Source organism: Acidovorax sp. Root70 (genome assembly GCF_001428225.1).
GTDB lineage: Bacteria > Pseudomonadota > Gammaproteobacteria > Burkholderiales > Burkholderiaceae_C > Acidovorax.
Genome location: NZ_LMHQ01000029.1, coordinates 280,955 through 394,817, shown reverse-complemented (window position 1 = coordinate 394,817; position 113,863 = coordinate 280,955). Strand labels below are relative to the sequence as shown.

Sequence of the window (113,863 nt, the reverse complement as noted above, 5' to 3'; positions counted from 1 at the left end):
GGTGGCGTGACTGGCGGCGTTTCCCCTGCTGCTAACACGGAGCCCACTGGATGTGATTCTTACTGGCTGGGCGGCCTGGGTGGCGCTGGGAATGCGTCAGGCGGTGGAGGTGGTGGCGGCGCCGGGGCCTTGTTGGAAGGGACGACTACTGGCGGTAACGGTGGCGCTGGTAGCTCCAATGGTGGCGGTGGCGGTGGCGTTGGGGCCAATGGCTTAAGCAGCGCTGCGGGCGGCTCTGGCGTAGGTGCGCAAAACTTGGCGCTGCAGTCCATACAGACAGTCGGTATGACCAGCGAGACGCATAGCCGTTTGTTGGTGAATGTCTCTGGCGGTGGCGGCGTTACTGCCACTCCAGATGGAGGCCCGGGCGGTGGAGGTGTAGGCGCCACCGCATCGACTGCAGCGGGTAGTGGCGGCTTCGGAGGTGGTGGCGGGGGCAGCGCATCGTCTGGCAACTTGGCCAAAACGGGCGGCACTGGCGGCGGTGGAGGAGGCGGGGGCGGCGCATCTCCAAACTCAGGCGCTGGAGGCTCCGCTTACGTCATTCTTGAATTCACTGAGGAATGAGCATGCGCATCGACATTATTGACCCCGTTGGAAATGTCGTAAACACCATCACCGCAGACCCAGCTTTTGCGAATGCGGAGTATCCAGGAGCCTGGCGCCAATCTGCGTATCAAGACCCGGAGCCAACGCCGCGAGAGTTGATCTTGCGTCACATCAAGCAGCTTGAAGACGCGGAAAACATGCCGCGCGTGACACGAGAAAGTTTGATCGCCATGGCAGAGGAAAGGGGTTTGGCGGCTGGCTTAACGCTGGAGCAGCTCCGGGTCAAGAACAAAGGCTATGCCGGTTTAAAAGCACTTGACGAGCAGATTGCAGCACTGCGGGCACAGCTATGACGCACATTCTTTTAGCCCCGTTTTACTTCTTTTTTCTGTTTTTGACCCTATGGGTCTTTTTTTTGGCCGTCATGAGCCTGAAGCGCGCCCGAGACACCGTGGGCCTGACGTTTTGGTGCAAGGTCTTTGGCTACCCGGTGCTGTTTGTCGGTCTGGCGCTGGATTTCCTGTGCAACGTGTTTGCGCTGTCGCTGATCCTGCTGGAATTGCCTCAAGAAGGCACGGTAACGGCCCGATTGAAGCGCCACAACATCGAGTCCAGCGGCTGGCGTAAGTCTGTCGCGGTGTGGGCCGAGCAACTGCTGGATCGATTCGACCCCAGCGGAGATCACATCTGATGCCTATCAAGCAAGTAGGCCCACTGGGTCAGCACGGCATCAACAAGGACTTGCAGCCGCAGGAGTTGGCCGACAACGTCTGGACGGACGGCGCCAATGTTCGCTTTCGCGACGGTGCTTTGGAGCGCATGAAGGGCGAGCAGAAGATTTTCGACACTCCCGCCGTCACGCCTTACTTTCTGCAGCCCTACTACACCAACACGACGCAGTATGTGATTCATGCAGGGTTGGCGGCGGTATATGCGGACACCTACACGGGCGGGTCGCCATCTCGCACAAACATCACCCCCACCTCTGCACCTACCGGCGCTGTGGATGATCGCTGGACCGGCGGTGTTTTGAATGGGGTACTGGTACTCAACAACGGCAAAGATGCGCCCTGGTATTGGGACCGTGGAGCGCCCAATAAGCTCGTCCCGTTGCCAAACTGGCCGACTGGATGGGTGGCGAAATCAATACGCCCATTCAAAAACGTTTTGGTCGCAGTCGGCATCACGAAGTCGGGTGTTTCTTACCCGCATTTGGTGGCATGGTCGAATGCAGCCGCCCCTGGAAACGTGCCTGACTCTTGGGACGCCACGGATCTTACAAAACTGGCTGGCGATCTGGATTTGGCAGAAGACCCGGGGTTGATGTTGGATCAACTGGTCATGGGCGACGTCAATGTTTTGTACAAACAAAACTCGATGTATGCCATGCGTGCTACAGGTGGAACCGATGTGTTCCGCTTTCAGCGTTTGCCTGGCAAGACTGGGATGCTCGCCATTGGATGCGTGGCCGACACGCCGCTAGGCCACGTGGTTTTGACAAACGGCGATGTGGTTTTGCACTCAGGTCAAGGGACTAATTCGATCATCAACGGGATTGATCGCAAATTCCTGTTTAAGACCATCGACAGTACCAATCGTTCGCGGTCCTTTCTTGTCGCAAATCCAGCTGCAAGCGAAGTGTGGGTGTGTTTTCCAGAGCTTGGAAAAGCTGCATGCACGAAAGCTCTTGTGTGGAACTGGACGGATAAGACCTGGAGTATCCGCACCCTGGATAACGTGACCTACGGCGCAGCGGGCCAGCTTGCAGACGCAGCGACCAAGACCTGGGCCGAGCAAAACTACGCCTGGAGCGATGCCACGTTTGCGTGGGACGAAAACGAACTGTCGCAAGCGCAAGAACGCCTTTTGCTGTGCTCCGCAGCGCCTTTGGTCGTCGCAGCCGATGTCACTGGCACGCGCAATGGAGCGGCGTACACCAGCTATGCAGAACGCACCGGCCTCACTTTTGGCGACCCAGACTTGGTGAAGGGCGCCAGAGGGCTGCGCGTGCGCGTTGAAGCATCCAAAGGCACCAAGATTCAAATTGAACTTGGCGGGGCCATGAACACGGAGCAAGCCGTGAGCTACGGGGCGCCATTCCAGTACACGGTCGGCACCACGGAGAACAACCAAGTCGACCTGTTTGCGAAATACAAATTTCTTGCAGTGCGCATCACGTCACTCGACAACCAGCCGTGGCGAATCACCAGCTATGGCATCGACCTTCAACCAGCGGGGCGCTACTGATGTACCGACCTAACAACGTGCCGCCAGATGCGGCGCAGCTTCCTGCGTTTCTAAACCAGGAATTGGCAGAAATAGCACGGGCTCAACAAGAGCCCGTTTTTTATTTGGACATCGCCATTTCCAACAGCGCGCCCAAGGTTCCCACCAGCGGTCGTGTGGTGCGGTACGCGCAGGCGGATGGGACGAACTGGAACCCCGGATCTGGGGCTGGCCTGTACGCATATCGAAGCGGCACCTGGGTATTCATCGGATAGGAGCAATCATGGCAAATTTGATCGGCGACAAGACTTATCAGCAGTGGATGGATGACATCCAGCAGGCCGGGGCCGGTGGGGACGTCAATGCCGAAGTGGCTGCGCGCCAAGCCTATGCCAACGCATTCAACGGCCAGTACAGCCCTAACTCCGCGCCAACCACCGCAGCAGACATCCAAAACCCAACCAGCTCATTCTTGGGCAACATGGATTGGGGGCAGGGCGCTAGTGCTGGGGGTGGTGCTGGATATTCAGGTGGGTCACCTGGTGCTTACAACACCAAGCCCATGCAGGGCTCGCCAGGCGGTTTTTCTGGCGGCACCTCGTCCGCATCGACAGCGGGCCAGAACCCCTACCTGACACAAATGGGTAACACCATGGTCGGGCAGATGACCGACAACTTCAATCGTCGTGTCATGCCGTCCATCGCATCGGGCGCGATGGCCTCTGGTGGTTTTGGCGGCTCTCGGCAGGGTGTGGTGGAGGCAAACGCCATGAACGATCTGAACACACAGATCGGCGGCGCACTGTCCAACCTGTACGGCAACGGCTTCAACACCGCGCTGAATTACGACTTAGGCCTGCGCGGCAACGATCTTGGCTATGCAGGCCTGGACGCCCAGATCAACCAGAACAACTTCAACAACCGCTTGGCCGGTGCGAATTTTGGCCTGGGTGTGGTCAACCAGGGCATGGCGAACAACCAAGCCGGGATCAATGCTGGCACGAACGTCCAGAACACCCCAATGAACTACTGGAGCCAGTTCGCCAACCAGTACAACGGCATCGGCCAAGGCTACGGGTCCACCACTGGCTCGACCAGCCAGCAAGGCAACCCGGTGATGGGTGCGTTGGGTGGTGCGCAGTTGGGCAGTCGCTTCGCGCAAGGTTGGGGCAATACCGCAGGCTCTGCATCAGACACAGCCAACGGCACCAACTTCTGGGCGCCCAACTTCCGCGGAAGCATGGGCGACTGATGCACTACACGCCAACCACCATCCCCGCAGAGGCGGCGGATGCGCTGCGGCCTGCGTTCGATTACTCGGACGACCAGCACGTCGATGACTGGATCACCTTGTGCAAAGAGGACAAGGCCCAGCTCTGGCGGCTTAACGACTACTGGCTGATTTCCCAAGTAGTCCGAACCAAACGCGGCCTTGCCATCGATCTCAAGTTCAGTGCCGGGGTGTACGAGCCCGCCCTGATCGATGAAGCCAACGCCTGGGCCAAGTCCATCGGGTGTGTCTGGTCCTACTTCTCGGGCCGCCCAGGGTGCGCACGTCGCCGCCCTGATTACCGAATTCGCAGCGTCACAGCAGACAAGGAGCTTTAAGCATGCCAGCAGCACTCGCACCAATCGCCGGAGCCGTAGTCGGCGGCCTCATGTCTGACGGTGGCGGCGGCGGTCAACAAACCGCATCCAAAGAGCCATGGGCACCGGCTATCAAGCCCCTGACCAACTCGCTTGACACCGGCCAGGGATTGGAGCGGTACTACCAGCAAAACCCGTTCAACCCGATGCAGCGCACCGGGTATCAAAACCTGTTTTCTGACTTGGACCAGTTCCGCAATCAGATCCAGCCCGGGATGATGCAGTTTGCCAACGACATGATGCAGTCCAACTATCAGCGCGGGCCGCGTCAGTCGCAGATGGAAGCCATGCAAGGCCAAATGCCCATGCAGAACACCAAGCAGCCCATGATGATGCAGCAGGGTGGAGACGGGGTGTACTCCGCCAAGCCCATGCAGATGCAAGGCGGGCAAGGCGGCTTGATGGCTGCGATGGGCCAAATGGGGCAGGGCATTGGCTCTCTGGGAATGGCGGGCGGCATGTCCATGTCCGATGCCATGCAGGAGCCTTCCATGTACTCGCAAGGCTCCATGCCGCAAGGTCTGCTCTCTGCCATTCAGCAAGGCCCATTCCAAGCCCCTACACAAGGGAACTACGGCCTGTTGGACTTTGTCCAGCTCAACCCATTCACCGCAACAAACGGCATCCCTGCGACGCCCGTAGCAGAGAAGCCAGCAGACAAGACCCCCGACCAATTGGCCGAAGAAGAACGCCGCCGCCGCCAACAGGCTGGTGAAGGCTTCCGAGGCGAAGGAGCGTAAACATGGCAGGACTGTTCGACTTCGGCACCGCACAGCCATCGGGTGGGCTGCTGGGCGACCTGTTCAACGACCCGGGCGCGCGGCTGGGTATGCAACTGCTGGCCGCTGGCTCTCCGCGTATGCGTGGTTTGGCTGATGTGATGGCGAGCCAAGACCGTGCGCAACAGCAGGCGCTGCAGCAAAAGTACCTGCAGTCTCAGATCGACGAGAACGCCACGCAGAACAAGCAGCGCGAAATGCAGATGCAGAACGCCATGGCTCAACAAGCGCGCGAAAACGCGTTCTTTGGCATTGGCAATCCTCCGCCCACAACGCAAGGCCCAGGGATGATCCCTGCCCAACCGAGTGCTGGCGGTCCTGCCGCGCAATCGGTGCCATCCGCTGACAAGTTCGATGAATGGTCTCGCCTCTACAACATCCCCCGCGATGCGCTGATGGTGGACTACATCAAAAATGGCGGCAAGGGCATCGCAGAGATGATCGCCAAGCGCGGCACGCCTGACATGCAGGTGACAAACGGCTACGCCTACGACAAGAACCGCTTGAACGCAGGGTATCTGCCTCAACTGAACATCAGCAATGACGGCAAGGCCACGCAAGTGCGCATCGGCCCTGATGGTCAGCCGGTGGTGTCCGCTCCCCGAGGTGCTCCGGAAACGTTCGGCACGTACCAGGGCATCCAGGCTGGCATCCAGTCGGCAAACACGCCTATCAAGGTGTTCAACCCGCAAACGCAGCGCGAGGAATTCATCCCGCAATCGACAGCGTTGCGTGGCGCGTCTGCTCAGCCGCAATACTCCGGCGCTGGCTATGCAGGCGGTTCTGCCGCAGCCGCCGCACCTGAGCAACTGCAGATCATGCAGAGTGAGCTGAACAAACTCCCACCCAATCACCCCGACCGTCCAGCAATCATGCGCGAGATGCAACGCCTTGGTGGCGGGCAAGTGGCGCAGTCCGGCAACTACGCAGCCGGTCCGAGTGCTATGGAAACTGCAGCAAATGAAGCATTGCGGGCAAAGTCCGTTGACACCGCTAAGGCCGATGCAGCTCGCGAGTCAGATACACGCGGCAAGATTGACCAATTCAAAATTCTCAATCGGCAGATCGATAAAGCCAAAACGCTGTTGGAGCAAGGCCCAACAGGCTCTGGAGCTGGAGCAGTTGTAGACAGCGCTCTTGGAATGGTTGGCGTCTCCACAAAGGGCGCGGAATTGGCGTCAGCGCTGAAAGCTACCGCTGGCTGGATGCGGCAAAACGTTCCTAAGGCGCCTGGCGCGCAGTCTGATGCCGAGTTACGCGATTACTCTCAGGCTATTGGCGATGTTGGAAATGAGAAGCTGCCTATTCAAACCCGCTTGGCGGCTCTCAAAGCGGCGAAAGACATCAGCACAGTATGGGAGGAACGCGCATCAGGGCAAAACGGTGCAAATGGTGCGCCCAATCCGTGGGGAGACAAGCCTATCCCTCAAGGCGCAATCAATGATCTCAAAATGCGCGGCCCAAAAGCCAAAGCCCAGTTTGACGAAGTATTTGGCCCGGGAGCCGCAGATCGAGTGCTTGGAGGTCGCTAATGGCTGATGTAAATCCGTTTGCTAAATACGCGCAGCCGGAAGAGAACCCGTTTGCAAAGTACGCAGCCCAAGCGCCGCAGCAGCCAGCGCCAGAGCAGCCAGAGCCCAGCGGAGGATTCTCCCAGGGCGTAGGCAACCTCTTGGCTGGTGCTGTGCGCGGCGCTGGGTCTATCGGCGCAACCATCGTGGATCAGATCCGCAGCAAGCTGGCAGACCCGGTACAGCAAGCCATTCCGCAGAACATGCGGCCACAGATCACGCAAGGATTGCAAGACGCGCCACGCGGCCAAGCGCTGCGCGCCGCCATGGATAGCGGCCTGCAGGAGATGGGAGCACAGCCAGAGTCCATGCTCTACAAAGGCGGTCAACTCGCGGGCGAAGTAGCGGGGACTGCCGGGGTTGGCGGTGTTTTGGGCAAGGGGCTATCTGCCGTACCGGCCTTGGCAAAGTTTGCGCCCATGGTGCAGTCTGGAGGGTTGACCCTCGGCCCCGCAAGCACTGGAAACTACGCCGCAAATCTCGCTCTGCGTGCTGCTGGCGGTGCTGCTAATGGCGCCGCGACTGCCGCCCTGATTAACCCGGAAATGACCGCAGAAGGCGCGCTGGCTGGCGCTGCTTTGCCTGTTGCCGTGAAGGGCGCGCAGTACGCTGGCAAGGGCGTGTCCGCGCTGACAAAGAACGTTCTCGGGCGCATGACTGGAACCAGTCCCGAAACAATCAGTGCAGCCTACAGAGCCGGGCAAGAGGGGTCGGTGGACTTCCTGCGGAACATGCGCGGCGACGCATCATTTGATGAAGTCGTTGACGCGGCAAAAGCAGGACTGGAAAAGATGCGCGCGGACCGTGGCGCTCAGTACCGCAATGGCATGCTGGACATTTCAGCCGACAAAACGGTGTTGGACTTTGCGCCAATCGACAGCGCAATGCGCAAGGTGCAGGAGATTGGCAGCTACAAAGGGATTCAGACCAACAAGAACGCGGCAGGCATCGTTGATGAGCTGTCACAGACCATTGCGCAGTGGAGGCAACTAAATCCGGCTGAATACCATACCCCTGAAGGCTTGGACGCCCTCAAACGCGCGATTGGCGACATTCGAGACGCGACTCAGTTCGGCTCTCCAGCGCGTCGCGCTGCGGATTCTGTCTACAACTCTGTCAAGGGCGAGATAACCAAACAAGCGCCCGTTTACAGCAAGGTAATGGGCGACTACTCCAAGGCCACCGAAGCGCTCCAGGAAACGGAGAGAGTGCTATCTCTCGGTAAAAGCACCAGCCAAGACACCGCCATTCGCAAGCTCCAAAGTCTGATGCGCAACAACGCTCAGTCAAACTATGGCAATCGTCTATCCATTGCCCAGCAGTTGGAAGAAAAGGGTGGCGTGCAACTGACGCCAGCTATTGCGGGGCAAGCCATGAATACGTGGGTTCCTCGTGGCGTCGCGGGGCAGATTCAGGCTGGCGGGATTGGCCTCGGTGGGTACATGAATCCAGCCGTTCTTGCTGCTCTGCCGTTCACAAGCCCAAGGCTGGTTGGCGAGACGGCTTACCGCGCTGGATTGCTGTCTAACGCTGCGACAGGCGCAGCCCAGCAAGTGCCAGGCCTGTTGTCTGCAAGCCCGCAGGCGCGACAGATCGGCCAAGGTCTGTTGACCACGCTGCCGATTGCTATTTCAACCAGCCAAACAGCCCGCCAATAAAGGCCAAGGCCGCAAAAACGGCGACCTTGATCCAAAGGTAGTCAGTGAACTCCATGCCCGCTCCTAGCGGGCTTTTTTACGCCCGCAAAGGGACATTTTAGAGGCAGAGGGAGCCGCATGAGCAATCACGCAGTAGAGAACGCGGGCATCGTCGCAAGCAAAGTTGCCGCCTACGGAGGTGCCAGTGGCGCCGTAGTAGCTGGGCTGACCCTGAACGAGCTTGGCGTGATCGTCGGCATCTTTGTGGGCTTGACCGGGTTGATTCTTGGGCAAATCTGGTCTTGGAGAAAAGACCGGCGCGAGGCCAGGGAGCAGGAACTGCGGATGCGCAGGGATTTCGGGTCCAACTGGAGCGAGCTGTGAGCATCCTGCAAACCATCACCGACACCGCCATCGACCCAGCTTTTGCCATGATGCCCAAGCACATGGACAGCCCACGCGCCCGGGTGATGCTGCTATCCATAGGGTTGCAGGAAAGCCGTTTCGAGTACCGCCGCCAGATGGGCAACGGCCCAGCCCGTGGGTTCTGGCAGTTTGAACAAAACGGCGGGGTGCGTGGCTGCGCGAACCACCCGGCCAGCTCTGGTTTGCTGCGGCAAATCTGCGTGGCGCGTGGCGTGGCGTTTGAGCCCCGTGCGATCTGGGCAGCGCTGGAGCGGGACGACGTTCTGGCTGCGGCAGTAGCCCGTTTGTTGCTCTACACCGACCCACGCCCACTGCCCGCGCTAGACGACGCGCAAGGCGCATGGGATTGCTACTACCGCAACTGGCGCCCCGGCAAACCCCACCGGCAGACCTGGGACGACTTTCACGCGCGTGCCGTGGAGTTTGTGCAATGAACGAAAAAGACCGCTGGAAACATCGCAGACGCATGGCGTGGCTCTCACTGCTTGCAGGGCTGGCGTTCCCGCTGCTGCTGCTCTACACCGACTCGGCACAGCTTGGGGTTGTGGCCGCGCCGTTCTACACGTTTGCCGGTGCCGTGGTGGTGGCATACGTGGGCTTTGCGACCTGGGACGACAAGTCCCACAAGGACCCATCATGAAACTCACCCTACTCATTCCCGCAGTTTTGATCAGTGCAAGTCTCACCGGCTGCGCCACGACGAAAGGTCTAGAAGTCTCCGCAGAAGATGCCAAGGAATGCGCCGAAGTGGGCTGTACTCCGTGGTCTGAGCGCCAGCTTGAAGGGCTCGCAAAGCACTTCTACGGCCTGGGCGTGAAGGCTGGTATTCAGCGGCAGAAGGGGAGCATTTGATGCTCTACACCTACGTCGCTACAGGTTTGATAGCTGGTGCGGTTGCTGCAACCGGTGCTTGGCAAGTTCAGGGCTGGAGGCTTGGCAACGAAATCAACAGCATCAAAGCCCAGCAGGCCGCCGAATCAGCCAAGGCCCAAGCCGACACCCGAGCCAAGGAAATCGCCTTCAATCAGAAACTGCAGGATGCCCAAAATGAAGCCACGAAACGCGAAACCAAACTACGCGCTGATGCTGCTACTGCCCGCCGCACTGCTGACGGCCTGCGCGGCACCCTCTACGACTTCCGTGCAAGTCTACCCAACGCCTCCACAAGCGCCCTCGTTGCGCGAGCCGATACCGCAGCAGAGCTACTCGGAGCGTGCGTCAGCGAATATCGAGGCGTGGCAGAAGCGGCTGACCGACATGCTGGTGACGCGCTGATGCTGCAGCAGGCGTGGCCTAAGTAGCCGTCTCTGGCGGCGGAGGAATGGGCATCCAGTGGGTTGGATAAAAAAAATCTGGCGATTCCGATACGGTTAGCCAATCGCCACCGCCAATTTCAGCAGCCCAAGACCCGACGACTATTGTTGGCTTCTGATCTTTTCGGTATTCAGGGTAAACATACCAGCCACAGAGTAGTAGATGGCGCCCATCGTTCGGGGCTGTTTCCATAGGCTGCCAGTCGCTCATGCTCATTCCTTTGTGATGCGTGGCCCTCAAAGCCGCGCTGAACTATGGGATGGAAAATCTGGAAAAATGCTTGAATAGGTGCTTATTGTTTAAGCAATGCTTCCCACGAACTCAGCGCCAAGCCGCTCCAGCGCTGGATTGTCGCCTAGGATTGTGATTCCTGTTGTCGTGGGTTCGAGCCCCATCAGCCACCCCAAAATAGCAAAGCGCTGCAGCAGAAATGTTGCAGCGCTTTTTGCTTTGGGGCTGTATGGGATCTCGCCTTGCGCATGCCCCCCTGTGCAGCGTTGTGCGTCAAGGGGGGTTTCTCACCATCAAAGCCTCGCCTCTCGCTCACCACAGCCCCACACGGCGCATACTGCATGCTCCACTTTTTGGGAGTTTCTGATGAGCCTTGTGATTCGCGACGCGTCGCCCAGTGAAAAGCGCGGCAACGCCATGTCTGCGGCCTTGGCCAAAGAGCAACTTCAATACGCGGTCCAGATCGTGCGCGACGTGTTGCCGCAGAGCGCTGGCGATGCGGCATTGATTGGCGCCGTGGTGCAGGCCATTGCCATGAATTACGCTGCTGTGCCGCAGCCCAATCGTTAGGGTTGGGGCTGTACGCGGCGAGGTGCTTGATCCACATCCGTCATCCAGCCCGCGCGCGCATTGCTTGGCTGTTCCACACTCGTCAGAACGGATTGATTGGTATGGATGGGGAGATTGAAAGCTACCAGCTGGGCGGCTGGCCTGCCCGGAGGGACTCGAACCCCCGACCTATAGCTTAGAAGGCTATTGCTCTATCCAGTTGAGCTACGGGCAGATGGATGTTGGCCGGCTGTGTGGCCGGACGGGCTTGCGGAGTGTCCGCATCTGCGCAACGCAGGACGCCAATCATACCCGCCCTGGCCCCTGCTCTTGGCGCTGCCGCAGGGGCGATTTTGCTGCCGGGATGGTGATGCGGTTATAACCGGGCTATCCCCCCTGACTGCCCGCCTCACTGGAGCATTTGCCCATGCCACACAGCGTCACGCTGATCCACACGATTGCTGCCGCCTTGGGCCTGGCGTTGGTGCTGGGCTTTCTGGCCGCCCGTCTGCGGCTGCCAGCATTGGTGGGGTACTTGCTGGCAGGGGTGGCCATCGGCCCGTTCACTCCCGGTTTTGTCGCAGATGCGGCCCTGGCCAGCCAGCTGGCGGAGATTGGTGTGATGCTGCTGATGTTTGGCGTGGGCCTGCATTTCTCGTGGGGCGACCTCCTGGCCGTGCGCAAGATTGCCGTGCCGGGTGCTGTGGTGCAGATGATCGTGGCGACGTCGCTGGGTATGGCGTTGGCCCTGTGGTGGGGCTGGGGCATGGGTGGTGCCCTGGTTTTTGGTCTGGCACTGTCGGTGGCCAGCACGGTGGTGCTGTTGCGTGCGCTGGAGACCCTGGGGATTCTGGACAGCTACACCGGACGCATCGCAGTGGGCTGGCTGGTGGTGGAGGATCTCGCCATGGTGCTGGTACTGGTGCTGCTACCCCCGCTGGGGGGATGGCTGGGAGGCGGCACCGGGGCCGACCTGGATGCTGCGCAGCTCTGGCGCACGCTGGGTTGGACCCTGCTGCAGGTCGGTGCGTTTGTGGTGCTGATGCTGCTGGTCGGGCGCCGGCTGTTTCCCTGGCTGTTATGGCAGGTGGCTCGCACAGGCTCGCGTGAGTTGTTCACGCTGTGCGTGGTGGCCGCAGCGGTGGGCATTGCGTTCGGGTCGGCTGCGCTGTTTGGCGTATCGTTTGCGCTCGGGGCCTTCTTTGCCGGCATGGTGATGCGCGAGTCCGAGTTCAGCCACCGCGCTGCGCATGAGTCGCTGCCTTTGCGCGATGCCTTTGCCGTACTCTTTTTCGTGTCGGTCGGCATGCTCTTCAACCCCGCCGTCTTGTGGGAGCGCCCACTGCAAGTGTTGGCAGTGGTCGCCATCATCATGCTGGGCAAGACGGTGGCCGCTGCGGGCCTGGTGCTGGCGTTCCGTTACCCGCTCAACACAGCGCTCACCGTATCGGCCAGCCTCGCGCAGATTGGTGAGTTCTCGTTCATTCTGGTCGCACTGGGTTCTTCGTTGGGGCTGCTGCCGCCAGAGGGGGCCAGCTTGGTATTGGCGGGGGCCCTGTTCTCCATGGCGCTCAACCCGTTGTTGTTCCATGCCATTGCGCCGTTGCAGGGCTGGCTGCGCGCCCGATCGGCGCTTGCGCGGCGGCTGGAGCAGCGGGATGACCCTTTGGCCGAACTGCCCACCAGCACCGATTCGCGTTACCTCGCGCGGCAGGTGGTTCTGGTGGGGTACGGCCGGGTAGGGCGGCGCGTGGCGGCAACGCTGGCGGCCAACGATATTCCGTTTGTGGTGGCGGAGCAGAACCGGGAGCTGGTGGAAGCCTTGCGGGCCGATGGCGTGGCCGCCGTGTTTGGTGACGCGGTGGAGCCTGCCGTGCTGATCCAGGCCCACATTGCGCGTGCCGCCATGCTGGTGGTGGCCACCCCGGACGCGCTGCAGGTGCGCCAGATGATCGAGACGGCGCAGACCCTGAACCCGGGCATCGACATCGTGGTGCGCAGCCACAACGAGGACGAGGCCCAGCGGCTGGTGCAGGAATGCAGCCATGCCCAGGTGTTCCTGGCAGAAGATGCCTTGGCACAGGCCATGGCACGCCATGTGCTGGAGCGTGCCCGGGACCGCCAGGCCCGCGCCACGCGGCCTGCGCCACTGCATGGATCGGCATGATTTGAAAGAAATCTGCCTGTAGCGCCAGAAGAATATGCCTAAATAGCTATTGAATTGATAGCAAAATTGCGACCGCAGCCACAGTCGCAGCGCAGCATCCGGGCGGCGTCCTCACGGAGCGTCCCATCTGACCCCGCCAAGAACGCAGACCTCAGCCTCACGCCATGCAGCGACCTGCCGCAAGGCACGGATCAATCTGTTTCTTCAAACACCAGAGATGGCACGGCCATCACGCGGGCGCTTTGGCTCAGGTCCTGGATCAGGTGGTTGGCAAAGTAGCTGTTCTGCGTGTCGGGCTCCAGCGCTGCCACGGCCAGATTGGCACGCGGCTGGTTCAGGGGCACATAGAAGCTGCCAGCACGTGCATCAATGGCGCTGCGTACGGCAGACACTTGCACGCGCACGATGTCGCCACTACCAGCAATGGTGCCGATCACGTCCTGGCGGTTGCCGGTTTCGCGTGCGGTTTCGCGGTAGCTCTCAGCCAGGACAGAACCTGGCTCTGCCACCCGCATGACCTGGATGCCCAGCTGGCGAAGGCGTTCCACTGCACCGCTGGCGTCTGCCGACAGCCAATAGCCGCAGGGCCGCGCGCGCACCTTGGTGTTGCGCAGCGTCAGCGATGAGTTCCAGTCCACGCGAATGCTGCGATCGGCGCCGGTCTCGGGGTCCAGAAAATCCAGGTCGCGCTGGGTGGGCGTGGCCTCCGCTTCAATGACCACCTGGTCGCGGCAGGCCAGGGCGCTGACGTCGCGGGCCACGAACGAGCGTACCTGCTCCAGGTTGGCCGCCCGCTCGGCGGTGGTCCGCAGCGCGCTGGTGATGGCGGTGACTTGGGCATGCACGCGGCGCTGGATGTGCATTCGGCCAATGCCCACCCCACGGGTCTCGATCAGCAGGCTGACCGTGTTCTTGAGGCCATGGACGTTGCGCCCCGTGTCGGGCTGGGTGCCCCCCATGGAGATGCGCTTGTCCTGCAGGTTGGTCGATGTGGTGTAGTACCAGTCGCTCGTCAGGCCCTGGGCCTTGAGGGCCGACACCATGGGCTGGTGAAACCATTCCTGCGATGCCTTGGTGAGGAACTCCGGATAGTTGGCAGTGGTGGTGTATTGCAGCAGTGCGTCGTAGCGCTGGATGGCGTTGAACTTCTGCAGATAGCGACCCACCACGGTGTATTCATGGGCGTCCACGACCAGGATGGGGCGGTAGTCGTTGATGACCCGCGCAATGGCGCGGGCCTCGGGCGTGTTGAGCAACAGGTGGTCGCGGTTCAGGTCCACGCCGTTGGCTGTGACACGGGTGCCCACCTCGGCGCCATCGGGGTTGGCGCGGGGCACCACCACCACGTTGATGCGGTCCAGCAGCGGCTCGAGCAGGCCCTGGGCCAGCTCACGGCTGATGACCAGCAGTGCCTCACTGCCTGCGGGTTCGTCGCCATGCTGCTGGCCGATCAGCACAACGGTGGGGCGGCCGCTCTTGTCCAGGCTGGCAGGGTCAGTGCCTGCGGCACGGGTGAGCAGCAGGCCCTGGATGGGCTCGCCGCGTTGCGAGGTGCCAATCTGCAGCAACTGCGCGCGTGTGCCGCCACGGGGCACGCCGTCGCTCAGCCCGCGCAGCCATTGGCCCAGCTCGGCATTGGTGGTGAAGGCCCTGCGGTCGGCACCCAGGCCGGGTGTGCTGTAGACCACAGAAGGGTTGGGGAACCGCGCGGCCACCGCATCGCCATAGGGCGGCGCCATGGGCGCCTCGTCGCGCACCAAGAGCGGCGCGGACGGGGGCAGGGGGCTGGCCACCACGGCAGCCCGTTGTGGCGGCAGCTGCGAGGGCGTTTGCTGTCCCAGCGGTGCGGGTACCACCGTACCTTGTTGTACGCGCGGCAGTGGCGCGGGGGCGCTGCGCTGCTGGGCAGTGGGGGTGGATGGCCAAGGGGGCAGTGGGGTGCTGCCGCAGGCTGTCAGCAGCAGTGCTGCCAGCGTGGCCGGGGCGGCCCAGCGCGCAATCCGTGGTTCAGGACGGGAAAGCGGGGCGGTATCGGCGCTGCGGCGCAGGAAATTGTGCTGGGTCATGGTGTGGGCTGCCAGAGAGAGCCCCTGGTGTGGGGCGAGTGGGGCGCTTTGTACGTGGATGTTACCTGCGCGCACCCGCCTCTCCTTGTCAGCGTACATCCCGTTGCAAACCCGTGGCGCCGTGGGCTGACGCAGTGATCATCGAGGGGTGTCGCTGGGTGCGGTGGCGTCGGTGGGCGGCGGCGAGATGCTCTGGGCCAGAGGAGAACTGGGCAGTTTCAGGCGCAGCAAGGCGCGCACAAAGCCGTGGTCCGAGCGCGTGCGGTCGCGTCCCTCATGCAGGTGGTCGTTGAAATAGTCCACCCGGCGCACATCGCCCACGCTGTTGCGCCCATTGGGCAGGAACTCCTCGCTGACCAGGATCTGGTCCAGCACATAGGGCGCGCCCTGGTGGATGTGGGAGTAGGCCACGTCCTTTTTCAAGGCGAAATCTCCCTGCAGGTCGTACGCATTGAACAGGGCCACATCACGGGCGGACCGGTCGTAGGCGATGTCGGTGGTGGCGCAGATCAGTTGCGTGGTCACGCTGTCGGGGGTGTCGTTGAAGTCGCCCAGCACTACCAGGGGCACGCTGGTGCGGTGCAGCAGGTCGATCACCAGGCACCGCAGCGCCATGGCCTCGGCGCCGCGCATGATCAGCGAGCGCAGCGATGCCAGTGCGACCACCTTGCGGTCGTCCCTGTCCTCCGTAGGCTGGCCCAATGCGTCCTGCAGAAATTTGGGGCGCTTGGATTTGAGGTGCGCGGTGAGGACGTTGAGGGTTTGGCCGTGCTTCATCCGCAACGTGGCCACGAGGGGTGGGCGCTCGAAGCGCGTGTGTTGGCCAATGCCAGGCACATCCACCTGAAAGCCCCGTGGGAAGTCGGCAAAGGACTGCAATGCCTCGACCTTGAGCCGCGTGGCTAGGCCCACACGGGGCGTTCCCTGTGCGCCCTGTTGGGTGTCGTTGTTCTCGGCCCCTGGTACGGCGACGAAGTCGTAGCGCAAGCCACCCCGACCCAGTGCCCCTTTGAAGGCCGCATCGTCCCAGACCTCCTGCACCGCCAGTACATCGGCGTTCAGTGCCCGAAAGCGCTCGCCCAGCCAGGTGATCTTGCGTTCAAACTCGGTCTGGCTGTAGGGGTCCTGGTTCTCGTAGAACAGGCGTCCCGGATTGGCCAGGTTGAGCACATTGCAAGTGGCCACCATGAGGGTGTCCAGCGGTTGGGGGAGTTCGTTGGGGCGCATGAAGGGCGTACAGCGTAGGCGGGGTCACGACGGCTGCTCCCTGTATCAACTGGCCTGCAGCGCGCGGCCGGACAGCACTTGCAGCCCGGGTCGGCCCAACTGTACGGCACGGACGAGCGCACGGGCCACCTCCGCCCCGGGGCGGGCACGATAGTTGGCGGGCAGGACCGGGTTCAGCCACTGAAACAGTTTGAGCGACAGGGACTCTGCGGGCCGGTGGGCTTGTTGCAGCGCCCGGCGTTCGCCCATCAGCAGGGATGGGCGTGCAATGACCAGCGTCTCAAAACCCAGCTGCTGAAGGTCGCGCTCGACCTCGCCTTTGACGCGGTTGTAAAAGATGCGCGATTGCGCATTGGCCCCCATGGCGGTGACCACGCCACAGCGGGTGGCGCCCGCCGCGCGCGCTGCGCGGGCCGTGGCCATCACGGCGTCATAGTCCACCGCACGGAACGCGCTCTGGCTGCCGGCTGCAGCCATGGTGGTGCCCAGGGTGATGTAAACATCATCGACGTGCGGCAAGGCGGGCATCGCCGCAAAATCCACCGCGTGCAGTTGCAGGCGGGGATGGTTCAGCGCTGGCGCACGCCGCCCTTTGGCGTGCAGCACATGGATGCTGGCGCCCGCTGCGTCCGTGGCGTTGGCAGGGGGCGCTTTGCGCGTCTCAGCGGTTAAAAGAGCCGCGAGGACCGCCTGGCCCACGAGGCCCGTTGCCCCGGCCACCACCGCCACCCGTGCCTGATCCGCCACCATAGCCGCCACCTCCAGAGTTGCGATACCCACCACCACCACCGCCGCCGCCACGGCGGCCGCGTTCAGCCATGCTGTCCACGCTGGTGCGCATGGGGTCGGGCTGACCGCCCGCACCGTGGCCCGAGCTGCGATGGCCTGGGTTGCTGTGACCCAGGTGTGTGCCCAGGTGCGCATTGGCGCGGGGGGGTTGTGCGTCATCGTAGCGATGACCACCGCCGCCTTCGGGGCGTGGGCCTCGGCTGCGCGCAGGTGCCTGGGCGGCGCCGTCACGGGCACCACCCCGGCCACCACCCTGGCCTCCGCGGCCGCCGCCGGCTGGACCCTGGGCGTTGCGTGGAGCTCCGCCACCGGAACGGCCACCACCGCCACCACCGTTGCCTGCACGGGGGCCGCGCTCCCCACCTTGGCCGCCGCCCTGGCCTGCCTTGTTGGTGCGGATGCGCTCCATCATTTCGCTGCGGGCGGCCTTGGCGGCTGCCTGCATCACATCACGGCTCGGGGGCTTGCCTGCGCCGCCCCAGATGGTCTGGCGGCCCATGGCGATGGGTTCCGCCTTCTCGCCGGGTTCTGGGCCAAAACCTTCGATCACCTGGACAGGAATCTGCTGCTTGGTAAAGCGCTCGATGTCCATCATGAAACCTTCTTCGTCCATGCAGACCAGGCTCACGGCTTCGCCCGTTGCGCCTGCGCGGCCCGTGCGGCCGATGCGGTGCACATAGTCTTCGGAGACGTTGGGGATTTCGTAGTTGACGACGTGCGGCAGGTCATCGATGTCGATGCCACGTGCGGCGATGTCGGTGGCCACCAGGGCACGGATCTCGCCACTCTTGAAGCCCGCCAAGGCCTGCGTACGGGCACTCTGGCTCTTGTTGCCGTGCAAGGCCATGGCCTGCACACCGTTCTTGGTCAGGAACTCGGCCACGTTGTTGGCGCCGAATTTGGTGCGCGTGAACACCAGCACCTGGCTCCAGTTGTGTTGCTGGATGATGTGCAGCAGCACCTGCTTTTTCTTGCCGCGGCCCACAGGATGGATCACTTGCGAAATACGCTGCACCGTGGTGTTGCGCGGGGTGACCTGGATGCTTTGCGGGTTCTTGAGCAGGGTGTTGGCCAGCTCGCGGATCTCGTCGCTGAAGGTGGCCGAGAACAGCAGGCTTTGCTTGTCCTTGGGCACCAGGGCCAGCACCTTCTTCACGTCGTGGATGAAGCCCATGTCGAGCATGCGGTCGGCTTCGTCAAGCACCAGCACCTGCACGGTGGACAGGTCCAGGAAGCCCTGTTGCTGCAGGTCCAGCAGACGGCCAGGGGTGGCCACCAGGATGTCCACGCCGCGCTTGATGCGGTCGATCTGCGGGTTCATGCCCACACCACCGAAGACCACGGTGGAGTTGATGTCCAGGTACTTTCCGTATTCGCGCACCGATTCTTCGACCTGGGCCGCGAGCTCACGGGTAGGGGTCAGCACCAGGGCGCGGATGCCCTTGCCGCCAAACTTGTTCTTGGGTGCCGTGCCTTGCGAGAGGCGGTGCAGCATGGGCAGGGTGAACGCAGCGGTCTTGCCGGTGCCAGTCTGCGCGCCGGCCAGAAGGTCGTGGCCTTCCAGAACGGCGGGAATGGCCTGGGCCTGAATGGGCGTGGGGGTTTCATAGCCCGTTTCGTGCACGGCCTTCAGGATGGCAGGAGCCAGGTTCAGTTCGTCAAATGTCATGTCGTTGGATGCGCCCGTCCGGGGCGCTGGGTATCCGCCTGTCGTGCAACCGGGAGGTTGCTGAGCCAGTCTCAGGCTGATGAGGTTCAGGATTGGGAGCCCGGAAGCGTGGCTTCCTTCGTCCCCAGCAGTGTGCTGATGTGGCGGGCAACTGGAGCCCACAACGGGGGTATTGTCGCATGGACCGATAATCTAGGGTTTGAGAGCGCGTTCGGCGTCTTTTTGGAATGCTCCAAATGGCCCTCTGAACCTGCTCGGATGCAGACTTCCTGCCCACTTTCGCAAGCTAGAACCCTCCATGGCCCAATACGTTTATTCGATGAATCGCGTCTCCAAGACCGTGCCGCCCAAGCGGCAGATCTTGAAGGACATCTCCCTGAGCTTTTTCCCGGGCGCCAAGATTGGTGTGCTGGGTCTGAACGGCTCGGGCAAATCCACGCTGCTGAAGATCATGGCGGGCGTGGACAAGGAAATCGAGGGCGAAGCCATTCCGATGCCGGGCATCAAGATCGGCTATCTGCCCCAGGAGCCTCAGCTCAACTCGGAGCACACGGTGCGCGAAAGCGTGGAAGAGGCCATGGGCGAGGTGTTTGCCGCCAAGGCCAAGCTGGAAGAGGTGTACGCCGCCTACGCCGAGGCCGATGCAGACTTTGACGCACTGGCCGCTGAACAGGCTCGCCTGGAAGCCATCATTGCCACCGCTGGCACTGACTCCGAACACCAGCTCGAAATCGCTGCCGATGCCCTGCGCCTGCCTCCTTGGGACGCCAAGGTCGGGCTGCTGTCTGGTGGTGAAAAGCGCCGCATTGCGCTGTGCCGCCTGCTGCTGTCCAAGCCCGACATGCTGCTGCTCGACGAACCCACCAACCACTTGGACGCTGAATCGGTGGACTGGCTGGAGCAGTTCCTGCACCGCTTTCCGGGCACCGTGGTGGCCATCACCCACGATCGCTACTTCCTGGACAACGCGGCCGAGTGGATCCTGGAACTGGACCGGGGCTACGGTCACCCCTACAAGGGCAACTACAGCACCTGGCTGGACCAGAAGCAGGCCCGCCTGGAGTCCGAAAACAAGGGCGAGGAAGCCCGCGCCAAGGCCCTGAAGAAGGAACTGGAGTGGGTGCGCCAGAACGCCAAGGGCCGCCAGGCCAAGAGCAAGGCGCGTATCGCCCGCTTCGAGGAACTGAGCGACTACGAATACCAAAAGCGCAACGAGACGCAGGAAATCTTCATTCCTGTGGCCGACCGCCTGGGCACCCAGGTCATCGAGTTCCACAATGTCACCAAGTCATTTGGCGATCGCGTGCTGATCGACAACCTGTCCATGACCATCCCGGCAGGCGCCATCGTCGGCATCATCGGCCCGAACGGGGCTGGTAAATCGACGCTGTTCAAGCTCATCGCGGGCCGCGAGCAGCCTGACAGCGGTGAAGTCGTGATTGGCTCGACCGTGAAGATGGCTTTTGTGGACCAGCACCGCGATGCCCTGTCGGACGACAAGACCGTGTGGGAAGACATCTCCGGTGGCCTGGACATGATCAACATCGGCAAGTTCACCATGGCCAGCCGGGCCTACGCCGGGCGCTTCAACTTCAATGGCGGCGACCAGCAAAAGAAGGTGGGCATGCTGTCGGGTGGTGAGCGCGGTCGCCTGCACCTGGCCAAGACGCTGATCGCTGGCGGCAACGTATTGCTGCTGGACGAGCCCTCGAACGATCTGGACGTGGAAACCCTGCGCGCGCTGGAAGACGCTTTGCTCGAATATGCGGGCACAGTGTTGGTAATCAGCCACGATCGCTGGTTCCTGGACCGGATCGCCACACACATCCTGGCCGCCGAGGGTGACAGCCAATGGACGTTCTTTGACGGCAATTACCAAGAGTACGAAGCCGACAAGAAGAAGCGCCTGGGTGAAGAAGGTGCAAAGCCCAAGCGGATGCGTTTCAAGGCCCTCAAATAAGAGCCGAGGTCAAGTAGGATTGCATCTGGAAACCTCTTGCCCGATTTCTCTTCCCCACCATGTCCCTGCCCGCATCGCGTCTGAGAGTTGTTTTTCGCGCCTGCGTTGTCAACGCCGTTCGCGGGGGCGAGGCCCTGATGGAGCAGCTGGTCAAGGTCACCCAGACCGCCTTGACCAGCGAGGAGTCGAGTAGCCGCAATGTTCAGCAGCGCAATGTGCTGAGCGACGCGCTGCACCTGCTCAAGGAGCACGAGGCGGCGCTGATCAAGGGCTACCCCATGGCCCTGCTCGAGATCTTTGCCGAAGGCCCCGCGGCGACCAAGGGCCGCAGCTCGGCCGACGATACCGGCATGGACTTTGGCGAGCTTTCGCTCATGGACGAAAGCGAAATGCAGGCCCAGGTGGAGCTGTCCAAGGCGCAGCAATCGGCCCTGCACGCCACCGACGCCGTGCTGGCCGAACTCAATACGCTGGTGAGCGCTGCGCAAGGCTTGCGCAGCGTGCAACCCGAGCGCAACCCCCTGCGACCCGAGAGCTACATCCGTGCGCTGCAGCAGGTGGTGGGCGAGACCGGCGTTTCTGCCGAAGTCCGCCAGCTGTGGATGCAGCACATGCGCGACCTGATGGGCAAACTGCTGGCTGAAGAATACAAAAAGACTTCCCAGAGCTTGCGCGATCATGGTGTGCAGCCTGTGGGCTACGCGGTGGCGGGCACCCCTTCGGGGGTCTCGCGTGGTGCAGGAGGGCGTGGCACGGGTTACGGTGGGTCCGGCTATGGTGGCCCGGGCACGGGTTATGGCGGCGGTTATTCCGGGTATGGCCCGTCGATGAACGCGCCCATGGGCGACTACGGCAACACGGGCTACGGGCGCGGCATGGGCCCCGGCACGGGCTGGAGCGGTGAGTCCCAGCAAGGCGCCCTTGGCTCCCTGGATGCCGCCGAAGAGGCATTGCTCACCGTGGGCATCCTGCGCCAGATGCTGGCGGGCGGTGATCCGTTTGCACCCCAGGTCTATGGGGCGGTGCCCGCCCAGGCAGTGGTTATGCCCGTTGACCCCCGCGCGGGCGCAGCCAGCGCCCAATCGTCGCTGGCGGGGGGCTACTACCCCTCGGGCGCGGCGGCGGAGGCCGTGGAAGACATGGCCCAGCTGGAGCGCCTGGTGGGGCGTCTGGCCGGTGGCGGTTCGGCCAGTCATCCGGGTTCGTTGCCCGTGCCTCTGGCGGGTTGGCGCAGGCCCGGCGTGGCACCGGTGGTTTATGCGACCATGCCCATGGAAGCCGCCACGCAGTCCACCGCCATGGCGGTGGAGGTGGTGGGGCGCATGATGACCAACATCGCACAGGACGCCCGTTTGCTGGCCCCCGTGCAGCAGGCCGTCAAGAGCCTGGAGCCCGCGCTCAAGCAGTTGGTGCACCACGACGGCCGGTTTTTTACCGACAGCAATCACCCAGCACGCCGCCTGCTTGACGAGCTGACACAGCGCAGCCTGGCTTTCACCGCCGAGACAGAGCCCGGCTTCAGTGGTTTCATGCGGCTGGTGACCGAGGCCGTGGGCCATCTGTCGGCCCACGAAGTCAAGGACGCGGGGCCTTTTGACACCGTGCTCGAGGCGCTGCAGTCCGCCTGGGATACCCAGGAGCAAAGAGTCAAGGCCCAGCAGGAGGCCGAGCAGAAAGCGAAACTGCAGGCCGAGCAGCGGGAGCTGCTGGCAGAGAAAGTTGCTGCCGATATCCGCAAGCTGCCCGATGTGGAGCGGGTACCCACGGATGTGCTGGATTTTGCAGCGGGCCCCTGGGCCGACGTGGTCGCGCTGGCGCATGTGATGCGCAGCGATGACAGCCAGGACGATGACCCGAGCGGGTACCTGGCGCTGGTCCCGGTGCTGCTGTGGACTGCACAGCCCGACCTCACGCGCCAGGAGACCGACCGGCTCAACGAGGCCATCCCCGGCTTGCTGGCCAAGCTGCGCAAGGGCCTCAAGACCATCAATTACCCTCCCTTGCAGACCAGTGCGTTCTTGCAGCGGCTGGTGGCATTGCACCAGGCGGCTTTTGAAAAGTCCGCAGCACCCCCCACGGCAGAGTCTGAAGCGGTGACGGCTGCGCCAGAGCTGTCTGAATCGTCCGAGGCATCGGTGTCCGCATCGCAGGACAGTGCCCAGGCACCGCTGGATGCTCCCGATCCCTACGCCGACTTTGTCATCGGGGCGTGGGTGGAACTGGTGACCAACGGCCGGGTAGTGCGTACCCAGCTCACCTGGGCCAGCCCGCACCGCACCCTGTTTTTATTCACTGCGCCCGACGCCAGCACCCAGTCCATGACCCGCCGCATGCGCGACAAGCTGGCGGCTGAAGGCTCGCTGCGCGTGGTGCCTGCCTTGCCCCCCCGGCCCGCCAAGCCAGTGGCTCGCGCCTCGGGTTCGGCAGAAGCGGGTGCCGCAGATCGCCGGTCGTCCGATGGGCGGTCGGGCTCCAGCTCCAGGGCAGCACCACTTTCCAGGTCCGCACCGCTGTCCAAATCAGCGCCCCTGGCCCCGTCTTCGGGTTCCAAGTCCTCTAAAAATCGCTGAGCGCCAGGATCTCCACTGGCGGCTGCCCGCGCCGCACGGCGCAGGCCGTTCCATCGGCTTTGTGCACTGCCCGCTGCGGGGTGGTGCCTGGGCTCTATGCCTCTGTACCCGGCAAATCCCCGCCCGTGGCACCTGGATGGGCAGTGCTGCTGCTGGCCTCTGACGCGCGCAACAGCTTCTTGCGCACCAGATGGATGTGGTTGCGCAGCGCATACAGTTCATCGGCGTACGACAGAGGCACGCTCACTTTTTCGGCCTGGGCTTCCAGGCCATCCAGGGTGCGCAGCAGGGTTGCAGGGTCGCTTTTGCCCATCTCCAGGTCGTTTTCGATCTCGCGCAGGCGGCCATACCAGCGGAACACCCGTGACCGCACCCGGAACTGGTAGAGCGGCGGCACAATGCGCGACAGGGGCAGCATGATCGCCAGCAAGATACCCAGCACCAGCCACATGCGCTCGATCAGGTTGGCCAGCCAGAAGGGCAGATAGCGCTGCAGTATGGGCACCGGCTCGTTCATGGCGCGGTCGCCCTCCTTGGCAATCGGCAGCTCGCTGCCCCGCGTGTTGGGGAACTCCCGCGCCCGGTTGAACCAGCCGGCGCCGCTGTGCAGCTTTTGGGCGTTCTGGGCAAACAGGGTGAGCAGGGCGGGGTGCGTGCCGTCGCGCGCCAGCAGGGATGTGGTGGTGGCCACTAGCCGGACATCGCGCTGGGGCACGTTGGCCGCAAGGTCCACCACGCCGCGCGGCAGCGTCACGGGCGTGAGGAATGGAAACCGCCGCGCGTAGGCCTCGTGCTGCGCAAAATCCAGCAGTTGCACGCCGGGTGTCTGCAGCAGCATCTGCACCATCAGCGATTCGGGCGCAGACGCAAACACCAGGGCGTCGAGCCGGCCCGCCAAAAACTCTACCGTTGCGGGCGTCTGTTCCAGGCGAGACAGCTTGACCGTACCGGGCTCCACCTTGTTGGCCTGCAGCAGGCGCTCCATCAGCGTGGGCACGCCGCTGCCCTCCGACCCGACATTGACCCGCCAGCCGCGCAGCTGCCGCAGGCTATCGAGCCGGGGTGCGTTGTGCATGCGCTCTGCCGCGTCGGTGCGGTAAAACAGCCACAGCGGCTCCACAAACAGGCTGCCCAGCGATACGAGGTTGTCCGGGTCATCGGGCTGCAATTCAGCCGTACCACCCTGCACAAAGGCCACATCAGCCTGGCCGTCGCGCAGCAGCTGCAGGTTGTGCGACGAGCCCTCGCTGGGCAGCAACACCACGTCGATCCCGTCGACGGCCAGTGCCTTCTGGTACCGCTTGCCAAACTCCTCATAGGCACTTTGTGCGGGGCCGGTGGCCAAGGTCACGGTCTTGGGCGGATTGGGGTTGAGCCACCAATAGGCCAGCACCAGCAGCCCGACCGCCAGGAAGGCGAGGGGGCCCGCCGACACAATCAGATCGCGCAGGGTGAGAAAGGTGTTGCGAAAGGCCTGGGGCATGGGGGATGGACGAACGGAGAGAAAACAGGGCGAAAGCGGGCGGCGGCATGCCAGGATGGGGTGATAGCGCAAACGGGTGGTTTCGGCGCCCTATCGCGCCATCAGCGATTGCCGGTGGATTATCCAGGCAGGCACTGCGGCGACGCGCACCCGCGCTTGGCATCACGCATTGGTAATCGCTCCGGCCTTGGATCACGGGACGACTGGAGCCGCCGACCAACCAGGGTGTCTACTGCGGCATGCGCTTGCGCTGGCGCTCGTAGGCCATGCATTCCTGCAGTGAGAGCATATCGTTCTGGTCCACATCCGCCGCCTCGAAGTAGGCCATGCGCGCCTGCACCACCTCCGTAAACGACAGCTTTCCGTCACCGTCCTTGTCGGCTGCGGCCAGCCGCCTCAGCTGGCCTTTGCCGATGTGGGGTAACTGGCTGAGATAGGAGAGATGGACGTAGCCCTCTGCATCGGGCCCCAGGCTGTGCCAGCCCTGCACGATGTCCTGGTGAAACTCGTCCAGTGACACGTTGCCGTCGTGATTGAGGTCGGCCGCCGCGCAGATGGCCTGCAGCCGGTGGGTGAGGGTTGAGGCCACCGGTTTGTGGGCTTTGGCAGGGCGGGGTGGCGTGGTAGGTGACGACACGGGGGTATCGGCCGCGTTGGCGGTGTGTGTCGCCGTTGCCAGTACTAAGGCGCAAGCACCTGCGCAAATCCAGTGGAGGGTTTTTTGCATGGGGGCTCCTTACCACCACCAGCGTTGGCTGGGGCTGCGGTTGCAGGGCCACACCATCGTGTGCGCCCCAGGGCGGACCTGGCCCGCATCCACATCCAAGCATTTGCCGGTGAGCTGGCTCACGATTTGCCCGCCCCGGGTGGACCAGTTCTGACTGCGCGAGCCCGAACAAGGCCACAGCACCACCCGTGCGCCGTCCCGTGGGTCGCCGCGGTCCACGTCCACGCACAGATCGCGCACCCGGATCTCGCCACCGCGCCCCACCGCAAAACGCTGGGACGCAGTGCCGTTGCATTCGTACACCTGCAGGGTGGTGCCGGGCTGGAACTTGCCGCCCCGCACGTCTAGGCAGAGGCGGCCATCCACGCGGATCTCACGACCCCTGTCGCCGCCCTGTCCGGGGTAGTCAGGGTACTCGGTGCGCCGGTCGTCGTCGTGACGGTTGTGGTTGGCCAGCAAGGCAATGCCGGCAATGGCGGCCACGGCCGCTGCTGCAGCGCCGGCATTGGAGCCGCTGTTGTTACCAGAGACGTAGGTGCGCGTGATCCTGAAGCGACCACCGCAGCCGCCGTTGGTCCACAACTCGCGGTTGGTGAGGTCGTAGCCCCAGGTCCGGTTGAAGCGGCACGCGCCCTGGGTTTGTTCCACCAGGTCCACCTGGGTCACGTCGTCCGCCAGGCGGTAGGAGGTGTAGCCACCACTGGACTGCAAATCCACCCACTGGTCCTGCGCCTGCGCTGGCAATGTGCCCACGAGCAAGGGCAGGCACAGCAGCCACGCACGTTTCTGAAGCGTCTGGTCTCTCATGGGTTCGCTCTCCTTGTTCCGATCTGGGGCTGCAGGGACGAGGGTGGGGCAGTCGGACCCAGCTTCTGGGCACTGTCCACGATCTGCATCATAGGGCGGTCAGCCGCCATCAGTCCGATGACCATTCACATCATCAAAACATCAAAATGGCCCACACGCTCTCACTGGTGCTGATTGCCGAGGGTATCTAGACGCGGGATCAGATGGGACGTTCTGATCGCGCGGGGTGCGCACCAAGCCCCGGACTGCAGGGCTGGGCGCGCCATGCCCTTGAGGGATGTGCTGGCGCGGCTCCGCGCGGCACAGTCCCTCCGCCAACCGCAACGCCATCAGAATCTATTCCGGTCTTCGCCGGTTCTTCGGTGACTCGAGGTCACTTGATCAGCAATGCGGACCCGCTGCCGTGAATTCGAAAGACCGCCACCGCATTCACAAGGTCATCGGCCTGCCCGCGAAGGCTGGCCGCTGCGGCCGCCATCTCTTCCACCAAGGCTGCGTTTTGCTGTGTGGCCTGGTCCATCAGCGTGACGGCCTCGCCCACCTGCGTGACCCCCGAGCTTTGTTCGGAGCTGGCAGCGCTGATCTCGCCCATGATGTGCGTCACATTGCGGATGCTGTTCACTACCTCGGTCATGGTGTGGCCTGCCTTGTCCACAAGGGCCGTGCCATGCTCTACGCGGCCCACACTTTCGGTGATCAGTTGCTTGATCTCCTTGGCGGCGGCGGCACTGCGCTGGGCCAGGTTGCGCACCTCACTGGCCACCACGGCAAAACCCCGGCCCTGCTCGCCCGCGCGGGCGGCTTCCACTGCGGCATTCAGCGCGAGGATGTTGGTCTGGAACGCAATACCGTCGATCACACTGATGATGTCATTGATCTTGCGGCTGGAGTCGTTGATGTCCTTCATGGTGGCGACCACCATGGCCACCACTTCGCCCCCTTGCTGTGCGACGGTTGAGGCCGAATGCGCGAGCCGGTTCGCGTTGATCGCGTTGTCCGCGTTCTGCTTCACGGTCGAACCCAGCTGTTCCATCGATGCCGCAGTTTGCTGCAGCGCACTGGCCTGCTGCTCGGTGCGCATTGACAGGTTCTGGTTGCCCTGCGCGATCTCGGCGCTGGCGGTCGATACGCTCTCCGATCCCTGGCGTACTCCTGCCACCAGGTTGGACAGACTCCGCCGCATGGCTTCCATCGAGGCAACGACCGAAGCGATCTCGTCCTTGCCTTGGGCCACCAGCGGGTTGGCCAGGTTGCCCCGCGCAAACTCCTGCGTCGCCTGGCTTGCCTCGCTCAGGGGCCGGACGATGGAACGCGTGGTGGCCACGCCCAGCACACAGGCAAACACCACCATGGTGATGCTGAGCAGGATCAGCTGAAACCGCAGCGATTCAAACTGATGCATCGATTCCTGACTGGCGCGTTTGCTGATGGCGTCGCTCTCGGCCAGGAAGGCTTCGATGCCCGCCACCAGTTTGGTCAGCAGAGGGCGGCATTCTTCGTTGATTTTCTTGATGGCCGCATCCTTTTCTCCCAGGCTCCCCAGCCGGGTGATCTCGAGCGCCACAGGGCCATAGGCCGCCTCGGTGTTCTTGATTTCGGCCAGCAGCTTGTTCAGGGGAGCGGTTTCCGGGGGGCCGGCCTTGAGGGCCTCTTCCACTCCCTGGAGTGCCTTGCCCATGCCTTCATGTGCCACCCCAATGCGCCGGGTTTCCGCCTCAGCATCTTCCTTGGAGCCGGCGATCACCAGGTTGCGCGCAGACACGGCCCGTGCATTGGCCGCATCAAGGACCCGGTTGCCCAGGCTTTTGATCACGTTCAGGTGATTGACCTGGTTGTCCAGGCTCTCCTGCGTCATGGACTCTCCACGGATGCCCATGATGGCTACCAGGATCAGTGCACAGGTCAGGACCACATAGCCAATGCCAAGACGCGTCTTGATGCTCAGGTTTTGCAGGAGATTCATGCAATGGGCCCTTCAGATGGTGACAACGATGATGCGCTTTTGTGGGCTAAAGCGCCATGTTTTCTATCTTTTGTGAGCAAGTAGCCACACGCGCTCAGGTAGCGCGGGGCGCCACGGCGCGTCACAACCCTTGATCCTGGGCTGCTTTTCCGCACCGTCAAGGTCTTTTTGACTGCGCAGGGCAGTGCTTCGTACGCCGCCCGCTGGGTTGCTGGATGCCGTTGCTGAGAGCCTGGAGTGCCTTCAGTGCATTGGGTCAGTGCAGCGCCACCCGGTGGGCCTTAGCCCAGTTCAGCAACGGATGGCAGGTACAAGCCCTCTGCCGTGGTGAGGGCCCGTGCCGCCCGTGCCGCCCGCGCTGTGGCAATGGCCGTGGCCTCGGCCGCCATGGTGGCCAGCACCATCATGCCCAGGCTCTTGCCCGCGCGGCCGGTGCCCAGACTGAACAGGGTGTCGCCATCGGACATGGTGTGCACCGGGTTGATGCTGCGTGCCAGGCCATCGTGCGCTGCTACGGCTAGGCGATGGGCCTGCACCTTGGTGATGACCGCGTCGGTGGCGACCACGCCGATGGTGGTGTTGGTGCCCGCCAGCAGGGGCTGGGGCGGGTCGCCGCGCAGCAGGGCGCGGCGTGTGTCGCGCAGGCGCAGGCCGTCGTCGGTGCGGGCTCCGGCAATGACTTTTGCAGTGTCCGGGTCGATCACGTCACCCAGCGCATTGCAGGCGATGAGCGCGCCCACCGTGACGCCATCCACGGTGACAGAGGCGGTGCCGATGCCTCCCTTCATGGCACGCTGGATGCCGAAGATCTTGCCCAGGGCCGCGCCGGTGCCTGCGCCTACGTTTCCTTCGGCCGGGTCAGCGGTGGATGCAGCATCGCATGCGGCATAGCCTGCAGCGGCGTCCGGGCGGATGCGCATGTCGCCCACCAGCAGGTCGAACAGCACGGCGGCGGGCACGATGGGCAGGCGGCCCACGGCCACGTCAAAGCCCACACCGCGCTCTTCGAGCCAGCGCACGGCGCCGGTGGCGGCATCCAGCCCCCAGGCGCTGCCACCCGCGAGCATGATGGCGTGCACCTTGTCCACCAGGTTGGAGGGGTGGAGCAAATCGGTCTCGCGCGTGCCAGGGGCTGCCCCTCGCACATCCACCCCAGCCACGGCACCCTCGCGGGTGATGATGACGGTGCAGCCCGTGGGGCGGCGGGTTTCGGTGAAGTGGCCGACCTCGATGCCGGCCACGCGGGTGATGCTGCCAGCATCGCCAGCCAGAACTTGTTGAGAACTCATGGCCGGTGATTATGGTGTCCTGCCGCCCCTGCAGGCCCGCGTGTGCTCAAGGCGACGCTGAATAGGGTTGCGCAATGCGGCGAGCCAGGGATGCGCCGTGCGCGGGGTACTGGTTCCCCGCCGCCTGCCGCCTCGGCGCTGTGGTCAGGGCGCCTTTTCGATCCGAGTGACCTGGTAGGTGCCGTTGACCCGCTCTGCGCGAAAGCGCACCTTGTCACCCGCTTTGAGGTCGCCCAGCACGCTGGCATCCGACACGCGGAACACCATGGACATGGCGGGCATGTCCAGGTTCTTGATTTCGCCGTGGCGCAGGCTGACGCGCAAGGTGCGCGGGTCCCAGCGGGTGATTTCGCCCTCGCTCAGCTCCGCCGACGGCACCGCGGGGGCTGCATGGTGGCCACTGTGGCTGTCGGAGACTGCAGCGGCGGGGGCTTGTGCCAGCGCGGGCGCCGCGCCCAGGATGAGCAGGCTGGCGGCCAGGGAGATAGAGATCAATTTCATGTGGATGCCTTCTTGCGGTAACTCTTGAAGATGCGGGTGCTGCCGTCGTGGGCCACCAGCAGCACGTCATAGGGGTCGCGACGGTCGCCATACACGGCGCCATCCATGCCCGGTGAGCCCACAGGCATGCCCGGCACCGTGAGGCCCAGGGCTTTGGGTTTTTGCTGCAGCAGGGCGCGCACGTCGCTGGCGGGCACGTGGCCTTCCACCAGGTAGCCGCCCACCAGCGCGGTGTGGCATGAGCCCAGCTTTTGCGGCAGTCCCAGGCGCGCGCGCACGGCGTTGTTGCCGGTGTCGTGGATGGTGACGCTGAAGCCGTTGGCCTCCATGTGGGCGATCCAGTCGTGGCAGCAGCCGCAGTTCGGGTCTTTCCAGACCTCGACCGGTGTGGCAGTGGCGGTGGCCGCGCGGGACAGTTGAGGCGCCAGCGCGAGGGCTACGCCCGCACCCAGCCAGGGCAGGGCTTTGGCGAGCCACTGGCGGCGTGAAGGGTGGGTGGCGGCGTACGCGGACGCTGATCGGTGTTGGCGAGTGGTCATGGCGTTTCTCCTGGCGTTACTTGTTGCGGGGCAACACGGTGATGGTCCCGGTCATGCCAGCCTGGTAGTGGCCGGGGATGAGGCAGGCAAAGTCAAAGCTGCCCGCGCGGTTGAAGTGCCACACGATGTCGCCGGCCTTGCCTGCCGCGACATGGGCCATGTAGGGTGCGTCGTGTTCCATGCCGGGGTGCTTTCTCATCAGCTCGGCGTGCTGCTCCAGTTCGGCCTGGGTGCCGATCACGATCTCGTGCAGCACCTGGCCCCTGTTGGTCGCGCGCAGCCGCACGGTGTCGCCTTCGCGAACTTCGATGTGGCTGGGCGAAAAGCGCATGTCGTCGCCCATGCGCACGGTGATGGTGCGGCGCACGGCCTTGGCATCGCCTGCAATGCCCCAGTCCTTCTGCTCCTTGACCACCGGGGCTGTGGTGGCGTGGTGGGGCATGTTTTCATGCCCAAAAGCGGTGAATGCGCTAGTGCATATTGCGCATGCTGCTATAAACTTGATAGTCTTCATGGTGATCGCTGGTTTCAGTGTTGATGGCCGCTCGCTGCGGGCTTGCGTGCGTTGGCGGCGGCAGGGGCGGTGCCCGGGGTGTCCGTGCGTGCGGGGCGTGGGGTGCTGGCGGGCGCACCCTGCCACTCAAAGGCCTGGGTGCCCGGCGGCTGCTTGAAGGCGCCGGGGTCGATGTAGCTGCCTGCGGGCTGGTCGGCGCGCACCTTGAGGGTGGTGAACATGCCGCCCATCTCCAGCGGGCCGTAAGGGCCGGTGCCGGTCATCATCGGGAAGGTGTTGTCGGGCAGCGGCATCTCCATGGCACCCATGTCGGCCATGCCGCGCTCGCCCATCACCATGTAGTCGGGCACGATCTTCTGGATCTTGCCGACCAGGCCCCGATGGTCCACGCCGATCATGGTGGGCACGCTGTGCCCCATCGCGCCCATCGTGTGGTGGCTCTTGTGGCAGTGCAGGGCCCAGTCGCCGGGCTCGTCGGCAATGAACTCCACCTGCCGCATCTGGCCCACGGCGATGTCGGTAGTCACCTCGGGCCAGCGCGCGCTGTGGGGCACGGGGCCGCCGTCGGTGCCGGTCACTTCAAATTCGTGCCCGTGGATGTGGATGGGGTGGTTGGTCATGGTGAGGTTGCCCACGCGGATGCGCACCCGCTCACCCTGCCGCGCCACCAGCGGGCTGATGGCAGGGAACACGCGGCTGTTCCAGCACCAGATGTTGTGGTCCAGCATGGTGTTGACCTTGGGGGTCATGCTGCCGGGCTCCACGTCAAAAGCGTTGAGCAGGAAGGCGTAGTCGCGCTGCACCTTGGCAATCTGTGGGTGGCTGCCCTTGGGGTGGGTGATCCACAGGCCCATCATGCCCATGGCCATCTGCACCATCTCGTCGGCATGGGGGTGGTACATGAAGGTGCCGGGGCGGCGGGCCACGAACTCGTACACAAACGTCTTGCCCGGCTGGATGGCGGGCTGGGTAAGGCCACCCACGCCGTCCATGCCGTTGGGCAGGCGCTGGCCGTGCCAGTGGATGGTGGTGTGCTCGGGCAGTCGGTTCGTCACGAAGATGCGCACGCGGTCGCCCTCGACCACCTCGATGGTGGGGCCGGGGCTCTGGCCGTTGTAGCCCCACATGTTGACCATGAAGCCCGGTGCCACCTCGCGCACCACGGGCTCGGCCACCAGGTGGAATTCCTTGACGCCAGCGTTCATGCGCCAGGGGGCGGTCCAGCCGTTCAGGGTGACCACCGGGTTGTAGGGGCGGCCCGTGGGCGGGTGCAGCGGGGGGGCGGTGTCGGCGCTGGACTGCATGGCGGGTTCGGGCAGCGCGGCCAGGGCCACGCGGCTGACGGAGGCTGCGGCCACGGCCGTGGCGGCGCCAGAAAAGAAATTGCGGCGGTTCATGTCAATGGCCTTGGGGGGTGGTGGAGGCTGCGGCGCCGGAGGTGAGGCCCTGCAGGGCGCCTGGCGATGTGCCAGTGAGTGCGAGCTGCAAATCGGTCTCGGCCAGCCAGAAATCGCGTTGCGCTTCGATGGCGTTGGCCACGGCCTGCGTGCTGTTGCGCGCTTCGGCCAGCATGTCCCACACGCTGGCCAGCATGCCGTTGTAGCGCAGCGTGGTTTCGTCGCTGATGAGCTGGCGCAGGGGCACGACCTCGGCCTGCTGCTGGCGCGCCAGGTCGAGGGCGGTGCGGTAGGTGAGCCAGGCAGCGCGCACCTCGCTGCGGGCGCGCACGGCGGTGTCTTGCAGCTGGGCGGCGCTTTGCTCCACCTGGGCCTGCGCACGGGTGCGGGCTGCGCCGCCCCAGTCAAACAGAGGCAGCGGTAGCTCGATCTCCCAGCCGCGCTTCACGTCGCTGTTGCCGGTGTCGCGCTCGGTGGTGGTGTTGCGGCTGTAGGCCAGGCCGATGTCGCCAAACACGGCGCCTGCACGGCTCCAGCCCTGGCGCACTGCCTGGGTGTCGAGCTGGCGGCGGGCGGCCTGCACATCCAGCCGCTCACGCAGGGCGGTGGCTTCGATGCCGTCGGCGGGCAAGGCGGTGGCGGGCAAGGGGGGCAGCTGTGCTGCCAGCTGGTATTGCGCCTGCGCGCCCCACACGCCCAGGCGCCGGTTCAGGTCTTCGCGGGCGGTGGCGGCGGCCAGCCGGGCGCGGGCGCGCTGGCTGTTGGCCTCGTGCAGCACGGCCTGTTCGCGGGCTTGCTGCAGACGGCTCCAGTTGCCCACCTGGGCCATGCGGCGGGCCAGCTCGGCCCCTACCTCGGCGGCTTCGACCATGCGGTCGTGCGTGGCAGCCACCTGCTCGGCGGCCACGGCGCGCAGCCAGGCACGGCGGGTGTCTGCGGCGAGTTGCACCACGTCCTGTGCGGTTTGCAGCGTGGCGATCTGCAGGCGCTCGGTCTCGCGCTGGGTGCGCCAGGGCAGGGTGATGAGGTCCATCAGGCCAAAGGCCAGGGTGCGTTCGATCTCGCGCTCCTGGCTGTTGGTGAAGCGCCCCAGGGTCAGGTGCGGGTTGGGTAGCGTGATCGCCTGCACGCGCTCGGCATCGGCTACGCCCAGAGCGGCCAGCCGGGCTTGCAGGCCGGGGTTGTTGAGCAGGGCGATGCGCACGGCGGCGTCCTGCGTGAGGGGCTGGGCCAGCCAGCCGTTGATGGACTGCTGCGCCTGTGCCCGGGCGGCGGAGTCGGTGGCGGGCAGGGCAGCCTGTGGCACCCCGGCGGTACGGCCTGCCGTGAGTGCGGCCACGTCGCTGCGCAGGCCATCGGGCGATACGCTGGCGCAGCCTGCCAGCAGGGCGGCAGCGGCCAGCACGGAGAAACAGCGTGCACCGGTCATGGCTGGCCTTTCTGCAGAGGATGGGGGCGGGGTGTGGCTCCATGGCCGCCATGGTTGCCGTGGTTGCCGTGACCGCCGTGCTGCATTCCCTGGTGGAGGGGGGGCTGAGATACTGCTGTGGCCGTTGCGGGCGCAGAACTGGGGGCGGCGGTGGCGCTTTGTGCTTCCCAGGCCACGATGTCTGCGTGGCCGCGCGGGAACGCACCCACAGCCTCATGCGCCTGGCGCCAGGCCTGGGGTGTGGGCAAGGTGTCCACCAGCGGAGGCTGTTGCGGCATCGCCGCGTACGTCAGGGGCGCTGCGGCTGCGTCGGCGCGGGCCGCGTCAGGGGCGGATGGGCTCTGGGCTTGCGCCAGCAAGGGGAACAACAGGGCAAGGCATGCCAGTCGCGTCGGCCACAACAGCGAGGGCGACGGCGAAGACAGAAAAACGGCGGGGGCGCGCATGGCGATCTCCAGACAACGAACGAACAAAACATGGCGCTGCCGCCCTGACGGCCCCGTTGCTGGGGGCCGCTGGGGCCGTGGCAGACGCACTTTGGGCGTCGAAGGTCAGGCGATGGGTGGTTTGACGATCTGCGCCGCAGGGACGCTGTCAAACTGCGCGGAGGCGCGAGGGAGCACGGCTCCCGCCGGAAGAGGGATGGGGGTCAGCGACGCGGGCAGACCCAGCATGGCCGAGTGGCAGATTTCGCAGGCCGAGCAAGTGGCGCTGTGGTGGTCGTGGTCGGCGCTCGCGTCCTGGCAGGCTGTTGCGTGGCTGGCGGCGGCTTCATCGGAGTGGTGGTCATGGTGGCCGTCATGACCATCATGGGCGCCCCCCCCGGCTTGCTCATCGTGGCCGGAAGCAGCCTGGTGGTCCTGGTGCAGGGCCGTGGTCTGGTGCGCGGGGCCTGCTGGCAGCAGCGGTGCCACGATGCCTGCCGCCATGGCGGTGCCCGTCAGGCCCCGAAGGACCAGCACCACCATCAGCAGGAAGAAAAAGCCGCGACGCATCCTGCAATGATACGGCGCGTGGGCGAAGGTTCCCCCCGCGCAGCCAGCGGGGGCTGGCAGGTGCCGTTGCACAACCCGGGGACGAGCGTTTTGTGTGCCGCGCTACGCTGGCTACACCGCCATGTAGCGGCCCGGCCGGTGGTTCATGGCCAGCACCAGGTTGAGAGCTACGGCACCCGCAATGGACCAGGCCACTCGCAGGGGCTCCACTGTCCACAGCGCCAGCAGGACGATGCAGCAGTCCACGGCCATCTGCACCTTGCCCGCGCGCCAGCCATAGCGGTCTTGCAGGTACAGCGCCGCAATGCCCACACCACCCAGGCTGCAGCGGTGGCGGAACAGCACCAGAAACCCCGTGCCGGTGATGAGCCCGCCCGCAATGGCCGCATACAGCGGCTGCAACTGCGCAAACTGCAGCAGTTGCGACTGCAGCTCGGTCAACAGCGACAGCAGCAGCACGGCGAGAAAGGTCTTGACCGTGAAGGCCCGGCCTAGCTTGCGCAGTGCCAGCCAGTAAAACGGCAGGTTGAGCACAAAGAAGATCTTGCCAAAGCCGATGCCTGTGGCGTAGTGCAGCAAAAACGCCAGCCCCGCCGTGCCACCCGTGAGCAACCCCGCGCTGGTGAAAAACGCCACCCCCACCGAGATCAGCAACACCCCGGTGAAGATGGCCACGGCGTCTTCCGTCAGGCTGTGGGGCACGACCAGGGGGGCAGGCGCTGCAGGGGCGGTAGGGGCTCGGGAGGACATGGGCAGAGTGCAGGGGAATAGAGGCGGGGCGTGCCGCCCCCAGGGCAAACAGGCGCGCGCAAGCGATGGATTGAACCACGCAAGCTCCATGCCGGCCTTGTCGTGCGTCAAATGGCGGGTAGCGGGCTGCCAGGCGCACAGCAGCCATCGACTCCTGAATTGATAGCTGTCAGGGCATGAAAATCAAGCGCGACCGCCACTTTTCTGCCAAATTTTTGGCGGAGCCAGGCTGGCAGCCGCCATCGCTTCGTTGATCAACCACGTGACGCGCGGCTGCGGCACCATGGGCGCCAGGGCACTCACCCGTGCCCGGCCGGTGTTGCCGATGGGCAACCGCGCCAGTGCGTGCCCCAGCGGCACCAGGGCCAGCCGCAGCACCTGTCCACCGGCCTCGCGCAGGTCCCGCAACTGCAGGGCGTAGCGCAGCATGGCCGTGTGCGACCGCCAATGCAGGGACAGCGTGGTCTGCCCCAGCACATGCGCGGCCTCCAGCCAGTGCCAGCGGGTGGCAGGCGGTGCGGTGGCATCGCGCGCAAATGCTGCCAGCAGGTGGTCGAACGCGCGCTGCGTGTGCTCGGGGTCAGCCATGGGCTCCGCCGCGTGTTGCGCCGCCAGCTGGTGCCAGCGCCGCTGTCGGTGCCGGTAGAACACCTGGGCAAACGCCGCGCTCAAGGGCGTCATCAGCCAGGGCAGATGGCGTGCGACCACCTCGATGTCGTCGGTGTAGAGCGTGCGGCCGTCCGGCATCGGTTGCAACGTGATGCGGTGGTCCCAGTGCTGCATCAGCGTGCCCTCGCCGTTGTCGCGCAGCGTGGGCCAGGCGTCGGCCTGCGCGGCGGGCTCGATGGAGATGCGCACGGTTTGGGTGCCCAGGGGCAGCAACCCCAGCAGCCGCATCTGCAACGGCAGATCCCCGGGGGACCAGTGGGTGGGCCAGGGCGCGCCGCCGGGGCGCTTGAACCGCACCAGCGGCGCCGTGATGTGGCGGAACACTGCCGTGCTTTGCAGCTGTGCTGCCACCCATTCGGGCGGTGCATGGAGCGGGGTGGACAGGCGTACGCGCATGGATCAGTGCCGGTGTGCTGCGGGGGCGCCTGCGGTGCTGGCCAGCTCTTGCCGTGCGTGGCGGATCACGCTCCAGCCGCCGCTGATGGCCAGGCCCGCCATGACGGCCGCCACCACCAGGTCGGGCCAGGCAGTGCCCGTGCCCAGCACCCCCAGCGCGGCCGCCATCACGGCCAGGTTGCCGAGCGCGTCGTTGCGGGTGCACAGCCACACGCCGCGCATGTTGGCGTCACCCTCGCGCCAGGCGTAGAGCAGGGCGGCCACCCCCAGGTTGGCTGCCAGCGCCAGCAGGCCCACGCCACCCATGGTGAAGGGCTCGGGCGGCACCCCTTGCCACACGCCCCAGGCCACCCGGCCGATCACGAACACGCCAAAGGCCAGCATGCTGGCCCCTTTGAGCAGCGCGGCACGTGCCCGCCAGGTCAGCGCCATGGCCAGCACCCACAGCGACAGCCCGTAGTTGGCCGCATCGCCCAGAAAGTCGATCGCGTCGGCCAGCAGCGACGCCGAGCCCGACTGAGTGCCCGCGCCCAGCTCCACTACAAACATGGCGGCGTTGACGATGAGTGCAATCCACAGGATGCGGCGGTAGCGCGGGTCTGCGCTGGCGGGGGCGTCGTGGCTGTGGCCGGGCGCGCCGTGGTCGTGGTGGCCGTGATGGCAATGGGCGGACATGGTGTTTTCTCCTGGCGGTTTTTGAAAGCGATGGCATCATTGGAAACCTTGAAGTCACTTGAAGGTCAAGCCCATGGACCCCCACGCTGCACAGTTCCGCATCGGCGAGGCCGCCCAGCAGTCCGGCGTGTCGGCCGCCAACATCCGGTATTACGAAAAAGAGGGGCTGCTGCCGCCCGGCGCGCGCGGCGACAACAGCTACCGCCTGTACAGCAGCGCCGACGTGCATCAGCTGCGTTTCATCCGCCTGTGCCGCGCCATGGACATGTCGCTGGACGAGGTCAGGACCTTGCTGGCGCTGGACTGGGACAGCAAGACCGACTGCCATGCCGCCTGCGACACGCTGGATGCACACCTGGTGCATGTGCGCACCCGCCTGGCCGAGCTGCAGGCGCTGGAGGCCGACCTGCAGGCGCTGCGCAGCCGCTGCGATGGCGCGGATGCCACCTGCCACATCATTGAAGCGCTGCATGCGCGAGCCGACGCGCAGCCCGTGGGCGTCAACGCCCCTCCCAGCCAAGGCAAACGCCATGTGTGAGCAGTTGTTGTACGGCGTGGCTGCGTGTGTGCTATTTGCTATTTAATTGATAGCTGCTTGGGCATATGTTTGTAGCGCTACCGCCCGAAAATAGCCCAAATATCTCCAGAAGCCTGCCATGGGCTGCCCTGGCGCATGCCCCCGCTATGATCCGCCCATGATCTCGCGCCTTCCCGGCCTCTCCCTGCCCGAACGTGTGTGGAACACGGCGCGGCGCTGGGCGGTGGCCTGGTGGCGCATCCTGTATCTGGGCGCGGTGGTGCTGGTGCTGGTGTTGTCGCCGTCCAGCTACGGCAAGGGCACCCGCCGCGCGCTGGCCCGGCACCTGTACCTGGACACGGCGCCGGTGCTGCTGGGCTTTACGGTGCTGGCCGCGCTCATCAGCCTGGTGCTCACACGCATCGTGGTGGTCACGGCGCTGAGCTACGGCCTGTCGCGCTACGCGCTGGAGATGGTGATCCGCGTGCTGGTGCTGGAGCTGATCCCGCTCACGGCCGCCTTGTTTGTGGCCATGCGCTGCACCATCCCCAACGGCTCGCAGCTGGCGCACTTGCGGCTCACCGGCCGGTTTGAGGCGCTGCGCCGCCAGGGCTCCGACCCGGTGCGCATTGAGCTGCTGCCCCGCGTGATTGCCGGGGTGTTTGCCTGCGTCACGCTGGCTGCGCTCAGTTGCGTGGTGGCGCTGGTGCTGGCCTACCTGGGGGTGTACGGCTTCAACATGGCGGGGCTGCCCAGCTACACGCGCATGTTCGGCCAGGTGTTTTCGCCCAGCGTGACCATGGTGTTTGTGCTCAAGACCCTGTTCTTCAGCCTGGCCGTGGCGCTGATTCCCATGGCGGCTGGCCTGTATGACAGCGGCGAGCGCACGCAGCCCGACTCGGAACTGGGCGGCTTGGCCCGCATGTTTGCGGTGCTGCTGTTGATCGAGGTGGCCTCGCTCATGGGCAACTATTACTGACGGCCCGCGCCGGTCGCACGCACCCGCACAACCGCACCACATGAACGACCACCCTCCCAAGCCATCGCAAGGCCCCGCTGCACCTTCTGCAGGGGCAGATATTCCCCCGGTCGAGACCCTTCGCCCGGTGGCCTATCTGGAACTCAAGGCTGCAGCGCTGCTGCTGTTCACCCTGGCCCTCATCGTGGGCTCGGGCCTGTACCTGCTGTATGCGCGCGGCGCTTTCGAGCCCACGCAGACGCTGGTGCTGACGGCCGACGACTCCGAAGGCGTGGTGGTGGGCATGGACATGACCTTCTCGGGCTTCCCCATTGGCCGCGTGCGGCGCATCGAGCTGGCCGAATCGGGCAATGCCCGCATCCTGGTGGACGTGCCCCGCAAGGACGCGCACTGGCTGCGCCAGTCCAGCGTGTTCACGCTGGTGCGCGGCCTGGTGGGGGGCACCAACATCCGGGCGTACTCCGGCATCCTGACGGACCCCGCGCTGCCCGATGGCGCTGTGCGGCCGGTGTTGCGCGGCGACGCGACGGCAGAGATCCCGCAGCTCATGGCCACCGCGCGCGAGCTGCTGACCAACCTGAACGCCCTCACATCCCCCGACGCTGCGCTGGGCAGCACCCTGACCAACGTCAAGGCCCTCACCGAGCGTCTCAACGGCCCAGGTGGCGCTCTGGGTGTGCTGATGGGCAACGAAGCGGACGCGAAAAGGATCGTGGCCACCCTGGAGCGCACCAACGCGCTGCTGGCGCGGCTGGACGGCATGGCCGCCCGCGCAGACAAGCAGGTGTTTGGCAGCGAGGGCAACAAGGACGCGCTGGTGCCCGAAGTGCGCGCCACCGTGGCACAGCTCAATGGCCTGCTGGCCGACACCCGCACCAGCCTGAAGAAGGTGGACGCCGTGCTGGTAGAGGCCCAGGCCATCGGCGCCAATGCCCGCGAAGCTACGACGGACCTGGGCGCGCTGCGCGCCGAGGTGGAAAGTAACTTGCGCAAGGTGGAAAGCCTGGTCAACGAGATCAATCGCAAATGGCCCTTTGCACGCGACACGGAGCTGAAGCTGCCATGAACCCCTCTGCTGCACCTCGTTTGCGGGCTGCGTTGCGGCTCCTGTCTATCGGCTGCGCCTTTGCGTTGGCTGCGTGTTCCAGCCAACCCCCGGTGCCCGACTGGCAGATGAACGCCCAGGGCGCGTCCCAGAAGGCCATCGAGGCCTACCTGTCTGGCAATGCGCGCGTGGAAAAGCTCGAATGGGACCGGGCCCGCGCCGAAGTGGCGCGCACGGGCCGCCCCGATCTGCTCGCCCGCCTGGAGCTGATGCGTTGCGCCGCCCAGGTGGCGAGTCTGGTGGCTGAGCCCTGCGAGCGCTTTGAGGCCTTGCGGGCCGATGCCGCCGCCCCCGAGCAGGCCTACGCTGACTATCTGGCGGGCCGCGTTCAAGCCAGCCAAGTGGCACTGCTGCCACCGGCGCAGCGTGCAGCGGCAACGTCAGGGGATGCGACCAGCCTGGCAGGCATTACTGATCCACTGTCGCGCTTGGTGGCGGCGGGCGTGCTGCTGCAGATGGGGCACGCCAGTCCTGCCGTGATCGCCACGGCCACCGATACCGCGTCCGCACAGGGCTGGCGCAGGCCGCTGATGGCGTGGTTGTTGCTGCAGGTGCAAAGGGCAGAAGCTGCCGGGGACACGGCGGCGGCCAGTGCGCTGCGTCGTCGCGTGGCTGTGGTGGAGCAATCGGGAGCGCTGCCACGCTAGGGCGGCCGGGCGCTTCGTGCCGGTTGGGTGCGGGTGATGGGCGGGAGGCCCATAAGAAAAAGTGACGTTCAGCCCCGGCCGGCAAGGGCGCCGCAGGTCCGCCCGAGACCGCAAGCGCGCTCTTTGCCACTGGCCGTGGGTTCATCAGCGCAGGCGCGCCTGCAGCTGGGTTTCGATGTTGTCGCGCTCCATCGCAAACTGCTGGGGGCTGATTTCATTCGACTCCAGCTTGCGCGCTACGGACAGCAGCAGCACGGTGTTTTCGAGACGGGTGTCCTGCTGCAGCGAGGGCGGCAGGGCCGTCAGGCGGTCAAAGCTTTGCTTGTACAACTCGCTCCAGCTCATGGCGCCTGCCTGGGCCTGGGCCGTGGCACTGTCGTACCAGCGCGAGAATTCATCCAAGGCGTTGTCGCGGGGGCTGGAGCAGCCCACCACAGCGGCCAACAACACCATCGAGCCCCAGAATTTTGGGTAGTGAATCAAGGAAAAACGGTTTGCAGAGATGCGAAAACGTGTGGTCACGATCGTCCTCCATTCCAGAATGCCACCGAAAACACCCGGTGTGCAGCGTCGAATGGTACTCCGATGCTATGCTTTTTGCTACTGTGTTGCTGTTTGGACCCACACACGCTGCTGCGCAGCGCCAATCTCTTTGGAAGGCATTGCCGGAGCGCTACCGATCAGCGGTCCAGAAAGCTCGTGGACAAAATCTGATCCAGCCCCGTGAGCCCATGCGACATGGAGTCCACAGACTGCACAGCCACATCCGGCATCAGCAGCGACACCGCTGCCAGCACTGCCAGCACCACAGTCCCGATGAACGCGGCCAATGCGCGCGCTCCCGGCGGTAAGGAATGGCGTTTCATGGTGAAGTCCTTTTCAGCAAAAAAGGGTGAGGGGCCGCAATGACCTCCCAGCGCAACCTCAATGGCTGCTGGCTAGGATTTCAGCAAAGTGCCGCAGTTCCGCGTGTAAGACAAGTGCCATACCAGCGCTCTATGGGCAACTGTTACGGCCTGTTGCCTTTACAAACCTGATGGAAACGTTCCTGTCGCTGCGTCTGCTGGGGGGCCGTGCAGAACCTGAGGATCTAAGCGGATGCAGCCTGGCGTCATGGACCCTCAGCGTGCTCTATTTGCTCGCTTCAGAGTTGGTGGATGCCCATCGAACGGCGGTGCATAGGGGCACACATGGCTGCCTACCGCAGCGCCGCCGTCTTCCACATTCCGACGCACACCAATGTCACTGGATCGGGGTCGCTAGGCCCCAGCAGATGCCAATGGGCTCAAGACCGCATCAGAGTGCGCAGGACCTCGGGGATGTTTGGTCGCCGGCGTGCCGGGCCGAGCGTTCAATGAACGCCCTTCAGCGCGCAGCTGGGGCGCATGGGCGTACAACAGGCAAACCCACAACAAAAAACCCAGGTGACCGAAATCACCTGGGTTGATATGTGGCGGAGAGGGCGGGATTCGAACCCGCGGTGGGGATTAGCCCACACACGCTTTCCAGGCGTGCGACTTAAACCGCTCATCCACCTCTCCGAAGCCCTCGATTATAGCCACAGGATTGGGGGCATTCAGGTCGTAGATCCGCGTCGCCTGAAAATTTCTATCGACTGGCGTCCCATCAGCCCGCTTTCTGCGATGTCTGCACCATCTTCATTGCCGAACCGATCAACGCCGACACCTCGGTCATATTGCTGGGCACGATGAGGGTGGTGGTGGCGTCTGACGCGACCTGGCTGTAAGCGTCCACGGCCCTTTCGGCCACCTTGAGCTGCACCGCCTGCTCGCCGCCGGGCTGGCGGATGGCGGCGGCCACGCGTTCGATGGCCTGGGCGTTGGCTTCGGCCACGGCCTTGATGGATTCGGCCTCGCCCTGGGCCTTGTTGATGACGGCCTGCTTTTCGCCCTCGGAGCGGGCGATGAAGGCCTCACGCTCGCCTGTGGCGATATTGATCTGCTCCTGGCGGCGGCCTTCGGAGGCGGCGATCAGTGCGCGTTTTTCCCGTTCTGCAGTGATCTGGGCCTGCATGGCGTGCAGGATTTCCTTGGGTGGAGTCAGGTCCTTGATCTCGTAGCGCAGCACCTTCACACCCCAGTTCAGTGCAGCTTCGTCGATGGCCTGCACCACCTGCGCGTTGATGATGTCGCGCTCTTCAAAGGTCTTGTCGAGTTCGAGCTTGCCGATGACCGAGCGCAGCGAGGTCTGCGCCAGCTGGGTCACGGCCATGATGTAGTTGCTGGAGCCGTAGCTGGCGCGCATCGGGTCGGTGACCTGAAAGTACAGGATGCCATCCACCTGCAGCTGCGTGTTGTCGCGCGTGATGCAGACCTGGCTGGGCACATCGAGCGGAATTTCCTTCAGGCTGTGCTTGTAGGCGACCTTGTCCACGAAGGGAATCAGAAAGTTCAGCCCCGGGGTCAGCGTACCCGCATATTTGCCCAGGCGTTCCTTGACCCAGGCGTTTTGCTGGGGCACGACCTTGACCGAGCGGGCGATGAAGATCACGGCAATGATCAGGAGGACGATGGCAATTTCCATGAGAAGCCTTTCTGGGAGGTTCGGTAAAGGATCTGCGTTGCTTACAGCGGGTCCACCAGCAGGCGATTGCCCACCAGTTCGGCGACACGGTGCATGCCGGTCGAGGGGGTGACCCCAGGGCGGTGGATGGCGGTCCATTGGGCGCCCCGGTACTTCACGGTGGTGGTGCCGTCGGGGTTCCAGCTCTCGATGTGGATGGTTTCGCCCACATCCATGTTCACACTGCGGTCCGCGCGTGCAGACGGGTCGCCAGGGCGTTTTTTCCGCAGCAAGTAGCAGGCCACGACGGCCCCGCCGCCCACGATGGCGGCCGACACCATCTGCAATGCCGACGCCAGACCGAGGTGGGCGGCCAGGGCCGCGGCGACCAGCCCCAGGGCCACCATCAGCAGATAGAACGTGCCAGTGAGCAGTTCTGCCACGACCACGGCCCCCGCTGCCAGCCACCAGATGGTGGATGCCTCCATGTCGAACCTCCTCGTGTGGTTGTGTTTGTTGCACCACATTCTGGGTCAAAAGAATGGCAGTTCAAAGGCGCGTCAACGTTATTCCTTACACTTCGCGCCTATTTCGTTTTTTGGCCGGGCAGGCCACGGCTCCCTGGAGGCTGCGCATGAAGTTTCGCTTTCCCATCATCATCATCGATGAAGACTATCGCTCCGAGAACACCTCGGGGCTTGGCATTCGTGCGCTCGCGCAGGCCATCGAGGCCGAGGGCTTCGAAGTGGTCGGTGTCACCAGCTACGGCGATCTGTCGCAGTTTGCCCAGCAGCAAAGCCGTGCGAGTGCTTTCATCTTATCCATCGACGATGAAGAGTTCACCGTGGGCGAGGGGCTGGACCCCATCGTGCTGAGCCTGCGCAACTTCATTGGCGAGGTGCGGCGCAAGAACACCGAAGTGCCCATCTATGTGCACGGCGAGACCAAGACCAGCCGCCACCTGCCCAACGACATCCTGCGCGAGCTGCACGGCTTCATCCACATGTTCGAGGACACCCCCGAATTCGTGGCGCGCCACATCATCCGCGAAGCCAAGAGCTACCTCGAAAGCGTGCAGCCGCCGTTCTTCAAGGCGCTGCTGGACTACGCCGAAGACGGCTCGTACAGCTGGCATTGCCCCGGCCACTCGGGTGGCGTGGCCTTCTTGAAGAGCCCCGTGGGCCAGATGTACCACCAGTTCTATGGCGAGAACATGCTGCGTGCCGACGTGTGCAATGCGGTGGAAGAACTGGGCCAGCTGCTGGACCACAACGGCGCCATCGGCGAGAGCGAGCGCAATGCGGCGCGCATCTTCAACGCCGACCACTGCTTCTTCGTGACCAACGGCACTTCCACCTCCAACAAGATGGTGTGGCACCACACCGTCGCCCCGGGCGACGTGGTGGTGGTGGACCGCAACTGTCACAAGTCCATCTTGCACAGCATCATCATGACCGGGGCCATCCCCGTGTTCATGAAGCCCACGCGCAACCACTTCGGCATCATCGGGCCCATTCCGCAAAGCGAGTTCGAGCCCAAGGCCATCGAGGCCAAGATCAAGGCCAACCCCTTGCTCAAGGGTGTGGACGCCAAGAAGGTCAAGCCGCGCGTGCTGACGCTGACGCAATCCACCTACGACGGCGTGCTTTACAACACCGAGACCATCAAGGGCATGCTTGATGGCTACGTGGACAACCTGCACTTCGACGAGGCCTGGCTGCCGCACGCAGCGTTCCACCCGTTCTATGGCAGCTACCACGCCATGGGCAAGAAGCGCACGCGCCCCAAGCATTCGGTGACGTACGCCACGCAGTCCATCCACAAGCTGCTGGCCGGCATCAGCCAGGCATCGCACGTGCTGGTGCAGGACTCGCAGACCACCAAGCTCGACCGCCACCTGTTCAACGAGGCGTACCTGATGCACACCAGCACCAGCCCTCAGTACAGCATCATCGCCAGTTGCGATGTGGCCGCCGCCATGATGGAACCCCCCGGCGGCACCGCACTGGTGGAAGAAAGCATTCTGGAGGCACTGGACTTCCGCCGTGCCATGCGCCAGGTGGAAGAAGAGTTCGGCAAGAACGACTGGTGGTTCAAGGTCTGGGGCCCTGAAAAGCTCACCGACGAGGGCATCGGCCGCGCGGAAGACTGGATCATCCGCAGCGACAGCAAGAGCAAGAAGGGCAGCAAGTGGCACGGCTTCGGCCAGCTGGCCGACGGCTTCAACATGCTGGACCCGATCAAGTCCACCATCGTCACGCCCGGCCTGAGCCTGGACGGCAAGTTCGACAAGACCGGCATCCCCGCGTCGATCGTGACCAAATACCTCGCCGAGCACGGTGTGGTGGTGGAGAAGACGGGCCTGTACAGCTTCTTCATCATGTTCACCATCGGCATCACCAAGGGCCGCTGGAACACGCTGCTGACCGCGCTGCAGCAGTTCAAGGACGACTACGAGAAGAACCAGCCCATGTGGCGCATCCTTCCCGAGTTCTGCCAGCAGCACAAGCGCTACGAGCGCATGGGCCTCAAGGACCTGTGCCAGCACGTGCACGAGATGTACGCCAAGTACGACATCGCACGCCTGACCACCGAGATGTACCTGTCGGACCTCACGCCGTCCATGAAGCCCTCGGACGCGTATGCACACATCGCGCACCGCACGACCGAGCGTGTGGAGATCGACCACCTGGAAGGCCGCATCACCGTGGGCCTGGTCACGCCGTACCCGCCGGGCATTCCGCTGTTGATTCCGGGCGAAGTGTTCAACAAGAAGATCGTGGATTACCTCAAGTTCGCGCGCGAATTCGCCAAGCTGTGCCCCGGCTTCGAGACCGACATCCACGGCCTGGTAGAAGTGGAAGACGAGAACGGCCAAGTGCGCTACTACGCCGACTGCGTGGCAGAGCAAGGCAAGCCCGGCAAGAACCCCAAGCCGCTGGCAACTGCCAAGAACCTGGTACAGGTGGGCGACGACGGTCCCTACGGACGCAACGTGTAAGCACTGCCTTCGCGCTGGTGCATGGGTGCACCAGCGTCTCGAAAATCGCTCCCCCGGCACGGCTGGCGGAGCGATTTTTTTGCGCTTGAATCCGCAGCGGGAGTGGGGCCGTATTGACTGTCAGCCGCGTGATTCTCATGCGGTGACTGTCTTCACAACCCCCTCAGGAGATTTTCATGACCCTTCGATTCAATGCCCGCCTGGCCACCATCGCTCTGACTGCTGCCATGGCGGCTGCCGCAATGCCTGCCATGGCGCAGGTCATGGTGGGTGGTGCGCCCATGCTGGCCAGCAAGGACATCATCGACAACGCTGTGAACTCCAAGGACCACACCACGCTGGTGGCAGCGGTCAAGGCGGCAGGCCTGGTAGAGACGCTCAAGGGCCCCGGTCCGTTCACCGTGTTTGCGCCCACCAATGCGGCATTTGCCGCCCTGCCGGCCGGCACGGTGGACACGCTGCTCAAGCCCGAGAGCAAGCCCACGCTGACCAAGGTGCTCACCTACCACGTGGTGGCTGGCAAGTACGACGCTGCCGCGTTGTCGAAGATGATTGCCGATGGCAAAGGCATGGCCAGCCTCAAGACGGTGGCGGGTGGCACCCTCATGGCCAAGGCCAGCGGCAATGCCATCATGGTGACGGACGAAAAGGGCGGTACAGCGACGGTGACGATTGCCGACGTCTACCAGTCCAACGGTGTGATCCACGTGGTGGACAAGGTGTTGTTGCCCAACTGATGAGCGAGGCAGCCCGCCCGCCTGCGATGTTGTATGGGCGGGCTGTAGGGGGTGAAGCCGCCGGGGGCGGTGGCTGTCCCGTCAGCGGGTGGGCGGCATGTCGTCCCGCACGCGCACAAAGCTCGCGAAGCGCGGCACCCCGCTGTCGTGGGTGCCCCTGAAGCGGTAGGTCACCCAGCTGCCCACGGGCGGCGGGTGGTCGCGCTCCGCATCGGTCAACCCTGCGCCCAGCCGGAACCGTTGGCCCGAAGGCATCTCCACCACCAGGGCGCCCAGCCGCCCGGAGTGGCGGCCCTGGCCGGGCAAGTGGGCGACCACGCGGGCTTCGGCGTCTTCGTGCGTCTTGACCTTGATGAGGTCGTCACTGCGGCCTGCGCGGTACATCGATGCGCCCCGGTGCAGCATCAGTCCTTCGCCACCCGCACGCACGGTGCGCAGCAGCAGCTTTTGCAAAGCGGCGTCGCTGGCCACGCGCTGCTGTGACACGGCCTGCACCCATGGCTGGTTCAGCGACTCTACGAGCTTGTTCAGTGCGGGCAGGCGCTGGTCAAACGTGCCGCCATGCGAGGGCAGGTCAAACACCATGAAGCGCATCTCGCGCCAGGCGGCGTCGTCTGGCTGCTGCTGGCGCACGGTGGACTGGGCATGGCTGAACCGGCCGCGTCCTGCCCACAGCTCGCCGTCCATGGGCGTGTCGGGCCAGCCGGCGGTGAACCAGGCCGGTGCCGCGACGGTTTCACCACCCCGCGTGTGCAGCGTGTGGCCGTCCCAATAGCCGCGCACGCCATCGTATTTCTCGCTCACCCAGTAGTCCGCAAGGCGCATGCCGGGGTGGTACACATTGGCCAGCAACAGGGCCGGTGCATCGGCGGCCCAGGCCTGGGGTGTGGTCAGTGCGGCCAGGGGCGCGAGGCCCAGCCAAGCCAGGCAGTGTCTGCGGAGCATGATGGATGTGCTATCAAAAAAATAGCTTCTAGCGCATGTTCTATCAGCGCTAGAAGCCTGTTTTGTGCAAAAAGGCTGTGAGCCCGTTGCTCGGATTACACCTGGTCGGCGCTCAGGCCAGCGGTCTGGCTGAAGCCGCCGTCCACATAGGTGATCTCGGCCGTCATGCCCGATGCCAGGTCCGACAGCAGGAAGGCCGCCACATTGCCCACGTCTTCAATCGTGACGTTGCGGCGCAGGGGCGAAGCATCGGCCACGCGGCTCAGCAGTTTGCCAAAGTCCTTGATGCCGCTGGCAGCCAGCGTCTTGATGGGGCCTGCGCTGATGCCGTTGGCGCGGATGCTGCGGCCATCTTCGGTGCGGCCCACTGCCTCAGCCAGGTAGCGCACGCTGGCTTCCAGGCTGGCCTTGGCCAGGCCCATGGTGTTGTAGTTGGGTATGGAGCGCAGCGCGCCCAGGTACGACAGTGTCAGCAGCGACGACTTGTCGTTCAGGTAGGGCAGGGCCGCCTTGGCCATGGCCGGGAAGCTGTAGGCGCTGATGTCGTGCGCAATGCGAAAGCCTTCGCGGCTCAGGCCGTCGAGAAAGTTGCCCGCAATCGCCTCGCGCGGTGCAAAGCCGATGCTGTGCACAAAGCCGTCAAACTTCGCCCAGGTCTGCGACAGGTCCGCAAACATGCGCTCGATCTGCTCGTCGCTGCCCACGTCGCAATCAAAGATCAGCTTCGAGTCGAACTCGGCTGCAAAGTCGGTGATGCGGTCCTTGAAGCGCTCGCCCACGTAGCTGAACGCCAGCTCGGCACCTTGCTCGTGGCAGGCCTTGGCAATGCCGTAGGCGATGGAGCGGTTGGACAGCACGCCCGTGATGAGCAGCTTCTTGCCGGACAGAAAACCCATGTGAAATCTCCTTGTGGAATAGCGGAATGCAGGCTTGGTGCCCGGTGCATGTGGATATGCGGCTTCGGCTGCAAGCCCCTGCGAACGTAGTGCAGAATTGTCGCATGCGGTTTTGGCTGGCTTTGTTGCTGATGGGGTGTGCTGTTCCAGCGTGGGCAGCGCATGCGTATGCCTTGTGGGGCGCGCCGCGCTATGCGGCGGGCTTTTCGCATTTCGACTATGTGAATCCCGATGCCCCCAAGGGCGGTGAATTGCGGCTGGTCAGCAACCTGCGCGTCTCCACTTTTGACAAGTACAACCCGTTCACCATCAAGGGCAACGCGCCTGCCTACCTGTCGTCGCTGATGTTCGACTCGCTGCTGGTGGGCTCCATGGACGAGACCGCAACCGGCTACGGCCTGCTCGCCGAGGACGTGGAGGTCGCCCCCGACGGACTGTCTGCCACCTTCCGGCTGCGGCCCGAGGCGCGCTTTCATAATGGCAAGCCGGTGCTGGCCCAGGACGTGAAGCACAGCTACGAAACGCTGGTAGGCCCCTTCACCTCGCCGTCTTACAAGACCTTGCTGATCGAGGTGGCGGGCGTGGATGTGATCAACGACCGCACCGTGCGCTACCGCTTCAAGCAGCCCAACCGCGAGCTTCCCATCACTGTGGGGGGCTTGCCGGTGTTCAGCCGCGACTGGGGCGTGGAAAACGGCAAGGCCAAGCCCTTTGACCAGGTGGTGATGGACATTCCCATCGGCAGCGGCCCCTACAAAATCGGTCCGGTGCGTTTCGGCAAGGACATCACCTATGTGCGCGACCCCCAATACTGGGCGCGCGACCTCAACGTGCGCAAGGGCACGGCCAACTTCGACCGCATCCTGGTCAAGATCTACAAGGACAACACCGCGCGTCTGGAGGCCCTGAAGGCGGGCGAGTTCGACCTCATGCGGTTCTTCAGTGCGGGCGACTGGGCCCGCCGCGTCACGGGCAAGAAGTTCGACACTGGCGAGCTGGTCAAGGGCGAGTTCAAGCACAAGCTGCCATCGGGTTTTCAGAGCTACGTGCTCAACACTCGCCGCTCGCTGCTGCAGGATGCGCGTGTGCGGGAGGCGCTGGGCCTGGCGATGGACTATGAGTGGATGAACCGCCAGATGTTCTACGGCGCCTACCAGCGCGTGAACGGCCTGTTTGGCAACACGGCCTGCGAAACCAAGGGCAGCCCGTCGCCTGAAGAACTCGCGCTGATGGAACCCTACCGCAAAGACATTCCTTCGGCTGCGTTTGGCCCCATGACGGTGCCCCCCCGCACCGACGGCGATTCGCCACTGCGTGCCAACCTGCGCCGCGCACAGGCTTTGCTGAAAGAGGCAGGCTGGGAGGTGCGCGATGGCGCCCTGCGCAACGCGAAGGGCGAGGCCATGGAGCTGGAATACATGGACAGCAACGAAGGCGGTGTGCGCACCATCACCCCCTGGATACGCAACCTCGAAAAGATCGGTGTCACGCTGCGATTCCGCTCCGTGGACTTTGCGCTGTACCAGCAGCGGCTGCAGAAGTTTGACTTTGACATCACCTCGCTCGCGTTCCAGGGCACCAACAATCCGGGGCAGGAATTCGCCGACATGTTCGGCAGCCAGGCGGCCGATGTGGAAGACTCCGGCAACTTCGCAGGTGTCAAAAATCCGGCGGTGGACGCCATGATCAAAGCCATGACGTCGGCCAAGACGGAGGCTCAGTTGCTACCTGCCTGCCACGCGCTGGAGCGCATCATTGCGCACAGCCACTACCTCATTCCGCAGTGGACGGCGGCCACGCACCGCATGGCCTACAACGCCTGGCGCCTGGCCAAGCCTGCAGCGGTGCCGCCGTATTCGAGCGGCGAAGGCTGGGTTATCGACACCTGGTGGGCGCGCATGCCGCCACAGACCGCGCCCGACAAAAAATAACCACCCGCCAGCCCGCCCATGTTTGCCTACATCCTCAAACGCGTGTTGCTGATGCTGCCCACCTTGCTGGGCGTTCTGTTGCTGACCTTCGTGGTGATCCAGTTCGTGCCGGGCGGCCCCGTGGAGCAGTACATGGCCGAGGCTAAGGCCGGCGTGGGCGGCGGGGGGGCTGAAGGCGGCGGCCTGAGCTACCGGGGCGCGCAGGGCGTGGACCCCAAGCGGCTGGAGCAGATCAAGGCCTTGTACGGCTTTGACAAGCCTGCGTATGAACGCTTCATCCAGATGCTGGGCCAGTTCGCGCGTTTTGATCTGGGCAAGAGCTTTTTCCAGAACAAGGATGTGTGGCAACTGGTGGCAGAGAAGCTGCCGGTCTCCATCAGCCTGGGCCTCTGGACCTTCTTCATCAGCTACCTCGTTGCCGTGCCGCTGGGCGTGGCCAAGGCGGTGCGTGCGGGGTCGCGGTTTGACCTGGTGACCACGCTGCTCATCCTGCTGGGCTACGCCATCCCGGGCTTTGTGTTGGGCGTGGCGCTACTGGTCATTTTTGGCGGGCAGTTGCAGTGGTTTCCGCTGCGGGGGCTTACGTCGGCCAACTGGGACGAGCTGACCTGGGGCGCGCGCATCGTGGACTACCTGTGGCACATCACGCTGCCGGTCGTTGCCATGGTGCTGGGCAGCTTTGCCGTGACGGCCATGCTGACCAAGAACGCGTTCCTCGAAGAGATCCGCAAGCAGTATGTGCTCACGGCCCGTGCCAAGGGCCTGAGCGAGCGCCAGGTGCTGTGGAAGCATGTGTTTCGCAATGCGCTCATCCCCATCATCACCGGCTTTCCGGCCGCCTTCATCGGGGCGTTCTTTGCGGGGTCGCTGCTCATCGAGACCCTGTTCTCGCTCGACGGCCTGGGCCTGCTCAGCTACGAGAGCGTGATCCGCCGCGACTACCCCGTGGTGCTGGGCACGCTGTATCTGTTCACGCTGATCGGGCTGGTCACCAAGCTCATCAGCGACCTTTGCTATGTGTGGGTGGACCCGCGCGTGAAGTTTGACTAGCCCGAACGCACCGATGGCCCCGATGAGTCCTGCTGCTACCCCGATTTCACTCTCCCCGTCCCGCCGTGCCTGGCTGCGCTTCAAGCGCAACCGCCTGGGGTACTGGAGCCTGCTGATCTTTTGCGCCCTGGTGCTGGTGAGCCTGTGCGCCGAGCTGGTCAGCAACGACAAGCCACTGATCGTGCGATACGAAGGGCAGACGTACTTCCCCATGCTCAAGGACTACCCCGAGAAGACCTTCGGCGGCGACTTTGAGACCCCCACGGACTACCTGGACCCCTTCATCAAGGAGCGCCTCTCCGCGGGCAGCAATTGGGCGCTGTACACCTTGAACCCCTACGGCCCCAACACGCTCAACTACTTTGCCAAGGCGCCCAACCCCTCGGCCCCCACGGGCGACAACTGGCTGGGCACGGACGACCGGGGGCGCGACCTGCTGGCGCAGTTGCTCTACGGCTTTCGCGTGAGCGTGCTGTTTGGCCTGGCGCTTACCACCACCGGCGTGCTGCTGGGCGTGATCACAGGGGCCATACAGGGCTTTTTTGGCGGCAAGACCGACCTGGCGTTCCAGCGCTTCATCGAGATCTGGGGCTCCATGCCCGAGCTGTATCTGCTCATCATCTTCAGCGCGGTGTTTGCGCCCAGCATTGCGCTGCTGCTCATCTTGCTGAGCCTGTTTGGCTGGATGGGCCTGTCGGACTACGTGCGCGCCGAGTTCATGCGCAATCGCCAGCTCGACTATGTGAAGGCAGCCCGCGCCCTGGGCGTGAGCAACAGCCAGATCATCTGGCGTCACATCCTGCCCAACAGCCTCACGCCGGTGGTCACGTTCCTGCCGTTTCGCATGAGCGGGGCCATCCTGGCGCTGACCTCGCTCGATTTTCTGGGCCTGGGGGTACCGCCGGGCACGCCCTCGCTGGGCGAGCTGCTGAGCCAGGGCAAGAACAGCATTGATGCGTGGTGGATCTCCCTGTCCACCTTTGGCGTGCTGGTTGTCACCTTGTTGTTGCTGACCTTCATGGGGGACGCGCTGCGCGATGCCCTCGACCCGCGAAAGGCAGACCAGTGACCGCCACGGCCATGACTCCTTTGTTGCAGGTGCAGGACCTGCATGTGCGCTTCGGCTCCAAAGAGGTGGTGCGCGGCGTCAACTTCACGTTGGCTGCAGGCGAAAAGCTCGCGCTGGTGGGCGAGTCCGGCTCGGGCAAGACCATTACGGCGTTGAGCTTGCTGCGCTTGGCGGGCAATGCCGCCATCACCGGCCAGGCACTGCTGCAGGGGCGGGGCGACCTGCTGGCGATGACCGAGCGCGAGATGCGCGGCGTGCGCGGCGGCGACATCGCCATGGTGTTCCAGGAGCCCATGACCGCGCTCAACCCACTGATGACGATAGGCCAGCAGATTGCCGAGATCCTGCTGCTCAAGAAGGGCCTCACCGGCGCCCAGTGTGCGCAGGCCGCTATCGATCTGCTGGCGCAGACCGGCATCCCAGAGCCCGCGCGCCGCGCCAACAGCTTTCCGCACCAGCTCAGCGGCGGCCAGCGCCAGCGCGCCATGATCGCCATGGCCCTGGCCAGCAGCTCCAAGCTCTTGCTGGCCGACGAGCCCACCACCGCGCTCGATGTGACCCTGCGCGGCCAGATCCTGGACTTGTTGAGCGACCTGCAACGGCAGACCGGCATGGCCGTGCTGCTGATCACGCACGACCTGAACCTGGTGCGCCGCTTTGCCGACCGCGTGGCGGTGATGGAGCAGGGCGTGCTGGTAGAGCAGGGGCCGGTGGTCGAGGTCTTCGGCGCACCCCAACATGCCTATACCCGCCGCCTGATCGCCAGCCAGCCGCGACGCGATGTGATCGAGGCCGACCCGCCCTCAGGCACCGCGCCCGTGGTGCAGACGCAAAACCTTCGCGTGGTCTACCCCACGCCATTGCCCGGCATCAAAGGCTGGTTCAAGAAGGGCGAGTTTGTGGCGGTGCAGGGCGCCACCTTGCAATTGCTGCCCGGCCAGACGCTGGGCGTGGTGGGCGAATCCGGCTCGGGCAAGTCCACGCTGGCTCAGGCCATCCTGGGACTGCTGCCCTCGACGGGGCAACTGCAGGTGGGGGGGCAGGCGTGGCAGCAGCCCGCCATGCGCAACACACCCACCAACCAGCAGCTGCGTCGCCGGGTGCAGGTGGTGTTCCAGGACCCGTTCTCGTCCCTGTCACCGCGCCTCACAGTCGAAGAGATCGTGGGCGAGGGCCTGAAGGTGCATGAACCCGCGCTCAATGTCGCCCAGCGCCGCGCGCGCGTCGAGGCTGCGCTGGCCGAAGTGGGCCTGACCGAGGCGCAGTACCCGCGCCTGCTGGAACGCTATCCGCATGAATTTTCGGGCGGCCAGCGCCAGCGCCTGGCCATTGCACGCGCCCTCATCGTGCAGCCCCAGGTGCTGGTGCTTGACGAGCCCACCAGCGCGCTCGACGTGACCATCCAGCAGCAGGTGCTGGGCCTGCTGCAGCGGCTGCAGAAAGAGAAGGGCCTGAGCTACCTGCTGATTACCCACGATGTGGATGTGATCCGCGCCATGGCGCACGATGTGGTGGTGATGAAGGATGGCGCAGTGCTGGAAGGCGGCAGCGTGGCCGATGTGCTGGATGCGCCCCAGCACCCCTACACCCAGCGGCTGGTAGCGGCAGCCACCGTGCCTGGTGGGTGAATTTCGATCCAAATCTGCTGCAGGCGCTAGTGAAATATGCGCCGAATGCTATCAAATTTGATTGTTCGACACCGTCTGCGACGCCGTGTTGCTCTTGCACCTCGTTTCCCTGATGTGGGCATGCCCCGCCGTGCGCCGCTCAGGTCCTGACGGCCGCACGGCGCGCATGCTGCTCTGCGGCGGGTTGTGCCCAGACGATCTTGCTCACATCCACCCCCAGGGCCTGTGCGCGCTCCATCAGGTGCTCGCGCACATGCCAGGGCAGGGTGGGGGTGCGTGACAACACCCACAGGTAGTCGGTGCTGGAGCCCACCACCATGGCCCACTGGTAGTTTTCGTCCAGCGCCACCACGTTGTAGCCGCCATAGAACGGCCCGAAGAACGACACCTTGAGGGCGGCACGGTCTGGGCTGCCCACAAACTCGGCGCGACCCTCGGCCTCCTTCCACTGCTTGCGCACCGGGTCGTACCCCCGGTTCACCACCTTGATGGTGTTGTCGGCGTTGCGGCTGTAGGTGGCGGTGGTGAGGGACAGGCCCCGCTCGAACGAGTTTTCGATCCGGGCGACCTCGTGCCAGTGCCCCGCGTAGCGATCCACATCAAAGCCTGCCACGGGCTGGATGCCCTCCGGCGTGCGAGGGGTGGAGCAGGCCGAAAGCACCAGCAGGGCCACCATGGCGGTGGCGCCTCCGACCAGCAGGCGCCAGTGGGCGCGGGGCAGCAGGCTGCGTCGTGAGTGCATGGGGTTCTCCTGAAGGGTAAAAATGAGACGCCTTGGCCTCAGGCAGGGGGAAGGCGCTGGCTGGCACAGTGCCCGGCCGGTGTCTCAATGTAGGCAGAGGCAACGCCGCCGTTTGTAGGTGGGTGCTGGCAACCGGTGTCGGCGTAGGTGGGCGCAAGCGTCGGGCCCATGTCCCAACCAATCCGCCTGTGCGGTTGCGTACCTTGCGCCGCCGTGAAAAGATGCCCCCACCCCTTCAGGAGTTGCCATGTCCCTTCCCGTACCTTCACGCTTGCCTGGGGCGCGGGCCCCGTCTGCAGAGGGGCTGCCCTTTGACATTGCCGCGCTGTACCGGCGCGCGCATGGGCAGGTGGTTACGCCGGGTACCGTGGTCACGGCCCTGCATCTGGGGCACGAACGCAGCCTCATGGCCACTGGGCAAGATCCTGCGTCACCCTCGGTGGTGTTGGAGCTTGCCCTGGGTAGTGCACAAACTGCGCGCGACTTTTTTCGCAAGGCACTCCCCACGCCGCTGGAGCTGGAAACCGCCATCGCCTGGGTGGAGGACGAGGTCCATGCCGCTCACCGACGCCACCACGACTGGGTGGCCGACAACGTCGCTGTGGTGACCTGTTCCACAGACCCCTCCCTCCACGAGGTGGCGACCTTGGCGGGAATCGCCCAGGGGCCCACGCGGGTGCTGCCGCTGGACGCGATGGAGCGGCTGTTCAATCGCCTGGCCGCCGTAGCGGAGGGTCGCCCTGCGGCGCACGAGGGATTGCCCGAGCGCGCGGACTTTGCGGCCACCGTGCTGGTCCTGCGCGAACTCATGCATCACATGCCTTTTGCTGCCGTGGTGTTGCTGGAGGCCGACAGCCTGCCATCTGCTCCGGGGTGAGGGGTGGCCAACGGCCAACGGTTTGGGTTTCGTCCTACAGGTCGGTCGCGGAGAGTTGCCTACATTTGCAGGTGTGAATATTTCACATTTCATGTGATCCCACTTGGCAACATCTTCTGAAAGAGGCTCCCCATGACCGCGTACCCCTGTGTTCGAACTTTTCTTGGTGTCATTGCCTTGGCAGGTCTGGCTGCTTGTGGAGGCGGTGGCGGTGGTGGGGACGCGGGGGGGACGGGCACCTTGCGCATGGCCCTCACCGATGCACCCAGCTGCGGGTACTCTGCCGTCAATGTCACGGTGGAAAAAGTCCGGGTCCACCAGAGCAGCAGTGCTGCAGAGACCGACGCAGGATGGTCCGAGATTGTGCTGAATCCAGCGCGCCGCGTGGATCTGCTGACCCTGACCAACGGTGTCCTGATGGAGCTGGGCCAGGTGCCGTTGCCCACCGGCAAGTACACGCAAATGCGGCTGGTGCTGGCCAGCAACTCGGGTGCCAACCCGCTGGCGAATTCCGTAGTTCCCACGGGCCAGGCAGAAACCGCGTTGAAGACGCCCAGTGGCCAACAGTCCGGGGTCAAGGCGAACGTGAACATCGACATTGCCGCCAACAAGATGGCGGACTTCGTGCTCGATTTCGATGCCTGTAAATCCGTGGTGTCGGCGGGCGCCTCCGGTCAGTACCTCCTCAAGCCCGTGGTGTCGGTCATCCCGCGCTATATCTCGGGGGTGCAAGGCTATGTGGAGCCCGGGGTGGGGGCCAGCGTGTCCTTGCAGTTCAACGGTGAACTGGTGCGTGCGACAACGCCTGACAGCACCGGCAAGTTCTTGCTCCAGCCCGTGGCACCGGGCAACTACACGCTGGTCGTGGCAGGTGCAGGCCGCACCACCACGGTCATCGCCGGCGTGCCTGTGGTTGCCGAAACGGTCACGCCTGTGGGCACCAGCACGGCGCCACTGAGCATCCCGCAGTCGCCTGTGGCAACGCTGCAGGGCACAGCGCCTCTGGATACCCAGGTGCGGGTGCTGCAGTCACTCACGTCCGTGGGCACGATCGAAGTGGCCGGCCGGGGTGTGGATGGAGTGACCGGGACGTACAGCTTTGCCGTACCCACGCTCGCACCGCGCGTCGCACCTTATGCTGCACCCCCCAGCGGCCTGACCTTTGCGGCCGATACGGCAGCGGCTGGTCGGTATTCCGTGCAAGCGCGCCTGGCAGGTTTTGCAGACAAGACCCAGACGCCGCCTGTGCTGAACGCAGGGGACGTGCAAACCGTAGACTTCCGCTTTCCTTGAGTGAAGTAGCCCCTTGGGCCGTACCGTCACGCGGTGGGGCCCGAGGCGTTTTCTCTGGTGAAGGCTGCGCAGCCGCCGCCCACACCACCCAGCCCTGTCGGCGATGCATCGCTGCCAGGGCTGATCTTTTTGGTGAACGCCGACGCGCCGCAGACTGTAAAAAAAGTTGCCCGAGGGGTTGGGGCGAAATCGGGCCAATGGACTGGGAGCGTGGGCGCCCCGGCTGCTTGCATGGGCGCGAGTCCGTGCGGCGCGTCAGGGGTGCCCACCCCTTCATGTGCGCTCCCACCTGACCCACTGCGAGATCGCCAACAGGCTCTCAGGGCCTGTGCTTCATCACCAGCGCATACAGCGCCTGCGCCGCCACCGACAGGCTTTCGTCCCGCCGCCGCACCAGGTAGATCTGGCGCGTCAGCCCCGGCAGCGACAGCGGCCGAGTGACCAGCCCGGGCTGGTCAAAGTGGAACAGCGTGAGCGCCGGCACCACGCTGATGCCCAGGCCCGCGCGCACCATGCCCATCACGGTGGCGAGCTGCTCCACCTCCATCAGCGTGTGCATGGCCTGCGGGTGCAGGGCGGCCTCCAGGTACTGCCGCACGCTGCTGGTGCGCGCGAGGTGGATGAAGGGCCACGCGGCCAGGTCCCGCGCCGTGATGGCCTTGCGGCGGCGGGCCAGCGGGTGGTCTGCCGGGCACACCAGATAGAAGTCGTCGCTGCAAAAGGGCTCGGCCTGCAGCGCGGGCGTGTCGGCGCGGATGGCGGCCAGCGCAAAGTCCGCATGGCCGCTGGCCACGCGGTCGATGCAGGGCTCGGACAACACATCGGCAATGTCGATCTCGATGCCCGGGTGCGCCACGCGGTACTGCGCCAGCACGCCCGGCAGCCAGCCCGCCGCCAGCGAGGGCAGCAACGCCATGGCCACGCGCCCGCGCTGCAGCGTGGCGGCGTCGCGCACGGCGGCCAGGGCGGTGGTGATTTCGGTGCGGATGCGGCGGGCCGACTCCAGAAAATTCTGCCCCTCGGGGGTCAGGTCCACATGCCGTGTGCTGCGGTCAAACAGGCGCAGGCCCAGGTCGTCCTCCAGCGCGCGGATGAGGGCGCTGAACGCGGGCTGCGACAGGTGGCACAACGTAGCGGCGCGCGTGAAGCTGCGCTGCTCGGCCAGCGCGAGGAAGGCGTCGAGCTGGCGGCTGGAGAGGTGAGGGGCGCTCATGCGGTGCTGGTTTGATTCATCTGATTTTCAGATGGATTCATCGTAACAATCGATTTCACAGAATACCGACATGTTCCTACAGTCACGCTCAGGAGACAACGGATTCATGCCGAACGACCAAAAAACCAAACTGCTGGTGAGCTGCGCCGCCGGCTTCTCGGGCGACCGCACCGACGCGGCCCTGCCCGTGGTGCAGGCGCTCATCGCCAGCGGCCAGCCTGCGGTGCTCATCTTCGAGACCCTGGCTGAGCGCACGCTGGCCCTGGCCCAGCTGGCGCGCCGCACCGACCCCGACGCTGGGTATGAGCCGCTGCTGGTGGACCTGCTGCGCCCCGTGCTGGCACAGTGCCTGGCCCACGGCGTGCGCATCGTCAGCAACTTTGGCGCGGCCAACCCGCACGGCGCTGCGCGCCGCATCCACGCCCTGGCGGCCGAGCTGGGCCTGGCCCGCCCGCGCATTGCCGTGCTGCAGGGCGACGACCTGAGCGGCCCCGAACACCGCGCGCTGCTGCAAGATGCGCTGGGCAGCGCGATGCCCACCGAGCCCATCGTCAGCGCCAACGCCTACATCGGCGCGCAGGCCATTGCCGATGCGCTGCGCGCGGGCGCCGACATCGTGGTCTGCGGCCGTGTGGCCGACCCATCGCTGGTGCTGGGCCCGGCGCTCGCGCACTACGGCTGGGCGCTGGACGACTGCGACCGGCTGGCCCGCGCCACCATGGCCGGGCACTTGCTTGAATGCGGCGCGCAAATTTCAGGTGGTTACTTTGCCGACCCTGGCTATAAGGATGTGGCGGGCCTCGCCCAGCTGGGCTACCCCATTGCCGAGATTGACGCCGACGGCCACTGCACCATCACCAAGCCCCCCGGCACGGGCGGCTGCATCACCGAACGCACGGTGAAGGAACAACTGCTGTACGAGCTGCACGATCCGGCGGCGTACCTCACGCCCGATGTGGTGGCCGACATCACCACCGCCCGCGTGACCACCGTGGGCGCCGACGCCATCCGGCTGGAAGGCGTGCAAGGCCACGCGCGGCCCGCCACGCTCAAGGTCAACGTGTGTTTTGAATCCGGCTGGTTTGCCGAAGGCGAAATCTCCTACGCCGGCCCGCGCGCGGAAGCCCGTGCCCGCCTGGCGGGCGAGGTGCTGCGCGAGCGCTTGCAGGGCCTGGGCCCGCTGCGCATCGACCTGATTGGTGTGACCAGCATCTTTGGCGACGACACCAGCCGCTGGCTGGATGACCCCGCAGCAGGTCATGCTCGCAATGACCCCCGCGATGTGCGCCTGCGCGTGGCCCTGCAGCACCGCGACCACGCCAGCGCCCAGCGCCTGGTGCGCGAGGTGACCGCGCTCTACACCTGCGGCCCCGCAGGGGGCGGCGGCGTGCGCACTGCCATGCGGCCGCGCCTGGGCACCGTGTCGTGCCTGGTGCCACGCGGGGCCGTGTCCGTTTACTTCGAGATGGTGGATTGAGGACTCAAGCCATGACCACTACAAACCTTACCGTCACTGTTCCCTTGTATCGCCTCGCCCACAGCCGCACCGGCGACAAAGGCAACCGCTCCAACATCAGCGTCATCGCCTGGCACCTCGCGCTGTGGGATGTGCTGGTCGATCAGGTCACCGAAGCCGCCGTGGCGCAGCAGTTTGCCCAGCGCCGCCCGCGCCAGGTCACGCGCTACCTGCTGCCGCAACTGCAGGCCATGAACATCGTGCTGGACGACGTGCTCGACGGTGGCGTGAACGACTCGCTCAACCTCGACAGCCACGGCAAGGCGCTGAGCTACCTGCTGCTCGATATGCCCGTCACCGTGCCCGCCCACCTGGCTGCGCACTTTGGCGGCCCCGCGGCCTAGACCTCCCCTTTCGCTTTTCCATCCATACCAACACCAGGAGACAACATGACCCATTCATCCCCCCGCCGCGCTCTGCTCGCCACCGCTGCCGTGCTGGTACTCGGCACACTGCATGCCCCCGCTGCGTTGGCCCAGGCGGCTGGCGCTTACCCCGCCAAGGCCATCACCTTCGTCGTGCCCTTTGCCGCAGGCAGTGCCACCGACCAGCTGGCGCGCGCGCTGGGCCAGTCCATCACCAACGACACCAAGCAGCCCGTGGTCATCGACAACAAGGCGGGCGCCAGCGGCATGATCGCCGCGTCGGCCGTGGCCAAGTCGGCGGCCGATGGCTACAGCGTGCTCATCACCACCAACACCACCCACGCCGCCAACGAGCACCTGTACAAAAAACTCTCGTACGACCCGGTGAAGGACTTCGCCCCCGTCACCGGCCTGGGCAAGGGCGGCCAGGTGCTGGTGGTCAACGCCAGCGCGCCGTACAAGAACGTGGGCGAGCTGCTGGCCTTTGCCAAGAAGAACCCTGGCAAGCTCAGTTTTGGCAGCGGCAGTTCGTCCAGCCGCATGGCGGGCGAGATGCTCAAGCAGCTGGCCAGCGTGGACATCCTGCATGTGCCCTACAAGAGCAACCCGCTGGCCATCACCGACCTGCTGGGCGGGCAGATCGACCTGATGATCACCGACACCTCCACCGGCGTGCCGCAGGTCAAGGCGGGCAAGCTGCGCGCGCTGGGCTACTCCACGCAAAAGCGCAGCACCCAGCTGTCCGACGTGCCCACCATCGACGAAGCCGGTGTAAAGGGCTACGACATGGGCTACTGGTTTGCGGCCTACGTGCCCGCCAACACACCCGCGCCGGTGGTGGCGCGCCTGAACGAGCTGCTCACGGCCGCTACCAAGAGCGCTGCGGCCAAGAGCTTCTACGACAACGCAGGCTCCGAAGCCTGGACCACCACGCCCGATGAACTCGCCAAGTTCCAGGCCGCCGAAACCCAGAAGTGGGGCAAGGTGATCAAGGCCGCAGGTATCGAGGCCGAATAAGCCACCGGCCCACCCTCCGGGCCGTCTCAATCCCTTTCGTGCTTCTCGCAGCCTGCCTTCACCGGCAGGTCTGGGCGAAGCCTTGCCCGCGCGCAGCGCAACAGACGCTGCCGTTTTGTTCCAGAGCCGTTTCAGCGGCCCGCACCACCATCCATCCAAGGAGACAGACACCATGAAACCGCTTCGTGCATTCACCAAACTCGCGCTCACGGCCGCCGCCGCAGCCGCCATCACGGCCTGCGGGGGCAGCAGCAACGACGCGCCCAAGGGCCCCGCGCTCAAGCTGGCCATCACTGCCACCGAAGCCTTCCCCGGCACCTACGGCGAAGTGGGTGAATACGAGCGCGTGACCGGCACCATCAGCGGCGAGGTGGACCCCAAGGACCCCAAGAACGCCGTCATCCAGGACCTGGCCCTGGCGCCCACCAACGCCAACGGCATGGTCGAGTACCAGGCCGACTTCGTCATGCTCAAGCCCAAGAACATGGCGAAAGCGAGTGGGGTGCTGCGCTATGACGCGCCCAACCGCGGCAACATCCTCACCATGCTCAACCCCACGGCCACGCCCAGCGACGCGGTGTACCTGGAGCGGGGCTATGTGATGCTCTATTCGGCCTGGCAGGGTGACGTGCCCAAGAGCACCGCCGCACGCCTGACGGTGACGGTGCCCGTGGCGAAGAACAAGGATGGCAGCAGCATCACCGGCCCCTACCGTGCCGAGCTGGTGCCCACGGCCGCCAGCCCCGCAATGACTCTGCCCGGCGGCGTGTTCAACGGCACCATGATTCCCTACGAGCCCGCCAGCCTGGACAACACCCAGCCCGGCTACTCGCTCACCCGCCGCGCCAACGAGACCGATGCACGCGTGCCTGTGCCTGCCAGCGACTGGAAGTTCGCCACCTGCGACACCGGCACCAACGCCTTCCCCGGCACGCCCAGCGCCACCAGCGTGTGCCTGAAGGGCGGGTTCGACCCGGCGTATCTGTACGAGCTGGTCTACGTCGCCAAAGACCCGAAGGTGATGGGCGTGGGCCTGGCTGCGCTGCGCGACACCGTGAGCTTCTTCCGCAGCAAGGCGGCCGATTCGAATGGCACGCCGAACCCCGTGGCTGGTCGTATCACCCACACGCTGGGGCAGGGCACCTCGCAGTCGGGCAACGCCATGAAGACCTTTCTGCACCTGGGCTTCAACCAGGCGCTGGATGGCGGCAAGGTGTTTGACGGCATGTACGCCCACGTGGCGGCACGCCAGACCAACATCAACACCCGCTTTGCCGTGCCCGGTGGCGGCGGTGGCCTGCGCACCGACCACACCGCCTTCGGCCAGACGGCACCGCGCGGGCTGGACAAGGACTACATGGACGACATCAGCGGCCGCCAGGGCGGCGTGATGAAGCGCTGCGCCGCCACCAACACCTGCCCCAAGTTCTTCCTGGGCCTGTCGGGCACCGAGTTCTGGCAACTTCAGGGCTCGCCCGTGCTGACCGACGCCAACGGCACCAAGGACCTGGCGCAGCCTGACAACGCCCGCATCTACTACTACGCCAGCACCCAGCATGGCGGGGCAGGGGGCACGGCCAGCATTGCCTATGCGCCCACGCGCGCCACGTACCCCACGGGCACGGTGGTGCAGTTCAACGACACCTTCCGCGCGCTGTTCCTCAACCTCGAAGACTGGGTGGTGCGCGGCACGCAGCCGCCCGCCAGCCAGGTGCCCAAGCTGGCCGACGGCACGCTGGTGCGGCCGGAGGCACTGGCCTTCCCGGCCATGAAGGGGCTGACCTGGGCGGTGGGCGGCGTGCAGACGGCGATCCCCGACTTCAGCTACCGGGGCCTGTACAACAACTTCCCGCTGTTCGACTTTGGCCCGCAGTACATCCCGCAGGACGAGGCAGGCATTGCCACCGTGCTGCCCCCGCGCAACCTGGGCCGCGACTACGCCATCCTGGTGCCGCAGGTCGATGCCAGCACGGGCCTCACCCGCGCCGGCATCCGCAGCGTGGAGGCGCGTGCGCCGCTGGGCACCAGCATCGAGTTCAACTACGTGGCCACGCCCGGCATCACCGACCTGGCCAACCTCACGGGCAGCTTCATCCCCTTCCACAAGACGCGCGCCGCGCGGCTGGCAGCGGGCGACGCACGTCCTTCGCTGGAGGAACTGTATGGAACGCAGGACGGCTATGTGGCTGCGGTGACGCAAGCCGCGAATGACCTGGTGGCGCAGCGCCTGCTGCTGCAGCGCGATGCTGACCTGCAGATTGCGCGCGCCAAGGCCGCTGCCGTGCTGCCCTGATGTGAAGTGACGTGACGGCACGCACGGCCGCGTGCCGTGCTGTCCCCTGAAGGCCCCCAAGCCCTTTCTGACAAGGGTTGGGGGCATTTTTTTTAGCCAAGGTGGCCGGATGCGCTGGAACAACATGCCTGAGTAGCTATCAAAAGCGTAGTAGCTGTGTGTGGCCTGGCCAGCCACCCTCACCAAGGCACCCCCGCAAACCGCTCCACCAAAAAGTCCAGCAACGCTCGCACCGCAGGCGACAAATGTCTGCGCGACGGGTACAGCGCATAGATCGTCATCACCGGCAAGTCCCACTGTGGCAGCACGGCCTGCAGCTCGCCGCTGTGCAAATACGGGTTGACCAGATAGGTCGGCTGCATCGCAATGCCGCCGCCCGCCAGCGCCGCGCGCATCAGCGTGGTGGCCTCGTTGGCGCTGAAATGGCCGCTCACGCCCACGCGCTCCACCACCTCGCCGCGCGTCAGCTGCCACACGCTTTTGCCAAAGTTGGCATAGCTCAGGCAGCGGTGCTGCGCCAGGTCGGCAGGCAACTTCGGCACGCCGTGGGCGGTCAGGTAGGCGGGCGATGCCACCAGCACCGAATCGCACCGCACCAGCGGCCGGCCGATGAGCAGCGGGTCGGGCTCGGCGCTGATGCGGATGGCCAGGTCGATGCGCTTTTCCACTAGGTTGAGTGAGCCTTCGCTCGCGTCCAGGTCGATCTTGAGCTGCGGGTGTTGCGCCAGAAAGTCCGCAATCGCCGCGCCCATCTGCGCAAACGCAAACGACACGCTGCAGGTCAGCCGCAGCTGCCCGCGCAGTGCGCCCTCGGTGGTCGTGGCGGTTTCTTCTTCCAGGTCTTGCGACAACGCCAGCATCTGCTGGCAGCGGCGCAGCGCGTGCTCGCCCGCGTCGGTCAGCGTCACGCTGCGGGTGGTGCGCTGCAGCAGCCGCGCCTGCAGCCACTGCTCCATCTCGCCCACATAGCGCGTGACCATGGCACGCGACATATCGAGCTTGTCGGCCGTGGCGCTGAAGCTGCCGCTGGTGGCGACTTCGGCAAACACATGCATGGCGGTCAGGCGGTCCATAACGTGAAAGCCTTTGGGTTATTTGGTCGATTGGTGAAACAAATATGCGCGAATTATCGGGTTTATTGGATCGATTGGCGCAAATAAACTTCATCCCGTCCTCTGCACAACCTCTCAGAACCCCTGGAGAAACCACCATGTTCCGCACCGCCCTCATCGCCGCCACCCTTGCCGTTGCCTTCACCGGCGTCCAGGCCGCCCAGCCGCTGCAGGTCAAGGTCTACAACGCTGATGGCAACAGCTTCAACGTCAACTCCACGCTGGTCTATGGCGAGAAAGAAGCCATGGTCATTGACGCCGGCTTTACCCGTGCCGACGCGCTGCGCATTGCCGCCAACGTGCTCGACACCGGCAAAGAGCTCAAGACCATCTACGTGAGTCAGGCCGACCCCGACTACTACTTCGGCGTCGAGACGCTGAAAGAGTTTTTCCCCAAGGCCGAAGTGGTGACCACGCCCGCCGTGCTGGAGAAGATCAACGCCAAGCTGGCAGGCAAGATCGCTTTCTGGGGCCCCAAGATGGGCGCCAACGCACCGCGCACGCCCGTGCTGCCCAAGGCGATTGCTGGCAACACGTTGAGCGTGGACGGCCAGACGGTCGAGATCCGCGGCACCACCGGCCTGCTGGCGCACCGCCCGTATGCGTGGATTTCGTCCATCAAGGCGGTAGTGGGCACCATCGGCGTGTTTGGCACCAACACCCATGTGTGGACGGCCGACACGCAAACGGTGGCCGAGCGCAGCGCCTGGGTGGCCCAACTCGACGAAATGGCCGCCCTGCAGCCCACCGTGGTGGTGCCGGGCCACATGCCCGCAGGCACCGCGCTGGACGCCAGCAACGTGACCTACACCAAGGGCTACCTGCAAGCATTTGAGAAAAACGCCGCAGCCACCAAGACAAGCGCCGAACTCATCGACGCGATGAAGAAGGCCTACCCCGCAGCGCCCATGGGCCTGTCGCTGGACATCGGCGCCAAGGTCAACAAGGGCGAGATGAAGTGGTAAACCTCTGACCCTGAAGGCAGCCCTTGCGGCTGCCATCCTGACCACAAGGAGCCCACCATGTCCACGCACCCACTCCAGCAAGTTCTGCAACATCTGCACGCCGGGCGCTGGAACGCGGCGCACGATCTGGTGCAGCACGACGGTTCCATGCTCGCCGCCTGGCTGCACGGCATCCTGCATCTGCAAGAAGGCGACCTGGAAGACGCCGAGAACTGGTACGACCGCGCGGCCCGCCACTTCCGCAGCCGCGGCACGCTGGCCGAAGAAATTGCAGCGTTTGAAGCCGCACTGGCCGCCTCCACACCGCCTGATCCTGAAGATTCTGAAGAGAGACCCTTACCCATGCCCTCCACGCCCACCGTCACCGTGACGTACCTGTTCGACCCCCTGTGCGGCTGGTGCTACGCCGCCGCGCCCGTGCTGGCACGCCTGCAGGCAACGCCCGGCGTGCAGGTGGCGCTGGCGCCCACCGGCCTGTTTGCAGGCGCCGGCGCCCGGCCCATGGACGCGCAATTTGCCGCCTACGCCTGGGCCAACGACCAGCGCATCGCGCAACTCACCGGCCAGCCGTTCAGCCAGGCCTACCGCGAGCAGGTGCTGGCCCAACCGGCCGGGCGTTTTGACTCAGGCCCCGCCACGCTGGCCCTCACCGCTGTGGCACAGACCGAGCCCGCGCGCGAGCTGGAGGCACTGCAGGCGTTTCAGCGTGCACGCTACGTGGACGGGCGCGACACCACGGCGCCCACCGTGCTGGCCGATGTGCTGACCGCCCTGGGCCTGCATGCTGCTGCAACCCTGGTGCGCGAACCCACCGATGTCCTGCGCGCCGCCATGCTGCAGCGCGTGGCCGCCGCCCGTGCCGACATGCAAGCCCTGGGCGCACAAGGCGTACCGCAACTCGCAGTGGGCGACGCCGCCACCGGCCGCCGCCGCGCGCTGGGCGGCCAGGCCTTGTACGGCAACTTTGATGCGTTGTTGCAGCAGGTGACCCAGGCCTGAGCAGCGCGGCGGGGACGGTACCGCATCGAAGACGCCTTCTCCGTTCAGCACAACGCTCAGCAGAAGCGCACGCCGCACATCGCGGGGCGTCGTACATAACTCACCATGGTTTCGGCCCCCGCCCCACGCTGGCGTGAAGCGCTTAGCGCGGCTGAGTCAGGCCCCTGGCCTTGGCCCCCGCGCCATTCAGTTGCCAAACACCAGCGCCTGGTGCGCCCCCACACCCGCCAGCACCCCTTCGGCCGACGCCAGCGTGGCGTTGTGCCGCATCAGCGTCAGGTCGCCAGCGGCATACACGCCGGGCACGGTCGTCATCTTGGTGTTCCCATCGGTGCGCAGATAAGGCCCCATGGGGCCGTCGTCGAACGCGCAGCCCAGTTGCTCGGCCAGCGAGCTGGTGGGGCGGGTGGTGGCGGCCACATACAGTGCAGCCAGTGGCACCACACGCGCGTCACCACCGCCAGTGGGCTGCAGCCGCACGCCCTGCAGCGCCTGGCCCGGGCCCTCCAGCGCTGCGATGGGCGCGGGCTCGATGGTGATGCCCAGCGCCTGCAGCCGCTCGCGCTCGGCGCTCTCCAGCGTGGTGTCGCCGTTCAAGAAGAGGGTGGTCGGGCCCCAGTCGGCAATCAGTTGCGCGTGCAGGGCCGAACCTGCCGAGTGGTACAGCACGCCCAGCCGCTGGCCCGCAAATTCGTAGCCGTGGCAATACGGGCAGTGCAGCACCGATGCACCCCAGCGCTCGCGCAGGCCTGCAATGTCGGGCAAACCATCTTGCACGCCAAAGGCCAGCACCAGCTTGTGCGCCTCCATGGTGGTGCCATCGTCCAGCACCACTTCAAACCCGTTCTCGGGTGACCCCGCGATGTGCTGCGCAGTCGCAGACACGGCGGTGCCCTGCCGCAACGTCACCGTGGGGTAGGCCGCCAGCTTGCGCCGCGCTTGCTCGATCATTGCCAGCGGCGGCTCGCCGTCTTGCCCAAAGAAACCGTGCGACGCCGCCGCAAACCGGTTGCGCGGCTGGCCTGCGTCCACCACACACACCCGCCGCCGGGCACGCGCCAGCTGCATTGCGGCCGACAGGCCCGCAAAGCTGCCGCCCGCCACGATCACGTCAAACGCCTGGGTGGTTGTCGTTGTCATCGCTGCTGCTGCCGTCGCCATGCTCAATCTCCTTGTGCCCGTGGCACCCGGCCACCATGCGTTCATGAAACTCGGCCGACAGCTGCGCCAGCGTCACCGCACCTAGCCGCGCCAGCAGCGCCTCTTCGGCCGCCTGGTAGGCGTCGGTTAGCGCGCGGTTCACCGCTTGTTCGACGATGCAGCCGGGGCTCTCCACCCTGTTGCCCACCGCCAGCAGCGTGGGCGCGCCCAGCGCCTCGTAGATGTCGCGCAGCGTGATGTCGGTGAGCGGGCACGACAGCACCCACCCGCCGCCATGCCCCTTGGCCGATGTGACAAAACCCGCATACCGCAGCCCCGCCATCAGGCGGCGCACCACCACCGGGTTGGTCTGCATGGCCTGCGCCATCGCCTCAGACGTGGCTGGCCCCTCCATCTCTGCCATGTGCAGCAGCGCGTGGAGAACGTTGGAAAGTCGGCTGTCTCGTTTCATGCAACATTAAAAGTTGCGTGATGGTAGCATGGTGCTGCCAAACGTGCCTGTGGCGTCTGCCATGTGGGTGAATTGCTATATAAAGAATAGCTATAAAGTCAATATGGAAAGGCGGTGGCGGCCAATTGATGCCAAAAATGCAAGCCCAGCACTCCTGCCATCCCCAACCCCGCACCGGCACTCCGCCACCGCCCGGCGCATCGACCCAGCCCCACCTAGCAACACCACCGACCCACCCACCAGCCACCACCCCATGGCCCAACCCCACACCCCATCCGTCTTCACCGACCCCGCCGCCGTCGCCCGCTACGCCGAAGGCCCCCGCCGCAACGTGCCTGGTTACGACAGCCTGCTGCGCATGTCCCGCATCCTGCTGGCCGAGCGCGTGCCTACCCATGGTCGTGTGCTGGTGGTGGGCGCAGGCGGCGGGCTGGAACTGGAAGACATGGCACTGGCGCACCAGGGCTGGCGGTTCGACGGCGTGGACCCGAGCCAGCCCATGTTGGACCTGGCGGCGCAGCGGCTGCAAAGCGCGGGCATGCCCGGCGACCGCGTGGCGCTGCACCATGGGTATGTGCAGAGCGCGCCGGCCGGGCCGTTTGATGGCGCTACGTGCCTGCTGACTTTTCACTTTGTGCCGCGCGAGCAGCGCGTGCCCATGCTGGCGGAGATCCGGCGGCGGCTCAAGCCCGGGGCGCCGCTGGTGGTGGCGCATCTGAGCGTGGCGGATGGTGCGGGCCCTGGCGGAGAGGGCGGGGCAAGGGAGCGCGATCTGTGGCTGTCGCGCTATGCGGCGTTTCAGGTGGCGTCCGGCGTGGCGCCGGAGCATGCGGCCAGGGCACGGGACAAGGTGGCTGAGGAGTTGGCGGTGCTGACGCCGGAGGAGGAGGAGGCGATTCTGCGCGAGGCTGGGTTTAGCGATGTGCGGATGTTTTACATGGGGTTTGCGTTTATAGGGTGGGTGGCGTGTGTGTGATCAGGACTTGGCGAGAAGAAGACATCGGGACGCGGTGCGCTCACACCATGGGATGACTTAGTGGAGCAACCCATAATGATCCAACCATAGCGAACCCAAGGTGCTCAAATGACCGGCGAAAATGTGAAGCCAAACGCTGCCTTGGAGGCAGAAGATGCCTGCGTACTGCCACCTGATCATCCGGTTCCTCCTGAACTCCTTCGCCGCTATTCAGTTGAGCGCGATCCGTTCGCCGAGCAAGACATTGCTGACTATGTGCATAGTCAGGCGCGTGACGAGGTTGTCAGTCACGTAGAGCGCGTGAAGCGTGAGGTCGTGATGGGCGTCCCCTATGAGATGTGGGACGTGACTACCGACCAAGGCAGGTGGTGGGTCATTACGAACCCCACGAACCTCTATTCGCAGCAGCACTTTCCCAGCTTGGACTACACACTTTCTTTCCATGTCGGACTAATGGCGAGAGTTCGTAGTCGTTCGGGATCACCCGATGGGAACGAACCGACGCCCTTTGACGAAGTCTTGAGGAGATTCGAGCAAGCTGAGGAGCGCTTCGGACATGCGATCGAAGTTGAGGACTTGCAGGCTGTCGGGATGCTTCTTCGCGAGGGCTTGATTTCGCTTACAACCGCAGTGCGCCGAAGGGTTGATCTGCCCGCTGGTGAGGAAGCTCCGCAAGTCGCTAACTTTGTAGGCTGGACGGATGCGCTATTGAACGTTCTGTGCGGGGGCGGAAGTAACGAGCGCCTGCGCCAGTACCTAAAGAGCCACGCGAAAGAAACATGGCAACTCGTGAACTGGCTGACACACTCTCGGAGCGCGGATAGGGTGGCAACGGAGATTGCGATAGGCGGTTGCGAAGCAACGCTGCGCACGTTCATCCAACTTTTAGAACGGCAGAGAACGGGGGGGGCTGAAGAGTGCCCCTCCTGTCACTCACGAAACATTCGAACCTTCTTCGATATTGAAATTCCACCTGATGGCGATTATTTTCTCAGCTGTGGCGCGTGCGACTGGCACAACCATCCAGGCGTGCCAATGGACATTGATAGCGGAGAAGTTCAGGATGGCCAGTCATAGGCCAAGTCTTGCAGTCGCTGTGCGAATTGCACTGCGTGAAACTGCCAGCCGTTCGATGTCAGCAATGGCTTGGGGGGAGTACCCCGGCAGTGTTTGAATTTAAGTGTCATCTCTCCCAAGAGCTGACTTATTACGTACAGAATGTTACTTTGGCTTGTTTCAGGTCAAAGTTCAGTCTTGCCCGGCCAAAGTAGACCGCATAGCATCCCTGTCAAGCACCCACCCCCATGAGGTGCTACGTATGAAAACGACAGGAGACAAGCCTTGCAATCCACCCGCTGGAGTCATTGCGGCACTGAAGACCTGAGCGTCTTGCAGACCATCTTTTGGTCCGCAGGCGCGTCGCGCAATGCGCTGGCGCAGCGCCTGGCCTATTCCAAGAGCAAGGCCAACGCTATGGTGGCGGCGTTGCTCGATGAAGGTTTGCTCGACGAGGTGGGCCTGCAGGAGTCCTCTGGCGGCCGGCGGGCCGAAACCCTGCGTTTGAGCGAAACCCTGGGCGTGGTGATTGGCGCCGACCTGGGCGCCACCAGCATGCAGGTGGCAGTGATGCGGCCCGACATGACGGTGCTGGCGCGGCACCGCGAGCCCATTGATGTGCGCCAGGGGCCGGGCGTGATCCTGGCGCGGGTGCGGGGGCTGATGCGCGAGTTGTTGGCTCGCTGCGGGCTGGCGCCTAACCAGGTGATTGCCATTGGCATGGGCGTGCCGGGGCCGGTGGATTTTGAGAGCGGGCAGCTCGTCAACCCGCCGCTGATGCCCGACTGGGACGGCTTTTCCATCCGCGACTACCTGCGCGAGGCATTTGCCGCGCCGGTGTTTGTGGACAACGATGTGAACCTGATGGCGCTGGGCGAGATGTACCGGCTGCAGCGCAATCTGCCCAACTTCCTGGTGATCAAGGTGGGCACGGGCATTGGCTGCGGCATCGTGTGCCACGGGCAGGTGTACCGGGGCGCCAATGGCTCGGCGGGTGACGTGGGCCACATCTGCGTGGACCAGCACGGGCCGCGCTGCCACTGCGGCAACCAGGGCTGTGTGGAGGCGATGGCCGCAGCGCCTGCCATGGCGCGCATGGCCATGGAGGCCGCGCAGCGCGGCGAAAGCGCGCTGCTGGCCGAGCGGCTGCAAAGCACGGGCACGCTGACGATTGAAGACGTGGCCCAGGCCAGCCGCACGGGCGATGTGGCGGCCAACGCCATCATCCAGCGCGCGGGCAGCCTGGTGGGGCAGATGCTGGCGTCCATCGTCAACTTCTTCAATCCGTCGCATGTGTTCATTGCGGGGCGGGTGACGGACATGGGACCGCTGTTCCTCGCGTCGGTGCGGCAGAGCGTGTACCACCGCTCGCTAGCGCTGTCTACGCGGCACCTGGAGATTCAATACGCGCCCCTGGCCGACGATGCCGGTGTGGTGGGCGCGGGCGTGCTGGCGATGCAGGAGAGCCTGTCGCGTGCGGGCTCCGTGGCGGGTGCGGGCGTTGGCGCAGGGGCCGTGCGATGAGCGTCGCCGTCGAGTTCCGCAATGTGACCAAGGAGTTTGGCCCCGTGCGCGTGCTGCACGGTGTGGGCTTTGCGCTGCAGCCGGGCCGCGTGTATGGCCTGCTGGGAGAGAACGGCGCGGGCAAGTCCACGCTGATGAAGATTCTGGCGGGGTACGAGAGCCCGACCACTGGCGAGGTGGTGGTGGACGGCGCGGTGCGCGCCCCGGGCGGCGGCTCGCGCGCGGCCGCGGCGCAGGGCATTGTGCTGATCCACCAGGAGTTCAACCTGGCGGACGACCTGACGATTGCGCAGAACATCTTTCTGGGCCACGAGATCAAGAAGGGCCCCTTCCTCGACGACAAGGCGATGCGCGAGAAGACGCGCGAGGCGCTTGAGAAGGTGGGCCTGCCGCTGGACCCAGACACACGCGTGCGCAAGCTCATCGTGGCCGAAAAGCAGCTGGTGGAGATTGCCCGCGCGCTGGCCCGCAATGCGCGCCTGCTCATCATGGACGAGCCCACCGCCACGCTCACCCCGGGCGAGACGGAGCGCCTGTTCACGCTGATGGCCGGGCTGAAGGCGGCGGGCGTGACCATCATCTACATATCGCACAAGCTCGACGAGGTGGAGCGCACCACCGACGAGGTGGTGGTGATGCGCGACGGCCTGCTGGTGGCGCGCGAGCCCACGGCCAGCGTGACGCGGCGGCAGATGGCCAACCTGATGGTGGGCCGCGAGCTGGCGGATTTGTTCCCGCCCAAGCTGCCTGCGCCGGAGGGTGGAGCGCCCGCCATCAAGGTGCGCGGCCTCACGGTGCCTGGGTGGGCCGAGGACATTGGCTTTGAAGTGCGGCGCGGCGAGATTCTGGGCTTTGCCGGGCTGGTGGGTGCGGGGCGCACCGAGCTGTTTGAAGGCTTGCTGGGCCTGCGCCCGCGCTCGGCCGGCACGGTGGAGCTGGCGGGCCAGCCCGTGCAGCTGAAAAGCCCGCGCGATGCGGCGCGCCATGGCCTGACCTATCTGAGCGAAGACCGCAAGGGCAAGGGCCTGCATGTGCACTTTGGCCTGCGGCCCAACCTGACGCTGATGGCGCTGGAGCGCTATGCCAAGCCTTGGCTTGACCCGGCCGCCGAGCAGGCCGCGCTGCGTGGTGCGGTGCAAGAGTTCGGCATCCGCACCGGGTCGCTGGACGTGCGCGCGTCGTCGCTGTCCGGCGGCAACCAGCAAAAGCTGGCGCTGGCCAAGGTGCTGCACCCAGGCCCCAGCGTGGTGGTGCTGGACGAGCCCACGCGCGGCGTGGACGTGGGCGCCAAGCGCGAGATCTATCACCTTGTGCAGCGCCTGGCAGAGCAGGGGCTTGCTGTTGTGGTGATTTCGTCCGAACTGATGGAGCTGATCGGCCTGTGCCACCGCGTGGCGGTGATGCGCGCCGGGCGGCTGCAGACCACGCTGCAAGCGCCACATTTGACCGAAGAGGAGTTGATCGCCCATGCCACAGGCACCCGTTAACGTACCGGCGGAAAACGCCGCAGCCCCGCAGGCAGGCGGCAGCCGCCATGCTGCCGCCACCGCGGCGGGAGCCACCGGCGTCAGCGCCTGGTGGGGCAAGCTGCACGGCCTGGGCCCGGTCATCGGCCTGGTGCTGCTGTGCATTGCAGGCACGCTGCTCAACAGCAACTTCGCCACCTACGACAACGTGATGAACGTGCTCACCCGCACGGCCTTCATCGGCATCATTGCGGTGGGCATGTGCTTTGTGATCATCTCGGGCGGCATCGACTTGTCGGTGGGTTCGATGGCGGCGCTGATCGCGGGCTCGGTCATCCTGTTCATGAACGCGATGGCGCCCGTGCTGGGCTCGCCCATGGCGGCCGTGGTGGTGGGCATGCTGCTGGCGGTGGTGCTGGGCGCGGTGTTCGGGCTGGTGCATGGGCTGCTCATCACCAAGGGGCGCATCGAGCCTTTCATCGTCACGCTGGGCACGCTGGGCATCTTCCGCGCGTACCTCACGTACTTCTCCAACGGCGGGGCGATCACGCTGGAGAACGACCTGTCGGACATCTACAGCCCGGTGTATTACGCCAACCTGCTGGGTGTGCCGATTCCGGTGTGGGTCTTTCTGCTGGTCGCCATCGTGGGCGGCGTCATCCTGAACCGCACGGCCTATGGCCGCTATGTGCAGGCCATCGGCTCCAACGAGCAGGTGGCGCAGTACGCGGCGGTGGATGTGCACAAGATCAAGATACTCACGTACATGCTGCTGGGCGTGTGCGTGGGCATTGCCACGCTGCTGTACGTGCCGCGCCTGGGGTCCGCATCGCCCACCACGGGCCTGCTGTGGGAGCTGGAGGCGATTGCCGCCGTCATCGTGGGCGGTACGGTGCTCAAGGGCGGGGCGGGCAGCATCACCGGCACGGTGGTGGGTGCCATCCTGCTCTCGGTCATCAGCAACATCCTCAACCTCACCAGCATCATCAGCGTGTACCTGAATGCGGCGGTGCAAGGCTTCGTGATCATCGCGGTGGCCTTCATGCAAAGGGGCAAGCGGTGATGGATCTTCGGTTTTCTCGGTAGGTCGTTTGACTTTCGTGTTCCCCAGCCGGCCAGCTTCCATGGCCATATTCCAAAGCAACAGGAGACAACGCATGAACAGCCAACTTTCTTCTTTCACCCGCCGACTGGCCTTGTCGGCCGTGGGCGCAGCCGCGCTCGCATTGGCCGCCCCCGCCATGGCGCAGGCCAACAAGACGGTGGTGGGCGTGGCCATCCCCTCGGCCACGCACGGCTTCACCGGTGGCATCGTGTACTGGGCCAACCAGGCCAAGAAGGATCTGGAGAAGGCCCACCCCGGCCTGCAGGTGATCGTGAAGACGGCAGGCGGCGCGCCCGAGCAGGCCAACCAGCTGCAAGACTTGGTGACGGTGAACAAGATCAACGCGCTGGTCATCTTCCCGTTCGAATCGGCCGCGCTGACCAAGCCCGTGGCCCAGGTCAAGGCCAAGGGCGTGTACGTGACGGTGGTGGACCGGGGCCTGACCGACACCAGCGCGCAGGATGCGTACGTGGCGGGTGACAACACGGCATTCGGCAAGATCCCGGCCGAGTACATCGCCAAGGCGCTGGGCGGCAAGGGCAACGTGGTGGCCATGCGCGGCATTGCCACCACGCTCGACAACGAGCGCATGGACGCGTTCAACAGCGTGCTGAAGAACCACCCCGGCATCAAGCTGCTGGACGCCAAGTACGCCAACTGGAACCGCGACGACGCCTTCAAGGTGATGCAGGACTACCTCACCCGCTTCCCGCAGATCGACGCCGTGTGGGCCGCCGACGACGACATGGCCGTGGGCGTGCTCAAGGCCATCGAGCAGGCCAAGCGCAAGGACATCAAGCTGGTGTTTGGCGGCGCGGGTGCCAAGGGCATGATCAAGACGCTGATGGATGGCAGCAACCCGCTGATCCAGGCCAACGTGTCGTACAGCCCCAAGTTCATCTACGACTCGATCAAGCTCACGGCCGAGGCGCGCATCAAGGGCGAGAAGCTGCCCGCCAACACCATCATTCCGTCGGTGCTGATCACCAAGGAAACGGCGAAGGACTTTTACTTCCCCGATTCGCCGTTCTGATGGTGTTTTAAGTCAAATAGGCCTGTAGCGCCTATTCATCATGCGCTGGCAGCTATTAAAAATATAGCTGCCAGTCGCGATGCATCTGCAACCCCCGCCCCTTGGAGCCACCATGCCAAGACCCGTCACCCTTTTCACCGGCCAGTGGGCCGACCTGCCGTTGGCCCAACTCGCGCCCTTGGCCAAAAGCATGGGCTACGACGGCCTGGAACTGGCCTGCTGGGGCGACCATTTCAACGTGCAAAAGGCGTTGGCGTCGCCCCAGTACGTGAAGGACAAACACGCGCTGCTGGCCCAGCATGGCCTGCAGTGTTTTGCCATCGGCAACCACCTGGTAGGCCAGGCGGTGTGCGATTTGATCGACGAGCGCCACCAGTCCATCCTGCCGCCGTATGTGTGGGGTGATGGCGAGCCGGAGGGCGTGCGCCAGCGGGCCGCGGCCGAGCTGGCCGACACCGCGCGCGCTGCTGCCCAATTTGGCGTGAAGACGGTCACGGGTTTCACGGGGTCGTCGGTATGGCATTCGATCTACGCCTTCCCGCCCACCACGCAGGCGTATTGGGACAAGGGCTTTGCAGATTTTGCGAAGCGCTTCGGTCCCATCCTGGATGTGTTCGAGCAGCACGACATCAACTTCGCGCTGGAGGTGCACCCCACCGAGATCGCGTTCGACATCGCCTCGGCCGAGCGCGCGATTGCGGCGGTGGGAGGCAACAAACGCTTCGGCTTCAATTACGACCCGAGCCACCTGGCCTACCAGGGCGTGGACTACATCAAGTTCATCCGCCAGTTTGGCAATCGCATCTACAACGCCCACATGAAGGACGTGTGGTGGGGCAAGGGCGACGGCACGGTGGGCGTGTTCGGCGGGCACACCAGCTTTGGCGACGCGCGGCGGAACTGGGACTTTCGCAGCGTGGGGCGCGGGATGATCGATTTCGAATCCATCATCGTTGCGCTCAACGACACCGGCTACCAGGGCCCGCTCTCGGTGGAGTGGGAAGACAGCCGCATGGACCGCGTGCACGGCGCGACCGAGAGCGCGGCGTTCTGCAAGCGACTCGACTTCAAGCCCGCAGCGGGCGCATTCGACGCCGTTTTTGCGCGCGACAAGCAGGCCTAGCCGCTGCCCATTTCTAAAACCCATAACAACAACACACAGCGAGCAAAGGCGTTTCGTATGTCCAGTCCCCAAAAGCTCCGCTACGCCATGGTGGGCGGCGGCCACGGCGCCTTCATCGGCGCGGTGCACCGCAAGGCGATGTCGCTTGACGGCCAGTTCGAACTGGTGGCGGGTGCGCTGTCGTCATCGCCCGAGCGCGCCCGCGCCTCGGGCGCCGAACTGGGCCTGGCCGACGACCGCAACCACGGCAGCTGGCAGGACCTGCTGGCCGACGAGCTGCGCCGCCCCGCGCATGAGCGCATCGACCTGGTGAGCATCGTCACCCCCAACCATGTGCACCACCCGGTGGCGCTGGCGTTTGTGCAGGCGGGCTTTCATGTGGTGTGCGACAAGCCGCTGGTGCACACCCGCGCGCAGGCCGACGAGCTGGTGGCCGCCGTGAAGAAGGCGGGCACCGTGTTCGGCGTGACCTACAACTACACCGGCTACCCCATGGTGCGCGAGGCGCGGCACCTGGTGCAGAGCGGTGCGCTAGGCACACTCCGCAAGATCACCGTCGAATACAACCAGGGCTGGCTGGCCACGGCGGTGGAAGAGGGCGGCGCCAACAAACAGGCCGACTGGCGGCTGGACCCGGCGCGCAGCGGCAGCGCAGGCACGCTGGGCGACATCGGGTCACACGCCGAGAACCTGGCCGCCACCGTCACCGGCCAGCACCCCGCCTGGGTGTGCGCCGACCTCACCACCTTTGGCGCCGGGCGCAGGCTGGACGACGACGCCCAGCTGCTGCTGCGCTACGACAGCGGCGCGCGTGGCTTCATCGTGGCGTCGCAGGTGGCGGGGGGGCTGGAGAACGACCTGCGCCTGCAGGTGTCGGGCACGCTGGGCACCATCACCTGGCGGCAGGAAGAACCCAACCAGCTCATCCACTCCCCCGTGGACGGCCCGCGCCGCATCCTCACGCGCGGCTCACCCTGGCTCAGCCCGGCCGCGCTGCGCGCAGGGCGCATTCCGGCGGGCCACCCGGAGGCCTTCATCGAAGCGTTCGCCAACGTCTACCTGGGAGTGGCCGCCGACATCCGCGCACGGCAGGCAGGCACGGCGGCCGACCCACTGCACGCCGACTACCCGCGCGTGGAAGACGGCGCGCGCGGCGTGCGCTTCATCGAGCGGGTGGTCGCGTCTGCGGCCAGTGAGCAGAAGTGGACGGCGGCCGTCTGAGCCGCAGTAGTTGCCGGCCCCAAAAATCGCCGCGCGGTCGCGCGCGCTAGCTGCTCGCACGCCCCACTGAAGTTGGGGTTTCGTGCTGGGCGGCGCGCGCCGTTGAACACGGTGTGGGTTCGGCGCAGTCCTTTGCAAGCGCGCGGCTTGCGGGGGCATGCCATGTCGGCGTCTCGTCTGCAGCGCAGCCTGATCCTGACGCCTGGTGGGTCAAGGCCTTCGAGCGCATCAAAAGCAGCCTTCCGCAGAGGCGCGCAACAACGTCTGCGCGTCCGGTGCATGCAATGGCCTCCGATGAGGCAGCAGGCCAGTAGCCAACCGATTTTTGACCTAGCAAAAACCCTCAGAAGTCCTGATTTTTTAAATAGCAAATTCCTATTGAAGTCTGCGACTAATTGTTTGTTTTTGTTGCTGTTGTGTCACTAATACATACGCACTATGGCTATGCGGGATCACTTGCGCGATGCTTGCGCACCGTTTTTTGAAAACAGTCAGTAAATAAAATTTGGCAATAAGTCATTGATTTGTATGAAGAATCGATGCGAAAAATTTGGCATCGATCGCTACAAATCGGACGCTGCAGACGTTCGCGGCGTGGCGGTCAGAGGGGGCGAAACGCGCCTTTTGTTGGTGTCATTTTTTAATTGTTTACTTTCGTTACGTTTAGTAGTCTGCGCGCTCACTCTTTTTTCAACGCCTGAGGAAATCATGCGATCACTTTTCCCCGTCCTGCCTGCTCGGCGCACGCGCTGTTCTCCCGGTACCCGAGCGACGCAGGGTGGTTTTACCCTTGTGGAATTGGCCGTTGTGCTGGCGGTTATCGGCCTGATCATCGGCGCCGTGGCCATCGGCAAGGACGTGCAGCGCAACGCCGAGTACACCAAGATCAAGAACAAGTTCGTTGACCAGTGGGAGCAGGCGTACAACCAGTACTACCAGCGCACCGGCGTGGTGGTGGGTGACAGCCAGACCTCACCGCGCATCATGGTGAACGGAGCCGCGTATGTGGCTGGCGGCACCAACCCCACGTCGGGCGGAGACATGAGCGCTGCGGCGCTGCCTCCGCCAGTCTGTGCACATGCACCCGAAGCCGATGCAGTCATTCGTGACGCTGCAAATGCCTTTGTTGCGAACACCAATGATTTGCGCCAGTACATGACGCGGGCGGGCATCCGCATGCCCCCGGGGCGTGCAGAGGGGCAAGAGGACCTGTTTGTGTACACCGACACCAACGGTTCACCCCAGGAAATCCAGGTGTGCTTTCAGTGGAACCGACCGAGCAGCGCCGAAGGCGCGGGCAACGTGATGGTGATTGCTGGCCTCACCCCTGACCTGGCCCGCATGCTGGACCAGATGATCGACGGCAAGCCCGATGCGCAGGAAGGTCGCTTTCGTCTGAGAGGGGTGGCCAACGGAACGCCCAATGGACCCGGTGTTGAGTGGTCTGCCAACAACTCCTATGGCCGTGGCGCCGCTGCCACCACTGCCACCGGCGCTGGCAACACCCGCGACGAAGAACAGGTCATCACCCTGACCGCCATCTACAAGATGAACCAGTAATCAGGGCGTGGAAAACAACATCATGAACCAAGTATTCAAGAACCTGACCCGCCGCCCGCGCTCCGTGCGCCAGCAGGGTTTCACGCTGGTTGAGCTGGCCGTTGTGCTGGCGGTTATCGGCCTGATCATCGGTGCCGTGGCCATCGGCAAGGACGTGCAGCGCAACGCCGAGTACACCAAGATCAAGAACAAGTTCGTTGACCAGTGGGAGCAGGCGTACAACCAGTATTACCAGCGCGCTGGTGTGGTGCTGGGTGATAGCCAGACGGCGCCCCAGAACATGGTCAACGGTGAGCAATTTGTCGGGGGGGGCGCGCGGTCCGGCCGCAACATGACAACCGTCACGCCTCCTGGCGCCATCTGCGACAAGTCCCTTGGCCAGGGCATGACGGCCCGCGCTGGTGATCGCACCGATCTGCGTACGTTGATGACCCGCGTGGGTGTGCGCATGCCTCCGGGCCGTGCCGAAGGGCTGGAAGACCGCTACGTCTATCTCGACACCAACGGCAACCCCCAGGAAGTACAGGTGTGCTTCCAGTGGAATGTGCCTTTGTCGAGTGGCTCTGCTGCGAATGCGGTGGGCGACGGTGCAGGCAACGTGATGATCATCACGGGTCTGACGCCTGATCTGGCCCGCGCGCTGGATCAAATGATCGATGGCAAGCCCGATGAGCGCGAGGGGCGCTTCCGCCGCCTAGGTGTGCTGAACAACGCCGGTGGCACCACCCCCAATGCCCCTGGACAGGAATGGCAGGCTTCCAATCGCGACCAGTTCGGTACCAGCAATGACCGTGCCTTTGACGAGGACCAAATTGCCATCGTCACGGCCATCTATCGCATGAATCAGTGATGCGGCGCGAGCTTCTCACTCCTTGACTCTTTACGTAACTTATTCCCCTCGTCGGAGGTTTCAATGACAAAGATGCAATCGTTTCGCAGGTTGGGCCGCAAGGTCCAGCAGGGTTTCACGCTGGTAGAGCTGGCCATTGTGCTGGCCGTGATCGGCTTGATCATTGGTGCCGTGGCCATTGCCAAGGATGTGCAGCGCAACGCTGAATACCAGAAGGCCGTCAACAAATTTGCCTACCAGTGGAAGATGGCGTACGACCAGTACTACCAGCGCACGGGTGTGGTAGTGGGTGACTGCCAGCAAGCGCCGACCTACATGGTGGATGGCTCTGAAACCTCGATCAACAACGGGAGCGCCTGCACGCGAGCAGGCTCCATGGCCGTTCCAGGCATTCCCGCCAGCTTCACGGACCGTGGTCGCAAGATCTGCTCGGGCCAGGGCTATGCGGCGAACACGGTGGGCGCAGGCGACACCACACTGGCGTCGGTGAATCTGCGCGAGCTGATGACCCGCGCTGGCGTGCGCATGCCCCCTGGCCGGGGCGAAGGGCATGAAGACCGCTTCCTCTACATCGACTCCAACGGCAACCCGGCCGAACTGCAAGTGTGCTTCCAGTTCAATGATGCAGGCGTCGCAAGCGGCGCAGGCAATGTGATGGTGATTCGTGGCCTGACGCCTGACCTGGCGCGGTTCATGGACCAGGTGATTGACGGCAAGCCCGACTCCCGCGAAGGCCGGTTCCGCATCCAGGGCCGCCCCCAGCAGACCGCATCCACTGAAGCCAATGCGCCGGGCACCCAGTGGGAGGCCAACAACACGCAGGGCGTTGCTATCAACGTAGGTGGCAACAGCACTCAAATGAACACGAGCGATGCGCGCTCGCCGGTGGTCAATGCCGCAGGGAATGCGGGTGGCACAGCCGGGGGCCGCACGTTTGACGAAGACCAGGTCATCTTGCTGACCGCCCACTGGATCATGGAGCAGTAATTGAACGGCACCCGTACGCTCAAGCTGGCCTGCCTGGCGCTGGCCACTGCCCTGCTCGGCGGTGGAGCCTGGCTGGCGCAACGCGGTCTCAAGCAACTGGCTTGGGAGCGCCAGCAATTCGCTCAGTTGCAGCAGGGACTTGAAAGCGCCCGCAGCCTTGTGCCTGAAGTGCAGCGGCGCGAGCAACTGGTGCGTTCTATCAAAGACGTTTCGCAGCAGGTGGAGCGCATGGGCTTTGACCCTTCCCAATGGGGTGAACGCAGGCTGCGCCGGGCCGTAGCCCCGGCGACGCGGGTCGAGGCTGCCCAGTTTCTGGGTGAGCTGGGCCGCGGCGGTGCGGGGCAGATCTTCGTGGCCGATGTGTTCGACATCGCCACGGTGTCTCCCGAGGCCAGCCTGTTTCATCCGCCCATGCCTGGCGACATGGGGCTTCTGCTCGGTGTCACGGGCACGCTGCACTTCCAGACGGCGTCTGTCTCCCCATCGCCCAAGGTGACCCCATGAGTGCAGAACACGTGTATCGCATCGCCAGCTCCGGCTGGCTGCACTGCCACGGGCATCAGGTGGAAGAGGTTCCGGCCTGGCCCCGCCTGACGCACAGCGCGCTGGTCGTGTTGGACCTGGACGATGTCTATACCGACGTCTGGCGTTTTGAGGGCAAGACCGAATACGCTGCCGCCCTGGTGGAAAAACGGGTGCGCACGCAGGGCCTGGTCGAGGGAGCCGCCCACGTGGTGGTGCATCGCTTGGTCAAGCTGCCCGGTGGCTTTCAGGTTTTCTTCTCGGCCATATCACTGGATCTGTGGCAGCGCTGCACGCAGTGGGCCAAAGAGCAGGATGACCATTGCCTGGTAATGATGGCTGGGGGCCTGCTCTGCGATGGTGTGAGCTCTGGCAATGCGCGCGTGATGCTGACGCAGCGGCGGCTGATGTGCTTCGTGCAATCCGAAGAAGGCATGGTCTTCGGCTCCACCCAGGCACTGGGGTCTGGTCCTTCCGCCATGGCCAGCGCAGCCCAGGTACTGACCAGCAACCATGGTGCGTTGTTGACGCGGCTGGGGGCAGAAGCGGTGGAGTGGGGCACGCTGTGGTCCACCCAGCCGGCGGACGTGGACACCTGCGTGGCTGCTGTCCGCAATGTGGCGGGTGGATCGCCGGTGGTCATGCACGCGCAAGAGATGACTCTGGCCTCAGAGCGTGTACACACGGTTCTGCCACAGCTGGCGCGTCAGTCGGCAGGCCGTCACGCGCTGAACCCTAGCCTGGAGCGGGTGGCCTGGCGTGCAGAGCGCTGGGTGGCCCCCATCACGGTGGTGACGGCGCTCGTAGGTGTCGTGCTGGCCATTGCGGGTGTGCTCGTCGGTCAGCTGGCTGACCAGCAGCGCAGCGCAGGGCAGGGCCAGCGCGCTGAAATGGAGGCGCTGCAAAGTCGCATCCAGGCGGTGTCGTTGGTGGAGGCACCACAGAAGCTTTTGCCTGTGGCCGAGTTCTCTCGCACGCTGGACGAGGGCGCACGCCATGACCCGGTGGCGTTCATGGCCGTCTTGAAGGCGGCGTCCAACAAGGACATTCGTATCCAGCGCGTACGTCTGGAAACCACGGGTTCATTGGGCAGCGCCCAACCTCGCGGCCGAGCCTTCCGCGTGGACGGCGTGGTCGCGCCCGGAGCCTCGGCTTCGGTGACGCGTTGGGTGTCGCAGATGGCCGCTGCCGGCTGGACGCTCAAGGCCGTGGACCCCACCTACACGCTGCCCGGCGCCTTCTCGTATGAGTTGGTGGCCAGCGCAGCTGCTCCAGGAAATGTGAAACCATGAAATACGCGGCTTTACTTCTCAATGGGCTCGCCATTTTGCTGCTGGGTTGGGGGCTGTACGGCGTGTTCCAGCTCACCCAGGCACGCACCCCGTCGATGCGCCCGTTGACCATTGAATTGACGCCTTTGCCGGCTGCGCTGCGCACCGATCAGGCACGCGTGACCGAAGCCTTTGGCGCCATGGCCCGCATTCAGGCCCAGACGGCTACCGCTGGTACCGATCCTCAGCGGCTGATCGCGCTCCCGCTGCCAGGCAGCGACGTGGTGGGCAGTGTGCAGATGCCTCGCCGTTCCTTGTCATTGCACCTGGATGACCTGGCTTCCGAAAGGCAGTCGGTGGTGATTGACGGCCAGTTGGCCCGCCAGGGGGCTCGCCTGGAGGGGGGCGGGCGTGTGGTGCAGGTTCGCCCGAGCGAAGCAGTGGTCACCGAGCGCCTGGGGCGCCAGACGCTGACATTGCCTCAGGGCGACCTGCGGGTAGGCACGCTGCGGTGGCCCGATGGCTCCCTGGCGAGCGTCAATACCCAGGAGTTTCGTGCCGGCCTGCCGGGGGGCCAACCGGCCCCCATCAAGAGCCTGCCATGACCACGAAGACCCGCTTGAAGCAGGTGCGCAGCTTGGCTGCACGGTGCGATGAGCACGTTGCATTGCGTGCTCTTGCCGGCTTCTCCTCATGACTATTTCAAGAAATCACGCTAGTAGCGCCAAGGACAGCGACATGAACAATCCTCCGTTTTTCAAGCCTTTGGCGCTGGTATGTGCCGCTCTGGTGCTGGCTGGGTGCGCCAGCTCGTCGCCCCGCAGCGCCTCCAGCCTGCCCCCGCCAGACACCAAGGCGGCAGACCAGATGCGCGAGCATGCAGCGCAAGAGGCGCAGCGCCTGCTGGTACATCAGCAGATGCTGTTGGCCGAGATCAACAAGACCGCTGCTCCCCCGGTCATTGCGCCGATGGCTCCGGTGTTTGATCCGCTGGAGGGCAAGTTGATCAACGTGGCCATGTCCAGGGCCAGCATCAGCCAGATCCTGAGCGCCTTTGCTGACGCCGGGAATCTGAACCTGATCGTGGACCCCAACGTGCTGAAGGGTGGTCAGCTTGCCGACATGCACCTGCGCCAGGTGACCCTGCGCGAAGGTTTCAACGAGGTGCTGCGTACCTATGACGTGGCGGGGGAGTTCCGGGGCAACACCCTGCGGGTGAACTTGACCGAGGAAAAATTCTTCGCGCTGAACTTCCTGAACACGAAGACCAGTATCCAGATGGGCTCTGGCGGCAACGTGTTTGGCAGCAGCAATTCGGGCAGTGGGGGTGGAAGCGGCAGTGGTAGCAGTGGTGGAAGCGGTTCGGGTGCCCAGCAGGGTAGCCTGACCATGGCGGGTTCCGGCGGCGGCAGCACCGATCCGTACCAGGAAATAGAAACGGCCCTCAAGTCGGTGCTGGGTGATGCGAACCAAGACCGCTTGGCCCAGCAGCAAATGCAGCAACAGAACCTGAGCATGACGACGCCGGGCTCTACTCCACCGGCCTGGATCGGCGGGGTCAACCCGACGCGTCCGGCCCAATTGCCGCAGGCGCCCCTGGCCACGATGAATGAAGACAGTGGTTTCACACTGAACAAGATGACAGGTACGCTGTATGTGAAGGCTCGTCCTTCCAAAATGCGCGCCGTTGAGAAGATGCTGGCACAGGTGCACAAGGTGCTGGGCAAGCAGGTGTACGTGGAGGCGCAACTCATTGACGTCCAGCTGTCGGACAACTTCGAGTTTGGTGTGGACTGGACTTCCTTGCGCAGCCGTCTGGCTGCGGGATTTGGCTCATCGCCCATGCAGCTGGGCGGCAGTTCGGGCTCGTTGCCCAATGCTGGCACCGGCTACCCGTCGCGAGCCATCTCCATTCCCGCAGCGCTGATTGGCAGCGTGGCTGGGCCCGCGCTGGGCGTGTCGTACCAGGGTAGCAACTACGGCATCGTGATCAACGCGCTGCGTTCCTTTGGCAACCTGAAGGTGCTGTCCAACCCCAATGTGCAAGTGCGTAACGGCACGCCCGCATTGCTGTCGGTGGGCACCAGCTCTCGCTATGTCTCTCAGTCTGCATCCACGCAGACCGTGCCTGGCGGCGGAGCGTCCACCACCTCGTCGAGCGTGCAGACCGACACCGTGTTCTCCGGTGTCATGGTAGGCGTGCTCCCCATGGTGCGCGACGATGGCCGCATCGAACTGCTGCTCAACCCCATGCAGAGCGATGTGGACCCAGCCAGCCTGCAACTGGTGGCGGTGGGCGGGGACAACCTGGTCTCACTGCCCAAGGTGAGCTACAAGGGGCTGACCACCACCCTGAACGTGGGAGACGGTGACGTGGTGGTGGTGGGTGGTTTGATCGACCAGCGCAGTTCCAACAACGACCGTGGTGCGCCTGGTGTATCCGACGTGCCGCTGCTGGGCAAGTTGTTCGGCAATGAGAACAAGGTGCACGGCAGCCGTGAACTGGTGATCGTGTTGCGGGTGCGTGTGCTATGAGCCTCATTCACGATGCGCTGAAATCCATGGATGCGCCTCAAAATTCCCAGCCTGCCATGGCCAAGGCTCCCAAGGCGGCGGTGCGTGGCCGTCCTGCGTGGCTGGACGCCATGCTGGCTTTTGCCATCGTGTTGGGTGCGGGCATTCTGGGATGGTTTGTGTGGCAAACCCAGATGAAGCCGAAGGCGGACCCTCTGCCCATGGCTGCTGCACCGACTCCCGCTCCCGCGCCGGCCCCTGTGGTGGTAACGCCTGCCGTCACAGAGACTGCCGCGCCAGGAACTGCTTCTGCCATGCCATTGCCGGCCGCAACGGCCGTTGCCGCGGCCGTACCTGCACCTGCAACGGCTGCAGTACCTGCTGATGTGACGGCAACTGCCGGCGGTGCCCCTGCACCCGTGGCTGTGTCGACCCCCGCAGTGGCCGTCGTGGCTGCTGGCACGCCTTCGCCGTCGCCATCCATGGCACCCGTGGCCGCGCCCGCTCCAGTTGCAGCGGTTGCTATGGAGCCTGCCAGCCCGAAGTCGGTAGTCGTTGCGAGCCAGCGCAGTGACGCCGCCACGGCCGCGGCTCCCACCGCGATCCGCCCTGGCCAGACGCGGCAGGCGCGCAGCATGAGCCGCTCCAACGCCGCTGCTGCCTCCGCACCCGCGTCGGCGCCAGTGGTGGATGACACACCGGTGGAACTGCGCTTCGCCCGTTTCGTTGCTGCCATGAAAGAGTCTCGCGGGGCCGATGCTGAACGCGAGTTGGCCGCGCTGAAGGAGCGACTGCCTGCAGGATCGTTGGGGCTCTTGCGTGCGCAGGCCTGGTTTGACCTGCGTGCCGGGCGTGATGCGGCGGCGGCCGATGGCTACCGCGCCATTCTTGATCGCATGCCCGGGGATGAAGAGGCCTCCATCAATCTCGCCAGCATCCAGTCTCGCCAGCAAAAGCCGGAAGAAGCCCGCGCCACGCTGGATGCTTCCTTGCGTCTGCAGCCGGATTCCGCTGCGCTGCGAGCCGCCCTGGCACAGTTCACTCCCGCTGCCCGGCAATGACAGCCAGTTCCATCTATGCCACGCTGGGGTTGTCACGCAACCCGTTTCCGCCTACGCCGGACGCGGGTTCGTACTTCTTCACGCCGCGGCTGGAGGAGGACTTTGCGGAGATCGTGCACTGCATCGAAGCCCGCAAGGGTTTCGTCCTGCTGACCGGAGAGGTGGGGCTGGGTAAAAGCACGCTGGTGCGGCGTCTGCTGGATACGCTCAGTGGCAAGAACTGCCATTCGGCGCTCATCCTGAATACCTTTTTGCAAGACAGCGCTCTGCTGTCCGCCATACAAACGGATTTTGGCCTGCCTCCTTCGGATTCCGTGGAGCAGGGGCTGGCGCGACTGACCGAATTCTTGATCGCGGGGCACCAGGCGGGCGACATCAATCTGCTGGTGATTGACGATGCGCAGAACCTGAGCGTGGAATCGCTGGAGCTGGTGCGCTTGCTGTGCAACCTGGAAACCGGGCAGGAAAAGCTACTGCAAATCCTGTTGGTGGGGCAGCCCGAGCTGGAAGAAACCCTGGCGACGCCTGAGCTGCGCCAGCTCAAGAGCCGCATCATCAAACACGCTCGCCTGTCAGGCTTGCAAAAGGACGAGATCACCCGCTATTTCGATTTCCGCGTCAACGCGGCCGGAGCGGAAGGGCGCCTGTTCATAGAGCCTGATGCTGCAGACGTCTTGCACCGGGCCACACAAGGCAATCTCCGACGCATCCATCTGGTGCTGGATCGCTGCCTGTACGGGTTGGCCAGCACGCGGGCGTCGGTGGTCACGTCTGCGCTCGTCCAGCGGGCCGTAGCCGATTTGCCCGCTCTGGGGGAAGAGGCCACGGCGGTAGCCAGAGTGACTGGTGGCCATCGCGGTCGCAAGGCGTGGGTTCTGGCAGGCCTGTTGGCTGGAACCTCGGCCACGGTCGCGCTCGCCGGCTGGGGGTTGGTGTCCCAGCCAACGGAGCACCCCACGCCCGTGGCCGCAGAGGCGGCGGCAGTCCGCGCGCCAGAGCCTGCCCGCTCATCTGTGACCATCGAGCCTCCGGCATTGCCGCCGGGCGCGGGTTCCGTTGCTGCGACTGCGATGGAGCCGATCCCATTGAAGGGGACGCCGCCGTCTGGCCAGGCCTGCGAAAGCCAGCTGAAGGCTGCTGCAGCGGCCGATGAAGTGGTGCACATCTATCGCCTGCCCGAGGGCATGGCAGACAGCCTGAAGCCCACCGCCCGCCTGTGTCGCTTCAATGTGGACAAGGAGTCCTGGGTTGCGTGGCTGGGGCGTAACAACGCACGCCAGATCCAGGCCGCTGAGCAGGCCACGCGCAAGGTGCAAGGCAAGCTCAAGAGCATGGGCCTGTTGGACAAACGTGAGCCTGATGACGGCTTTTTTGGTTCGAAGACTGGAGAGGCGTTCGCCCGCTTTCAACAGCAGCAGGGCCTACCCCCGACGGGCAAGCCTGACGAACTGACTTTCTTACTTCTGGAGCATCAGGATGCATCCCCCCGCTGAATCATTGCTGGAGGCCTCGGGCCAGTTGCAGCCCACTGGCGCCACGGCGGAAGATCGCCTGGCGGTGCTGCGCGACAAGAGTCCTTCGTTGGGCGCTGCCTTGGTCAAAGCAGGCTTGGTGTCTGCAGTCGCCATCGACTACGTGCTGCAAAAGCAGAAAATCGAAAAGGTGCCCATGGGCAACCTGCTGGTGGAACTTGGCTTTGCGAGCGCCAACGAGGTGGCTCGCCAGCTCGCCGGCCAGCGCGGACTGCGCTTTGTCAATGCCGACGAAATGCCTGAGCCCGACACCGCAGTGGCGGGTATCTTCAACCGCTCGTTGTGCCTGACCTACGGCTTCTTGCCGGTGCGGGAAAACGACGAAGGCCTGATCGAGGTGGTGTTGGGTGACGCGCAGCCTGACACGGTGACGGAACTCGTGCAGCGCAAGCTGGGCAAAGGGTGCCATTTTTTCCAGGGCGAGTTCGACAGTGTTGCCCAGGCCATTCAGCAGCACTACTACTTTGCCGAGCATCCACCCGCACGCCTGATCGAGAGCGAAGTCCGCAAGCTCGAAGCCGACGTTGACCGTGCTTACAGCCCCGCGCGATTGCTGGAGCACATGCTTCACCTGGCCTTGCGCGAACGGGCGACCGACATCCACCTGGCCCCCACTGCGCGCAGCCGTTCCGTGCTGCTGCGTGTGGACGGCGTGTTGCGGCCGGTGTTTGCGCTCTCTCCCGCCCTTGACCGCTTGGTCGTGTTCGTCAAGCTGCAGGCCGATATGGATGCCAGCGAGCAGCGCTTGCCCCAGGACGGCAGTTTTACGGCCCAGGTGATGGAGTGCAACTTCACCATCCGCGTATCAACGCTGATCTCCGAGTTTGGTGAGCGCATGGTGATGCGCCTTCTGCCTGAGCGCAGCAACCTGGACAAGTTGGCGGATCTGGGCTTTCTCGAAGAGGATGTCGCGGTCATGGCCAAGGCGTTTTCGCGCCCGCACGGCCTCATCCTGATCACGGGCCCCACCGGCTCCGGCAAGAGCACTACGCTGCACGCTGCACTGCGCATGCAGCCTCTGATCGAGCGCAATGTGTTGACCGTGGAAGACCCGGTGGAGTACCGCGTTCCCGTCGCTTGTCAGACCGAAGTGAACCGCCGCGCCGGATACGAGTTTGCCAACGCGATGCGGCACTTTTTGCGGCATGACCCGGACATCATCCTGGTGGGTGAAATCCGCGACTCCGAGACCGCGCGCGCTGCGCTCGACGCATCGTCCACCGGCCATCTGGTGCTGTCCACATTGCACGTGGGCAGCATTTTCGGTGTCATGCCTCGCCTCAAGCTGCTGGGTGTGGACGCCGAGACGATTGCCGAGAACCTGGTTGCAGTCATCAACCAGCGGCTGGTGCGCCGCGTCTGCCCGCATTGCGCCAAACCGCGCCTTGCGACCGATGAAGAGCGCCGCTGGCTTGGGCAGGGCACCTCCGGTGAAATGGTGCAGGTGTTTCACGGCGTGGGCTGCCACCACTGCCGCGACACAGGGTATCTGGGGCGACTGCCTGTTTACGAAATGCTGATCGTCAACCGCGATCTGGCCGATGCCATCGCCTCGGACGCCACGCGTGCCGAAATGCGGCAACGTGCGCTGGCTGCGGGCATGCGTCCCATTCTGACTCTGGCGCGGCATCGGGTACTGGCGGGCGAGACCACCATGGACGAAATTCTCCGCACGGTGGGCGAGGACTGAGCCGCTCCGGCGGAAGCATTGCATGGCCAATCTCAACACTTACTACTACCGCGTGCTGTTGCCCCATGGCAGCGTGCGCTCGGGCCTGTTGCGCCTGGCGGTCAAGCGCGACCTGTCTGCCCGCATGCGGCTTGAAGCCGATACCGATGGCACGGTGATCAGCCTCTGGCGCTTTCCTGCCTGGCTGTCTGTGGTGGCCGATGCGCTGATGCATCTGTTCCGTCAGCAGGTGCGCAGCGAAGACCTTGCTGGCTTTCTGCGTGACCTGGGCCTGATGATGCGCGCTGGAGTGCCCGCACTCGACGCACTGACCACCTTGGTGGAAGAGAGCCACAGCGCCGGCAACGCTGCCATCGCAGCGGTGGCCCGCAACATGCGGGACGACCTGAACGCGGGGGTGGGAATGACCGAGGCTTTCAACCGCCACCCCAACATATTCCCCGAGACAGTGCGCAACTTGGTGTCCATCGGCGACCAGACCGGCACGTTGGACCGCATGCTGGGCGAAGCTGCCGAGCACGTCGAGCGCATGATCAACATCCGGCGCGACATCAAGACGGCATTGATCTACCCCGCGTTCGTTTTTGCCTCCATCATCGGTGTGGCGATCTTCTGGATCTACTACGTGGTGCCCAACATGGCACGGCTGTTCAAGCAGCTGCAGGCCAAGCTGCCACCGATCACGGAAGGTCTGGTGGCATTCGCGGACCTGCTGTCCACCCATCTTCCCTGGGTGCTGCTGGTCACGACCATCGTGGTGTCGATCGGGGTCATTGCGTTCAGGCGTTCCGAGCGCTTCCAGCTCGCCACGTACACCCTCTTGCACCGCCTGCCCATCGCCCGCACGTTGCTGGTTTCCTCGGGCATGGCGCACATCACGGAGCACCTTTCGATCCTGGTGCGCGCGGGGGTGGACATGGTGTCGAGTCTGCGCGTGCTGGGCCGTGCAACCAAGAACCGGTACTACCGCACGCGCCTCATCCATGTGGCGGAATCCGTATCGCGTGGGGAGTCGGTGTCATCGTCGATGCGGCGCGTAGGCGGGTTTCCCGCGATGGCTGTACGGATGATCTCCGTCGGCGAAGAGTCCGGTAGCCTGGACCAGCAGCTCTCGCATCTGGCGACGGACTATCGCAAGCGCCTGGAGGTGCTGGTGAAGTCGCTGGCAGAAATCCTCAAGCCCTTGATCATCCTGATTGCTGGAGGCTTGTTCCTGTTCCTGATTGTTGCGCTGTTGCTGCCTGTATACGACCTGGTGCGGCAGTCGGTCAACCAAAGCATGGGGGGAGGGTGAATGCGCGGCATGGTGACGTCCATCACGCCTCGTGGTTCACGGGGCGTGCATTTGTGCAGACTCACGCAGGTTGAGCCTTGTCCATCGCTGGCCAAGGTCTGCCTGTCGGTGCGGGTGGGGTTGCAATGAAAAAGCCCGTGTTGATTGGCGGTGGTCTGGCCGTGCTGGTGCTCGTTATCGTGTTCTTCGCCGGATGGACGGCGGGAGGAGGGGGGGGCGCACATTCAGTGGCACCGCCTCCACCGTCGGTAGCGGCGCCGCCATCCCGCCAGGAGGGCGCTGCCAGCATTGCCTCCCGTTCTGCCGATGCCGCCGCGTCGTCCACGCAGCCCCTGTCCGCAGGGGGCTCTACCGCAACCTCGTCGGCTGCACTTTCGCCGGATGAGCGTCGCAAGCGTCTGGCACAGGTGCGTTCGGATATCACGGCAATGATGTCCAGCGGAGCACTCAGCTCGCCCGAGAAAGCCCTGGCACTCATCAATGAGCTGGAGCAGCTGTCGCCAGGAAACACCGATCCGCGCTACTTTCAGACGCTTCGGAACATGCTGGAGAGCACCTCCAAGATCCAGGCGCTCAACACGGAGCTGCAGCGGATTTCGGGCAGTTCCAAGCCCGAAGACCTGGTGCGTCGCCAGGAGGTATTGAGTCAGTTGCAGCAGATCAGTACGCGCATCAGTGCAGACGCTGCAGATCTGCAGTCCACCGTGCGACGGCCGGCTGCAGCGGGGAAACCGTGATGATGCAGGGACCTTTGTTGCGGGCCTGTGCTCGTATGCCCAGATTGCAGGCGGGCTTTTCCTTGATCGAGCTGAGTGTTGCGCTGGTGGTGGCTGGCCTTTTGTCGTGGGCATCCTTCAGCGCGTACGAAACCGTCTCTGCACAGCAGCAGCTTGAAAGAGGGCGGGCGCAGGCGCAACAGTTGCAATCGATCTTGCGCGCTTTTGCGCTTCGCTACGGGCGCCTCCCTTGCCCCGACGTGGGTGCCGTGGCGAATGGCTATGAGTCGCTGACGGCTGGAGAGTGTTCCACTGGCAACCAGTTGGGGTGGTTTCCGTACGTCAGTCTGGGGTTGGAGATTCCGACGCTGGAGCACCGTGCACGCTATGCCGTGTTTCGTGCAGCCAATGCAGATCCATTGCTGGACGCGGATCTGGCGGTCTCCAAGGAGCGCAACGGAGATTCCGTCAGCGATGCCAACTACCTGGACGTCACGGACTTGATCGCTGCGCTGGTGAATGCGGCCGCCCTTCCCCTGTCTACCGGTCGTGCCTATCTCACGGGAGATGGAGGCGCTGCCGGGGCCATTGATTGCGCGTCCAACGCTGTAATGCCGGCGGCTTATTGGGTGGTGGTTCCGTTGCAAGACAGGGACAACGATGGTAGCCGCCTCGATCCTCCCCATACGAGCAGCAGCCTGTGTGCAGCCAGTCCTTCTGCCCCACTGAGGTTTGCTTCGGACGACGTGGTGGTGGCCGAGTCGCCCGCACAGTTGGCAGGCTGGCTGCGCGTGAGTTTGCCGTAGCCGCATTCAAGACCCATAGCTCATGTTCATGCAGATACTTGCCTTTGCTCACCTGGCTGGAAGGCCCTCGCAGGAGGTGCCAGGTCCTGGTGTGGACGCTTTCGAATTGCACGGGCTGCATTCTGGGCAGAAGTGCTCGCTTGCGGTCACTGGCACTCGATGCAGCAGGGGTGTTTCGCGCTCAAGCTCGCGCGGCTTTGGGATGGTGCAGGTGCTGCTGCTCATTGCTGTGCTGGCTGGGCTCGCGACCATGGGTTACCTTCAATGGCGTGAGCGTTCTGCGGTGGAGTCTTCTCGCCAGGAGCGGCAGGCGCTGGCCCAGGCGGACCGCGCCATCGTCACGTTTGCCACCGTCATGCGGCGTTTGCCTTGTCCAGACACCAACCGCGATGGCGTGGAAGACTGCGGCGCAGGCGACCAGAAGGGCTGGCTGCCTTCGGTGTCGCTGCGATTGGCCGGGGCCGACCCCGGTGTCGATGTGGGGCAGTTGCGTTACCTTGTGCAGCGAGGCGGCGGAGCGAACGATCTGACCGTGCTGGACGACGCATGGCGACCCCTGGAATACGACACCACAGGCAAGACCTATGCGTCCATGCGTGCGACCACCGCGACGGGGGGAGACTATCAGGCGGACATCCTCACGTTGGCGGACCTTTGTCAGCGCTTGGACGAGGGCCGCAAGACACCATATGCGGCTGGTATGGCGGAGGTGAGATCCACTCCCGTTCGCACAACAGCGTACGCGCTCGTTCATCCGGGTAACGACGATGCGGACGGGAATGGATCACTGTTCGATGGAGCGAATGCCTCTGCCGACAGTGCCGTGGAAGACCCCACCCGTCGGCCATTGCTCTCGCGATACAACGATATCGTGCTGGAACGTTCTTACGCGAGCCTGCTTGCCGGGCTGCACTGCGCTCCCCTGATCGACTCCATCAATACCGTGGCATTGGCGCACGATGTAGTGCTCCAGGTGGATGACCTCAAGACCGGCAACATCGCTGCGGCAAAGCAAGCCATCGTTTTCGCTGCCCTGGGTGCGGCGATCACGGCGGCAGATATGACGGGCACGATCCTGGGGGGTATTGCAGATGCGGGCAATGCTGCTGTGGAGTGGGCGATTTGCGCGGCGACCCTGGGGCTGGCGGTGAACGCCTGTGCGGCGGCGCCACAACACACTGCGGCCGTAGCGCTGACCGGGGGAGTGCTGTACGCCAACGGCGTTTCGGTGGGGCTGAATGTTGTGGCTGCTGTGATGGCGGGCAATGCGCTGGCGCTGGCGGACAGCTCGGTGGACGCGTCCACGCTCACATGCCCGTCCACCGACTACACGCAAGCACTCGCGGCTGCGAAGAAGGAATGGGACGACGCTGTGGCAGACCGCAACACGCTCATCACAAAAATCAACGACAAAACCAACGAGCTGAATGCAGCCAATGTTGCGCGCGCCAATGCGATCAACAATCTGGTGGCGCAGGTGCGCGCAGGAGGTACCTCCACCAGCATCGACTCCCGCATACAGCCCGTCCTGGATGCAGCAACCAACTGGGAGTCGAGCAATTTCTCCTTGACCGCCGCCACAATGCGCCGCGACAACTATCAGACGGCGGTAACCCAGTGGACCAATCAAGTGGCTACCTACGCCAACATGCTGGCCAACCGCACCGCGATGATCTCCCAGCTCAATGCCGATATTGCGACGCTGGATGCACAAATTGCCGCTGCGACCGACCCGGCGGTGAAGGCGGCGCTGCAGAAGCAAAGGCTGGAGAAGACCTCGCAGTTGACCCTTCTGAACGACCCTGTTGCCTTGCAAGCGGAGTACGACAAGGCGGTGACCGAACGGAACGACGCGCAAAGCAACCTCACTGCAGCCCAGACTGATCTATCGGCCGCGCAGGCAAGCGTCGGTTCTGCGCAAACGAGTTTTCAGGCAGCCTATTCCAACTTGCGCAATGCGGGGCGATACACCATTTTTGTAGGTGGGGTGGCCACATGGGTTGGATGCACCACCACGTCTTCTGGCGTCTGCCAGTCGGGCGACGTAGTGACATCTGGGGGTATTCAGGCGGCGTTGGTGGATCTCTTCGGTGGTTCGTCGGTCAGCCCGGACCCGGATGCCAAGTACCTGAAACCTATCAAGCTGCAGAGGGAGCTCAATGCCCTGCAGAGCCAGCTTGGCGAGGCCAACAAGCGGGTGACCGATGCCAAAAACATATATGACCAACTCAAGACACAGGCTGACAACCCTCCTCCTTGCAACATCACTGGCAAGGGTGTGACACCCATGCCCCCGAGCGCAGCGTTGGACATTCTCATCAAGGTGGACGAGAAGGGGGGTACGCGATGAGGTACTCCCTGAAAAAAAAGAGCGGCTTCTCCTTGGTGGAGTTGGCCGTCGTGATGGCGATCATTGGCATCGTCGGCCTCTTCGTATGGCGATGGGTGGCGTCCACCCGTGAGCCGATGCAGCGGCCTGCCATGCTGCGGCAGTTGGGAGAGGCTCAGGCGGCGGTCGAGGGTTTTGTACTGGCCCACCACCGGTTGCCATGCCCGTCGGCCAACACCGGTGGGAGCGAGGCTTGCGGCGATGCCACGGCGGTGAGATTGCCCTGGAGAAGCCTGGGGCTGAGCAGCAACTTCGGACAATTTCACTATGGCGTGAACCGGGGGGCGGGACTTGACCTGGCCGCCGCACCCGCTGCGGCCGTGTCGCCAGACCTGAACATCGACTTCACGGGCATGCCGGTGATACCGACTTACCCCACGTTCTCGCCGCCGATTGCAGCGTCAGCCACAGTCACCGCTGCGGCTGCCCGGGCACAAGCAGCCATCACCGCAGCCAGCGCTCGCCGTGCGGTGGTCAACGGGCTGGATTGGTGCCGGGTGCTGCGCAGCTTCGCTGCCAACTCGGCAGTGGCCGGCACACTCACTGCTGGCAATGTGTCTGACAGCATGCCGGTGGCTTACGTGCTGGTACATCCGGGCGAGAACAACCAGTTTGACGGCAACAACGCGGTGGGCGCCAGCGCGACCTGGCGTTTTGATTTTCCGGGCCGGCCCCAGGATGCGAACTACGACGACTTGACTCTGGCCGTAGGCCCCGCCGATCTTGATGCACGCATTGGCTGCGTGGGGCGGCTGAGCGAGATGCAGGCCACAGCGCAAGGTGCTTATGCGGCGTACGACAGTGCGCGCGTGATGCAGGAGTATTGGTCTTTGCGGGTGTTTGACATCACGGCGGCGGAGTCAGCGGTGCAGTCCGCCGAATCCGGTGTCGCCACGGCGGCTTTGGCCCTGGCTGTGGCAACTGCCAGCGGTGTGATCAGTATCGCGTCGGCCGCCAATTCAGAGGGCGTTACCGCGTTTGTAGTGGGCATCGCTGCTGCCAACTTGGTCGTGGCCATTGCGCAAACCGTGTACGCAGCCAAAGCGCTCGATGAAGCGAAGGCCGCGCTACAGGTGGCCAAGGAGAAACAAGCTGCCACCGATGCCTATGCTGCGCAGATTTATGACACGTTCACGCAAACATTGGCCAACGCCACCAAGTTGGATGTGAAGGGACTCAACCCATGAAGCGCCGCATGCAGGGATTCACCCTGGTCGAGATTTCGGTCATCTTGCTGGCACTGGGTTTGATACTGCCAGGGGCCATCGTTTTCTGGCAACTGTCGGAGCGCCAGCGCGTCACCACGGTGCAGGTGGATGCGCAACAGCAAACACGCGATGCCTTGGTGGGTTATTTGCACTCGAACTATCGCCTGCCTTGCCCGGCAGCTGATACGGCAGGGGTCGAGTCCTGCACGGAGGGTGCGGGCTTGCGCCAGGTGGGCTTCGTGCCCTGGCGCACGCTGGGTCTTCCCCGTCCCGAGGCCGGTGCTCTGCGCTACGGTGTTTACAGAGAGCCGTCAGCCACCGCGCATGAGGACCGGGATCTGGCGACCGCCGTGGATCGCATGAACCCGCTGCGCGTGCGCACGCCCAATCCCAAGCCACAGAACCAGGATGCACCCAACGACAAGGCACCACCGATCCCTTCGGTGTCCACGGTCCAGTTGGGGATGACCCAGTCCGGCAACGATGCAGCCCCCTTGAACCCGGCATGCAACCCGTCAAACAGTCCGCCTTGCCCCCTGGGAGTGGCGAGGGCTGTCAATCTTGTGGATGTCTGCCTCGCGCTCAACACGGCGAACGACGCGCTGGTAGCGCCTGCCGGGCGGCTGGCCGCCAAGATGCTGGGAACCCGGCGTTCCGTGGCCTTTGCCCTTGCTGCGCCCGGCATGCTGGATGCTGATGGAGACGGAAAAGCGTTCGACGGCGCGAACGCCACGGCCAGTTCAGCCGACCCGACCTTTGAGGCTCCTGGCAAACCGGTGACCGATGCCTATGACGACTCGGTGGTGGCACCCAGCCATGCAGAGCTGTTTGGCGAACTGCACTGTGGTGCCGCCTTGTCCGCCATATCGCACGCGCATTTCAACGCCGCCACCGGGGCGTTTGTGATGGAGCGGGCCTTGTACGACTACCGCGATCAACTGTTTGTGGCCGTCAAGCTGGCCGAGGCCAATGAGGCGGCAGCCTTTGCAGGGGTTGCCGGTGCAGCGGCGGGCGCTTTGGGCGCGGCCAAGGAGATGGTGTCAGCAGTGGCCGATACGACGATGAGTGCAGGCGCCCGGGCCGTGCAGATAGGGCTGGCCGCAGCCGGCATTGTGGCGGCTGCCGTGGGCGTGGGGCTGTCGATTGTGACCACGGGGCTGGCAACCGCGGCACTGATCGAGGCAAAGCAGGTGCACTCGGACTTCGCCACGCGAACCACTGCCATGACGGAACTGGCCATCTCCATCAACAACAACACGCTGAAGGCGGACGCCATTGGCTACTGATACTTTTTGCTCAAAGAGCGACACACCATGACAACGAAACCCACAAACCATTGCGCGCCGTCCGCGGGGCGGCAGCGCGGTTTTTCGCTTCTTGAACTGAGCATTGCCCTGGTGGTGATTGGCCTTGTGCTGGGCGCGGTGGCGGTAGGCCGGGACTTGCAGCGATCTGCGGCAAATCAACGCCTTTCCACCGACTTCATTCAGGGCTGGCAGCTGGCCTACGAGGCGTTTTTTAACGGCGTCGGCTACCCACCGGGGGACAACCCCACCAACCCCACAGGGCGCATCAATGGCAACAGCGCCACTCCCGCTACAGAGCTGTGTGGCAACACAATGATCAATGCGTTCTTGGCCGCCGGCATTCGGCTGCCATCGGGACGCACCGAGGGTCAGCAAGACCGTTATGTGTACCTGGACAGCAACGGCAACCCCCAGGAAGTGCAGGTGTGTTTCCAAAGCGTGAATTGGGCGGAGCCCGATACCACGGTGGGCAACTACGTGACGCGGCCCCGTAACGTGATGGTGATTCGCGGCACCACGTTCTCGCTGGCAGCTGCGTTGGACCAGCAGATCGATGGCAACAGCGACGCGCGTTTTGGCCGGCTCCGGGACGTTTCGCTCGCGAACGACACCACGGCCAACACGCCGGGGAAAATCTGGCCCATCGACGACCGCATGGCGTTTGGCAGCACTACGCCCACGTCGCTCGATGAGTCGCAAGTGGCCATCACCACTGCCTTGTTCAAGATGATGCGTTGATGCCCGGTCAGTGCGCCAAGGGCGCAGGGCTTGTGAGCTTCTGCACCCCCTTGCCGCCCTGGGCTCACTCTGGTTGCGGGGTCACACCCCGGCCAGCTGAAACCGCTGGTCAAAATTCATCTTGCCCAGCACGCGCAGCGCCGCGTTGCGGGTGGCGTTGTCCACCTTGCTGATGTCCAGGCTGTAGCGCTTGGCGGTGGACACCACGTCCACGCTCTGCTGGCCCCATTGCACGGCCACCAGCAGGGCGGGGCGGTGGCCGGTCTCGGCACTGCCGACGGACACGCCGCGTTGCTCGGGGCGGAGCATGAATTCCAGGCGGGGCGTGCGCACCAGGGTCAGGCGGTTGGCCCCCTGGGGCCCGAGGGCAAAAGACACGACCCAGTCGTCTTCGTCTTCGACCATGAGGAACGGGACCGGCTGGTGTGAGGCCATGGTGTGGGAGAGGAGGGTGGTGCGCGGGACCGGCTGAGCCGCCCGGTATGGGCGGCGATCAGTATGCCGAGGCGTGTGTGCGGTGGGGGCGGTAGGAACCCGGAGTTGGGTGCAACCAACGCAGGCGCCGCGCGTCAGTTTGGAGAAAGCTGGATTTGGTGGCGGGTGGTGGTGCCGTGGCGGAGTGTTTTTGGAGTCTCTCATGCCGGTTTTTTCGCCAAATTGCCGGAATGTGCTTGTGGAAAAAAGCCAGAAAGCTCCTTATTTAATAGCAATCTGCTCACTGATTTCTCCGCGTGCCAGCCGGGCGGCCAGTAGGCCGACAGCGCGCAGCGCTGGCTCCAGCCGCCCCTGCGCCGGATGTCCATAGTTGATGCGCACGCAGTGCGCAAACCGCTGGTCAGCCGAGAAGATCTGCCCCGGCGCCAGGCTGATGCCCTGCTGCAGTGCCAAGCGATGCAACTCCAGCGCGTTCACCTGGGGCGGCAGTTCCACCCACAGAAAGTACCCGCCCTCGGGCCGCGACACGCGGGTGCCTGGCGGGAAATGCTGGGCCACGGCCGCCAGGGCAATCGCCTGTTGTTGCTCCAGGCTGCGGCGCAGGGCGCGCAGGTGCCGGTCATACCCGCCTTGGGTCAGGTATTCAGACAGCGCCTGCTGCGATGGCGTGGCGGCCGATAGCGTGGTCATGAGCTTGAGCCGCTGCACGGCTGTGGCTTGGCGGCCCGCCGCCACCCAGCCCACGCGGTAGCCGGGCGCCAGGCTTTTGCTGAACGAGCTGCAGTGCATCACCAACCCCGCGCCATCAAACGCCTTGGCTGGGGGCGGGCGCTGGGGGCCAAAGTGCAGCTCGCCATACACATCGTCTTCGATCAGCGGCACGCCGTGGCGGGCGAGCAAGGCGACCAGTTCGCGCTTTTTGCCCTCGGGCATCAGGCTGCCCAGCGGGTTCTGAAAGCTGGGCATGAGCCAGCAGGCCTTGATGGGCTGGTGAGGTAGCTGGCGCTCCAGCGCCTCGGCGAGCGCCGCCAGGTCGATGCCATCGCGCGGGTGGGTGGCGATTTCCAGCGCCTGCAGGTTCAGCCGCTCCAGGGCCTGCAGCGCGGCGTAGAAGGTGGGCGATTCGACCACCACCACGTCGCCCGGCTGGGTGACGGCCTCCAAGCAGAGGTTGAGCGCCTCCATCGCGCCGTTGGTGATGATGATTTCTTCCACGTCCATAGCCATGCCGTGCACGCCGTAGCGCAGCGCGATCTGCTGGCGCAGGCGCTCGTCGCCGGGCGGCAGGCTTTGCACGATGGTCCAGGGGTCCAGCTTGCGCATGCCGCTGCCCAGGCAGCGTGCCAGACGCTCCAACGGAAACAGCTCCAGCCCCGGAAAGGCCGAGCCCAGTGGCACCAGATCGCGGTCGCGTGCCAGGCCCAGCACCTCGAACACCAGATCGCTGATCGCCACCCCGGTGGATGTGGCCGCAGGCTGCGAGGGCTGGGGCTCTGCCGGGCGGGCCTCGGCGGAGGGGGGGCGGGCGCTGACGTAGTAGCCCGAGCGCGGGCGCGCATGGATCAGCCCCTGGGCCTCCAGCAGGTAGTACGCCTCGAACACGGTGGAAGGGCTGATCCCCCGCGTGCGGCTGGCCTCGCGCACCGAGGGCACGCGGTCGCCGGGGCGCAGGGCGCCGCTATGGATGAGCTGGGCGATGGCGTCAGCGTGGCGTTCGTAGCGTTTCATGGGAGCAAAGCAAACTGATCTGTATTTTTAATCTAAATCTGAATCTGTACTGTTTTTAGGGTCGAGCGTAGAGTGGCGGACTGTGTGGGCGCACGCCTTGCGTGATGGGCCGTTGTGGGCCGCCCCAGCGTTTCTTTGCCGGACAAAAAAGATCCCCATGACCGATTGCCTGCGCAGCCTGCTGCGCCCCGTTCTCTGCCTGCCTGCGGCCGCTGCCTTGTTGGCGCTGGCCCTGAGCGCCGGTGCTGTGGCCCAGACGGTGCCTGCCAGCACCACCTCTGCAACCCCGGTGGCCACTGCATCCACTGCGGCCGCGGTGCCCGTGTCTTCCATGTCTTCACGCGCGCTGGCCTGCACCGCCTGCCACGGCAAGGAAGGGCGAGCGACGCCCGATGGCTACTTTCCGCGCATTGCGGGCAAGCCAGCGGGCTATCTGGCCAACCAGCTGCTCAACTTTCGGGACGGGCGGCGCAGTTACCCGCAGATGGGTTACTTGATCGAGCACCTGACGGACGACTACCTGCGCGAGATGGCCGGGCACTTTGCTGCGCTCGACCTGCCTTACCCACCCCCGCCGCCACCCCAGGCGCCGCCCGCCGTGCTGGAGCAAGGCCGCAGGCTGGTACAGGTGGGCGATGCGGCCCGCAACATCCCTGCCTGCGTGGCCTGCCACGGCGCGGCCATGACGGGTGTGGTGCCGTCCATCCCCGGCCTGCTGGGCCTGCCGCGTGACTACCTCAACAGCCAGCTGGGTGCCTGGAAGACCGGCCAGCGCCGTGCGCATCGGCCCGACTGCATGGCCGACATTGCGCGCCAGCTCACGCCCGACGATGTGAGCGCTGTCTCGGCCTGGCTGGCCGCGCAGCCGGTGGCAGCAGGGGGCAAGCCTGCCCGCACATTGCCTGCCGCGATGCCCGCCCGCTGCGGTGGTGTGGCCGAAGTGCCCGTGGCCGCTGCGGCTGCACGCTGAGAAGGGATGCACCGATGAAACGCATCCTCTGGACCCTTTCTTCCGTTCTGGCCGCCTTGGGCATTGCAGCAGCAATGCTGATCAGCCTGAACCTGCGTGGCGAAGAGCCGCTGCCCGCCACCGAGACGCTCCAATCCACGCCTGCACTGGTGCAGCGCGGCGAATACCTGGCCCGTGTGGGCAACTGCATGGCCTGCCACACGACCCCAGGCGGCGCTCCGTTTGCGGGCGGGCGTGGCATCGAGACGCCGTTTGGCGTGGTGCACAGCTCCAACCTCACGCCCGACAGGGCGCAAGGCATTGGCAGCTGGACCTCGGCCGAGTTCTGGCGCGCCATGCACCATGGCCGCAGCAAGGATGGGCGGCTGCTGGTCCCGGCGTTTCCGTACCCCAACTACACGCAGGTGACGCCGGAGGATTCGGACGCCATCTTTGCCTATCTGCAAAGCCTGCCCCCTGCGGCAGATGCCAACCGCGCCCATGCGCTGCGTTTTCCGTACAACACGCAGGCGGCATTGGCGGTATGGCGTGCGCTGTTCTTTGCACCCGGAGCGCCCGCCGCCGAACCCACGCAGACGGCCGAATACAACCGGGGCGCCTATCTGGTCAACGGCCTGGGCCACTGCACCGCCTGCCACACACCCCGCAATGCACTGGGCGCCACGTCGGACGCCAAGGCCTTTACTGGTGGTTTGATCCCGGTGCAGAACTGGTATGCCCCGGCGCTCAATGCGGCGCACGAGGCGGGCGTGAAGGAGTGGCGTACCGACGACGTGGTGGCGCTGCTCAAAACCGGTGTGGCCCCGCAGGGCTCGGTGCTGGGCCCCATGGCCGAGGTGGTGTTCCGCAGCACGCAGTACCTGAGCAACGCCGATGCGCGCGCCATGGCCGTCTACCTGCAGGCCCTGCCGCAGCAGGACCGCAAGGCGCCAGCCACCGCGGCCCCGCCCCCCGCCAGCGCGATGGCGCGGGGCGGCAAGGTGTACGAGCAGCAATGCGCCCAGTGCCATGGCGACCGGGGGCAGGGCGAGCCCGGCGCATTTCCGGCGCTGGCGGGCAACCGCGCCGTCACGCTGGCCGACCCCACCAACCTGGTGCGCGTGGTGCTGCAGGGCGGCTACCTGCCCGCCACGGCAGGCAATCCGCGTCCGCACGGCATGCCGCCGTTTCAGCAGACGCTGTCGGACGAAGAAGTGGCGGCGGTGACCACGTTTGTGCGCAACAGCTGGGGCAATCAGGCGCCGGGTGTGGGTACCATCGAGGTCTATCGCGCGCGTGAGCGGCGCGGCATGTAGCGCTGGGCCTGGGGCCTGCGCCCGCCGCACTGCAGCGCGGTCCTTCCAGGAGCCCTTTTGATGTCCAGTCCCGCTGCACTGCCAGAACCGACCCCCACGAGCCATGGTGCCGCCACGCCCAGCGGCTGGTGGGCCGTGTGCCTGTGTGCAGCGTGGTGTGGCACCTGCGGCATCTACCGCCCCTTGTTCGACGAATTGGCCCGTGCGCACCCGGACGTGCGGTTTGAATGGGTGGACATCGAAGATGAGTCCGATCTGGTCGGTGACCTGGACGTGGAAACCTTTCCTACTCTGCTGATTGCCGACGGCGAGCGGGCCCTGTTCCTGGGTCCGCTGTTGCCGCAGGCGCCGGTGCTGACACGGTTATTGACCAGTCTGCAGGCGGCAGCGCCCGGTGGTGCGGGGGCGGGGGGCGACGCCCAGGGTGTTTTCGAGCGCGTGCGTGCAGCGCGCGGCGGCTAGTGGGCGGTCTTGCGGGCTGGTAGCGGTCGTTACCGTAGCACCGCCAATTGCTTGAATGCTCTTTATTTGATAGCTGATGGCGCATGATCCACTAGCGCTACAGCCACTTTTTGCTCGAAATCCGTGTCCACACCCTGCCCACCCTGGTTCCCGCTCAATTCACTGCAGGCCCAGTGCGACAAGGGCGCGTGGGAGCGAGGCATGGAGCTGTACCGCCAGGCAGACGTGGTGCGCGTGGGTATCCGGCAGCCAGCGGAGGGCCGCTGGGCTCTGGCGGGTGAAGTGCAGGGCAGCTCGCCCCACCCGTACGAGGTGTCCGTACAACTGGTGCTTGCGCCCAACGGCCAGGTCAAGCAATGGTCGGGCGACTGCAGCTGCCCCGTGGGGGCAGATTGCAAACACGCTGTGGCCCTGACCCTGGAGGCCGCGCACCGCGACCCGGCGCAGGGCCCGTCGTCCACGCGGGCTGCCGATGCGCTCAAGGCCATGCAGGAGCGCAAAGAGGCCCTGGCGCGCGCCGAGGCCGAGGCCCGCCTTCTGCATTGGCTGCAGGAGTGGGACCGGGCCCTGGGCGTTGCCGTGCCGCAAGATCCGGTCGCACGGCCGAGGCGGCCCGAGTGTTATCTCTATCTGGTCTCTACCGTAGGGCGGGCGCGCACCAGCGTGCCGCAGTTGCAGCTGGAGGCCGTGGTGTCGTACCCCAAGCTCACGGGCGGCTGGGCCAAGCCGCAGCAGATCCGCACCCAGCCCGCGCCCGGCCAGGCCGTGTACGACCGCGCCAGCGATGCCGACCGCCAGGTGCTGCAGCTGCTGCGCGCCATGCCGCGCAGCGTGGGCTACTACTCGGCCTACAGCGTCGCGCCCATCGGGGTGCTGGAGGGCGCGGTGGGCCTGCTGGCGCTGGAGCAGGCAGCGGCCACGGGCCGCCTGTTTGTGGATGCGGGTGGGTCTACCGTGGGTGCGCCTTTGCAATGGGGCGATGCGCTGCCGATCACGTGGGCGTGGCAGGCATCCACGCCCGCGCAAGGCGGCGAGGCTGTCTGGGGGCTACAGGCACGGCTGCCGGGCGACACTGCGGTTCTTTGCGACAACCACCCGCCCTTGTACCTGGACGCCGTCCAGGGCGTTTGCGGCCCGGTGCACGCCGAGGGCCTGAGCCCTGCCCAGGTGGCCATGCTGCTCAAGGCGCCCGCGCTCGCTGCTGCGGCGCTGCAAAAGCACCATGCCGAGGTGGTGCGCCGCATTGGCGGGGTGTTGCCTTTGCCTCCGGCGCTGGGTCCGCTCACGCAGGTGCGGGGCGTGAAACCCGTGGCGCGCTTGCATTTGGCCCCGTCACCTGCAAACAAGGTGGCCGAAATGGGGCTCATCACTGCGCAATTGCGGTTTGACTACCAGGGCTATGTGGGCTGGTGGGCAGGGCAGGATCTGGCAGTGCTGGTGCGCGGTGCCGACGGCGGCCAAGTACTGCTGCAGCGCGATGCGGTGGCTGAACGCCATGCCGTCGAGCGCCTGGAAGGTCTGGGCCTCCTGGCTACCGACGACGGCCTGTTCGGGATCCCGGGCGAGCGTCAGCAGGATGACTGGATGCACTGGGCGGACAACAGCTTTGCAGCGCTGCGCGACGCGGGGTTGGATGTCACGCTGGACCCGGCACTCCATGGCTGGGTGCAGCGCGCCGACCGGCTGGATGTGGTGCTGCAGCCTGAGGGCGAGGATGCGGCCACATCGCCCTGGTTTGCGCTGTCACTGGGCATGGAGATCAATGGCGTGCGCCACAACATCCTGCGCTGGCTGCCCGACCTGATCGCTGCCGCCGCAGCCCAGCCGCTGGACCCTGCGACGGGCCTGCCCCAGCTGCCTGCGCATGTCTACATGGCCTCTTTGACCGGCCCTGGCTTTGTGCGCCTGCCCACCGATGCGCTACGGCCCTGGATGGCCGCACTGCTCGATCTGGCGGGCGACCGCGCGCGTGATTTCAACGCCGACAGTCTCAAGCTTTCGCGCCTGGACGCCCTGCGTACCAGTACTGCGCTGGGCGAGGGCGCGGTGTGGCAAGGCGCCGCTGCCTTGCACGACATGGTGGCCCAGCTGCGGGGCGCCAGCGCCTTGCCCGAGGTGCCGCTGCCCGCCAGCGTGCGCGCCACGCTGCGCCCGTACCAGCAGCAGGGTCTGAACTGGCTGCAGTTTTTGCGGGCCCACGGCCTGGCCGGTGTGCTGGCCGACGACATGGGCCTGGGCAAAACGCTGCAGACCCTGGCGCATATCCAGGTCGAAAAAGACGCGGGGCGGCTGACTACCCCCGCCCTGGTGATCGCCCCTGTGAGCCTGATGGGCAACTGGCAGCGCGAGGCCGCCCGCTTTTGCCCGGGCCTGCGGTGCCTGGTGCTGCATGGCGCGGGTCGGCACGAAGTGGCCGATGAAGTCACCGCACACGACTTGGTCATCGCGCCGTATTCGCTGTTGCAGCGTGACCGAGACCGCTGGTTGGCGCACCCATGGCACCTGGTGGTGCTGGACGAAGCCCAGAACATCAAGAACGCCAGCAGCCAGGCCGCGCAGGTGGTGGGCGAGCTGCAGGCGCGACACCGGCTGTGCCTGTCGGGCACCCCCATGGAAAACCACCTGGGCGAGATCTGGAGCCTGTTCCACTTCTTGATGCCGGGCTTTCTGGGCAGCGCGACGCGCTTCAAGGAGGTGTTTCGCACCCCCATTGAAAAGCAGGGCGACGGCGCGCGCATGGCGCAACTGCGTGCGCGCATCACGCCCTTCATGCTGCGGCGCACCAAGGCCCTGGTGGCGGGGGAGCTTCCGCCCAAGGTGGAATCGGTCATGCCCGTGGAGCTGACGGGCGCGCAGGCCGACCTGTACGAAACCATCCGTCTGGGTATGGAAAAGACCGTGCGCGAGGCGTTGCAGTCCAAGGGGCTGGCGCAATCGCAGATCACGATCCTGGACGCACTGCTCAAGCTGCGGCAGGTGTGCTGCCACCCGCAGCTGGTGCCGCTGGAGGCTGCTGCCAAGGTCAAGACGTCGGCCAAGCTCGGCCACTTGATGGCACTGCTGCCCGAAATGCTGGCCGAGGGGCGTCGTGTTTTGCTTTTCTCACAGTTCACCAGCATGCTCACGCTGATCGAGGCCGAGCTGAAGGCGCGCAACCTGCCCTGGGTCAAGCTCACAGGGCAAAGTGTCAAGCGCGACGCGATCATCGAGCAGTTCACCAGCGGGCAGGTGCCCCTGTTCCTCATCAGCCTCAAGGCGGGCGGGGTGGGGCTGAACCTGCCGCAGGCCGACACCGTGATCCATTTCGACCCCTGGTGGAACCCGGCGGTAGAGGACCAGGCCACCGACCGCGCCCACCGCATCGGCCAGACGCAAAGCCTGTGGGTGATCAAGCTGGTGGCGCAGGGCACGATTGAAGAAAAGATCCTGGCGCTGCAGGAGCGCAAGGCCGAACTGGCAGACAGCCTGTACAGCGGCGCGGCCGCTCGCAAGGAGCCGCTCTTTACCGAAACCGATCTGGCAGAGCTACTGCAGCCGCTATCAGTGTCATAGCGGCTGGCGCGCTCCGGGCCAGCGGGAGATGCAGATTTGGCACGCGGCCGCCCGGCAGGCTGCATGAACACTGGCTTGGGCAGGTTGACAACAGTTTTCGCGGTCCTCGCCTTTGCAAATCAACACTTTACAGGCTACAATACGATTCTCACGACCAAACGGGCGGGTACCAACCGCCCGTTTTTTTTGGTCGAACGCTTTTGGAGCTCGAAGCTGTCGGGGAAGAGTCTCCGGGGGTTATCGGGTTTTTTGTTTTTCCGGGATTGAACTGAACACGTGGCATTGCAGCAAGTCGTTGAACAAATTGTGGCGGGCCTGGGGTATGACCTGGTGGAGATCGAGCGCTCTGCCGGTGGCCTGTTGCGCGTCACCATCGACTTGCCTTGGGTGCAGCCTGCCGCTGATGCGCCCCAGCCCCTGATCGAGCAGTTCGTGACGGTCGAGGATTGCGAGAAGGTCACCCGCCAGCTGCAGTTTGCGCTGGAGGTCGATGGCGTCGAGTACAAGCGCCTCGAAGTGTCATCCCCCGGTATCGACCGGCCTCTGCGCCACGAGCAAGACTTCGTGCGTTTCGAGGGCTCGGTCATCGACATCACCCTGAAGGCGCCCATCGGCGCCGCAGCAGCGGGAGGGCAGGTCAACGCCACCCGCAAGAAATTTCGCGGCACGCTGGAGCGGGCCGAGGCTGGTGGCTGGCAGATCGTCTGGAGCGACGAGCCGCCGGTCAAGCCAGGTCAAAGAGTCAGCAAGAAACGCGTGCCAGCCCCTTTGCAGGCGATGGGCTTTACCCTGGACGAGTGCCGTGATGTGCGCCTGGCGCCCATCGTGGACTTCAAGGGGCGCGCAGGCAAGGCCGGGGCGGCACCCGCCTGATTTGCTGCTGAAAATTGTGGGGTGGGTGGCCGCAGCGCGCAGCCCCGCCCTCGGGTGATTGAAATAGGAGAGTCGTCGCATGAATCGCGAATTGTTGATGTTGGTTGAGGCCATTTCGCGCGAAAAGAACGTGGAGCGTGATGTGGTCTTGGGCGCCGTGGAGTCGGCCCTGGCCCAGGCTACCAAGAAGCTGTACCAGGGCGAGGTGGACATTCGTGTGTCCGTCGATCGCGACAGCGGCAACTACGAGACTTTCCGTCGCTGGCTGGTCGTGCCCGACGATGCCGGCCTGCAAAACCCTGAAGCCGAAGAACTGCTCATGGATGCGCGCGACCGCATCCCCGACATCGAAGTCGGTGAGTACATCGAGGAAGGCGTCGAGTCCGTGCCCATCGGGCGCATCGGCGCCATGGCCGCCAAGCAGGTCATCCTCCAGAAGATCCGTGACGCCGAGCGCGAAATGTTGCTCAACGACTTCATGTCGCGCGGCGAAAAGATCTTCACCGGTACCGTCAAGCGCATGGACAAGGGCGACATCATTGTCGAGTCCGGCCGCGTGGAAGGTCGTCTGCGTCGCAACGAAATGATCCCCAAGGAAAACCTGCGCAGCGGCGACCGCGTGCGGGCCATGATCATGGAAGTCGACCTCACGCTGCGTGGCGCACCCATCATCCTGTCGCGTTCGGCGCCCGAGTTCATGATCGAGCTCTTCCGCAACGAAGTGCCCGAGATCGAGCAAGGCCTGCTGGAGATCAAGTCCTGCGCCCGTGACCCCGGCTCGCGCGCCAAGATCGCCGTGCTGTCGCACGACAAGCGTGTGGACCCCATCGGCACTTGCGTCGGCGTGCGCGGCACCCGTGTGAATGCGGTCACCAACGAGCTCGCTGGCGAGCGCGTGGACATCGTGCTGTGGTCGGAAGACCCGGCACAGTTCGTGATTGGTGCACTGGCCCCGGCCAACGTGTCCTCTATCGTGGTCGATGAAGAAAAGCACGCCATGGACGTGGTGGTGGACGAGGAAAACCTTGCCATCGCCATTGGCCGTGGTGGTCAGAACGTGCGCCTGGCGTCCGACCTGACCGGCTGGAAGATCAACATCATGGACGCCGCCGAAAGCGCGCAAAAGCAGGCCAACGAGACCGACACTGCCCGCAAGTTGTTCATGGAAAAGCTGGATGTGGACGAGGAAATCGCCGACATCCTGATCTCCGAAGGTTTCAACAGCCTCGAAGAAGTGGCCTACGTGCCGCTGCAGGAGATGCTGGAGATCGAAAGCTTCGACGAAGACACCGTCAACGAGCTGCGTGCCCGCGCCAAGGACGCGCTGCTCACCATGGAAATCGCCCGTGAGGAAAGCGTGGAAGAGGTCTCCCAGGACCTGCGCGACCTCGAAGGCCTCACCCCCGAGCTGATTGCCAAGTTGGCTGAAGGCGGTGTGCACACACGTGACGACCTGGCCGATCTGGCCATTGATGAACTGACCGACCTGACCGGACAGTCTGCAGAAGAAGCCAAGGCCTTGATCATGAAGGCGCGCGAACACTGGTTCGCGGGGCAAGAGTAAAGGTCAGGGAGGCACGAACCACATATGTCCAGTAACACTGTCGCCGAGTTCGCCACCGAACTCAAAAAATCGCCTGAAACCCTGCTCGACCAGCTCAAGGCTGCGGGCGTGGGCAAGGCTGCCCCCTCTGACGCGTTGACCGAGTCGGACAAGCAAAAGCTGCTGGCCTACCTGCAGGCCAGCCATGGCACGAGCTCTGCCGATCGCAAGAAGATCACGCTGGTCAAGAAGTCCACCAGCGAAATCAAGCAGGCCGATGCCACGGGCAAGGCCCGTACCATCCAGGTGGAAGTGCGCAAGAAGCGCACGTTCATCCAGCGCGATGAAGGTGCCGAGGCCTCTGCCGAGTCGCACGCACCTGCCGCAGCGGAAGAACCTGCCGTGTCGAGTGAGGACCTCGAACTGTCCCGCCGCGAGGAAGAAGCTCGCCGCCAGGCCGAGCTGATCCGTCGCCAGGAGGCCGAGCTGGCTGAGAAGCGCGCGGAGCGCGAGGCCCGCGAAAAGCGTGAGCGCGAAGCTGAAGAGCGCGCTGCCGCCTACGCTGCCCAGGAAGCCGAGAAGAAGGCCCAGGCTTCTGCCGTCAAGCAGGAAGCCACCCGCGAACAGGCTGCTGAAGCTGCTGCGCGCAATGCCGCACAGACTGAAGCCCGCGAGAAGGCCGCTGCCGAATCCAAGGCGCGTGCCGACGAGGAAACCGCGCGCGCAGCCGATCTGGACGCTCGCCGTCGCAAGGCCGAGGCCGAGGCTGCCGCCATCCGCTCCATGATGGCCACGCCCAAGAAGGCGGTCATGGTTGCGAAGAAGCCCGAGGAACCCAAGCCAGTGGCCAAGCCCGCTGCGGTGGGTGACGCCAAGAAGGGCACGTTGCACAAGCCGGCTGTCGGTACGGGCGTGGCGCGCGCAGGGGCTCCCGCCGCTGCCGGGGCCGGCGCAGGTGCGCCCGGCGCGGGCAAGGAAGTCAAATCGGCCAAGCTGTCTTCCAGCTGGGCCAATGACACGGCCAAGAAGAAGGAAATCAAGACCCGCGGCGACAGCAGCGGCGGTGTCGGTCGCAACAACTGGCGTGGTGGCCCCCGTGGCCGCCGTGGCGACAACCGCGACCACCGTGATGATCACCAGCAGGCTGCACCGGCCGAGGCGCGCATCATCGAAGTGCATGTGCCCGAGACCATCACCGTGGCCGAGCTGGCGCACAAGATGTCGATCAAGGCGTCCGAGGTCATCAAGGCGTTGATGAAGATGGGTCAGATGGTCACCATCAACCAGCCTCTGGACCAGGACACTGCCATGATCGTGGTGGAAGAAATGGGCCACAAGGCGGTGGTGGCAGCGCTGGACGATCCAGAAGCCTTCACCGACGAAGATTCGGGCCAGAAGGACGCCGAACTGTTGCCACGCGCTCCGGTGGTCACGGTCATGGGCCACGTGGACCATGGCAAGACCTCGCTGCTGGACTACATCCGCCGCGCGAAGGTGGCTGCGGGCGAAGCCGGCGGTATCACGCAGCACATTGGTGCCTATCACGTGGAAACGCCACGCGGCATGGTGTCCTTCCTCGACACCCCCGGTCACGAGGCCTTCACGGCCATGCGTGCCCGTGGTGCCCAGGCGACCGACATCGTGATCCTGGTGGTGGCTGCCGATGACGGCGTCATGCCCCAGACCAAGGAAGCCATCAAGCACGCCAAGGCGGCGGGTGTTCCTATCGTGGTGGCGATCACCAAGGCCGACAAGCCCGATGCCAACCCCGACCGCGTCAAGCAGGAACTGGTGGTGGAAGAGGTGGTGCCTGAAGAATACGGTGGCGATTCGCCGTTCGTGCCTGTGTCTTCCAAGACCGGCATGGGCATCGACACGCTGCTGGAGCAGGTGCTGCTGCAGGCCGAAGTGCTGGAACTCAAGGCGCCGGTCGACTCGCTGGCCAAGGGCCTGGTGATTGAAGCGCAACTGGACAAGGGACGCGGCCCGGTGGCCACGGTGCTGGTGCAGTCCGGCACGCTCAAGGTGGGCGATGTGGTGCTGGCCGGCCAGACCTTTGGTCGTGTGCGCGCCATGCTGGACGAAAACGGCCGCGTGGCCAAGACGGCCGGTCCTTCGATCCCCGTGGAAATCCAGGGCCTGACCGAAGTGCCGCAGGCAGGTGACGAGTTCATGGTGCTGACGGACGAGCGCCGTGCCCGCGAAATCGCCACCTACCGCGCTGGCAAGTTCCGCAACACCAAGCTGGCCAAGCAGCAGGCTGCGAAGCTGGAGAACATGTTCGCCGACATGACGGCGGGCGAGGTCAAGACACTGCCCATCATCGTCAAGGCCGACGTGCAAGGTTCGCAGGAAGCGCTGTCGCAGTCGTTGCTCAAGCTCTCGACCGACGAGATCAAGGTCCAGCTGGTGTATGCCGGTGTGGGCGGTATCAGCGAGTCCGACATCAACCTGGCCATTGCCTCCAAGGCCATCGTGATCGGTTTCAACGTGCGTGCCGATGCCGGTGCGCGCAAGACGGCCGAGAGCAACGGTGTGGACCTGCACTACTACAGCATCATCTATGACGCTGTGGACGAGCTCAAGGTCGCCATGTCCGGCATGCTGGCACCCGAGCAGCGCGAGGAAGTCATCGGCACGGCCGAGATCCGCACGGTGTTCGTCGCCACGAAGATCGGCACGATTGCTGGTTCGTACATCACCTCGGGCATGGTCCACCGCAACGCACGCTTCCGTCTGCTGCGCGACAACGTGGTGGTCTACACGGGCGAAGTCGATTCGGTCAAGCGTCTCAAGGACGATGTCAAGGAAGTCAAGGAAGGCTTCGAGTGCGGTATCAAGCTCAAGAACTACAACGACATCAAGGAAGGCGATCAACTCGAATTCTTTGATATCAAGGAAATCGCACGCACGCTGTAAAGCGGGGCGACGACGAGAGCGACGACTACGACATGGCTGCGAAGAAATCTGCCACCCCCAACCGCGCCTTCAAGGTGGCCGATCAGATCCAGCGCGATCTGACGGAACTGATCGCGCGCGAGTTGAAAGACCCGCGCGTGGGCATGGTGACGCTGCAGGGCGTGGAGGTGACCCCCGACTACGCCCACGCCAAGGTGTTCTTCAGCCTGCTGACGGGCGACCCTGTGGAAACCCAGGCGGCGCTCAACCAGGCGGCGGGATTCCTGCGCAATGGTCTGTTCAAGCGTCTGCACATCCACACCGTGCCTACGCTGCACTTCGTGTTCGACCGCACCTCCGAGCGTGCGGCCGACATGAACGCCTTGATTGCCAAGGCCGTTTCTTCGCGCGCGAAAGAGGACTAGTCCATGAACGCGCCACGCACCAGGGTGCAGCGGCGCCCTGTGCATGGGGTGTTGCTGCTCGATAAACCGCTCGGCCTGTCGAGCAATGACGCCTTGCAAAAGGCGAAATGGCTGCTGCGCGCCGAGAAGGCGGGCCACACCGGCACGCTGGACCCGCTGGCCTCCGGGGTATTGCCCCTGTGTTTTGGGGCGGCTACCAAGTTCAGCCAGCTGCAACTGAACGCACCGAAAACCTATGAAGCCGTGGCGCTGCTGGGTGTCACCACCACCACCGGCGACGCCGAGGGCGACGTGGTGGAGCGGCGTGAGGTGCTGCCTGAGCAGGCGACTCCAGAGCGCCTGGCGGCTGTGCAACGGCAGTTCACCGGCCCCATTCGCCAGGTGCCGCCCATGCACAGCGCGCTCAAAAAGGACGGCAAGGCGCTGTACGAATATGCGCGCGCCGGTGTCACGGTGGAGCGCGAGGCGCGCGACGTGGTCATTCATGACCTTAAACTTACGCTGGTGCAGACCGATCATGCGCAGACAGCTATCAAAATAATAGTAACCTGCAGCAAGGGCACTTACATTCGCACCTTGGGTGAGGACATTGGTGCGGCACTGGGTTGTGGCGCGCACCTGACCTTTTTGCGCCGCATCGATACCGGGGGCCTTGGCGTGGAGCGCTGCATCTCGCTGGCGCAGCTGGAGGCCTTGCCCGAGGCGGAACGCGTTGCCTGTCTGGAAGCACCTGAATCCCTGCTGGCACAACACGTGCGTGTCACGCTGAACAGCGAGAATGCAGTCCGGTTCCTGTCGGGCGTGCGGCGTCGCGGCAACTGGCCCGATGCCAGTGCCGTGGCGGTGTTTGGCGAGAATCCCCCGGCGCTGCTGGGGGTGGGCCACATCGTGGGCGGGGAGCTGGTGCCGGACAGGCTCCTGAGTCCGCTGGAAATTCAACAAATTTTGGAAGGCACGCCGCATTCCGCGCCAACAGCGCACAGCGGCACATTGGAAAAACTATGACTAAACAAATCCGCAACATCGCCATCATTGCCCACGTTGACCATGGCAAAACCACCATGGTTGACCAGCTGCTGCGCCAGTCCGGCACTTTTGCCGACCACGAAAAGGTCGTCGATACCGTGATGGACAACAACGCGATCGAAAAGGAACGCGGCATCACCATCCTGGCCAAGAACTGCGCCGTG

General features: G+C 64.7%; 103 protein-coding genes and 2 tRNA genes (1 of these 105 only partly in view). 70 read left to right on the top strand and 35 right to left on the bottom strand.

The window, feature by feature from the left end:
* Positions 1-569: 569 nt before the first annotated feature.
* The 13 genes from ASD94_RS18375 to ASD94_RS18320 all read left to right on the top strand — a co-directional run bounded on the left by ASD94_RS18375 (position 570) and on the right by ASD94_RS18320 (position 10,136).
* Entirely contained in the window at positions 570-902 is a 333-nt protein-coding gene (locus ASD94_RS18375) for a hypothetical protein (RefSeq protein WP_156391474.1), read from the top strand.
* Complete coding sequence (locus ASD94_RS18370) at positions 899-1,240, top strand: hypothetical protein (RefSeq protein ID WP_056645915.1); 342 nt, start codon at positions 899-901, stop codon at positions 1,238-1,240. Before ASD94_RS18375 ends, ASD94_RS18370 begins: the two co-directional genes overlap by 4 nt.
* Complete coding sequence (locus tag ASD94_RS23725) at positions 1,240-2,796, top strand: hypothetical protein (RefSeq protein WP_156391473.1); 1,557 nt, start codon at positions 1,240-1,242, stop codon at positions 2,794-2,796. Before ASD94_RS18370 ends, ASD94_RS23725 begins: the two co-directional genes overlap by 1 nt.
* A gap of 271 nt (positions 2,797-3,067) precedes the next feature.
* Positions 3,068-4,027, top strand: a complete 960-nt coding sequence (locus ASD94_RS18360) for a hypothetical protein (protein ID WP_156391472.1) — start codon at positions 3,068-3,070, stop codon at positions 4,025-4,027.
* Positions 4,027-4,383 carry a hypothetical protein gene (locus ASD94_RS18355; RefSeq protein WP_056645907.1) on the top strand — a complete coding sequence of 119 codons (357 nt, stop codon included), beginning with the start codon at positions 4,027-4,029 and terminating at the stop codon, positions 4,381-4,383. The genes ASD94_RS18360 and ASD94_RS18355 overlap by 1 nt, the downstream gene beginning before the upstream one ends.
* 2 nt (positions 4,384-4,385) lie before the next feature.
* On the top strand, positions 4,386-5,162 hold the full coding sequence (locus ASD94_RS18350; protein ID WP_156391471.1) for a hypothetical protein: 777 nt from the start codon (positions 4,386-4,388) through the stop codon (positions 5,160-5,162).
* A gap of 2 nt (positions 5,163-5,164) precedes the next feature.
* Positions 5,165-6,733: a hypothetical protein gene (locus tag ASD94_RS18345; RefSeq protein ID WP_056645902.1), complete on the top strand. Its 1,569-nt coding sequence runs from the start codon at positions 5,165-5,167 to the stop codon at positions 6,731-6,733.
* A complete protein-coding gene (locus tag ASD94_RS18340) occupies positions 6,733-8,430 on the top strand; it encodes a hypothetical protein (RefSeq protein ID WP_056645898.1) in 1,698 nt (565 codons plus the stop codon). Before ASD94_RS18345 ends, ASD94_RS18340 begins: the two co-directional genes overlap by 1 nt.
* 117 nt (positions 8,431-8,547) lie before the next feature.
* Complete coding sequence (locus tag ASD94_RS18335; protein WP_056645894.1) at positions 8,548-8,793, top strand: holin; 246 nt, start codon at positions 8,548-8,550, stop codon at positions 8,791-8,793.
* Entirely contained in the window at positions 8,790-9,269 is a 480-nt protein-coding gene (locus tag ASD94_RS18330; RefSeq protein ID WP_369818072.1) for a hypothetical protein, read from the top strand. The genes ASD94_RS18335 and ASD94_RS18330 overlap by 4 nt, the downstream gene beginning before the upstream one ends.
* Entirely contained in the window at positions 9,266-9,475 is a 210-nt protein-coding gene (locus ASD94_RS23720) for a hypothetical protein (protein ID WP_156391470.1), read from the top strand. The genes ASD94_RS18330 and ASD94_RS23720 overlap by 4 nt, the downstream gene beginning before the upstream one ends.
* Positions 9,472-9,687 (top strand): hypothetical protein, encoded by a 216-nt coding sequence (locus ASD94_RS18325; RefSeq protein ID WP_056645892.1) that lies wholly within the window; start codon positions 9,472-9,474, stop codon positions 9,685-9,687. The genes ASD94_RS23720 and ASD94_RS18325 overlap by 4 nt, the downstream gene beginning before the upstream one ends.
* Positions 9,687-10,136 (top strand): hypothetical protein, encoded by a 450-nt coding sequence (locus ASD94_RS18320; RefSeq protein ID WP_056645889.1) that lies wholly within the window; start codon positions 9,687-9,689, stop codon positions 10,134-10,136. The genes ASD94_RS18325 and ASD94_RS18320 overlap by 1 nt, the downstream gene beginning before the upstream one ends.
* Here ASD94_RS18320 and ASD94_RS24325 read toward each other — a convergent pair.
* Positions 10,129-10,341, bottom strand: a complete 213-nt coding sequence (locus ASD94_RS24325) for a DUF551 domain-containing protein (RefSeq protein ID WP_369818074.1) — start codon at positions 10,339-10,341, stop codon at positions 10,129-10,131. The genes ASD94_RS18320 and ASD94_RS24325 overlap by 8 nt on opposite strands.
* A 405-nt stretch (positions 10,342-10,746) precedes the next feature.
* Here ASD94_RS24325 and ASD94_RS18310 point away from each other — a divergent pair, with 405 nt between their 5' ends.
* Positions 10,747-10,950, top strand: a complete 204-nt coding sequence (locus ASD94_RS18310; RefSeq protein ID WP_056064167.1) for a hypothetical protein — start codon at positions 10,747-10,749, stop codon at positions 10,948-10,950.
* 137 nt (positions 10,951-11,087) lie between these two features.
* Here the strand turns inward: ASD94_RS18310 and ASD94_RS18305 are convergent.
* Positions 11,088-11,164 (bottom strand) — tRNA-Arg (locus tag ASD94_RS18305).
* 192 nt (positions 11,165-11,356) lie between these two features.
* On the opposite strand from ASD94_RS18305, the gene ybaL reads away from it, so the two are divergent.
* Positions 11,357-13,096: a YbaL family putative K(+) efflux transporter gene (gene ybaL, locus ASD94_RS18300; protein ID WP_056645887.1), complete on the top strand. Its 1,740-nt coding sequence runs from the start codon at positions 11,357-11,359 to the stop codon at positions 13,094-13,096.
* A 191-nt stretch (positions 13,097-13,287) separates the two neighbouring features.
* On the opposite strand, the gene ASD94_RS18295 is transcribed toward ybaL, so the two are convergent.
* From ASD94_RS18295 to ASD94_RS18280, 4 genes are all read right to left on the bottom strand, one after another.
* On the bottom strand, positions 13,288-15,162 hold the full coding sequence (locus ASD94_RS18295) for a M14 family metallopeptidase (protein ID WP_056645884.1): 1,875 nt from the start codon (positions 15,160-15,162) through the stop codon (positions 13,288-13,290).
* 138 nt (positions 15,163-15,300) lie between these two features.
* Positions 15,301-16,389, bottom strand: a complete 1,089-nt coding sequence (locus ASD94_RS18290) for an endonuclease/exonuclease/phosphatase family protein (RefSeq protein WP_056645881.1) — start codon at positions 16,387-16,389, stop codon at positions 15,301-15,303.
* 45 nt (positions 16,390-16,434) lie between these two features.
* Complete coding sequence (locus tag ASD94_RS18285) at positions 16,435-16,995, bottom strand: nucleoside-diphosphate sugar epimerase (protein ID WP_235509386.1); 561 nt, start codon at positions 16,993-16,995, stop codon at positions 16,435-16,437.
* 55 nt (positions 16,996-17,050) lie between these two features.
* The gene (locus ASD94_RS18280; protein ID WP_056645875.1) at positions 17,051-18,847 is read right to left on the bottom strand and encodes a DEAD/DEAH box helicase; all 1,797 of its coding nucleotides are present in this window, start codon (positions 18,845-18,847) and stop codon (positions 17,051-17,053) included.
* 298 nt (positions 18,848-19,145) lie between these two features.
* On the opposite strand from ASD94_RS18280, the gene ettA reads away from it, so the two are divergent.
* Positions 19,146-20,807 (top strand): energy-dependent translational throttle protein EttA, encoded by a 1,662-nt coding sequence (gene ettA / locus ASD94_RS18275; protein ID WP_056645872.1) that lies wholly within the window; start codon positions 19,146-19,148, stop codon positions 20,805-20,807.
* A gap of 59 nt (positions 20,808-20,866) precedes the next feature.
* Positions 20,867-23,377 carry a DUF1631 family protein gene (locus ASD94_RS18270; RefSeq protein ID WP_056645869.1) on the top strand — a complete coding sequence of 837 codons (2,511 nt, stop codon included), beginning with the start codon at positions 20,867-20,869 and terminating at the stop codon, positions 23,375-23,377.
* A 94-nt stretch (positions 23,378-23,471) separates the two neighbouring features.
* On the opposite strand, the gene ASD94_RS18265 is transcribed toward ASD94_RS18270, so the two are convergent.
* From ASD94_RS18265 to ASD94_RS18195, 15 genes are all read right to left on the bottom strand, one after another.
* Positions 23,472-24,860 carry a TAXI family TRAP transporter solute-binding subunit gene (locus ASD94_RS18265; RefSeq protein WP_056645865.1) on the bottom strand — a complete coding sequence of 463 codons (1,389 nt, stop codon included), beginning with the start codon at positions 24,858-24,860 and terminating at the stop codon, positions 23,472-23,474.
* A gap of 229 nt (positions 24,861-25,089) precedes the next feature.
* Complete coding sequence (locus tag ASD94_RS18260; RefSeq protein WP_056645863.1) at positions 25,090-25,587, bottom strand: EF-hand domain-containing protein; 498 nt, start codon at positions 25,585-25,587, stop codon at positions 25,090-25,092.
* Positions 25,588-25,596: 9 nt separating this feature from the next.
* Complete coding sequence (locus ASD94_RS18255; protein ID WP_056645861.1) at positions 25,597-26,394, bottom strand: lectin; 798 nt, start codon at positions 26,392-26,394, stop codon at positions 25,597-25,599.
* Positions 26,395-26,767: 373 nt separating this feature from the next.
* Complete coding sequence (locus ASD94_RS24225; protein ID WP_056645858.1) at positions 26,768-28,357, bottom strand: methyl-accepting chemotaxis protein; 1,590 nt, start codon at positions 28,355-28,357, stop codon at positions 26,768-26,770.
* Between the two features lie 281 nt (positions 28,358-28,638).
* Positions 28,639-29,646, bottom strand: coding sequence for a P1 family peptidase (locus ASD94_RS18245; RefSeq protein ID WP_056645856.1), 1,008 nt, complete (start codon positions 29,644-29,646; stop codon positions 28,639-28,641).
* A gap of 144 nt (positions 29,647-29,790) precedes the next feature.
* The gene (locus ASD94_RS18240) at positions 29,791-30,147 is read right to left on the bottom strand and encodes a copper-binding protein (RefSeq protein ID WP_056645853.1); all 357 of its coding nucleotides are present in this window, start codon (positions 30,145-30,147) and stop codon (positions 29,791-29,793) included.
* On the bottom strand, positions 30,144-30,686 hold the full coding sequence (locus ASD94_RS18235) for a DUF411 domain-containing protein (RefSeq protein ID WP_082576932.1): 543 nt from the start codon (positions 30,684-30,686) through the stop codon (positions 30,144-30,146). The genes ASD94_RS18240 and ASD94_RS18235 overlap by 4 nt, the downstream gene beginning before the upstream one ends.
* Positions 30,687-30,702: 16 nt before the next feature.
* Complete coding sequence (locus tag ASD94_RS18230; protein ID WP_056645850.1) at positions 30,703-31,200, bottom strand: plastocyanin/azurin family copper-binding protein; 498 nt, start codon at positions 31,198-31,200, stop codon at positions 30,703-30,705.
* Positions 31,201-31,214: 14 nt separating this feature from the next.
* Positions 31,215-32,597, bottom strand: coding sequence for a multicopper oxidase family protein (locus tag ASD94_RS18225; protein WP_056645847.1), 1,383 nt, complete (start codon positions 32,595-32,597; stop codon positions 31,215-31,217).
* A gap of 1 nt (position 32,598) precedes the next feature.
* Positions 32,599-34,026, bottom strand: a complete 1,428-nt coding sequence (locus ASD94_RS18220) for a TolC family protein (protein WP_056645845.1) — start codon at positions 34,024-34,026, stop codon at positions 32,599-32,601.
* Entirely contained in the window at positions 34,023-34,472 is a 450-nt protein-coding gene (locus tag ASD94_RS23890) for a hypothetical protein (RefSeq protein ID WP_200954254.1), read from the bottom strand. The genes ASD94_RS18220 and ASD94_RS23890 overlap by 4 nt, the downstream gene beginning before the upstream one ends.
* Positions 34,473-34,577: 105 nt before the next feature.
* On the bottom strand, positions 34,578-35,021 hold the full coding sequence (locus tag ASD94_RS18210) for a hypothetical protein (protein ID WP_056645843.1): 444 nt from the start codon (positions 35,019-35,021) through the stop codon (positions 34,578-34,580).
* A 111-nt stretch (positions 35,022-35,132) separates the two neighbouring features.
* Positions 35,133-35,771 carry a YitT family protein gene (locus ASD94_RS18205; RefSeq protein ID WP_056645840.1) on the bottom strand — a complete coding sequence of 213 codons (639 nt, stop codon included), beginning with the start codon at positions 35,769-35,771 and terminating at the stop codon, positions 35,133-35,135.
* Positions 35,772-35,954: 183 nt separating this feature from the next.
* The gene (locus ASD94_RS24125; protein WP_235510703.1) at positions 35,955-36,836 is read right to left on the bottom strand and encodes a DUF3703 domain-containing protein; all 882 of its coding nucleotides are present in this window, start codon (positions 36,834-36,836) and stop codon (positions 35,955-35,957) included.
* A gap of 3 nt (positions 36,837-36,839) precedes the next feature.
* Positions 36,840-37,511, bottom strand: coding sequence for a cation transporter (locus ASD94_RS18195; protein WP_200954253.1), 672 nt, complete (start codon positions 37,509-37,511; stop codon positions 36,840-36,842).
* 73 nt (positions 37,512-37,584) lie between these two features.
* On the opposite strand from ASD94_RS18195, the gene ASD94_RS18190 reads away from it, so the two are divergent.
* From ASD94_RS18190 to ASD94_RS18175, 4 genes are all read left to right on the top strand, one after another.
* Entirely contained in the window at positions 37,585-38,049 is a 465-nt protein-coding gene (locus ASD94_RS18190) for a Cd(II)/Pb(II)-responsive transcriptional regulator (RefSeq protein WP_056646005.1), read from the top strand.
* 157 nt (positions 38,050-38,206) lie between these two features.
* On the top strand, positions 38,207-39,007 hold the full coding sequence (locus ASD94_RS18185; RefSeq protein WP_015014693.1) for an ABC transporter permease: 801 nt from the start codon (positions 38,207-38,209) through the stop codon (positions 39,005-39,007).
* Positions 39,008-39,047: 40 nt separating this feature from the next.
* The gene (locus ASD94_RS18180; protein WP_056645836.1) at positions 39,048-40,073 is read left to right on the top strand and encodes an MlaD family protein; all 1,026 of its coding nucleotides are present in this window, start codon (positions 39,048-39,050) and stop codon (positions 40,071-40,073) included.
* Positions 40,070-40,759, top strand: coding sequence for a hypothetical protein (locus ASD94_RS18175; RefSeq protein ID WP_056645834.1), 690 nt, complete (start codon positions 40,070-40,072; stop codon positions 40,757-40,759). The genes ASD94_RS18180 and ASD94_RS18175 overlap by 4 nt, the downstream gene beginning before the upstream one ends.
* 144 nt (positions 40,760-40,903) lie before the next feature.
* Here the strand turns inward: ASD94_RS18175 and ASD94_RS18170 are convergent, their stop codons facing one another.
* The 5 genes from ASD94_RS18170 to ASD94_RS18150 form a co-directional block, all read right to left on the bottom strand.
* Positions 40,904-41,281, bottom strand: coding sequence for a hypothetical protein (locus tag ASD94_RS18170; RefSeq protein WP_082576931.1), 378 nt, complete (start codon positions 41,279-41,281; stop codon positions 40,904-40,906).
* A 158-nt stretch (positions 41,282-41,439) separates the two neighbouring features.
* Entirely contained in the window at positions 41,440-41,625 is a 186-nt protein-coding gene (locus ASD94_RS18165; RefSeq protein WP_056645829.1) for a hypothetical protein, read from the bottom strand.
* A 585-nt stretch (positions 41,626-42,210) separates the two neighbouring features.
* A tRNA-Ser gene (locus ASD94_RS18160) sits at positions 42,211-42,300 on the bottom strand.
* Positions 42,301-42,385: 85 nt separating this feature from the next.
* Entirely contained in the window at positions 42,386-43,303 is a 918-nt protein-coding gene (locus tag ASD94_RS18155) for an SPFH domain-containing protein (RefSeq protein ID WP_015014685.1), read from the bottom strand.
* Positions 43,304-43,344: 41 nt separating this feature from the next.
* Positions 43,345-43,770 carry an NfeD family protein gene (locus ASD94_RS18150; protein ID WP_056645827.1) on the bottom strand — a complete coding sequence of 142 codons (426 nt, stop codon included), beginning with the start codon at positions 43,768-43,770 and terminating at the stop codon, positions 43,345-43,347.
* 146 nt (positions 43,771-43,916) lie between these two features.
* Here ASD94_RS18150 and ASD94_RS18145 point away from each other — a divergent pair, with 146 nt between their 5' ends.
* Positions 43,917-46,283: an arginine/lysine/ornithine decarboxylase gene (locus ASD94_RS18145; protein ID WP_056645824.1), complete on the top strand. Its 2,367-nt coding sequence runs from the start codon at positions 43,917-43,919 to the stop codon at positions 46,281-46,283.
* 176 nt (positions 46,284-46,459) lie between these two features.
* Positions 46,460-47,020, top strand: a complete 561-nt coding sequence (locus ASD94_RS18140) for a fasciclin domain-containing protein (protein ID WP_056645821.1) — start codon at positions 46,460-46,462, stop codon at positions 47,018-47,020.
* Between the two features lie 81 nt (positions 47,021-47,101).
* Here the strand turns inward: ASD94_RS18140 and ASD94_RS18135 are convergent, their stop codons facing one another.
* Both ASD94_RS18135 and fabI read right to left on the bottom strand, forming a co-directional pair.
* The gene (locus ASD94_RS18135; protein WP_056645818.1) at positions 47,102-47,965 is read right to left on the bottom strand and encodes a DNA ligase; all 864 of its coding nucleotides are present in this window, start codon (positions 47,963-47,965) and stop codon (positions 47,102-47,104) included.
* Positions 47,966-48,060: 95 nt separating this feature from the next.
* Positions 48,061-48,861: an enoyl-ACP reductase FabI gene (fabI, locus tag ASD94_RS18130; RefSeq protein WP_056645815.1), complete on the bottom strand. Its 801-nt coding sequence runs from the start codon at positions 48,859-48,861 to the stop codon at positions 48,061-48,063.
* 104 nt (positions 48,862-48,965) lie between these two features.
* Here fabI and ASD94_RS18125 point away from each other — a divergent pair, with 104 nt between their 5' ends.
* Genes ASD94_RS18125 through ASD94_RS18110 form a run of 4 tightly spaced genes read left to right on the top strand, consistent with a single transcriptional unit; the run spans position 48,966 to position 54,539 of the window.
* Positions 48,966-50,792, top strand: a complete 1,827-nt coding sequence (locus ASD94_RS18125; protein WP_056645812.1) for an extracellular solute-binding protein — start codon at positions 48,966-48,968, stop codon at positions 50,790-50,792.
* A gap of 18 nt (positions 50,793-50,810) precedes the next feature.
* On the top strand, positions 50,811-51,842 hold the full coding sequence (locus ASD94_RS18120) for a microcin C ABC transporter permease YejB (protein ID WP_056645809.1): 1,032 nt from the start codon (positions 50,811-50,813) through the stop codon (positions 51,840-51,842).
* A 13-nt stretch (positions 51,843-51,855) separates the two neighbouring features.
* A complete protein-coding gene (locus ASD94_RS18115; protein ID WP_200954252.1) occupies positions 51,856-52,911 on the top strand; it encodes an ABC transporter permease in 1,056 nt (351 codons plus the stop codon).
* An 11-nt stretch (positions 52,912-52,922) separates the two neighbouring features.
* On the top strand, positions 52,923-54,539 hold the full coding sequence (locus tag ASD94_RS18110; RefSeq protein WP_056646003.1) for an ABC transporter ATP-binding protein: 1,617 nt from the start codon (positions 52,923-52,925) through the stop codon (positions 54,537-54,539).
* A gap of 139 nt (positions 54,540-54,678) precedes the next feature.
* On the opposite strand, the gene ASD94_RS18105 is transcribed toward ASD94_RS18110, so the two are convergent.
* Positions 54,679-55,281: a lipocalin family protein gene (locus tag ASD94_RS18105; RefSeq protein WP_056645804.1), complete on the bottom strand. Its 603-nt coding sequence runs from the start codon at positions 55,279-55,281 to the stop codon at positions 54,679-54,681.
* 247 nt (positions 55,282-55,528) lie between these two features.
* Between ASD94_RS18105 and ASD94_RS18100 the strand changes: the two genes are divergently transcribed.
* Positions 55,529-56,158 carry a hypothetical protein gene (locus ASD94_RS18100; protein WP_200954251.1) on the top strand — a complete coding sequence of 210 codons (630 nt, stop codon included), beginning with the start codon at positions 55,529-55,531 and terminating at the stop codon, positions 56,156-56,158.
* 132 nt (positions 56,159-56,290) lie between these two features.
* A complete protein-coding gene (locus ASD94_RS18095; protein WP_056645801.1) occupies positions 56,291-57,451 on the top strand; it encodes a DUF4382 domain-containing protein in 1,161 nt (386 codons plus the stop codon).
* Between the two features lie 319 nt (positions 57,452-57,770).
* On the opposite strand, the gene ASD94_RS18090 is transcribed toward ASD94_RS18095, so the two are convergent.
* On the bottom strand, positions 57,771-58,664 hold the full coding sequence (locus tag ASD94_RS18090; protein ID WP_056645798.1) for a LysR family transcriptional regulator: 894 nt from the start codon (positions 58,662-58,664) through the stop codon (positions 57,771-57,773).
* 106 nt (positions 58,665-58,770) lie between these two features.
* Between ASD94_RS18090 and ASD94_RS18085 the strand changes: the two genes are divergently transcribed.
* From ASD94_RS18085 to ASD94_RS18070, 4 genes are all read left to right on the top strand, one after another.
* The gene (locus tag ASD94_RS18085; RefSeq protein ID WP_056645795.1) at positions 58,771-60,141 is read left to right on the top strand and encodes an acyclic terpene utilization AtuA family protein; all 1,371 of its coding nucleotides are present in this window, start codon (positions 58,771-58,773) and stop codon (positions 60,139-60,141) included.
* Between the two features lie 11 nt (positions 60,142-60,152).
* Entirely contained in the window at positions 60,153-60,524 is a 372-nt protein-coding gene (locus ASD94_RS18080; RefSeq protein ID WP_056645791.1) for a hypothetical protein, read from the top strand.
* 45 nt (positions 60,525-60,569) lie between these two features.
* Positions 60,570-61,562, top strand: coding sequence for a tripartite tricarboxylate transporter substrate binding protein (locus ASD94_RS18075; RefSeq protein WP_056645789.1), 993 nt, complete (start codon positions 60,570-60,572; stop codon positions 61,560-61,562).
* Between the two features lie 172 nt (positions 61,563-61,734).
* Positions 61,735-63,855 carry an alpha/beta hydrolase domain-containing protein gene (locus ASD94_RS18070; RefSeq protein WP_056645786.1) on the top strand — a complete coding sequence of 707 codons (2,121 nt, stop codon included), beginning with the start codon at positions 61,735-61,737 and terminating at the stop codon, positions 63,853-63,855.
* Positions 63,856-64,034: 179 nt separating this feature from the next.
* Here ASD94_RS18070 and ASD94_RS18065 read toward each other — a convergent pair whose 3' ends face one another.
* Complete coding sequence (locus ASD94_RS18065; protein ID WP_056645782.1) at positions 64,035-64,928, bottom strand: LysR family transcriptional regulator; 894 nt, start codon at positions 64,926-64,928, stop codon at positions 64,035-64,037.
* A gap of 137 nt (positions 64,929-65,065) precedes the next feature.
* Here ASD94_RS18065 and ASD94_RS18060 point away from each other — a divergent pair, with 137 nt between their 5' ends.
* Both ASD94_RS18060 and ASD94_RS18055 read left to right on the top strand, forming a co-directional pair.
* Positions 65,066-65,932 carry an MBL fold metallo-hydrolase gene (locus ASD94_RS18060; RefSeq protein ID WP_056645778.1) on the top strand — a complete coding sequence of 289 codons (867 nt, stop codon included), beginning with the start codon at positions 65,066-65,068 and terminating at the stop codon, positions 65,930-65,932.
* Between the two features lie 57 nt (positions 65,933-65,989).
* Positions 65,990-66,931, top strand: a complete 942-nt coding sequence (locus ASD94_RS18055) for a DsbA family protein (RefSeq protein ID WP_235510702.1) — start codon at positions 65,990-65,992, stop codon at positions 66,929-66,931.
* Between the two features lie 186 nt (positions 66,932-67,117).
* On the opposite strand, the gene ASD94_RS18050 is transcribed toward ASD94_RS18055, so the two are convergent.
* Both ASD94_RS18050 and ASD94_RS18045 read right to left on the bottom strand, forming a co-directional pair.
* Positions 67,118-68,071, bottom strand: a complete 954-nt coding sequence (locus ASD94_RS18050; protein ID WP_056645776.1) for an NAD(P)/FAD-dependent oxidoreductase — start codon at positions 68,069-68,071, stop codon at positions 67,118-67,120.
* Complete coding sequence (locus ASD94_RS18045; protein WP_056645771.1) at positions 68,043-68,543, bottom strand: Rrf2 family transcriptional regulator; 501 nt, start codon at positions 68,541-68,543, stop codon at positions 68,043-68,045. The genes ASD94_RS18050 and ASD94_RS18045 overlap by 29 nt, the downstream gene beginning before the upstream one ends.
* Positions 68,544-68,796: 253 nt before the next feature.
* Here ASD94_RS18045 and ASD94_RS18040 point away from each other — a divergent pair, with 253 nt between their 5' ends.
* The 25 genes from ASD94_RS18040 (at position 68,797) to ASD94_RS17920 (ending at position 98,492) form a co-directional block, all read left to right on the top strand.
* Entirely contained in the window at positions 68,797-69,519 is a 723-nt protein-coding gene (locus ASD94_RS18040; RefSeq protein WP_056645768.1) for a class I SAM-dependent methyltransferase, read from the top strand.
* Between the two features lie 108 nt (positions 69,520-69,627).
* Complete coding sequence (locus ASD94_RS18035) at positions 69,628-70,596, top strand: hypothetical protein (RefSeq protein ID WP_056645765.1); 969 nt, start codon at positions 69,628-69,630, stop codon at positions 70,594-70,596.
* 264 nt (positions 70,597-70,860) lie between these two features.
* A complete protein-coding gene (locus ASD94_RS18030; protein WP_369818071.1) occupies positions 70,861-72,099 on the top strand; it encodes an ROK family protein in 1,239 nt (412 codons plus the stop codon).
* Positions 72,096-73,586, top strand: coding sequence for a sugar ABC transporter ATP-binding protein (locus tag ASD94_RS18025; RefSeq protein WP_056645761.1), 1,491 nt, complete (start codon positions 72,096-72,098; stop codon positions 73,584-73,586). Before ASD94_RS18030 ends, ASD94_RS18025 begins: the two co-directional genes overlap by 4 nt.
* On the top strand, positions 73,567-74,628 hold the full coding sequence (locus ASD94_RS18020; protein WP_200954250.1) for an ABC transporter permease: 1,062 nt from the start codon (positions 73,567-73,569) through the stop codon (positions 74,626-74,628). Before ASD94_RS18025 ends, ASD94_RS18020 begins: the two co-directional genes overlap by 20 nt.
* A gap of 94 nt (positions 74,629-74,722) precedes the next feature.
* The gene (locus tag ASD94_RS18015) at positions 74,723-75,703 is read left to right on the top strand and encodes a substrate-binding domain-containing protein (RefSeq protein WP_056645760.1); all 981 of its coding nucleotides are present in this window, start codon (positions 74,723-74,725) and stop codon (positions 75,701-75,703) included.
* A gap of 112 nt (positions 75,704-75,815) precedes the next feature.
* Positions 75,816-76,826, top strand: coding sequence for a sugar phosphate isomerase/epimerase (locus ASD94_RS18010; protein WP_056645759.1), 1,011 nt, complete (start codon positions 75,816-75,818; stop codon positions 76,824-76,826).
* Positions 76,827-76,883: 57 nt separating this feature from the next.
* Entirely contained in the window at positions 76,884-78,047 is a 1,164-nt protein-coding gene (locus ASD94_RS18005) for a Gfo/Idh/MocA family protein (protein WP_056645756.1), read from the top strand.
* Positions 78,048-78,755: 708 nt separating this feature from the next.
* Positions 78,756-79,607, top strand: a complete 852-nt coding sequence (locus tag ASD94_RS18000) for a type II secretion system protein (RefSeq protein WP_056645753.1) — start codon at positions 78,756-78,758, stop codon at positions 79,605-79,607.
* Between the two features lie 22 nt (positions 79,608-79,629).
* Positions 79,630-80,457: a type II secretion system protein gene (locus ASD94_RS17995; RefSeq protein ID WP_056645990.1), complete on the top strand. Its 828-nt coding sequence runs from the start codon at positions 79,630-79,632 to the stop codon at positions 80,455-80,457.
* 63 nt (positions 80,458-80,520) lie between these two features.
* Entirely contained in the window at positions 80,521-81,444 is a 924-nt protein-coding gene (locus ASD94_RS17990) for a type II secretion system protein (RefSeq protein WP_056645750.1), read from the top strand.
* Positions 81,445-81,948 carry a hypothetical protein gene (locus ASD94_RS17985; RefSeq protein ID WP_056645747.1) on the top strand — a complete coding sequence of 168 codons (504 nt, stop codon included), beginning with the start codon at positions 81,445-81,447 and terminating at the stop codon, positions 81,946-81,948.
* A complete protein-coding gene (locus ASD94_RS17980) occupies positions 81,945-83,258 on the top strand; it encodes a hypothetical protein (RefSeq protein ID WP_056645744.1) in 1,314 nt (437 codons plus the stop codon). Before ASD94_RS17985 ends, ASD94_RS17980 begins: the two co-directional genes overlap by 4 nt.
* Positions 83,255-83,842 carry a hypothetical protein gene (locus ASD94_RS17975; protein WP_056645741.1) on the top strand — a complete coding sequence of 196 codons (588 nt, stop codon included), beginning with the start codon at positions 83,255-83,257 and terminating at the stop codon, positions 83,840-83,842. Before ASD94_RS17980 ends, ASD94_RS17975 begins: the two co-directional genes overlap by 4 nt.
* A 133-nt stretch (positions 83,843-83,975) precedes the next feature.
* Positions 83,976-85,772: a pilus (MSHA type) biogenesis protein MshL gene (gene mshL / locus ASD94_RS17970; RefSeq protein ID WP_056645739.1), complete on the top strand. Its 1,797-nt coding sequence runs from the start codon at positions 83,976-83,978 to the stop codon at positions 85,770-85,772.
* Positions 85,769-86,812 (top strand): M48 family metallopeptidase, encoded by a 1,044-nt coding sequence (locus ASD94_RS17965; RefSeq protein ID WP_056645738.1) that lies wholly within the window; start codon positions 85,769-85,771, stop codon positions 86,810-86,812. The genes mshL and ASD94_RS17965 overlap by 4 nt, the downstream gene beginning before the upstream one ends.
* Positions 86,809-88,305 (top strand): ExeA family protein, encoded by a 1,497-nt coding sequence (locus tag ASD94_RS17960; protein ID WP_056645737.1) that lies wholly within the window; start codon positions 86,809-86,811, stop codon positions 88,303-88,305. Before ASD94_RS17965 ends, ASD94_RS17960 begins: the two co-directional genes overlap by 4 nt.
* Positions 88,289-90,034, top strand: a complete 1,746-nt coding sequence (locus ASD94_RS17955) for a GspE/PulE family protein (protein WP_082576929.1) — start codon at positions 88,289-88,291, stop codon at positions 90,032-90,034. The genes ASD94_RS17960 and ASD94_RS17955 overlap by 17 nt, the downstream gene beginning before the upstream one ends.
* Positions 90,035-90,056: 22 nt before the next feature.
* Positions 90,057-91,328 (top strand): type II secretion system F family protein, encoded by a 1,272-nt coding sequence (locus ASD94_RS17950; protein ID WP_056645735.1) that lies wholly within the window; start codon positions 90,057-90,059, stop codon positions 91,326-91,328.
* Positions 91,329-91,453: 125 nt separating this feature from the next.
* The gene (locus ASD94_RS23715) at positions 91,454-92,065 is read left to right on the top strand and encodes a hypothetical protein (RefSeq protein WP_156391469.1); all 612 of its coding nucleotides are present in this window, start codon (positions 91,454-91,456) and stop codon (positions 92,063-92,065) included.
* The gene (locus ASD94_RS17940) at positions 92,065-92,850 is read left to right on the top strand and encodes a prepilin-type N-terminal cleavage/methylation domain-containing protein (RefSeq protein WP_056645729.1); all 786 of its coding nucleotides are present in this window, start codon (positions 92,065-92,067) and stop codon (positions 92,848-92,850) included. Before ASD94_RS23715 ends, ASD94_RS17940 begins: the two co-directional genes overlap by 1 nt.
* Positions 92,851-92,872: 22 nt before the next feature.
* On the top strand, positions 92,873-95,200 hold the full coding sequence (locus tag ASD94_RS17935; protein ID WP_235510700.1) for a hypothetical protein: 2,328 nt from the start codon (positions 92,873-92,875) through the stop codon (positions 95,198-95,200).
* A complete protein-coding gene (locus ASD94_RS17930) occupies positions 95,197-96,426 on the top strand; it encodes a type II secretion system protein (RefSeq protein WP_056645724.1) in 1,230 nt (409 codons plus the stop codon). Before ASD94_RS17935 ends, ASD94_RS17930 begins: the two co-directional genes overlap by 4 nt.
* Positions 96,423-97,733, top strand: a complete 1,311-nt coding sequence (locus ASD94_RS17925) for a type II secretion system protein (RefSeq protein ID WP_056645721.1) — start codon at positions 96,423-96,425, stop codon at positions 97,731-97,733. The genes ASD94_RS17930 and ASD94_RS17925 overlap by 4 nt, the downstream gene beginning before the upstream one ends.
* 27 nt (positions 97,734-97,760) lie before the next feature.
* Positions 97,761-98,492 (top strand): type II secretion system protein, encoded by a 732-nt coding sequence (locus ASD94_RS17920; protein WP_056645717.1) that lies wholly within the window; start codon positions 97,761-97,763, stop codon positions 98,490-98,492.
* Between the two features lie 81 nt (positions 98,493-98,573).
* On the opposite strand, the gene ASD94_RS17915 is transcribed toward ASD94_RS17920, so the two are convergent.
* Both ASD94_RS17915 and ASD94_RS17910 read right to left on the bottom strand, forming a co-directional pair.
* The gene (locus ASD94_RS17915) at positions 98,574-98,927 is read right to left on the bottom strand and encodes a hypothetical protein (RefSeq protein WP_056645714.1); all 354 of its coding nucleotides are present in this window, start codon (positions 98,925-98,927) and stop codon (positions 98,574-98,576) included.
* 261 nt (positions 98,928-99,188) lie between these two features.
* On the bottom strand, positions 99,189-100,655 hold the full coding sequence (locus tag ASD94_RS17910; RefSeq protein ID WP_056645713.1) for a PLP-dependent aminotransferase family protein: 1,467 nt from the start codon (positions 100,653-100,655) through the stop codon (positions 99,189-99,191).
* Between the two features lie 157 nt (positions 100,656-100,812).
* On the opposite strand from ASD94_RS17910, the gene ASD94_RS17905 reads away from it, so the two are divergent.
* From ASD94_RS17905 to typA, 10 genes are all read left to right on the top strand, one after another.
* On the top strand, positions 100,813-101,625 hold the full coding sequence (locus ASD94_RS17905) for a c-type cytochrome (RefSeq protein ID WP_056645711.1): 813 nt from the start codon (positions 100,813-100,815) through the stop codon (positions 101,623-101,625).
* A gap of 14 nt (positions 101,626-101,639) precedes the next feature.
* The gene (locus ASD94_RS17900; RefSeq protein ID WP_056645710.1) at positions 101,640-102,920 is read left to right on the top strand and encodes a c-type cytochrome; all 1,281 of its coding nucleotides are present in this window, start codon (positions 101,640-101,642) and stop codon (positions 102,918-102,920) included.
* 60 nt (positions 102,921-102,980) lie between these two features.
* Complete coding sequence (locus ASD94_RS17895; RefSeq protein ID WP_056645705.1) at positions 102,981-103,382, top strand: thioredoxin family protein; 402 nt, start codon at positions 102,981-102,983, stop codon at positions 103,380-103,382.
* 201 nt (positions 103,383-103,583) lie between these two features.
* Positions 103,584-106,934 carry a DEAD/DEAH box helicase gene (locus tag ASD94_RS17890; protein ID WP_056645702.1) on the top strand — a complete coding sequence of 1,117 codons (3,351 nt, stop codon included), beginning with the start codon at positions 103,584-103,586 and terminating at the stop codon, positions 106,932-106,934.
* A 276-nt stretch (positions 106,935-107,210) separates the two neighbouring features.
* Positions 107,211-107,807 (top strand): ribosome maturation factor RimP, encoded by a 597-nt coding sequence (rimP, locus tag ASD94_RS17885; RefSeq protein WP_056645699.1) that lies wholly within the window; start codon positions 107,211-107,213, stop codon positions 107,805-107,807.
* Positions 107,808-107,886: 79 nt separating this feature from the next.
* Complete coding sequence (gene nusA, locus ASD94_RS17880; RefSeq protein WP_056645696.1) at positions 107,887-109,371, top strand: transcription termination factor NusA; 1,485 nt, start codon at positions 107,887-107,889, stop codon at positions 109,369-109,371.
* 24 nt (positions 109,372-109,395) lie between these two features.
* On the top strand, positions 109,396-112,269 hold the full coding sequence (gene infB / locus ASD94_RS17875) for a translation initiation factor IF-2 (protein ID WP_056645692.1): 2,874 nt from the start codon (positions 109,396-109,398) through the stop codon (positions 112,267-112,269).
* A 32-nt stretch (positions 112,270-112,301) separates the two neighbouring features.
* A complete protein-coding gene (rbfA, locus tag ASD94_RS17870; RefSeq protein WP_056645684.1) occupies positions 112,302-112,673 on the top strand; it encodes a 30S ribosome-binding factor RbfA in 372 nt (123 codons plus the stop codon).
* Positions 112,674-112,676: 3 nt separating this feature from the next.
* On the top strand, positions 112,677-113,678 hold the full coding sequence (truB, locus tag ASD94_RS17865) for a tRNA pseudouridine(55) synthase TruB (protein ID WP_056645678.1): 1,002 nt from the start codon (positions 112,677-112,679) through the stop codon (positions 113,676-113,678).
* On the top strand, positions 113,675-113,863 hold the beginning of the coding sequence (typA, locus tag ASD94_RS17860; RefSeq protein ID WP_056645675.1) for a translational GTPase TypA. It continues 1,635 nt past the right edge of the window; only the first 189 of its 1,824 coding nucleotides appear in the window; the start codon lies at positions 113,675-113,677; its stop codon lies off the right edge, out of view. The genes truB and typA overlap by 4 nt, the downstream gene beginning before the upstream one ends.

Bases quoted from the DNA above. Each gene is read 5' to 3' on its own strand.
- ASD94_RS18090 (WP_056645798.1), bottom strand. From the start codon at position 58,664: ATGAGCGCCCCTCACCTCTCCAGCCGCCAGCTCGACGCCTTCCTCGCG.
- ASD94_RS18220 (WP_056645845.1), bottom strand. From the start codon at position 34,026: ATGACCGGTGCACGCTGTTTCTCCGTGCTGGCCGCTGCCGCCCTGCTG.
- ASD94_RS18110 (WP_056646003.1), top strand. From the start codon at position 52,923: ATGACTCCTTTGTTGCAGGTGCAGGACCTGCATGTGCGCTTCGGCTCC.
- ASD94_RS17950 (WP_056645735.1), top strand. From the start codon at position 90,057: ATGGCCAATCTCAACACTTACTACTACCGCGTGCTGTTGCCCCATGGC.
- ASD94_RS18055 (WP_235510702.1), top strand. From the start codon at position 65,990: ATGTCCACGCACCCACTCCAGCAAGTTCTGCAACATCTGCACGCCGGG.
- ASD94_RS18280 (WP_056645875.1), bottom strand. From the start codon at position 18,847: ATGACATTTGACGAACTGAACCTGGCTCCTGCCATCCTGAAGGCCGTG.
- ASD94_RS18180 (WP_056645836.1), top strand. From the start codon at position 39,048: ATGAACGACCACCCTCCCAAGCCATCGCAAGGCCCCGCTGCACCTTCT.
- ASD94_RS17965 (WP_056645738.1), top strand. From the start codon at position 85,769: ATGAGCCTCATTCACGATGCGCTGAAATCCATGGATGCGCCTCAAAAT.
- ASD94_RS18025 (WP_056645761.1), top strand. From the start codon at position 72,096: ATGAGCGTCGCCGTCGAGTTCCGCAATGTGACCAAGGAGTTTGGCCCC.
- ASD94_RS18270 (WP_056645869.1), top strand. From the start codon at position 20,867: ATGTCCCTGCCCGCATCGCGTCTGAGAGTTGTTTTTCGCGCCTGCGTT.
- ASD94_RS17990 (WP_056645750.1), top strand. From the start codon at position 80,521: ATGACAAAGATGCAATCGTTTCGCAGGTTGGGCCGCAAGGTCCAGCAG.
- fabI (WP_056645815.1), bottom strand. From the start codon at position 48,861: ATGGGTTTTCTGTCCGGCAAGAAGCTGCTCATCACGGGCGTGCTGTCC.
- nusA (WP_056645696.1), top strand. From the start codon at position 107,887: ATGAATCGCGAATTGTTGATGTTGGTTGAGGCCATTTCGCGCGAAAAG.
- ASD94_RS18325 (WP_056645892.1), top strand. From the start codon at position 9,472: ATGAAACTCACCCTACTCATTCCCGCAGTTTTGATCAGTGCAAGTCTC.
- ASD94_RS18290 (WP_056645881.1), bottom strand. From the start codon at position 16,389: ATGCGCCCCAACGAACTCCCCCAACCGCTGGACACCCTCATGGTGGCC.
- ASD94_RS18310 (WP_056064167.1), top strand. From the start codon at position 10,747: ATGAGCCTTGTGATTCGCGACGCGTCGCCCAGTGAAAAGCGCGGCAAC.
- ASD94_RS17895 (WP_056645705.1), top strand. From the start codon at position 102,981: ATGTCCAGTCCCGCTGCACTGCCAGAACCGACCCCCACGAGCCATGGT.
- ASD94_RS18065 (WP_056645782.1), bottom strand. From the start codon at position 64,928: ATGGACCGCCTGACCGCCATGCATGTGTTTGCCGAAGTCGCCACCAGC.
- ASD94_RS18140 (WP_056645821.1), top strand. From the start codon at position 46,460: ATGACCCTTCGATTCAATGCCCGCCTGGCCACCATCGCTCTGACTGCT.
- ASD94_RS18150 (WP_056645827.1), bottom strand. From the start codon at position 43,770: ATGGAGGCATCCACCATCTGGTGGCTGGCAGCGGGGGCCGTGGTCGTG.
- ASD94_RS18260 (WP_056645863.1), bottom strand. From the start codon at position 25,587: ATGCAAAAAACCCTCCACTGGATTTGCGCAGGTGCTTGCGCCTTAGTA.
- ASD94_RS18135 (WP_056645818.1), bottom strand. From the start codon at position 47,965: ATGCTCCGCAGACACTGCCTGGCTTGGCTGGGCCTCGCGCCCCTGGCC.
- ASD94_RS17935 (WP_235510700.1), top strand. From the start codon at position 92,873: ATGTTCATGCAGATACTTGCCTTTGCTCACCTGGCTGGAAGGCCCTCG.
- ASD94_RS18060 (WP_056645778.1), top strand. From the start codon at position 65,066: ATGTTCCGCACCGCCCTCATCGCCGCCACCCTTGCCGTTGCCTTCACC.
- ASD94_RS24325 (WP_369818074.1), bottom strand. From the start codon at position 10,341: ATGGAAACAGCCCCGAACGATGGGCGCCATCTACTACTCTGTGGCTGG.
- ASD94_RS17900 (WP_056645710.1), top strand. From the start codon at position 101,640: ATGAAACGCATCCTCTGGACCCTTTCTTCCGTTCTGGCCGCCTTGGGC.
- ASD94_RS17905 (WP_056645711.1), top strand. From the start codon at position 100,813: ATGACCGATTGCCTGCGCAGCCTGCTGCGCCCCGTTCTCTGCCTGCCT.
- ASD94_RS18355 (WP_056645907.1), top strand. From the start codon at position 4,027: ATGCACTACACGCCAACCACCATCCCCGCAGAGGCGGCGGATGCGCTG.
- ASD94_RS18345 (WP_056645902.1), top strand. From the start codon at position 5,165: ATGGCAGGACTGTTCGACTTCGGCACCGCACAGCCATCGGGTGGGCTG.
- ASD94_RS18350 (WP_156391471.1), top strand. From the start codon at position 4,386: ATGCCAGCAGCACTCGCACCAATCGCCGGAGCCGTAGTCGGCGGCCTC.
- ASD94_RS17960 (WP_056645737.1), top strand. From the start codon at position 86,809: ATGACAGCCAGTTCCATCTATGCCACGCTGGGGTTGTCACGCAACCCG.
- ASD94_RS17995 (WP_056645990.1), top strand. From the start codon at position 79,630: ATGAACCAAGTATTCAAGAACCTGACCCGCCGCCCGCGCTCCGTGCGC.
- ASD94_RS18255 (WP_056645861.1), bottom strand. From the start codon at position 26,394: ATGAGAGACCAGACGCTTCAGAAACGTGCGTGGCTGCTGTGCCTGCCC.
- ASD94_RS18020 (WP_200954250.1), top strand. From the start codon at position 73,567: ATGCCACAGGCACCCGTTAACGTACCGGCGGAAAACGCCGCAGCCCCG.
- ASD94_RS18245 (WP_056645856.1), bottom strand. From the start codon at position 29,646: ATGAGTTCTCAACAAGTTCTGGCTGGCGATGCTGGCAGCATCACCCGC.
- ASD94_RS18105 (WP_056645804.1), bottom strand. From the start codon at position 55,281: ATGCACTCACGACGCAGCCTGCTGCCCCGCGCCCACTGGCGCCTGCTG.
- truB (WP_056645678.1), top strand. From the start codon at position 112,677: ATGAACGCGCCACGCACCAGGGTGCAGCGGCGCCCTGTGCATGGGGTG.
- infB (WP_056645692.1), top strand. From the start codon at position 109,396: ATGTCCAGTAACACTGTCGCCGAGTTCGCCACCGAACTCAAAAAATCG.
- ASD94_RS18375 (WP_156391474.1), top strand. From the start codon at position 570: ATGCGCATCGACATTATTGACCCCGTTGGAAATGTCGTAAACACCATC.
- ASD94_RS18145 (WP_056645824.1), top strand. From the start codon at position 43,917: ATGAAGTTTCGCTTTCCCATCATCATCATCGATGAAGACTATCGCTCC.
- ASD94_RS18095 (WP_056645801.1), top strand. From the start codon at position 56,291: ATGACCGCGTACCCCTGTGTTCGAACTTTTCTTGGTGTCATTGCCTTG.
- ASD94_RS18005 (WP_056645756.1), top strand. From the start codon at position 76,884: ATGTCCAGTCCCCAAAAGCTCCGCTACGCCATGGTGGGCGGCGGCCAC.
- ASD94_RS18000 (WP_056645753.1), top strand. From the start codon at position 78,756: ATGCGATCACTTTTCCCCGTCCTGCCTGCTCGGCGCACGCGCTGTTCT.
- mshL (WP_056645739.1), top strand. From the start codon at position 83,976: ATGAACAATCCTCCGTTTTTCAAGCCTTTGGCGCTGGTATGTGCCGCT.
- ASD94_RS18340 (WP_056645898.1), top strand. From the start codon at position 6,733: ATGGCTGATGTAAATCCGTTTGCTAAATACGCGCAGCCGGAAGAGAAC.
- ASD94_RS18225 (WP_056645847.1), bottom strand. From the start codon at position 32,597: ATGAACCGCCGCAATTTCTTTTCTGGCGCCGCCACGGCCGTGGCCGCA.
- ASD94_RS18235 (WP_082576932.1), bottom strand. From the start codon at position 30,686: ATGACCACTCGCCAACACCGATCAGCGTCCGCGTACGCCGCCACCCAC.
- ASD94_RS18115 (WP_200954252.1), top strand. From the start codon at position 51,856: ATGGCCCCGATGAGTCCTGCTGCTACCCCGATTTCACTCTCCCCGTCC.
- ASD94_RS18155 (WP_015014685.1), bottom strand. From the start codon at position 43,303: ATGGAAATTGCCATCGTCCTCCTGATCATTGCCGTGATCTTCATCGCC.
- ASD94_RS18080 (WP_056645791.1), top strand. From the start codon at position 60,153: ATGACCACTACAAACCTTACCGTCACTGTTCCCTTGTATCGCCTCGCC.
- ASD94_RS24225 (WP_056645858.1), bottom strand. From the start codon at position 28,357: ATGAATCTCCTGCAAAACCTGAGCATCAAGACGCGTCTTGGCATTGGC.
- ASD94_RS18070 (WP_056645786.1), top strand. From the start codon at position 61,735: ATGAAACCGCTTCGTGCATTCACCAAACTCGCGCTCACGGCCGCCGCC.
- ASD94_RS18335 (WP_056645894.1), top strand. From the start codon at position 8,548: ATGAGCAATCACGCAGTAGAGAACGCGGGCATCGTCGCAAGCAAAGTT.
- ASD94_RS18120 (WP_056645809.1), top strand. From the start codon at position 50,811: ATGTTTGCCTACATCCTCAAACGCGTGTTGCTGATGCTGCCCACCTTG.
- ASD94_RS18010 (WP_056645759.1), top strand. From the start codon at position 75,816: ATGCCAAGACCCGTCACCCTTTTCACCGGCCAGTGGGCCGACCTGCCG.
- ASD94_RS18100 (WP_200954251.1), top strand. From the start codon at position 55,529: ATGTCCCTTCCCGTACCTTCACGCTTGCCTGGGGCGCGGGCCCCGTCT.
- ASD94_RS18040 (WP_056645768.1), top strand. From the start codon at position 68,797: ATGGCCCAACCCCACACCCCATCCGTCTTCACCGACCCCGCCGCCGTC.
- ASD94_RS18045 (WP_056645771.1), bottom strand. From the start codon at position 68,543: ATGAAACGAGACAGCCGACTTTCCAACGTTCTCCACGCGCTGCTGCAC.
- ASD94_RS23890 (WP_200954254.1), bottom strand. From the start codon at position 34,472: ATGCGCGCCCCCGCCGTTTTTCTGTCTTCGCCGTCGCCCTCGCTGTTG.
- ybaL (WP_056645887.1), top strand. From the start codon at position 11,357: ATGCCACACAGCGTCACGCTGATCCACACGATTGCTGCCGCCTTGGGC.
- ASD94_RS18015 (WP_056645760.1), top strand. From the start codon at position 74,723: ATGAACAGCCAACTTTCTTCTTTCACCCGCCGACTGGCCTTGTCGGCC.
- ASD94_RS17955 (WP_082576929.1), top strand. From the start codon at position 88,289: ATGCATCCCCCCGCTGAATCATTGCTGGAGGCCTCGGGCCAGTTGCAG.
- ASD94_RS17925 (WP_056645721.1), top strand. From the start codon at position 96,423: ATGAAGCGCCGCATGCAGGGATTCACCCTGGTCGAGATTTCGGTCATC.
- ASD94_RS18125 (WP_056645812.1), top strand. From the start codon at position 48,966: ATGCGGTTTTGGCTGGCTTTGTTGCTGATGGGGTGTGCTGTTCCAGCG.
- ASD94_RS17975 (WP_056645741.1), top strand. From the start codon at position 83,255: ATGAAATACGCGGCTTTACTTCTCAATGGGCTCGCCATTTTGCTGCTG.
- ASD94_RS18185 (WP_015014693.1), top strand. From the start codon at position 38,207: ATGATCTCGCGCCTTCCCGGCCTCTCCCTGCCCGAACGTGTGTGGAAC.
- ASD94_RS18295 (WP_056645884.1), bottom strand. From the start codon at position 15,162: ATGACCCAGCACAATTTCCTGCGCCGCAGCGCCGATACCGCCCCGCTT.
- ASD94_RS18370 (WP_056645915.1), top strand. From the start codon at position 899: ATGACGCACATTCTTTTAGCCCCGTTTTACTTCTTTTTTCTGTTTTTG.
- ASD94_RS18085 (WP_056645795.1), top strand. From the start codon at position 58,771: ATGCCGAACGACCAAAAAACCAAACTGCTGGTGAGCTGCGCCGCCGGC.
- ASD94_RS18165 (WP_056645829.1), bottom strand. From the start codon at position 41,625: ATGAAACGCCATTCCTTACCGCCGGGAGCGCGCGCATTGGCCGCGTTC.
- ASD94_RS18050 (WP_056645776.1), bottom strand. From the start codon at position 68,071: ATGACAACGACAACCACCCAGGCGTTTGACGTGATCGTGGCGGGCGGC.
- ASD94_RS17915 (WP_056645714.1), bottom strand. From the start codon at position 98,927: ATGGCCTCACACCAGCCGGTCCCGTTCCTCATGGTCGAAGACGAAGAC.
- ASD94_RS23720 (WP_156391470.1), top strand. From the start codon at position 9,266: ATGAACGAAAAAGACCGCTGGAAACATCGCAGACGCATGGCGTGGCTC.
- ASD94_RS18320 (WP_056645889.1), top strand. From the start codon at position 9,687: ATGCTCTACACCTACGTCGCTACAGGTTTGATAGCTGGTGCGGTTGCT.
- ASD94_RS17940 (WP_056645729.1), top strand. From the start codon at position 92,065: ATGATGCAGGGACCTTTGTTGCGGGCCTGTGCTCGTATGCCCAGATTG.
- ASD94_RS18175 (WP_056645834.1), top strand. From the start codon at position 40,070: ATGAACCCCTCTGCTGCACCTCGTTTGCGGGCTGCGTTGCGGCTCCTG.
- ettA (WP_056645872.1), top strand. From the start codon at position 19,146: ATGGCCCAATACGTTTATTCGATGAATCGCGTCTCCAAGACCGTGCCG.
- ASD94_RS18210 (WP_056645843.1), bottom strand. From the start codon at position 35,021: ATGCGTCGCGGCTTTTTCTTCCTGCTGATGGTGGTGCTGGTCCTTCGG.
- ASD94_RS17910 (WP_056645713.1), bottom strand. From the start codon at position 100,655: ATGAAACGCTACGAACGCCACGCTGACGCCATCGCCCAGCTCATCCAT.
- ASD94_RS18075 (WP_056645789.1), top strand. From the start codon at position 60,570: ATGACCCATTCATCCCCCCGCCGCGCTCTGCTCGCCACCGCTGCCGTG.
- ASD94_RS18230 (WP_056645850.1), bottom strand. From the start codon at position 31,200: ATGAAGACTATCAAGTTTATAGCAGCATGCGCAATATGCACTAGCGCA.
- ASD94_RS18265 (WP_056645865.1), bottom strand. From the start codon at position 24,860: ATGCCCCAGGCCTTTCGCAACACCTTTCTCACCCTGCGCGATCTGATT.
- ASD94_RS18205 (WP_056645840.1), bottom strand. From the start codon at position 35,771: ATGTCCTCCCGAGCCCCTACCGCCCCTGCAGCGCCTGCCCCCCTGGTC.
- ASD94_RS18190 (WP_056646005.1), top strand. From the start codon at position 37,585: ATGGACCCCCACGCTGCACAGTTCCGCATCGGCGAGGCCGCCCAGCAG.
- ASD94_RS18195 (WP_200954253.1), bottom strand. From the start codon at position 37,511: ATGTCCGCCCATTGCCATCACGGCCACCACGACCACGGCGCGCCCGGC.
- ASD94_RS23725 (WP_156391473.1), top strand. From the start codon at position 1,240: ATGCCTATCAAGCAAGTAGGCCCACTGGGTCAGCACGGCATCAACAAG.
- ASD94_RS23715 (WP_156391469.1), top strand. From the start codon at position 91,454: ATGAAAAAGCCCGTGTTGATTGGCGGTGGTCTGGCCGTGCTGGTGCTC.
- ASD94_RS17980 (WP_056645744.1), top strand. From the start codon at position 81,945: ATGAGTGCAGAACACGTGTATCGCATCGCCAGCTCCGGCTGGCTGCAC.
- ASD94_RS24125 (WP_235510703.1), bottom strand. From the start codon at position 36,836: ATGCGCGTACGCCTGTCCACCCCGCTCCATGCACCGCCCGAATGGGTG.
- ASD94_RS17920 (WP_056645717.1), top strand. From the start codon at position 97,761: ATGACAACGAAACCCACAAACCATTGCGCGCCGTCCGCGGGGCGGCAG.
- rbfA (WP_056645684.1), top strand. From the start codon at position 112,302: ATGGCTGCGAAGAAATCTGCCACCCCCAACCGCGCCTTCAAGGTGGCC.
- ASD94_RS17890 (WP_056645702.1), top strand. From the start codon at position 103,584: ATGGAGCTGTACCGCCAGGCAGACGTGGTGCGCGTGGGTATCCGGCAG.
- ASD94_RS18035 (WP_056645765.1), top strand. From the start codon at position 69,628: ATGACCGGCGAAAATGTGAAGCCAAACGCTGCCTTGGAGGCAGAAGAT.
- ASD94_RS17930 (WP_056645724.1), top strand. From the start codon at position 95,197: ATGAGGTACTCCCTGAAAAAAAAGAGCGGCTTCTCCTTGGTGGAGTTG.
- ASD94_RS18240 (WP_056645853.1), bottom strand. From the start codon at position 30,147: ATGAAATTGATCTCTATCTCCCTGGCCGCCAGCCTGCTCATCCTGGGC.